Genomic DNA, 111,719 nt, shown 5'->3' on the forward strand with positions numbered 1-111,719 from the left:
TGTTCGGCGCCAACGCCGGCCTGGGCCGCTTCGTGCAGTACTACGCCGACTTCGCCGACTACCCGCGCATGGTGGCCGGCATCCTCTACACCGGCCTCGTCACCTGGCTCGCCATGACCGGCCTGGACAAGCTGCGCCACAAGGCCCTCTTCTGGGTGCGCTGAGAAAATCCGCCATGCCGTCACCGTCACGCATCCTGGGCCTGCTGGCCCTCCTTGCTGCCCTGGCCTCCGCTGCGGCGGGCGCCGGGGAAGCCCGCTTCTCCCCACTCTTCACCCGGGAAGCCACGGACCTGCAGGCCGAGGCCCGGGCCGCCCGGGCCGAGGGCAGGAAGCTGGCCGTCGCCTTCACCCTGCCCGACTGCCCCGGCTGTCGGGAGATGGAACGCACGGTATTCCAGGACCCAGGCGTGACGGCCCGCTTCAGCCGGCATTACCGCAGCGTCAAGGTGGATCTAGCCCGCAGCGAACCCATCCTCGATCTCGCCGGCCGGCGCGGCTCGGCGGGCGACTTCGCACGGCAGCTCGGCGCTTTCGCCACCCCTTCCTTCGCCTTCTTCGACGGCCGGGGCGAATTCCTCTACCGCCATACCGGCACCCTGGCCGCCGCCGATTTCAGCCGCCTCGGCCAGTACGTGGCCAAGGCCGAATACGAGCAATACCCCTTCGCCGGCGCCAGGGCCAGGGCCGCCCAGGCGGCCAACGCGCCCCGGCTACAAGCCGATGCGCCTGCTGCCGGCCTGCCCCGCCGCCCCGAATTCCGCCTCGCCGACACCACCGGCAAGGTGCGCCGCCTGGCCGATTTCCGCGGCCAGGCCGTGGCCCTGGCGGTGGGCTACAGCCAGTGCCCCGACGTCTGCCCCACCACCCTGGCCGAACTGAAGGCCGCGGTGGAAGCCCTGCCCGCCGCCCAGCGCCGCCAGGTGCAGGTGCTCTTCGTCACCCTGGACCCGGAGCGGGACCACGCCGCCCTGCTCCGGGAATACGTGGCAGCCTTCGCTCCCCAGGGCGGCCGCCCTTTCCTCGGCCTGTGGGGCGGCGACAGCGCCACCGCCGACCTGATCCGGGAACTGCAGCTGGTGGCCGAACGCCAGCCCTCCGAGAGCATGGGCTACACCCTGGACCACACCGCCGGCGTCTTCCTCTTCGACAAGGCCGGCGTCCTGCGCGGCCTCTCGCCCTACGGCCAGCCGGTCGGCGCCCTCGCCGCCGACCTGGGCCTGCTTGCCGCCGAGCCCAAGCACAGCGACAAAACCATTCAGGTCGCCACCGATCAGCACCTCACGCAAGGGAATCCCCGCCATGTCCATTAACAAACTCCTGCCCCTGGCCGAAGCCGCCCAGCGCTACGCCGGCGACGGCATCCAGTACGCCAGCGGCGCCGGCCTGCCGGTGGGCGCCGACGCCATCGCCTTCGGCCGCGAACTGGTGCGCCAGGGCCGGCGCAACCTGCACGCCCTGTTCCACTGCAACACCCAGCAGCTCAACCTGCTGGCCGCTGCCGGCACGGTGGACAAGGCCGAGGTGGGCTTCTCCGGCCTGGAGGGCTTCGGCTTTGCCAACGGCCTGCGCCGCGTCGTCGAAGAAGGCAAGCTGGCCCTGGAGGACTACTCCAACCTGGCCATGGCCCTGCGCTTTCTCGGCGGCGCCCTCAACTGGCCCTTCGTCCCCGCCACCACCTGTATCGGCTCCGACATCCAGCAGCGCAGCGCCTTCGCCCCCGAGGAATACCCGGCCACGGGCAAGATTCCCGAGATCGCCGACCCCTTCTCCGGCCGCACCCTAGGCGCCTACTCGCCTCTGAAGCCCGACCTGGCGGTGATCCACGTCACCCTGGCCGACCCGGAGGGCAACGCCATCATGATCGGCTCCGAGTGGAGCCGCTTCGAACTCTCCCGGGCCGCCAAGCGCCTGGTGCTGGTGGCCGACCACATCGTGGACACAGACTGCATGCGCCAGTACCCCAACCTGGTGCGCATCCCCGGCCTGATCGTGGACGCCGTGGTGTGGTGGCCCTTCTCCGCCTGGCCCGCCGCCTCCCCCGGCGTGCATGACGTGGACGAAGCCCACATGAAGCTGATGAACGAATGGCTGGCCACGGAAGAAGGCACCTTCCGCTACATCGACCGCTACATCTTTTCCTACCAGACCGTGGATGCCTATCTCAACCTCATCGGCCAGGACGTCATCTCCAAACTGGAAGACAGCCCCACCCGCTTCCTCCTGGACCCCTATCGCCAGTGGATCCTGGACCGGGCCAAGGTGGAACAGCTGCAAGCTGAAAATCACATTCTGAAGAGGGCCGCATGAGCCACCGAGCCTGCGTAGCTGCGAGCCACGCGAGGGCGGCCAGCCCACGACGCCACTTCCCTTTGCATACCACTCCCCTGACTGAGAGGGCCGCCTGATGAGCACCGCAACCGCCACCCGCACCGACTCCGCCCCGGAGGCCGCCGAACGCAAGGGGCCCCTGCGCTACTCCCGCCAGGAAATGATGGCCATCGCCGCCGGCCGGGAAATCAAGGATGGCGAACTGGCCATCTTCGGTGTCGGCCTGTCGCTACTGGCCGGCTACTTCGCCCAGGAACACCACGGCCCCAACATCCGCTCCATGACCGAAGGCGGCATCTACGGCGCCACTCCCATCGGCGGCCTGCCCTGGGGCATCGAATGCAACCGGCTCTCGGCCAACGCCACCAGCTTCACCGGCGGCCTGGACGCCCTGGGCTTCCTCGTCGCCTCCGGCCGGGTGGACGTGGGCCTCATCGGCGCCGCCCAGGTGGACAAGTTCGGCAACGTCAATACGACGGGAATCTGGGACCGCAGCAAGGGCCAGGGCCTGGGCGACACCTACACCCCGCCCAAGACCCGCCTCACCGGCGCCGGCGGCGCCAACGACATCGCCAGCGGCGCCAAGCGCACGGTGATCATGGTTACCCACGAGGCCAAGCGCTTCGTGGACAAGGTGGATTACATCTCCTCCCCCGGCTATCTCGAAGGCGGCGACGCCCGGGCCCGCTACGGCTTCGTCGGCGGCGGCCCTTCCGCCATCGTCACCACCCTGGGCATCCTGCGGCCCCATCCGGAAACCAAGGAGTTCTGGCTCGACGCCTACTACCCCTTCTCCAGCGTGGACGAAGTGCGGGCCCAGACCGGCTGGGACCTGAAAGTCTTCCGCCACGCCAGCATGATCGCCCCGCCCACCGTGGCCGAAGTGGAAGCCCTGCGGCGGGTGGATGTGACGGGGATGCTGCGGCGGGAGAAGTAGGTACTGCGGCGGAACTGCTGCGGCTAGCGATAGAGATCGGGAAAGCGCTGCCGCAGCTTGCCCAGCTTGGGCAAATCGTGGATGACGATATAGGGCTGGGCCGGATGCAAGGCCAGGTAATTCTGGTGATAGGCCTCGGCCGGATAGAACTGCCGGAGAGGCGCCACCTGGGTCACGATGGGGGCACCGCCCCCTCTGGCGGCATCCAGACGCTGGATGGCCTCCGCCGCAGCCTGCTGCTGGGCTCCGTCGCCATAGAAAATGGCGGAACGATACTGGCTGCCGACATCCGGGCCCTGGCGGTTGAGCTGGGTTGGATCGTGGGCCACGCCGAAAAACACCTGTAGCAATTGCCGGTAGGAGACCTGCACCGGATCGAAACTCACCCGTACCGCTTCGGCATGGCCGGTGGTGCCGGAGCTGACCTGTTCATAGCTGGCGCTGTCGCCGCTGCCGCCGGCATAGCCGGATTCCACCGTAACCACGCCTTTGACGTGCCGGAATACCGCATCCACTCCCCAGAAGCAGCCTCCGGCAAAAACCGCAGTCTGCAACCGGCTGCTGCCGCCCACCGGCTCGCCCGAGGCCGCCGCCCCAGATGGGCCGGCGGCAAGCAGTGCCAACGAGGCGAGCACGGAAAGCCTGGTATTTGATTTGGACATGGGCAACTCCTGGAAAACGCGGGCGGGCCGGCGGAACTTCTACGTTCCCCGCCCGCCGCCAGACTTACTTCTTCATTTCGTCCTTGGCCATGCCATCCTTCTTCATGGCGTCCTTTTTCATGCCATCTTTGGCCATGTGATCCTTGGCCATGCCGTCCTTCTTCATTTCGTCCTTGGCCATGTGGTCCTTGGCCATGCCGTCTTTCTTCATTTCATCCTTGGCCATGTGGTCCTTGGCCATCCCATCCTTCTTCATCATCTCGTCGGCGAAGGTGGCGCTGGCGGCGAACATCAGGCAGGAGGACATCAGGATTGCAGTGAGCTTTTTCATGGTGGTTTCCTTAGTAAAAATGTTGCATGGCGAAAATGCCGGGTGATCAGGGCAGCCGAAATGATCAGCTGCCGCCGAACCAGTTGTACCCCTGGTCTTCCCAGTAGCCCCCGGGGTAGGTGTTGGTGACGAAAAGTGCCTGGATATGTTTGGGGTTCTTGTAGCCGAGCTTGGTGGGCATGCGCAGCTTCATGGGAAAGCCGTAACGCGGTGGCAACACCTGACCGTCGTAGCTCAGGGCAAGCTGGGTCTGGGGATGCAGGGCCGTGGCCATGTCGATGCTGGTGTAGTAGTCGTCCGCGCATTTGAAGCCCACGTACTTGGCCCCCAGGTCGGCGCCGACCCGACGCAGGAAGGTGGCAAAGGGCACCCCGCCCCAGCGGCCGATGGCACTCCAGCCCTCAACGCAGATGTGACGGGTGATCTGCACCACCTGGGGCAGGGCTCCCAGCTCCGCCAGGGTCCAGGCATGCCGGTCGGCCACCAGGCCGCTCACTTCCAGGCGGAAAGCAGCAGCATCGACCTCCGGAACCTCGTCCTCCCCGTAGAAGGCATTGAAGGGGAAAGGGCGGGTAATCATGGACTCCGGGTAGGTCGGCGCCAGCCGGTTGGGATCGAACAGCCAGCCCTGGACCCGGTCATTGAAACGGGACATGGTGAGCAGGGCGGACTCGACGCTTTCGTCGTCGGTGATGGCGCAGCCGGTGAGCAGGGAGAGCCCGCCCAGGGTCATGGATCGTTGCAGGAAGGCACGACGGGCAGGCATTTCGATGTACTTGCCCACATCCTTGAAAGCATCCCGGAGCACCTGGTCACCCTGAGTCAGTTTGGGGCGGTTCTTTTTGACAGACATGGGTTACTCCTCAACGGCCACGGATCATGGCAATCAGGGTGCGGGGCACCAGGGCGACCATCGCCACATGGACTCCCACAAAAGCCACCAGGGCGGCCATGGCGATGAAGTGAATGCGGCGGGCAGCTTCATACCCCCCCAGCAGCTCCCGCAGGATGGGAAACTGCACCGACTTCCACAGCACCAGCCCGGACAGCACCAGCAAGACCAAGTCGGCGATAACGAACAGATAGGCGGCCCGCTGCACCGCGTTGTAATGGCTCAGGTCGGCATGGGAGAGTTGTCCTTTGAAGGCCGCCGCCAGGTCCCGGAGAATTGCCCGGGGCGAGAGGGGAAAGAACTTTCGCCACAGGCGCCCACTGCAGACGTTGAGCAGGAGATAGAAGAGGCCATTGGCCACCAGCAGCCACATGGCCGCGAAGTGCCACTGAATGGCCCCGCCCAGCCAGCCCCCCAGGGTCATTTCCTTGGGAATGCTGAAGGCAAAGAAGGGAGAGGCGTCGTAAATCCGCCAGCCGCTCATGACCAGGATGACCACCGCGACCACATTCAGCCAATGGGTCAGACGTAACCAGACGGGATGGATGATGGAGAACTCGGCGGACATGACGACCCTTTAAATTCCTTCGGTTTGCGCTATACACTGCTCGGCGCAGTGGCCGTTGAAAATTCGGACAATGCGCGTTTGTTGGGAAGTAGTTCGTCGGCAGTGGGCGATTGGTTACAGTCCCGAACAAAAATTTTTCCGGCAGCCTCCCATCTATTTTTTTGGGCGACTTGTAACCGAAGGCATCCATGCAACGAACAAACAGACAAGAGGTCTTTCGCGCCAGGGAAGAGCGCCTGAGGGACTTGTTCGTGCGCGGTCTGGCCGGCGACAACAAGGCCTACCAGACGTTTCTCGCCGAGCTGAGTGCCCATCTGCGGGCCTTCCTGCGCAAACGCCTGATAAACCTGTCTGACGAAGTGGAGGATCTGGTGCAGGAATCCTTGCTGGCCATCCACAACCAGCGCCACACCTACGACCCCGGCCAGCCTCTCTCGGCCTGGGTCCAGGCGATTGCCCGCTACAAGCTGGTAGACCTGTGGCGGCGGCGGGCCAGCCACGAACAGCAGACCGATTCGCTGGATGAGGGCATGGAAATATTCAGCATGGCCGACACCGAAGCTGCCGAGGCGCGACGCGACCTCAACAAGCTGCTCGACGCTCTGCCCGAGCGCCAGCGCCTACCGATCGTGCACACCAAGCTGGAAGGACTGTCGGTTGGCGAAACCGCAAAACTGACCGGAATGAGCGAATCGGCCGTGAAGGTCGCCGTCCATCGGGGCCTCAAGGCACTGGCGGAGAAAATCAGAGGTAAGCAATGAAAACCGAACAACTTGTCGCCCTGCTCGCCAGCGGTGAATGCGCCGTTGCCCCCCATGCAGTAGAGCGCCGCTACGCCCAGGCCATGCTCTGGGGCCTGCCTGCTGCCGGTCTGTTGATGGCTGTCCTGCTTCAGGTACGCAGCGATCTGGCCCAAGCCCTGCTGCTGCCGGCCTTCTGGCTCAAGGTCGGCTTCGTCGCCGCCCTGCTGGGGGCCGCCCTCTTCGCCGTACTGCGCCTGTCGCGCCCCGGCGCCAGCCTGGAGCCGGTGGCCGGCCTGATTGCCGCCCCGGTCGTGCTGATGTGGGGTCTGGCCGCCTTCATCCTGTTCGACTCCCCGCCAGAACAGCGCCAACAGCTTTTCTTCGGTGCCACCTGGAAAAGCTGTCCCCTGCTGATCGCCATGCTCTCCATTCCCCTCTTCGCCGGCATCATGTGGGCCATGAAAGGCCTGGCCCCCACCCACACCCGCTTCGCCGGCTTCGCCGCCGGCCTGCTCTCCGGCACCACGGCGGCTCTGGTGTATTGCCTGCACTGCCCGGAAATGGCAGCCCCCTTCATCGGCTTCTGGTACCTGCTGGGCATGCTGATTCCGGCCCTGGCCGGCGCCCTCCTCAGCCACCGGCTGTTGCGCTGGTAGGCAGCATCAGGAGCCCTCAAAATACGGCGGTTGTCAGCCCCTTAGCAAACAGCCTACCGCTGGCGCAGCGTGGGACACGGGCCGGGCTAGGGATGCCCGTTCCGCACTGCGGAGCATAGCCTCGGGGGGAGTCAGATCCGTCCCTGGAGCCCCTGCGCACAGCCCGACCTGTCACCCAGGAACTCGGGATAACGCCCACGCTGGAGGGCAACGGCGACTGTGACACGGCAGCAGCCCTGGTGGCACTTTCGCAACATCACCATCCTTGACTCCTTGCTTCATTGGACCGCCAGTAGGGCATCCGGCAGTACCTCATATTGGGCTTTGCTGACCTGCTCCAGCCAGTCCACCACCTTGCCGTCCAGGGATTCCGCGATGGCGATGTGACTCATGGCAGTAGTAGGCGCGGCGCCGTGCCAGTGCTTGACCCCGGGCGGTATCCACACCGTGTCGCCGGCCCGGATGGTCTGTACCGGGCCGGCTACCGAGGCCTGGGCACCGATCCGGGTTACCCGGACCTCCCCCGCTTCGGCACCTGCACCGCTCCCTGCTTCATCGGCCAGGGCGCCGCCAGCCAGCAGGCCGGCGGTGGAGACTGCGGCAATCCGCTTTTTTATGACCGCGTCCTCCAGCTTACAGAGCGCTCTTGAGAATGGTGGCAACCACCTCCCGGGGATAGGTCTCGGCCACGCCGAAATGGACCGCGTTGCCCAGCACGTTGTCGATGGTCTTGGACAGGTCGGCCTCGCTGATGCCCAGCTGGGAAAGGCGGGTGGGGGTGCCGATCTTGTCGAACCACTTCTCCAGGGCGGCAATGCCCTGCTCGGCGGTTTCCACGCCGAACACGTACTTGGCGAAGCGCTGGAACTGGACCGGGTTGCGGCTGTGGTACCACTTCATCCAGGCCGGCATGACCACGGAGAGGCCGGCGCCGTGGGGCACGTTGAAGAGGGCCGAGAGGGAGTGCTCGATCATGTGGTTGGGGTAGCTGTAGCCGGAGATGCCTGCATAGAGCAGGCCGTTGAGGGCCTGGGTGGCGGCCCAGGCGAACTCGGCCCGGGCTTCGTAGTTTTCCGGGTCGGCCAGCAGGGTTTCGGTGGTTTCGATCACCGTGTTGATGATGGCCTCCACCAGGCGGGACTGGAAGCGGGGCTCGTCCTTGGCGGTGAAATAGCCCTCGATGGCGTGGGCGATGACGTCCGCCGCCGAATACACCAGGTAATCCCGGGAGACGGTCTTCATCAGCACCGGATTGACGATGGAGACCTTGGGATAGGTATGCACGGAGGTGATGGCGAACTTTTCCTGGGTGGCTTCGTTGGTGACCACGGCACCGTTGTTCATCTCGCTGCCGGTGGCGGCCAGGGTGAGGATGTCGAACACCGGCAGGGCGGATTCGATGCGGCCCTTGCCGATGAAGAGATCCCACACGTCGCCGGCGTAGGGCACGCCGGCGGCGATGGCCTTGGAGCTGTCCAGCACGGAACCGCCGCCGACGCTGAGGATGGCCTCCACCTGATGATCCCGGGCCAGGGCGATGGCCTCCCGCACCTTGGAAATCACCGGGTTGCTGACGATGCCGCCGCATTCGACGAAGGCGATGCCCTGCTCCGCCAGGCTCTTGCTGACCACGGCGAAGAGGCCGTCCCGCTTGATGCGCTCGCTGCCGTAGCAGAGCAGCACCTTCTTGATGCCGTGCTCGGCCAGATGGCGACCGATGGCCTGTTCCTTGTCCTTGCCGAATTCGACTTGGGTGGGGTTGAAGAAAGTGAAGTTATCCATTTGAGAATCCTCCTGAAGGGAATGGGGACGCATCGAAAAACGCGATGGGCGAACTGTAGCGGGGCAACAAACATCCAACTACCGCCAAATGGTTTGTATTATTTACAACCATTCGATGTAAATAACCACGGAAAGCCCCATGGCCATCAACGAACTGCGCTCCATCGCCACCTTCATCCACACCGTGGAACTGGGCAGCCTGAGCAAGGCCGCGGCGGCCCAGCAGATATCCCCCCAGGCCGCCAGCAAGGCCCTGGGCCAGCTGGAGCAGCACCTGGGGGTGCGGCTCTTTCACCGCACCACCCGCAGCATGTCCCTGACGGAAGAAGGGCAGCGCTTCTTCGAGGCGGCCCGGCCCTCCCTGCTGGGCCTGCAACAGGCCCTGAGCGGCGCCCGGCAGACCCGGGAAGACCTGGCCGGGCCCCTGCGCATCGTCGGCCCCCGCTCGGTTTCCGTATCGGTCATCGGCCCGGTGATCGAGGAATACTGCCGCCTCTACCCGGAGGTGCAGCCGGACATCCAGCTCGACGACCGGCGCAGCAACTGGGTGGAGGAACGGGTGGACGTGGGCTTTCGCCTGGGCGCGGCACCGGAGGAAGGCCTCATCGCCCGGCCCCTCTTCCCCATGCAGATGGTGATCTGCGCCGCCCCCAGCTACCTGCGGCGGCACGGTGTGCCGCGCAGCCTCAACGATCTGGAGGCCCACCGCTGCAGCGTCTTCCGCCACTCCGAAGACGGCCGCATCATTCCCTGGCGGGTCAAGGTGGGCGATGGAGAGCAGGACCACCCGGTGCGCCCGGCCTTCTGCACCAACGACGAACAACTGGAACTGCACGCCGTGCTGGCCGGCGAGATCATCGCCCAGATCGCCGTGCCCACCGGCGCCGCCCTGATCCGCAGCGGACGCCTGGTGCCCCTGCTGCCGGAACACATGACCGACAGCTACCAGATGTTCATCTACTACGGCAGCCGCCGGGCCCAGCCGGCCCGGGTGCGGCGCTTCATCGACCTGGCGGTGGAACGGCTGGCCAACAGCCGGGAGTTCGTACTGAGCCGGGAGGAACTGGCCCGGGCGGCGGCAGCGGCACAGTAGGCGTAATCAGCCCTGCCGCCTCACTGGGCTGGGGCGGCCCTTTCTGCGCCCTTGAACAGGCGCCTGTGGAGCTTTACCTGTCATCAGCGACACATTCCCGGCCCGCCCGCCGGTCAGCACAATTGCATATATTCAAATTAGCAATATAGGCATTTCAAAATAGTATTTTTCATAATAAACACTCCCCCACTAGGCTTGCCTCCATCGCCCGCAACGACGCCCTGCCGTCTGCCGGACATCCACCCAGGAGGAAAAGCGCCATGCCAGTTCAAGCCCTCAGCACCGCCTTCGCCAACGGTGCCGCCCCATCCCGTCACGCCGGCGCCCAGGCGTCATCCGCCCCCGCCCCCAGCGCCACCACCAGCCACCCCATTCTCGAACGTGCCCGGGCCACCGCCCAGGCCCAGGGCACGCCCTACGCCGGCGGCGTCACGCCCAAGGAAGCCTGGGAGCTGTTCTCCAACGGCGCCGCGGCCCTGGTGGATGTGCGCACCGCCGAAGAGCGCAAGTTCGTCGGCCATGTGCCCGAAACCCTGCACGTGGCCTGGGCCACCGGCACGGCGCTGAACCGCAACCCCCGCTTCGTCAAGGAGCTGGAAGCCAAGGTGAAAAAGGACCAGCCGGTGCTGCTGCTCTGTCGCAGCGGCAAGCGCTCGGCCCTGGCCGCCGAGGCCGCCGCCAAGGCGGGCTTCACCCAGGTCTACAACATCCTCGAAGGCTTCGAGGGCGACCTGGACGAGCAGCAGCAACGCGGTGCCCTGGGCGGCTGGCGCCACGCCGCCCTGCCCTGGGTGCAGGACTGAACATGGCCGCCCCCACCTACGGCTGCGGCCAGTCCCAGGGCCCCCAGGGCCAGCGCCCGGGCGCCAAGTGGGACCTGGGCCGCATCGTCGCCGAACTGCGGGCCGAGCGGGAGCGCTGGCGCGAACGCCAGCAGCGCCACAAGGACGTGGGCGGCCGGGAGCTGCCCTCCCGGGAGGTGCTGCAGGAGATCGTCACCCAGCTGCAGGGCGCCCTCTTTCCCATGCGCCTGGGCCCGGCCCAGCTGCACCAGGAAACCGAGGACTACTACATCGGCTACACCCTGGACGCGGCCCTGGAAGCCCTGCTCGGCCAGGTGCGGCTGGAGCTTTGCTACGCCGCCCGCCACCAGCCGGCCGCCGACGGCGCCGTGGAAGAGCGGGCCGTGCATATCGTGCGCAGCTTCGCCGAAGCCCTGCCCCAGGTCCGCGCCCTGCTCGACACCGACGTGGAAGCGGCCTACAGCGGCGACCCGGCAGCTCGCAGCGTCGATGAGGTGCTGCTCTGCTACCCGGGCGTGGTGGCCATGATCCACCACCGCCTGGCCCACCAGCTCTATCGCCTGGGCGTGCCCCTGCTGGCCCGCATCGTCGCCGAGCTGGCCCACGCCGAAACGGGCATCGACATCCACCCGGGGGCCGCCATCGGCGCCGGCTTCTTCATCGACCACGGCACCGGGGTGGTCATCGGCGAAACCGCCGTCATCGGCCAGCGGGTGCGCCTGTACCAGGCCGTCACCCTGGGCGCCAAGCGCTTCGCCACGGACGAGGCGGGCAACCTGGAGAAGGGCCAGCCACGCCACCCCATCGTCGAGGACGACGTGGTGATCTACGCCGGCGCCACCATCCTGGGCCGCATCACCATCGGCAAGGGCAGCAGCATCGGCGGCAACGTCTGGCTCACCCACAGCGTGCCCCCGGGCAGCCACGTGACCCAGGCCGATTCCCAACATTCGCAGCACTCCCTGCCGCCGCCGACGCCGCTCAAGGCCGCCGCAGCCTGATTCATCCCGATTTCACTTTTCAACAACCGCTCCATCACAACTCAAGCAAGGAGAGTCATCCATGACCGAAGTCGTCCATCCGGAAGGCGCCCAGGCCCTCGGCGACAATGCCGCGCGGCAACTGGCGAATGCCACCAAGACCGTACCCCAGCTATCCACCATCACCCCGCGCTGGCTGGTGCACCTGCTGCAATGGCTGCCCGTGGAAGCCGGCATCTACCGCCTCAACAAGGTCATCAACCCCCGGGACGTGCGCGTCGCCTGCTCCCAGCGCGATGAATCCGAACTGCCCCAGACCTTCGTCGATTACGACGCCCAGCCCCGGGAATACTTCCTCAACGCCGTCACCACCATCCTCGACGTGCACACCCGGGTTTCCGACCTCTACAGCAGCCCCCACGACCAGATCAAGGAACAGCTGCGCCTGACCATCGAGACCATCAAGGAACGTCAGGAATCCGAACTCATCAACAACCCGGACTACGGCCTGCTGGCCAATGTGGATGACGCCCAGCGCATCTCCACCCTCACCGGCGCCCCCACTCCGGACGACCTGGACGACCTGCTGACCAAGGTGTGGAAGGAACCGGCCTTCTTCCTCACCCACCCCCTGGCCATCGCCGCCTTCGGCCGCGAGTGCACCCGCCGTGGCGTTCCGCCCCCCACCGTTTCCCTCTTCGGCTCCCAGTTCCTCACCTGGCGCGGCATTCCCCTGATCCCCTCCGACAAGGTGCCCATCGAGGACGGCAAGACCAAGATCATCCTGCTGCGCACCGGCGAAAAGCGTCAGGGCGTGGTCGGCCTGTTCCAGCCCGGCCTGGCCGGCGAACAGAGCCCGGGGCTGTCGGTGCGCTTCATGGGCATCAACCGCAACGCCATCGCCTCCTACCTGATTTCGCTCTATTGCTCCCTGGCCGTGCTGACCGAAGATGCCCTGGCCGTGCTCGATGACGTGGAGATCGGCAAGTACCATGACTACCCCGACACCTACAAGTAACCCGCCGGAAGGCCTGGCCGGGCTGCTGCCGGCGGGGCTGCCCAACGAGGCCACCCTGGCCCGGCTGGCGAGCGAGTTCTTCGCCGCCCTGCCGGGCAATCCGGGGCCGGTGGGCAACGTGGCTCCCCAGTCCCATGAGCCGGTGATCGCCCTGGGCCAGCGGGCGCCTTCCCTGGCGCCGGCGGCAAGCAGCCAGAACGGTGCGCCAGACTCGGCTGTGGAAGCCATTCCCGGGGCAGGCAAGCCTGGGAGCGCCGTCCTGGGCGTGCCCCAGGCCTATGCCCCCGCCCTGCCCCAGTCCGCCTCGTCCGCAGCGCCGGTGTTCGCGCCCGCCACGCCCTATTACTTCCTGGGCGAAGGCAGCGCTTACCCTGCCCACCTGCCCAAGGAGAACGAGATCGTGGTACCGCGGGACGACCGCGTCACGGCCCAGTCCTTCGGCCTGCCCGGTGCGGAAGAGCTGAAGGCCCTGCTGGCTGACAACAAGGCGCCCCGGGAAAGCAAAGGCAGCATTCCCGCCGCCGTGCCCAGCCGCAGTTCCTCCTTCTACTTCCTCGACCCGGTGGGGGCCGATGCGGCCCAGGCCGAGCCCCCGGTGCAGCCCCTGGCCCACCCGCCCCTGGACGTCAACGCCATCCGCCGCGACTTCCCGATCCTGGCGGAACGGGTAAACGGCAAGCCCCTGGTGTGGTTCGACAACGCCGCCACCACCCACAAACCCCAGGCGGTGATCGACCGGCTGGCCTGGTTCTACGCCCACGAAAACTCCAACATCCACCGCGCCGCCCACGAACTGGCGGCAAGGGCCACGGATGCCTACGAGTCGGCGCGGAACAAGGTGGCGCGCTTCATCGGCGCCGGCTCCGCCAACGAAATCATTTTCGTGCGGGGCGCCACCGAGGCCATCAACCTGGTGGCCCAGAGCTGGGGGCGCCAGAACATCGGCGCCGGCGATGAAATCGTGGTCTCGATCCTCGAGCACCACGCCAACATCGTCCCCTGGCAGCAGCTGGCCGCCGAGAAGGGAGCCAAGATTCGCGTCATCCCGGTGGACGACGACGGCCAGATCCGCCTCGACGAGTACCAGAAGCTGCTCAACGAGAAGACCAAGCTGGTGGCCATCACCCAGGTTTCCAACGCCCTGGGTACCATCACTCCGGTCAAGGAAATTGTGGACCTGGCCCACCGGGCCGGCGCCAAGGTGCTGGTGGACGGGGCCCAATCCGTCTCCCACCTGCGGGTCAATGTGCAGGCCCTGGATGCGGACTGGTTCGTCTTCTCCGGCCACAAGGTCTTCGCCCCCACGGGCATCGGCGTGGTCTATGGCAAGGCCGCCATCCTGGAAGCCACCCAGCCCTGGCAGGGCGGCGGCAACATGATTGCCGACGTCACCTTCGAGCGGACGCTATACCAACCGGCGCCCAACAAGTTCGAAGCCGGCACCGGCAACATCGCCGACGCCGTGGGCCTGGGCGCCGCCCTGGACTACGTGGAACGCATCGGCCTGGAAAACATCGCCCGCTACGAGCACGCCCTGCTGGAATACGCCACCCACGGCCTCAAAACCGTGCCCGGCCTGCGCATCATCGGCACGGCAAGGGACAAGGCCAGCGTCGCCTCCTTCGTGCTGGAAGGTTTCAAGACCGAAGAAGTAGGCAAGGCCCTCAACCAGGAAGGCATCGCCGTGCGCTCCGGCCACCACTGCGCCCAGCCCATCCTGCGCCGCTTCGGCCTGGAAGCCACGGTGCGGCCGTCGCTAGCCTTCTACAACACCTGCCAGGAAGTGGATCACCTGGTGGCGACGTTGAAGCGGTTGAAGGGGGGGAGGAGTACGACGGTGTTTGGGTGAGGCTCCAACGCTGCTGAAAACGAAAACGCCGCCCCGGTTCCCCGGGACGGCGTTTTCATGGGGGATATGGCAAAACACATCGGAGGCAGCATGCACCAATGACCGAGTTGCGGCACAGTCAGTCGAACACAGGCCGGACCGATGTACTACCAGTGGCTACTCGCTGCAGCCCCAGACCCGGTTGATAGTGGCCTTGATCCTGGCTTCGAAGCGCTCGATCAGTTGCTTGTTGGCATTGACCAGGGCTTGTTCTGCTTCAATTTCGGCAACGATGGCCCGTTGGGTTTCGAGGTCGGGAACAGGAAATAGCCTTTTCTCCATCCCCCCTTTTGTTGCATGCAACATAGCAATACCACTTCCTTCAGCTTTTATGTTTTTGGAGTCCATTTCGAGTAGATGAAATAGCCACTTTTTCTCTACACGATCAGAAACCATAATTTTCCAGATGTGATAGTGAAAAATAGCTCTAGGGCCATCCCAAATTCTGGGCCCAAAGGATGCAGACCAGGCATACAGGAGATCACCTGCTTCACAGTATTTTTCGGGTGTCAATTCAAGATCAGAGTAATACCAACTACGATTTGAGAAGAAATTACCTACTCGTAGCACAGGCGTTGGGCCTGATTTGAGTAACTCCTCCTGCTTATATGCCCGCCCATTGATTAAGTTGGCGATAGTCCCCAATTCATAACATGGCCAATCCGGCTGCACATTGATTCGGGGCCGGTAGTTCTCCACTACCTGCCGGGCGCCGTCGATGATCTTCTGGTAGCCCTCGATTTCCGCAACGATTTCTTGCTGGAGCGTAAGAGGCGGGAGAGGAATAGCAAGAGTCGCAATTGAACTCTTCGAGATTTCCTTAAACGTCCCTCCCGTTGCCAGCAATTCCATCTGTGGAGCTAAGCGTTTGATCATGAACGCTACGAATTCTGGCAGGGCACGTTCAGGATTTTGAATGACGATATTTTTGAAGCCCTGATTGGTTGCCAGCGACACCCTGGCAATTCCAACTCGCCCAATTGTTGCTCGGCTTGAAACGACTACAGTACCAACCGGCAGAATTTTAGCCGAGGAGCCTGCAAGACCAGCCTCGGTGATAGTACGCTCCGTCCCAAATATCTCCGTGACAAAATCGGTTTGCGGAAGATCGACAAGCGTTGCCCAATGGATGCCACCGTTCCAGTAGGCCTCCTCAGTAGATTTTGGTGTACCACCACTTTCAATACGAAAGACATCGGTGTCGCCAAGAGTGACCATTTCGTAGGAGGTCAGGAGATCTCCCTTGATGCGAAATCGATCGCCACTCAAGTTCCAATCAGCAGTTTCGCCAATCGTAGTTCGTGCCACCTTATGCGCCATCAGACAATTTTCAAATGTCTCAGCGCTGGCAAAAAATTCGCATAACCGCTGCTTGGTCTTCGGCAAATCACTGCCGCTGACCGCCCGCCGCTGCGCCCCGAGGTTGAAGCCATCGTTCTCCACCTTGACGAACAGCACCGAATCGCAGTTTTTGGCCAGGCGCTTGTCGAGGATCAGGATCGAAGTCTTGACCCCCGAATAGGGGTTGAAGACGCCCGCCGGCAGCGATACCACGGCCACCAGGGAGGTCTTGACCAGCATTTCGCGCAGCTTCTTGTAGGCGGTGCCGCTCTGGAAAATGATGCCCTCGGGCACGACGATGGCGGCCCGCCCCTGGGGGCTGAGGTGCTCGGCGATGTAGTCCACGAACAGCACTTCCGAGCGGGTGGCCTGTACCGAGAAACGCTTGTGGGGCTTGATGCCGCCCTTGGGCGACATGAAGGGTGGGTTGGCCAGGATGATGTCGGCCGTCTCGTTCCAGCGTTCTTCGCTGGTCAGGGTGTCGTATTCGACGATGTGGGGGTCGGTGAAGCCGTGCAGGTACAGATTGACCAGGGACAGGCGCACCATGTCGGGGGAGATGTCGTAGCCGTGGATGTTGGCCACCAGGGTGGCCCGCTCTTCCGGCGTCAGCAGGTCGCCGGCACGGGTTTTGGTGTTCTGCTTGAGGATGTGCTTCCACGCCGAAATGAGGAAACCGGCGGTGCCGCAGGCGGGGTCGAGCACGCTTTCGTTTTTCTTGGGGTCGATGATCTCGACCATGAAGTCGATGATGTGGCGCGGGGTGCGGAACTGGCCGGCGTCGCCCTGGCTGCCAAGCACAGAGAGCAGGTATTCGAAGGCGTCGCCCAGACGTTCGGAATGGTCGTAGGTGAAGCCGTCGATTTCCTTGAGGAAGGCGCGCAGGGTTTCCGGGTCCCGATAGGGGAGATAGGCGTTCTTGAAGATGTCGCGGAACAGGGCCGGAATGCCGGGGTTCTCGTTCATCTTGCCGATGGCTTCGGAATAGAGGGCCAGCACGTCGAAGCCGCCCATATTGGGCGCCATCAGCCGGGCCCAGCCGTACTTGGCGTATTCGCCGGCAAAAAAGCTGCGCTTGCCGCCCAGTTCTTCGGCCTCGGCGTCCATGTCGTCCATGAACTTGTAGATCAACGCGATGGTGATCTGTTCGACCTGGGATTTGGGGTCCGGCACTTTGCCGACGAGGATGTCGCGGCAGGAATCAATACGGCGTTTGGTGTCGCTGTCGAGCATGGGGTTTATTCGTTTTCGCTAAGCAGGTCGGCGCGATGGCATTGCAGCCATTGCCGGGTGTGGGTGAGCAGCGCTTCGGCCTGGGCCAGGCATTCCCGGACGGCGGCGTCGGTGACGGGGTCGCCTTCGTAGTCGTTGAGGTTGCGCTGCTTGCGCAGGGCATCGAGAACGATGACCGTATCTGCAGCCGTGCCCAGGGTCTTGGGCAGGGCTTGCAGGGCGGTCTGATGGTGGCCGGGCTGGCTGGTGGCGGTGCGATAGCCATTGGCCCACAGGCCGACCATGGCGCATTGCATGATGGTCTTGTAGGCCGCATCAAAGCGGTTGTCGTTACTCAGTTCGCGCAGGCGGGCATCGGCCAGGTTGCGCTCGGCTGATGCCAGCAGGCGCAGGACACCGTCCGGTGTCGCTTCAAACTCCTGCAGGCGATGAATCGCCAGCAAATTTTCCAAGGTCATGGGCGGTGCCGATCACGAAGAGTTTGGGGTTGGCGAGAATGTTCCAAAGGAAACCATCCTTGGCCGAAATGCGCTTGGCAAACTCGGCGGCGGTATAGAGCACTGGGTTAATCTCCCGTTGCAGGATGGCCTGGGCTGGGTGCAAGGCTTTGATGGCGTCGCCAAAACTGCAGTCGGCGATGAGCAGCAGATCGACGTCGCTGCGGGCGTTTTCATCGCCCCGGGCCAGGGAACCGAAGACCATGGCCAGTTGCGGCGGGGGCTGGAGCGGGTTCAGGGCCTCGGCCAGCACACCGACCAGGCCGCTGGTCTTGCGGAACAGGCCCGCCAGTTCGGCGAAAACCGGGCACTCCCGGTTGGCCTGGTAGCGCACCTGATTGCCCTGTTTTTCCCGTTGCAACAGGCCCACTTCGGCCAGCCGGGCCAATTCCTTATGCAGGGTTCCCGGCGTGGTTCCGGTCAGGCGAGCCAGTTCACGGACGTGGTAGCTGCTCTCGGGATGCAGGAGCAACTGGGCCAGCGCCCGCTGCCGGTAGGTGCCAAATAGAAGATCAAGCAGCACGGGAATGCCAATGTAGCCAATAGAGCTTCGATTGTAGTCGATATTGCTTCGCTTTGGCGATTCACATGAACTGGTTGAGGGAAACGTAATCCTTCACGTACTCGGGAATGCGCTCACGCCATTCCTGGGGTACGGCCTTGAAGTCGGCCATGCTGAAGGCTGGATTGACGTTGAGTTCGGTTAGCCGCTTCTTTTCGAGGATGTCCCGCAAGTGCCCGTCAGTAGCGTAGGCTTTGAAGAAGTACTTCATGGCAACAACGGCCTCGGCATGTTGGCTCAGGGCTTCGGGGGGCTGGTCGAGCAGGAACTTCTGGAATTCGTCCTCAAGCAGTTCATCCTTGCCCTTGAAGTAGGGGATGAGGCCGAAGATTTTTTCCAGAATCTCCCGCAGAGTCAGCCGCCGATCCACGCCGGCGGCGCGACGCAGTTTGTCGAGGGTGTAGTACTCGGCTGGCTTGTCGAGCAGGTGGGTGGTGACGTAATCGATGGCCTGGTCCCACTGTTCGTTATCTACCTGGCGCTGCAGGATCGGATCGGCCTTGACCACGTTTTCGAAGCCCTCGAAGAACATGCGGTCGATCTTCATGCCCTGTGGGCCAACGGCCTCCTCTCGGACCTGATGGATGTTATCGGGGCCGCCATGGATGTACTCGCCGTTCGGGCCAATGGTCGTGCCGCCCCCCTCCCCGTTGCCTTCGCCAGTGCCCAGCCTCGGCAGCTTGAGCACCTGGTCGTAATCAAACTTCTCCTCGAAGTACTCGCAGTTGGCAAAAAAATCGAAGAACTTGAACTGGCCTTTTTCCTGCCTGCCAATCTGCGCCTTGAGCTGTTTGTCGAACAGCTGTTCGAGGAAGTCATGCTTACGCGTGCCGCGGCCCTTGATCTGGACGAAGTCGGACGGGGAGAACACCGGCCGCATTAGGGCGAGATTGAGAATATCCGGGCAATCATAGCCGGTGGTCATCATGCCGACAGTGACGCAAACCCGGGCCTTGCTGGTTTTGTAGGCCTCAAGAAAGTTGGCCGAACCGAGCAGGTTGTTGTTGGTGAAATTAATGGTGTACTGCTGGGCATCGGGGATCAGCGAGGTGACCTGCACCGCAAAATCAGATTGGTACTTTCCCGGCCAGATAACATCGGCCAACTCATTGAGGAGCTGAGTCAGCTTGGCCGCGTGGTTCTGGCTGACCGCGAAAACGATGGACTTGCCAAACTCGTGGCTGATCGGATCGCGCAAGCCATTATTGAGAAAGGTCTGGCAGAAAATGCGGTTGGTAGATTCGGAGAAAAATTTCTTCTCGAAGTCCTTCTGGAAAAAGCTGTCTTCACTGCCTTCTTCCCCGCTCTCCCCCCCATTGGCGACGGCATAACCTTTATCCGACAGCAATTGCGTAGTGATGTCGGTCCGCGCATCAACAACCACGGGGTTGATCAAGAAACCTTCGCGCACGCCGTCTAGCAGGGAATATCGGAACGTCGGCTGACCGGACTCGCAGCCGAAAGTACGGTAAGTGTCGAGTAGCAGCCGACGTTCGGCTTCCCGCGGGTCACGGGTACTGGGCTTGGACGCGTCGAATTTCTTCAGGTAGTCCCTCGGCGTCGCAGTCAGGCCCAACTTGTAACCGACGAAATACTCGAACACGGCACGTGCGTTGCCCCCGATTGAGCGATGCGCTTCGTCAGAAATAACCAAGTCAAAATCAGTGGGCGAGAACAGTCGGCGATATTTGTCGTTGAAAAGCAGGGATTGAACGGTGGTGACGACAATCTCGGCCTTGCGCCATTCGTCACGGCGTTCTTTGTAGATCACCGAGGTGTAATCGTTTTTCAGATAGGCGACGAACGCCTTGTTGGCCTGGTCTTCAAGTTCCAGCCGGTCAACAAGGAAGAGCACGCGGCGTGCGTTGCCGGTACGCAGGAAGAGCTTGATGACGGCGGCTGCGGTCAACGTCTTGCCAGTGCCGGTGGCCATCTCGAACAAAAAGCGGCTGTGACCTTCGGCAACGGCATCCTGAATCGCCTGCACGGCGCGCTTCTGATAGTCGCGCAGGAAACGCAGACGATTCTTCTGGATGAAGGCATCGCGCTCACCGGCATTGTTCCAGCCCGCCTCGGTGGCATAGCCCGGCATCTGCGTCAGCGCGATGTAGTCCTTGCTAACCGGCTCGGTGATCAAGCGCTGCGGATTGGGCTGGAAGCGGTGATAGCCCTTGATCGAATCAGGTGAGGGGAAACGGGTAATGATGTGGGGGTTACCCTGCTCCAGATCCCAGAAATAATGCAGGTTGCCGTTGGAGAGAATGACGAAGCGGCAGTTTTGTGACTTGGCGTATTTGCGCGCCTGTTCTTTGCCAACCAGGGGATTCTTGTCTTCCGACTTGGCTTCAAGAACAAGGAGAGGAAAACCTGCATCGTCGAGCAAGAGGAAGTCAATGAATCCATTGCTTGATTGCTCGAAATTGTCACCAAGGGCATCTATAGCATCCTTGGTCAGTTTGACTTTTGGTTCAAGAACGATGTTGGCCTTACCCGCTAGATCATCGAAGAAGCGCCAACCAGACTCTTCTAACAGTTTATTGATCTTGATACGGGCCTTGGCTTCCTTAGCAGCCATTCTAGGTACTCCCTGTGTTGTTCTTTAGTCGCATCGCACCCTCTGCAAACAGAATTAGTGCGAACTGGCACGGTAGGCTTGCAAGTCTATAGACAGAGTCTCAACAACGGACGTTTTTGCCGAGGTGGCAATGGACTGGAGCCATATCGGCTACTACCACGGGACTTTAGCTTTGGTCCAAATAACCCTTCGCCAGATTCTGCTGAAGGGTTTTAAGCTGCTCCAGTTCAGGACTAGTCTGCCCAGCCTCAGGCTGAGACTTTCCCGTCAGCAGCCAAAGCGAGTACTCGGGCCAAGCCACTCCAATCGCCTCAAAGTGCTCTTCATTCGCCCGCTGCCGCCCCTCACACACCGCCTTCCATGACGCGGCCTTGACGCCCGTCAGCTCTTCCATGTGCTTGAACTTGCGGTGAGGCTCGGTCTTGGCTGTCACCACAGCCGCCACCCTGGCCCTGATCGCCGAAGTTTCCCCTTGACCCACGTAACTCTCTGTCATATATTTACTAGTAAATATTTTGCTTATTCGCACATATAACTCTTATCGTGGTTATGTGTGCTTCATTGTGGAGCAAAGTGATTATGACAGTCGCAGAAAGAATCAACCAGCCGGTGCTGGTGCCGATCATGCACTGGAAGAAATTCGCGGAAGTGGTGGGCATCGAAGAGGGCGTGCTGCGGGGCCTGTGCGACCGGGACCATATTCCCTCCATCTGTTTCGGCAAGCACCGCTTCATCAATCTGGCCAAGCTCAATCACCTGTGCCTGGATGAAAGCCACAACACAGCTAATCCGAGCGGGGCAGCGGAGGACTGAGGCAATGGATAAGCGCACCATCACACCCCATGAAGCGGAGTTGAACCGGCTGATACTGCTGGCCCAATCCCGTCTGCACGCAATGGGCGACGGCGGCTTCGTCCAGGGTTGCAGCCTTTCCCTGCGGGAAAGGGCGCGGCTGATCCAGGTGGCATCGCTGGATGCCATGGCGACACTGCAAAGGATGCGGGAGGTGGCCCTGGCCGTACTCAACGGCGTTCCCCTGGCCGGTGACAAGGAAGTGAAATGCGCCGACTGCCGCCACCACGTGCCCAGCCTGACCTTTGCCGATGAAGCCAGTTGCGCCGTGCATCTGAGCCTGCAAAGCATGCACCGGCTGCGCCATTGCAGTCATTTCCAGCCCCTGGCGGCCAAGCCGCCGGCAGTGCCCGCCGATCCTGCCGCCTGAAGGCATGGGCGCGGGCCGGGATTGTGTCCCCTGGCCCTGCCCCCTGACCATCATCGTCGCCGCTCAAGAAAGCCGTCCGGCAAACCGGACGGCTTTGTTTTTGCCACGGCTGGAACTGGCGTAGCCTTGAGGCTTGCGGCTGGGCCGCCGACAAACCGGAGGCAGTCTGGCCGATAATGGGACGACACCTCCGGCAGCTCCACCGGACAAAGCCCGGCAGCCGCTGCCTGTTACCGCCAACTATTTTTTCACCTACCCACAATATCCATGCCCTTCATCCGTCTACCCAGGCATGGACACTTCGTTCTCCCTTTCCCTGCCCCGCGACGAGACCCGCCTGATGGCCGAGCAGAACCGACGCCTGACTGAAGCCATTGCCCGGGAGAGCGGGCGGCTGGGCAGTTTCATTCGCCGGCGCGTGCCCGACCCGGGCGAGGCGGAGGACATTCTGCAGGACGTGTTCTTCGAGCTGGTGGAGGCCTGGCGCCTGCCGGAGCCCATCGAGCAGGTGGGGGCCTGGCTGTTCCGGGTGGCCCGCCACCGCATCGTGGACCGCTTTCGCAAGCGCCGGGAGGAACCCCTGCCCGTGGCCGTGCAAGAAGACGGCGACGAGGAGCATTGGCTGGAAGCCGCCCTGCCGGCGGATGACGGCGGGCCGGAGGCGGCCTATCTGCGCCGCCTGTGGCTCGACGCCATCGCCACGGCCCTGGAGGAACTGGCGCCGGGGCCGCGGGAAACCTTCATCGCCCACGAGATCGATGGCCGCAGCTTCAAGGAGATGGCGGCGGAGAGCGGCGTGCCCATGAACACCTTGCTCGGCTGGAAGCGGCAGGCGGTGCTGCACCTGCGCCAGCGGCTGCGGCCCCTTTACGAACCCCAATCCTGAACAGGAAACCAATATGAAATGCAGAACTGGAAAATCCGGCTGCGCCTCGCGCTGCCTCAAGATCGGCCTGATGGTCGTGGTCGGCATCGGCGCCCTTACCTGGGTGGTGATGCAGTTGTGGAACTGCCTGCTGCCGGACCTCTTTGCCGGGGTCTCCCCCATCGGCTACTGGCAGGCCCTGGGCGTGCTGGTGCTGAGCCGCATCCTCTTCGGCGGCATGCGCGGCGGCGGCTTCCACCACTGGCGCGAACGTCGGGCCCATTGGGAAAGCCTGACGGAAGAAGAGCGGCAACAGCTCAAGGGCCGCTTCCACAGCCGCTGGAGCCGCTGCTGCACGCCCCAGGCGGAAGGCGCCGAACCCCAGGCCAAGGCCGCGGATAAACCGGCCGACCAGGCCTGATGGCCTGAAACATCCCCGGGCCCCGGGCGCACCTCGTGCCGCCCGGGGCCGCCGGCCACACGCCGGCCTCCCTGGAAAAACCCCATGCGCCCTGCCTCCCTGACCTCCCCCCGCCCAGCCACACCTCCCGCTGCTGCGGCCCAGCCCGCCCTCCCCGGCCGCCTGCGCCGGGCCCTGTGGCGCGTGCTGCCGCTCATGGGCGGCCTCCATGCCTACATCGGCTGGCGCCTGCTGCCGTCGCTGGATCTGCATCCCGCCGCCCTGGCCCTGGCCATTGCCGGACTGGCCCTTTCCGCCTGCCTGGTGCCCCTGGGCCTGCTGGGCCGCTTCGTCACCGACAACCCGACCCTGGCGGACCGGCTCAGCTGGCTGGGCAGCCTGGCCATGGGCCTCTTCTCTTCGGTGCTGGTGCTGACCCTGCTGCGGGATGCGGGCCTGCTGCTGGCCGGCGCACCTTCCCTGGCGCAGCCCACGGCCCTGGCGGTGGTGGCTGTTGCCGGCCTGTTCACCCTGTTCGGCTACGTCAATGCGCGGCGGGTGGCCCGCATCGTCCGGGTGGAGGTGCCCCTGGCCGACCTGCCGCCGGCACTGGAGGGCTTCACCATCGTCCAGCTCAGCGACATCCACGTGGGGCCCACCATCAAGCGGGATTACGTGCAGGCCATCGTGGACCGGGTCAATGGGCTGGAGGCCGATCTGGTGGCCATCACCGGCGACGTGGTGGATGGCAGCGTGGAGCATCTACGGGAGCACACCGCGCCCCTGGGCCAGCTGCGCAGCCGCCACGGCAGCTATTTCGTCACCGGCAACCATGAATACTATTCGGGCGCTGGGGCCTGGATGGCGGAGTTCGAGCGCATCGGCCTCAAAGGGCTGCACAACGGCCACACCGTCATCGCCCACCACGGCTCCCGCCTGGTGCTAGCCGGGGTGACGGACTATTCGGCCGGCGCCTTCGATGCGGCCCAGACGAGCGACCCGGCGGCGGCCCTGGCCGGCAGCCCGCCGGGGCTAACCCGCATCCTGCTGGCCCACCAGCCCCGCTCGGCGCCGGCTGCCGCTGCCGCCGGCTTTGACCTGCAGCTTTCCGGCCACACCCACGGCGGCCAGTTCTGGCCCTGGAATTTCTTCGTGCCCCTGCAACAGCCCTTCACCGCCGGCCTGCACCGGCTGGGCCGGCTGACGGTCTACACCAGCCGCGGCACCGGCTACTGGGGCCCGCCCAAGCGTCTCGGTGCTCCCTCTGAAATCACCGTGCTGCGGCTGGTGCGGGCGTAAGGTTCCGAACCTTTCTTTTTGGGCTCGCCCCGCACCAACAGGCGTCCCCGAACCGAAATACCTATAAGGCCCAGCGCAGATTGACGGCGGCGCTGCGGTTGTGGCGGCCCTGGCGGTGTTCACCTTCAGGCATAGGCCACCCAGCCGCGGAAGGCAAAGCCGACGTAAAACAGCTGCACATCGTGGAAACCGGTCTCGCGCAGGATGCCTTCGTCCTCCTCGGGACTGAGAATGGTCAGCTCCCGCTCCACCTTTTCCCGGGTGACCTGGGCCTGTTCCGGGCTGCTGCCAGATGCGGTCAGAAAGGCAGCATAGCGGGACATCCAGATATCCCGCCGTTTCTGCTCGGCCTCGGCACTGAGATGGGCAACGACAAACGGGGCCCCGGGCTTCAAGCGGCAGCGAATCTCCCGCAGCATCGGCAGGCGCTGCTCTCGGGGTACGAAGTGGCAGGTCAGCAGGCAGGTGGCGGCATCGAAGGGGCCTTGCGGCGCATCCTGAACATAGCCCTGGTGTAGTGCGATCCGGGAAGAAAACGGGCTGAGCCGTTGGGCCGCCAGTTCCAGCATGGGCCCACTGGGATCGACCCCGTCGAACTGCCAGCCGGGATGGGCTCGGGCATAGTCTTCCAGCTCCAGCCCGCCGCCGGCACCCACCACAAGAATCCGCCCCTGCCCGGCCACCCGCTCCTCAATGAGGAGGCGGGTCATCGGCAGCAGGCTGAGATAACCGGGAACGTTGCGCCGGGGCCCTTCGGCGTACTTGTCTACCGCGTCGGGAGTCTGAAAGGCAGCATGGGGTGTGGGTTGCATGGGTGAATTATCCCATACCGCCCATCAGCCTTTTGACGATGAAAGCAAAAGCGCCAGTCCCCTGCGCCGGCCTCAGAAGGCCCAGCGCAGATTGACGGAGGCGCTGCGGTTGTTGAAGCCCTGGCGGTGTTCGCCGTCTATCCGATTTTCCATCACAGGTACCGCCCATCTAACCGCTTCCACTCTCAATGCCCTGCATTAATGACATTTTCATGCCATCATCGGGCTTTCGCCTGACCACTCCGTGCCGATACCCATGTCCGTGAAATACCGATTCGTGCTCGTCCTCCTCAGCCTGGCCCTGGGCGCCTGCACCGCCCTGCCCTCGCCCCGCGAACGGCAGGACCATGCCGACAACCTGGCGGCCGCCAGGCAATGGCAGAAAGGCACGCTCACGGCAGCGCCCTTCACCCTGCGCACCTACGAACCCGTGACGCCCCGCCAGGGGGACACCCTGGCGGTGTATATCGAGGGCGACGGCCTGGCCTGGCTCAATCCCAGCCAGCCCTCGGCCGACCCCACCCCGGTCTCGCCCCTGCTGCTGCAACTGGCCCTGGCCCAGCGGGAAGGCAAGGCGGCCTACCTGGCCCGCCCCTGCCAGTACGCCGAGCCCGGCGCGGCGTACTGTGCGCAGCGCTACTGGACCGACGGCCGCTTCGCGCCGGAGGTGATCGATGCCATGGACCGGGCCCTGGACCAGCTGAAGGCACGCCAGGAGGCCCGCACCCTGGTGCTGGTGGGCTATTCGGGCGGAGGCGCCGTGGCTGCCCTGCTGGCGGCCCGCCGCAGCGACGTGGTCCGCCTGGTGACCATCGCCGGCAATCTGGATCACCGGGCGTGGACCTCCTACCACCGGCTGACGCCCCTCGACGCTTCCCTCAACCCGGCCGACCAGGCGCAGCGGCTTGCCGCCATCTCCCAGATCCACTGGATCGGCGGCCGGGACACGGTGATGCCGGCGGAACTGGCCCGCCGCTGGCCGGCGGCCCTGCTGGGGCTGCGGCAGGAAAATCTGAAGCTGGTGCCCGAGGCCAGCCACGGCCAGGGCTGGCCCGATCCGCGCCAGACGCCGGAATTTCCCCTCGGCCCCAGGAGCAACGGCAAGCCCCTGCCCTGAGAGCGGCCACCAGCGCCGCCCTCAGCCCCCCTGCCGCCCCGACCGCACTTGCCAACGCCCCCGGTCGGGGGACAATGCCAATTCCCCTTTGCCCCCACCGACCGCCGCCACGCCCGCCATGTTCCCCGCCACGTTCCACATCTCACGCCTGTCACCCCGCGCCCGCTGCCGGAGGCTGCTGTTTGCCGCCGTCGCCCTGCTCCTCTCCTTCCAGGGCCAGGCCCAGACGCCGCCGGACTGCCCCGCCACCCAGCACGCGCCCCCCTCGGCGGAGGAGACCCGGGAATACCTGAAGAACGCCCGGGACCATGGCTTTCTCTGGCGCATCGAGAAGGACGGGCGGGCCTCCTACCTCTACGGCACGGTCCACGTGGGCAAGCAGGAATGGCTCTATCCGGGCCCCCTGATGCGCCGGGCCATGGCGGAGACGGACACGGTGGCCCTGGAGATGGATGTGCTCGACCCGGCCATCGCCGCCCGCATCCAGCAGCTGATGCTGTTCCGCAAGGGGCCCAAGCTGCCGGCCGGATTGCAGGAGCGGATCCGTCGCCAGGCAGAGGCCTCCTGCCTGCCCTACGCCGCCATCGCCGCCCTGTCGCCGGAACTGCAGGTGGTGACCCTGACGGTGATGCTGGCGAAGAAGGAAGGGCTGGACCCGGCCTACGCCCTGGACGTGATGCTGGCCGGCTTCGGCCACGGCACCAAGCGCCCGGTGGTTTCCCTGGAGGAGCCGGAACTGCAGATGAAAGCCCTGCACATGAAGACGCCCCGGGAGACCCAGGCCTTCGTCGAGGCCAGCCTCAATTCCCTGGAGTCGGAGAAGGCCCTGGGCGCCCTCAGGCGCCTGGCCAAGGCCTGGGAGGAAGGGGATTACGCCACCATGGCGGACTATCCCGCCTGGTGCGAGTGCATGGAAACGCCGGTGGAGCGCAAGGCCATGCAGCGCCTGCTCAACGAGCGCAACCCGGACATGGCCAAACGCATCGACCAGCTGCACCGCCAGGGCAGCCGGGTCTTCGCCGGCGTCGGCAGCCTGCACCTGTTCGGCCCCACCGGCCTGCCCGCCCTGATGCAGAAGAAGGGCTACACGGTGGAACGGATCGACTTCGCCCGGCCCTAAAGGCGGTGCGGCCAGGACCATGGCACTACCCTAGGCCGCCCATCGGGCGGCCCTTTTTCTGCCACCGGAACGCCATCACCCCGACCACGGCATGGTGGAGCCAGGCCCGATGCCGAGCCCGCCAGCCCCGCCCATCCGGCAGTCCCTGATGCATGCCGGGCGCCGCGGCCGGAACACATTTCTGTCACTTTACTTTCATACAGTTACGTTCCAGAATCCGCCGGTTTTCTTTTTTCGCGGAGCGCCCCTGTGGGCCCATGTTCGAGTGACAGTACAGCGCCGGTCCCCGTGACCGGAGCAGCCTCGGCCGGATAACGCGCAGCCTCCCCTGCCCTTATCCCGCCCCGGCGGGATGCGGCAACCCAAGCCTGATTGACGGTTCCCAGGCTTGCCCCCTCCCTTTTCGTACCTTATCGCCAGCCGCGCCCGTGCAGACGGGTTCTGGCCCGTGCGCCCCCTTGCCCTTGCCGGCCCATGGCAGGACAAGGCTGCGGCCATGAGTGCGGCAGGCGGTCCCGTCCTCGTTCGCGGGTTGCCGTGGGGCACCATTTTTGGAGCACGCCATGACCCTGCAAGCCATCGACAACATCAACCTGGTCTCCCTGGCCGACTCGACCCTGAGCCTGACCACGGCCTTTATCCTGGGCAGCCTGATCGGCCTGGAACGGCAGTACCGGCAACGCACCGCCGGCCTGCGCACCAACGTGCTGGTGGCCGTGGGCGCGGCCATTTTCGTGGATCTGGCCAACCGCCTCAACGGCCATGCCGGCGCCATCGGCGTCATTTCCTACGTGGTGTCGGGCATCGGCTTTCTCGGTGCCGGCGTCATCATGCGGGAGGAAGGCAATGTGCGCGGACTCAACACCGCTGCCACCCTGTGGGGCTCGGCCGCCGTGGGCGCCTGCGCCGGCGCCGACATGCTGCTGGAAGCCCTGCTCGGCGCCACCTTCGTCCTGGCCTCCAACACCCTGCTGCGGCCGGTGGTGGACCGCATCAACCGCCAGCCCATGGACACCCTGGCGGTGGAAGTGACCAATACCGTCTATGTGATCGCCCGGCAAAGCCACCAGAAACAGGCCCTGCATCTGCTGGAAAACGCACTGGAGGCTGCCGACTTGCCCACCCGGGACCTGAAGGTGCACGCCTTCGGCGACGATGCGGTGGAAATCGAGGCGGTCCTCGCCGCCAATGCGGTGGACGGCGAGCACCTGGAACGGCTCACCCGGCAACTGGCAGAACAGCCGTTCATCTCCCAGGCCTTCTGGAGTCCCAGCACCACGGAATGAAGCCGGCGCAGCCTAGGCCGGCATTTAGGCCCGGCCGTAATCGGCGACCACCTCCACCAGCCAGTCCATGAAGACCCGCACCCGGCGCGGCAGGTGGCGGCGGTTGGCATAGAGCAGATGCACCGGCATGGGCGGCGCATTGAACCCGGGCAGCACCGGCAGCAGCAACCTGGCCTCTAGCAGGGCCTGCATGCCCGCCAGCGGCACCTGGATGAGACCCAGGCCGGCCAGGCAGGCGGCGGTGTAGGCGTCCGAATTGTTCACCGTCACCGCCCCGGCCATGGGAATGCGGCGCAGCTCTCCGGCCCCGTCCACGTATTCGAAGCCGGGGGACTTGCCCCCCAGGATGGGGACGTAATGGATCAGCCGGTGGGCGGCCAGGTCTTCCAGGGAATGGGGCGTGCCGTGCCGTTCCAGGTAGGCCGGGCTGGCCAGGTTGAGCTGGCGCAGCTGGCCCAGGGGCCGGGCCACCAGGGAGGAATCCCCCAGGGCGCCGACCCGCAGCACGCAGTCGAAGCCTTCCCGCACCAGGTCCACGCGGCGGTCGGTGCTGCTCACTTCCACCTCCAGCCCCGGGTGCCGTTCGAGAAACTCCGGCAGCCGGGGCATGACCGCGTGGCGCGCCGTCCCGGCCGGCATGTCCACCCGCAGGCGGCCGCTGAGCTGGGCTGCGTCGCGGCGGAACATGGTCTGCAGTTCCTCCATGTCCGCCAGCAGGTCCCGGCTGCGCTCGTAGTAGGCCTGGCCGTCCTGGGTCAGCTGCACCCGGCGGGTGGTGCGGTGCAGGAGGCGGGCGCCGAGCTGGCTCTCCAGCCGTTGCACGGCAGCGGAAATGCTGGCCTTGGGCAGGCCCAGGCTGTCGGCGGCCTGGGTGAAGCTGGCCAGTTCGGCCACCCGCAGGAAGATTTGCATGGCGTCGAGCTGGTCCATGGCGCCCTCATTGTCTATGAATGACGAACAGTCTAAACAAATACCGCGTATTTATCCGACACTTTTCGATCAATAGACTGGCTTCCACGGTCGGCCCTAGGGCCGGCCCTCCCCCACCTTCAAGGAGCCAGACATGACCAAGATCGCACTCATCACCGGCGGCAGCCGGGGCCTGGGCCGCAACGCCGCCCTCAAGCTCGCCGCCCGCGGCGTGGACATCATCCTCACCTACCGCAGCCGGGCCGACGAGGCGGCTGCCGTCGTCGCCCAGATCGAGGCCCTGGGCCGCCGCGCCGTGGCCCTGCCCCTGGTGGTGGATGAAGCCGCCGGCTTCCCCGCCTTCGCCGAGCGGGTGCGCCAGGCCCTGGCCGGGACCTGGCAGCGGGAGCGTTTCGACTTCCTGGTGAACAACGCCGGCATGGGCATCAACGCCGCCTTCGCCGAGACCACGGAGGCCCAGTTCGACCTGCTCATGAACACCCACCTGAAAGGGCCCTTCTTCCTCACCCAGGCCCTGCTGCCCCTGCTCAACGACGGCGGGCGCATCCTCAACGTCTCCACCGGCCTGGCCCGCTTCGCCCTGCCCGGCTATGCCGCCTACGCCAGCATGAAAGGCGGCATCGAGGTGTTGACCCGCTACCTGGCCAAGGAACTCGGGCCCCGGGGCATCGCCGTCAATGTGCTGGCCCCCGGCGCCATCGAGACCGACTTCGGCGACGGCGCCGTGCGCGACAACGCCCAGCTCAACGCCTTCATCGCCGCCCAGACCGCCTTGGGCCGGGTCGGCCAGCCGGACGACATCGGCCATGCCGTGGCCGCCCTGCTGTCGGAAGAGACGGGCTGGATCACCGCCCAGCGCATCGAGGCTTCCGGCGGCATGTTCCTCTGAGCAAAAAAAAAGCAGCCGTCCCTGGAGCGGTACGGCTGCGAAAAGGAAAGGGGGCTGTCATGGCCCCTTTCCGGGGGTTGGGAATAAGGGAAACAGCCGGGCCTACTGCACGCCCTGCCCCAGCTTCTTGCCGTTCACCACCACGCCGTAGAGATTGACGCCGTCGTCGGCGTGGTAGCGCTTGCGGGTCTCGTCGATGCTGCCGTTGATCAGGCGCGGGTCCTGGGGCCGCTCGTGGGAGTTGATGTAGGCGGCCACGTCCCAGGCCTCCTGGTCCGAGAGGGTCTCGCCCCGGCCCAGGGGCATGTTGTGCTGGATGAAGCCGGCGGCGGTGTTGATGCGATGCATGCCGGCGCCCCAGTTGTAGGAGTCCTTGCCCCACAGGGCGGGGAAGACGGAGGTGACGCCCACCTTTTTGCCCTCGCCGTTTTCGCCGTGGCACAGCTGGCACTGCTTCTCATAGACCGCCTTGCCCCGGGCGATGTCGTAGCCGCCCTTGGGCGGCGGCGGCTCGTCGAAGCCCCGTCCCGGCAGGGCCTTGCCCGTTGGGGCGCCGGTGGACAGCCAGTAGGCGTAGGTGGTGAGGGCGGTGAGGATTTCGCTGTCGGCCGCCGGCGGCTTGCCGTTCATACTGAACTGGAAGCAGCCCTGCATGCGCTCCACATAGGTATTCACCTTGTTGTTTTTCTTGCGGTAGGCCGGATACATGGGATAGGCCGCCCACAGGGGCGCCGAGTTGGCCTTGCGGCCCCGGTCGATGTGGCAGTTCACGCAGTTCATCTCGTTGCCCACGTACTCGGGCGCCAGGGCCTTGGTGTTCATGAACAGGTCCTGGCCCCGGCGCACCAGCTCGCCGAAGGCGTTGTTGGGAATGTCGGTGTCGGCCGGGGGCTGGAAGTACTGCTGGCTCACCGGCTTGGCCGGAGCCTTGGGCAACTGGGTCTGGTCGTCCAAGCGGGAATTACGGGGAGTGTTAGCGGTGTCGGCTGCCTGGGCGACACCGGCAAACAGGCAGATGCTGCCCAGCAGGGCGGCAAGAATCTTGGCGTTTTTCATGGCGGGAATCCTTTCGATGTAGGGGGAACGTTCGTCTCAGCGCAGGCGATGCTGGCTTTCGTCGAAGGCTTCCTTGGATTCCCCCAGGCCGGCGAAATAGTCGGCCACGGCCTTGATCTCGGCTTCGCTCAAATCCACGGCGATATGGGCCATGAGCCCGTTGGGGTCGTTGCGACGGCTGGGCGGCACGGCGGCCACCGCCTTGGTTTTGCGGGTCGCGGCCACGGCCTTGGTGCCGCGCCAGGCCTTCAGCTGGTTCTCGATGTAGAGGGCGGACTGGCCTGCCAGGGGCGGGAAGGTGTCGCCCACGCCGACGCCGGCGGGACCATGACACAGGGTGCATTCGGGGATGTTGCGCTCCCAGGCGCCGCGCAGGGCGATCCAGGCGCCGCTGCCGGGGTGGGGCCGCTCCACCGGGCCGGGCTTGATATTGACCTTGGGCAGCTCGGCGTAGGCCTTGGCCACGGCGGCCACTTCCTCAGGCGTGAGGGACTGGGCGATGGGCTGCATCACCGCATTCTCCCGGCGGCCGGCCTTGAAGTCGGCCAGCTGCTTGGCGATGTAGGCCTCGGGCAGGCCCGCCAGGCGCGGAAAGCCGGCGGCGGCCATGCCCTTGCCGTCGGTGCCGTGGCAGGTGATGCAGGGCATGGCCGCCGGATTGGCGCCGCCCTTCTGCATGATGTCGCTGCCGTCGACAGCCTGGGCCGACAGGGGCAGCAGCGCCGGCAGCAACAGGAGGCCGGAGAGCAGCGGGGTAATCAGTTTTCTCATGGGGTATCTCCTCTCGAAGTTCGGGAATGAGTGACGGAGCGGTGGGCGCTCTCTATTCTGAATGCATATGCAGATGGCTGGGGGTCGGGTTTCTCCTCGGTTACGTCAATCTCGATCCGGCCCCAGGAAAAAAGCCGCCCCGGGAGGGGGCGGCAGCCTCAGGCTCAAGGCGGGTCGGAAAGCTGGATGAAGGGGGGCCTCAGTAGCGGGCGTCCTCCGGTTTCTTGCCATTGGGCCAGTCCTTCACCTTCTCCGGGAAGTCCGGGCGGGGCTGGTGGCTGAAGTACTCGGCCACGTCCAGGGCCTCCTGGTCGGAGAGGCCGCCCTGGCCCAGGGGGAACTTGCCGTGGAAGCCGATGGGCATGTTGCGTTTGACGAAGGCGGCGGCGGTATAGGTGCGGGCCATGCCGGCGCCGAGGTTGAAGGACTCGTCGCCCCACAGCGGCGGATAGACCATCTTGCCGTCGGCGGACTTGAGGCCTTCGCCGTTCTCGCCGTGGCACACGGCGCACTGCTCGGCGTAGATCTTCTTGCCGTTGTCGCTGTTGGGCTTCAGGGAACGGTCGATCTTGCCGATGCCGCGGCCGGGCACCTTGTCTTCCGGCTTGGTGGCGCCCTTCATCCAGTCGAAGTAGGCGACCATGGCCTTCATGTCCGCCGACTCCACGGGCAGGGGCTTGCCGTTCATGGAGCGCTTGAAGCAGCCGTTGATGCGGTCCTCCAGGGTGATGATGCGGCCGGCCCGGGGCGCGTAACTGGGGAAGAAGGCGGAGACGCCGACGAAGGGCGAGCCGTCGGCCACGGTGCCGGCATTGAGGTGGCAGCTGGTGCAGTTGAGCTGGTCACCCACGTGGTTGGGCAGCAGGTCCTTGGTTTCCAGGTGCAGACGCATGCCGCGCACCAGCTGTTCGGCGTTGGGCTTGGCCAGCATGTCGGCCAGGCGCGGCGTCTCGAACTTGCTGTTGTCGATGGCCTTGGGGTCCTGCTTCACCACTTCGGCCCGCATCTTCTTCACCTGGGAGGCGGTCACGGCTTCGCCGCCGTTGCCCCAGCTGCTGCGGACGAAGGTGATCAGCTCGGCCAGCTCCTGGTCGTTGAGGCGGGCAAAGCCGGGCATGGTGAATACCCGGGGATGGGCCGCCGTAGAGGCGGTCTTCCAGCCGGTGAGGGTGATGTGCAGCAGGGTGGCCGGGTCCTTCGCCGTCACCGCCGGGTTGCCGGCCAGGGGCGGGAAGATCTTGCTGACGCCGTTGCCGTCCTGGCGGTGGCAGTCGCCGCAGAACTGCACGTAGGCCAGGCCGCCGCGGGAGCTGAAGAGGTTGCCCGGCACCTTACCGGCCACTGCATCGCGCGGCGTGCTCGGCGCCGGCAGTTCATGCTCGCCCGGGGGCAGGGACTTGAGATAGGTGGCGATGGCCACCAGGTCCTCGTCCTTCACGTGCTGGGTGCTGTGGTGGATGACCTCGGCCATGTTGCCGGAGGCGGTGGCGAAGCGGTTCTGCCCGGTCTTGAGGAACAGGGCGGTGTCCTCCACCGTCCACAGGCCGCGCAGGCTCAGGGCGCGCCAGGATTCCACGGTCTCCCCGGCGAGGAAGTGCTTGCCCTTGCTGCCGGCGTCGCTCATGGCCTTCTCCTGGAAGGCGATGCCCCGGGGCGTGTGGCAGGCGCCGCAGTGGCCCAGGCCCTGGACCAGGTAGGCGCCCCGGTTCCAGGTGGCGTCCTTGCCGGCGTCGGGCTGGAAGGGCGTGGTGTCGAGGAACGCCCAGTTCCACAGGGAAAGGCCCCAGCGCTGGCTGAAGGGCCAGCGCATGGCGGTGGGCTTGTTGGCCTGCTTCACCGGCGCCAGGCCCTGCATCAGGTAGGCGTAGAGGGCCTGCATGTCCTCGCCAGTCATTTTGGCGTAGGAGGGATAGGGCATGGCCGGGTAGAGATTGTGGCCGTCCGCCGCCACGCCCTTGCGCATGGCCCGGTCGAACTGGGCGAAGGTGTAGTTGCCGATGCCCGTTTCCTTGTCCGGCGTGATGTTGGTGGAGAAGAGCACGCCGAAGGGCGTGGCCAGTTCCCGGCCGCCGGCCATGGACTTGCCGCCTTCGGCGGTATGGCAGGCAACGCAGTCGCCCAGGCGGGCCAGGTATTCGCCCCGGGCGATCTGGCCGGCATCGGCGGCTTCGGCCCGGCCCAGGCCGACGGCGGCCAGGGCGGAGAGGAGGAAGGTGGCGGCGGCGCTGCGCCACAGGCGCGTCAAGGCGCCGGCCGGCGCCCCTGCAGGCACGGATGGGACATGGGTCATGGCTGTACTCCCTGTACTTGGTTTGTTTGGGGTCAAGTTTAGGGAGGGCGCCCCGCCGCGCCTATTCGGAGATCCGGTTAGGGATATAACCGAAAGTGACTATTGCCAGCGGCTGCCTAAAGCGCTCGTCCTGGGCGTCCCGACCTGCCCTCCCCGCTGCACATCGCCATTTCCCCGACCCCGGGATCATGGCAACATCATGCCAATTCCATTCCCCGTCCGCCCATGCAGCCGCCCACCACACCCGCCGCCGACCGCCGCATCCTCATCCTCGACGCCACCCCCGACGACGACGGCCCCGACCGCCGGGTGGCCGACCGGCTGGCCGCCCTGGCCACCGACAGCGGCGCCCTGATCAGCCGTTTCCGCCTGGAAGAGGTGCGCCTGGCCCCCTGCCTGGGCGACTTCGAATGCTGGACCAAGACCCCCGGCCTGTGCCGCACCCAGGACGACGCCAACGCCATCGCCAAGGCCTTCCAGCAGGCCGACCTGGCGGTGATGGTGACGCCCCTCTTCCATGGCGGCTACCGGCCCTCCCTCAAGGGCGCCCTGGACCGGCTGCTGGGCGTGATCCACCCCTTCTTCCACGAATCCGTCGGCGTCACCCGCCACCAGCCCCGCTACGAGCGCTACCCGGCCATGCTCTTCGTCGGCCTGGAAGCCGCGCCCGATGCGGCGGCCCGGGAACTGTTCGCCGCCTTCGCCGGCGGCAACGCCATCAACCTCATGGCCCCCCGTTTCCACACCCTGGTGCTGGCCCCCGCCACCGCCCCCTGGGAGGAAGCCCTGGCCGCCCGCTTCGCCCAGGCCCTGGCCGGCCACGACGGCGAGCCCTTCCCCCACCACCCGCCGGCGGACGCCCTGGCCCGGGCCTGCGCGCCGGACCCGGCCCTGCCGCCGGCGCCGGTGCAGCGCGCCGCCCTGCTGGTGGGCAGTGCCCGGCCCAAGGGCGAAAGCACCTCCGAATCCCTGGCCCGCAGCCTGGCGGAAAACCTGGAACGGCAGGGCGTCGCCGTCACCCTGGTACACGTCATCGACTTCATCAAGCCCGGCCGCCGCGCCGACGCCGCCCTGGCCGCCCTGGGCGAAGCCGAGCTGCTGGTGGTGTCCGCCCCCCTCTACGTGGACGGCCTGCCGGGCCTGGTCCTCAAGGCCCTGGAACAGATCGCCGCCCAGCCCGGCCGCCTACGGCGGGTCGCCGGCCTGCTCAACAGCGGCTACCCGGAAGCGGCCCACAACCGCTCCGCCATAGCCCAGCTGCGCCGCTTCGCCCACAACGCCGGACTCGGCTGGGCTGGCGGCCTGGCCATGGGTGCCGGCGAAGTGCTGCACGGCAAACCCCTGGCCGGCATGGGCTTCATGTTCCGCAACCAGATCGCCGCCCTCCGCCAAGCCGCCCCGGCCCTGGCCGCCGGCCGCGGCATCCCCCCCGAAGCCAGCGCCTCCATGGCCCGCCCCCTCCTCCCCGCCTGGCTGTTCCGCCTGGCCGCCAAACTCCGCTGGTTCACCCAGGCCCGCAGCCACGGCACCCCGTGGAACGACCTGGGAGCCAGACCCCATGAGTTGAAGCGGGAGGAAAAGCCGCTGGGGGATGGTGGCTGAGTTGGCGGGCCGCAATTGGGATCGAATAAGGCCGAGGGAGGCTTTCAGCCAGTTGCTGACAGTCAGCCCTACTTCTCTGATTAGCTGAATTTAGCCAAAGCAGTCGCTAAGACACCTGGCGCAATGCGGCAGCTTTAATTTGTAAAAAAGAAGCTCAGGCCAGTCCAAGATAGACGGGGCAATTCATAAATCGCAGGTCCACCTCAAGGAATGATGATGGATGCATCCGAAGCAATACTAGGCCTTGGTAGCCATGCGGCACAGGATCTTCTCAAGCTGTCAGGGCTTGATGAAAACTCACCCATGGTCGGTCCTGAGTTCACCTACTTTGGAGTTTTCCTCAGCGCTCTTGCTTACAAGGAGGCGAACGATCCTAGTTTGAATGCGGGCGCCGTAGGTTTGGAGTCGTTAAGGTCGCTCTATGCCCAAGCCGAAGACTCAGATACTAAGATGTTGGATGTGGTTGCAGGACTGTCTCTTTCAACATATGACGAAGCTGTTCCCGTATGGCCCAGTACTAGTGAACGGGAAAATGTAGCCATTACCTTATGTAGCTTGCTTTCAAAGCTCTTAAAAAGTTCGGCTCAGATTGAGCTGAGCGTCATACAGAAGGCTAAGTTGCGTGCAAAGGTTGAGGACTTGTTCGAAGTTTTGGAAATCGCTCATAGAGAGGTACGCACTGCAAATCAATCTGTCGCCCCTGCACTATCGGACATAACCATCCCTATATCTACAAAACACTCTTCATCTCCGATAGATGAAATTCAGGTCGCGAAATCTGCTTTGTTCACCCAATTTGACGACGGCGATATAACCACTAAGGAATACCACGAAGGTCTTGAAGAACTTAATCAAAAAGAGTTGGCTATTCACCTTAAGATGGCGACGAGAATCTATGCTACGAGCAACCTATGGGACAAAAAATTTGCCGTCGTTGTGGCGATCGCATTTTTACTTGGATTCCTGATTGGGCCTTGGCTGTATCCAAAGCTATTTGGGTATAGCAGTGCAGAAGAATGTGTTCTGAATACGAAGCATAAGCATGCCGTTGGTGCATGTTATGACCTCTACCCCAGTATTCGAAAATAGTAGGGCTCCGAATTCTTCAGCCGGTTGAACCTCTGTTTCGGGTCGATAGCAGCCCTAAAACCACCCAGCGCCTAGGAACAATCAACCCAACAAAAAAGCCAACCCCAAGGTTGGCTTTTTTGTTTTCCGGCCCTTGCCTACAGCAACGGCGGCGTACGCGAAGCGACCATGAGGCGGTTCCAGCCGTTGATTTCGACTACGCACAGGGTCAGGTTGGCGATTTCCACCGGGCTGAAGTGGGCTTTGACCTCTTCGTAGATGGCGTCCGGCACTTCCTGGCCGCTGAGGGCGGTGACGGCTTCGGCCCAGGCCAGGGCGGCGCGCTGGCGGGGGTCGAAGACCGGGGCTTCCTTCCAGGTGGCGGTGAGGTTGATCTGGTTTTCGCTGAGGCCGTACTTGCGGGCCAGGGGCACGTGCATGGCGACGCAGAAGGCGCAGCCGTTGATCTGGGAGACGCGCAGGCGCACCAGTTCGAGCAGGCCCAGGTCCAGGCCGGCGCCCTGGACGTAGGTGTGCACGCCGAACATGGCCTTGTAGCCGTCGGGGATCAGTTTGCCGATATCGAAGCGTTGTTCCATGGTTTCCATCCTTGGGAGAGTTGGGGGAATCCCGCGCTGCAGGATGGGGCCATCCTAATGGTCCAGTGGTACGATTCATACGTCCATTTATCGACCATTTGATTGGTCCACTTTCCATGAAACGTGCCGCAGAACTGGAGCTGGCCCTGGCTCCCCGGGCCGAGGGCGTGACCCTGCAACGCTGGCTGTGCGGGGAGCTGCGGGCCGCGATCCTGGCCGGGCGCCTGGCGCCGGGGTGCCGCCTGCCTTCCACCCGGGACTTCGCCCGCCAGCAGGCCATCTCCCGGGGCACCGTGGTGGCCGTCTACGACCAGCTGATCGCCGAAGGCTATCTCAGCGGCGCCACCGGCAGCGGCACCACGGTGGCTGCGGCCCTGCCCATCGCCGCGGCCGGCACGATGCAGCCCCGGACCAGCGCCGCCCCGGGCGTTGCCCGCGCTGCCGCCGCCGACACGGCAGGGATGGATGATGCCGCCGCCAACCGCCCCCGGCTGTCGCGCCAGGGACAACTGCTGGCGAACAGCCCTTTCCTCTCCCGGGAGGGCATGGTTCTGGGGCGGCCCTTCAGCCCCAACCAGCCGGACCTGGGGGCCTTTCCCCACGCCCTCTGGCAGCGCCTCACGCACCAGCAGGGGCGCGGCCTGCGGCCCGACGACATGGGCTACGGCGACGGGGCCGGCCATCTGCCCCTGCGCCGGGCCATCGCCGAGCACCTGCGCTATTCCCAGCGGATCGACTGCCATGCCGGCCAGGTGATGATCCTGGCCAGCGCCCAGCAGGCCCTGGATCTGTGCGCCCGCCTGCTGCTGGACCCGGGAGATACGGCCCTGGTGGAAGACCCGGGCTATCCCGGGGCGACCCGCCTGTTCGAGCTGGGCGGCGCCCGGGTGCAGGGCGTGCCGGTGGACCGGCTGGGCCTGTGCACCGACGCCCTGCCGACGGCGGCGGATGCCCGGCTGGCCTACGTCACCGCCGCTCACCAGTCGCCCCTGGGCGGCACCCTGCCCCTGGAGCGGCGCCTGGCCCTGCTGGCCTGGGCCGAGGCGGGCCGGCGGATCATCATCGAGGACGACTACGACGGCGAGTACCGCTTCGACGGAGCGCCCCTGCCGGCCCTGAAAAGCCTGGATCGCCGCGACCGGGTGATCTACCTGGGCACCTTCAGCAAGCTGCTCTTTCCCGCCCTGCGCCTGGCCTACGCGGTGGTGCCCGAATGGCTGGCGGAACCCTTTGCCTCGGCCATTTCCCTCACCGTGCGCCACGCCCCGATCCTGCCCCAGGCGGTACTGGCCGCCTTCATCGGCGAAGGCCATTTCGCCCGCCACCTGCGCCAGATGCGCCGCCTCTACGGCGAACGGGCCGCCTGCTTCCAGCACGAGTGCGCCACCCAGCTCGACGGCCTGCTGACGGTGCTGCCCATCACCACCGGCCTCGACGCCACCGCGCTCCTGCCCCGGGGCAGCGACGACCGGGCGGTGGCTGCGGCCCTCGGCGCCTGGGGCGTGGAAGCCCGGCCCATCTCCTTCTACGGCATGGGCCAGCCGGCGCCGCCGGGGCTGGTGATGGGCTTCTCCGCCTGCAACGAGGCGGCGATCCGGCGCGGCGTGGCCACCATGGCGCCGGTGCTGGAATCCTTCAACGCGGCGGCGGCCGGCAACAGGGGCCAGGCAGCCGCCGGCGTCTGACGACTCTCAGTCCAGCCCGGCCGGGTCGGCCCGCAGGATGAGCCGGGCCAGTTCGGCGGCACTGCCGGTGCCGGTCTTTTCCATGACGTGCTGACGATGCACATGCACCGTGTTTTCGCTGATGCCCAGGGCCCGCGCCACTTCCTTGTTGGCCAGGCCCAGGGCCAGCAGCCGGGCCACTTCCCGCTCCCGGGCCGAGAGGCGCTCCAGGCATTCCCGGGCCTCCTGGTGGCGGCGGCTGGCGGCGTGGCGTTCCAGACTCAGCTGCACGGCCCGCTCCACGGTGTCGAGGAACTGCTGGTCCTTGAAGGGCTTCTGCAGGAAATCCACGGCCCCCTCCTTCATGGCCTGCACCGCCAGTTCCACGTCGCCGTGGCCGGTCATGAAAATGATAGGGAAGGGATTGGCGGCCGGATCGCCGGCCTTGAGGCGCCGCTGCAGCTCCAGGCCGCTGACCCGGGGCATGCGGATGTCCAGCACCAGGCAGCCGCCGCCGGCGGGAAAGGCGGGGGCGGCGGCGAGGAAGGCTTCCGCCGATTCGTGACCCACCGCCTGCCAGCCCACGGATTCGAGCAGGAACAGGAGGGAGCGGCGGAAGGGGGCTTCGTCATCCACCACGTGGATGACCGGGGGCGTGGCAGTGGTGTTCATGGGGGCGTGCTTTCGCCGGCAGCGGCCAAGGGCAGGGAAAAGTGCAGGACCAGGCCGGGGCCGTCGGCGGGCGCGGCGGCCGCCAGTTCGCCGCCGTGGGCCTCGATGATGGTCTTGCAGATGGAGAGCCCCAGGCCCAGGCCGTCGGGCTTGGTGGTGAAGAAGGGTTCGAACAGGCGCTGCTGCAGTTCGGGGCTGAGGCCGCCGCCGTGGTCCCGCACGGCGACGCGGCAGCGCCCTTCCCCGGCGCTGAGGCTGACGGCGATGGGGGCGTCGCTGCCGACGGCCTCCTGGGCATCCCAGGCGTTCTTGAAGAGATTGAGCAGCACCTGCTGCAGTTGCAGCGGGTCCGCCAGCACCTGGCGTCCGCCGGGCGGCAGGGCGTCTTCCAGGGCGATGGCCGGGGCCTTGGCCTGGATGCCCCGCAGCAGATCGGCGCTTTCCCGCACCAGCTGGGCCAAATCGCAAAGCTGCCGCACCCGGCTGCGCTTGCGGGCGAAGGCCCGGATGCCGCCCAGGATGCCGGCGGCCCGCTCCGATTCGCTGGCGATCTCCGCCGCCGCCTGCTGCAGAGCCTCGGGCGTCAGGTTGCCGGCCTGCTGGCGGCGCAGCAGGCTGCGGGCGTAGTTGCCGATGGCGGCCAGGGGCTGGTTCAGTTCGTGGGCCAGGGTGCCGGCCAGCTCCCCCAGGATGGAGAGGCGGGAGAGATGGTCCATCTGCTCCTGGCCGGAGCGCAGGGTGGCCTCCAGCCGGTGCCGCTCGGCCAGGGCCGAGCTCAGTTCCCGGGTGCGCCGCTGCACCAGATGCTCCACCCGCAGGGTGTACAGGCCGCCGCCCAGCAGGAGCAGCACCAGCCCCGCCGCCCAGGGCCAGTAGCGGCGCCACAGGGCATCCCAGCCGGTCTCCCGCAGGAAGGCGTAGGGGCCGATTTTCAGTTCGCGGAACAGCTCGTGCACCGGGTGGTAGTCGGCGGGCACGCTCCAGGTCTGGCCGCCCTCGTCCGCCGGCAGGGAGAGCAGGGCCAGCAGCACGGCCCGGGACAGGGCCGGGTCGGTGCCCCGGGCGGCGGCAAAGGCCCAGCCCGGGTAGAGGGCGGAGGTGACGCCGCAATGGCCCACGTCGGCCCGGGGCGAGAGCACCCGCAGGCGGCCGGGCGGCACCGTCCCTTCCCGCTCCAGGCGCTCCAGCAGGCAGGCCCGCAGCACGCCGGCGTCGGCCTCGCCGCGCAGCACCGCCTCCACCACCCGGGGCATGGGGAAGCCGGTGAACAGGGGCCGGGGCTGGCCCTGCTCCGGGTCCAGGCCGTGGCGGAGCAGTTCGGCCCAGATCAGCTGGTAGCCGCCGAAGGCATCCTCCGCCACCGCCGCCAGGGTGGCGCCGCGCAGGTCTTCCAGGCGGCGCAGGTCGCGCCGCCGTTCCAGCACCACCACGGCGGAGCCGACCACGTGGGCCGGGTCCTGGGAAGGGGCGGAAACCTGGGTGGCAATGCGGCTGATGCCGTGCTCCGCCTCCAGGGTGACGTAGTGGCCCGGGTTGGTGACGACGAATTCCACCTCCCCGCCCTGCAGGGCTTGGGACAGTTCGTCCAGGTCGTACTGGCGCAACTGGATGCGGTGGCTAGGCAGGCGCCGCTCCAGTTCCTGCACCAGGGGCTTCCACTGCACCTCGGCCTCTTCCGAGCCGAGCCAGGCCAGCACCCCGAGGCGGATGTCCGCAGCGCCGGCTGCCGCGGCCCACAGGCCCAGCAGCAGGAGCGCGCCGCAGCGGCCCAGGGCCGGCGCGAGGGAGGCGGGAATGAAAGCGGAGAAAGGGGTACGGCAGGAGGCAGGCATGGCCCGGATTGTAGCCGGGGCAGGCGCCGAAGGGGCGTCCAGGGCCGGGCGGAGGCCCGGCCTGCCGGACAGGCAGGCGGGACGGCGGACCGGGCGACGGCAGGGCGCCGAGGTCCGCCGGACAAGGCCGAGGGCTTACTTCAGGGAGAGGACCCAGGTCGCCAGCTTCTTGGCTTCGTCGGGGGTGACATTGTTGGGGGGCATGGGCACTTCGCCCCAGACGCCCTTGCCGCCGGCCTTGATCTTGGCGGCCAGCTTGTCGACGGCGCCGGCGTCGCCCTTGTACTTGGCGGCCACGTCCTTGTAGGCGGGGCCCAGCACCTTCACCGCCACCTGGTGGCAGGACATGCAGTTCTTGGCCTTGGCCAGGGCTTCGTCGGCCTGGGCGTTGCCCAGCAGGAACAGGCCGCCGAGGGCCAGCAGGGAGAGGTGGGCGGATTTCATGGCACGCTTCCTTCGGTGTAGTGGTTGGAAAGCGGCACTGTGCCGGCCCGGGCAAGTTTTTCGCGCTGCGGCCGGCGGCCCGGAAATAATCCTTTGTTACCAGTCAGTTGGCGAAGTGCAGGCTTGATCCCGGTCAAGAGCGGCGGGCGGGCCTCATTTGCCCAGCCGCTCGTAGAGCTTCACCGTGGTATCCATCAGGCGCAGCAGGCGCTCGCCTTCGGTGAACACCACCCGGGCGTGGTGGGTGCGCCGGGCCCGGGACAGGTCGGGCAGCAGGGAGGCGATGAAGACCTGCCACTGGGCGTCCACCTCCTTCAGCTGCAGCGCCAGCTCGGCCACGCCGTGGCTGTTCTGCTGCAGCTCGGTCAGGTTGCGCGCGAATTCCCGCACCGATTCGGTCAGGGCCGGCTCCCCCAGGTCTTCGCAGCCGGGCCAGTCCCAGAAGAGGAAGAGCTTGCACACCCGCTGGGAGATCATGCGGTTGCGCCCGGCCGTGTTCACGTAGTGGGCGTCCGGGGTTTCGCCGCACAGTTCGGCGGCCTTGGTCATGGCGTCGGTGGCCTCCAGCATCTTTTCGCTGAGCCCCAACACGGCGGCGGCCTCGGCCGGGGTGGCGCTGCCCAGCAGGGCTTCCCGGTAGGCAGGCCAGATGGCCTGCACCGCCTGCAGCCGCTCGCCCACCTGGGGCGCCAGCGCCAGGCCGTCGAGGCGCTTGTCCACCCGCTCGAAATCCCCCACCAGGGCCCGCAGGCGCACCTGGTATTTGGCCGGCGGCAGGCCGGTGGCGATCATGGCCCAGGAGGTGGCCAGACGCTGGGAAAGGACCCGCAGGCGGCCGCAGAGATTGACCAGGGCGCCGGCGGACAGCTTCTTGCGCGGACGGATGATCTCGGCCCGCTCGCGCCGGGAAAAGCTCATGCGCCGCTCCGGATTGCCGTTCTCGTAATCCCGCAGGGCGGCGTTCTGGATGTAGAGGACGCGCCCGTCCACCACAATCAGGCCCAGGTCGATCAGCTCCCGCAGGCAGCGGGAGAAGGACTCGGGGGTGATGCCCAGGCGGGCGGCGATCATTTTCTTGCTCGGGCGCAGGGTCACCGGCGTTTCGCCGGCGGACTTGAGGGCTTCGCCGCCCTGGGCCAGCAGGTAGTCGAGGACCCGCTGGGTGGCGGAGAGGCCGTAGTGGTAACTGGTGACGTCGCATTCCGTGCTGCGCAGGCGCAGGGCCAGGAGCTGGATGAGACGGTCGCTGAGGGGCAGGTCCTGCTGCACGATGGCGCGCAGGCGCCAGGCGTCGATGACCAGGATCAGGCTGCTGCCCAGGCTCTCGCACTGGGAGGTGTAGCGCTCGGCGCCGAACACTTCGCCGGGGGCCAGGAGCTGGGGGCTCTGGATCAGTTCCAGGGTCTTCTCCACCTCGCCGGCCAGGCGGGTGCTGCGACGCAGGGTGCCGCGCACCAGGACGAAGGCCTCCTTGACCGGGCTCTGCACGGAGAAAATCTGGGTGTGGGCGGGAATGGAAACGACCCGGCTGGCGGCCAGCAGCTGGTCCGCCACGCTGTCGGCCAGGCCGTTGAAGAGGGGGATGTCCGACAGCAGCTCCCGGCTGCAGCGTCGACTTTCCTTGGGACTGAACATGGGGCGATTCCGGCAATGGGTGGCCAATAAAAAGACGAGAGAAGGATCACCTTCTCTCGTCTCCCTGGGATGCCGCTTCAGGAGAGGCTAGACCCCATTAGTACACATCGTGCTGGGTGTTGTAAACGTTGAACTTGCCCGTCGGCGTCACCAGCTTGGGATCCTTGATGACGGCCTTCAGCTTGCGGGTCTTGTCGTCCACCACGACGATGGCCGATTCCTGGTCCTTGCCGTTCCACACCGAGAACCACACTTCGTCGCCGGCCTTGTTGTACTCGGGCTGGACGATGCGCTTGGGGCCTTCCTTGATGCCGGACCAGTCGCCGATGGGCAGCAGCTCGTAACCCTTGTCCAGGTTGTTCACGTCCCACACCGCCACGGACTGGCTGATGTTGGCTTCCGGATTGAGGGTGGTGTCCACCCACAGGTTCTTGGACTTGGGATGGGTCTTCAGGAACAGGGAACCGCCGCCCAGGCCCTTCAGGGTGCGCACCACCTTCCAGGCGTTGTCGCCGTGCTTCACCGGGTCGGTGCCGATGAGGGAGATGGAATCGTCGCCCAGGTGGCCGGTGGCCCACACGGGACCGAACTTGGGATCGACGAAGTTGGCACCCCGGCCCGGGTGGGGCGTCTTGCCCACGTCCACCAGCTTGGCCAGCTTGCCGTCCTTGGTGTCGATGACGGCGATCTTGTTGGAGGCGTTGGCCGCATCCATGAAGTAGCGGTGGGTGGATTCGAAACCGCCGTCATGGAGGAAGGGCGCCGCCTCGATCATCTTGATCTTCAGGTTGTTGAGATCGCGGTAATCCACCGAGTAGACCATCCCGGTTTCCTTCACGTTCACGAAGAATTCCGGATTGAAGTGGGAGGAAACGATGGCCGCCACCCGGGGTTCCGGATGGTAGTCCTGGGTACCCACGGTCATGCCCCGGGTGGAGACGATCTTGCGCGGCTTGAGGGTATCGCCGTCCATGATGACGAACTGGGGCGGCCAGTAGGTGCCGGCGATGGCGTACTTATCCTCGAAGCCCTTGGCCTTGGAGCTTTCCACCGAGCGGGCTTCCATGCCCACCTTGATCTCGGCCACGGTGTCCGGCTTTTCCATCCACAGGTCGATCAGGTTGATCTTGGCGTCGCGGCCGATGACGAAGAGGTAGCGGCCGGAGGCGGACATGCGGGAGATGTGCACCGCGTAGCCGGTGTTGAGGATGCTGACGATCTTCTTGCTGTCGCCGTCGATCAGGGCGATCTCGCCCGCATCGCGCAGGGTGACGGAGAAGAGGTTGTCCAGGTTGAGGTTGTTGAGCTTCTTCTTCGGCCGCTTTTCCACCGGCACGATCACCTTCCAGCTGGCTTCCATTTCCTTCAGGCCGTACTCGGGCGGGGCCGGCGGGGTCTGCTGGATGTAGCGGGCCATGAGGTCCACCTCGTCGTCGCTGAGAACGCCGGAAGTGCCCCAGTTGGGCATGCCTCCGGCGGAGCCGTACTTGATGAAGACCTTGAGGTATTCCAGGCCCTTGGCGATGGTCAGGTCCGGCGTCAGGGCCTTGCCGGTGGCGCCCTTGCGCAGCACGCCGTGGCAGCCGGCGCAGCGCTCGAAGAAGATGCGCTTGGCCTTCTCGAACTCGGCCTCGGTCATCTTCGGCGCCAGGGGATTGATATCCTGGTGCATGGGCACGCTGGCCAGGGGCGAGCCGCCGCCGGCCTGGTAGTCCCGCATGGTGGCGTCGCCGTGGGATTCCGGCGTGCCGGCAAAGGCGAACTGCACGGCAAAGGCCAGGGCCGGAATGGCCGCCAGCCTGAGTAGGTTGAAACGCTTCGTTTTCATGGCTCCCTGTTCCTGAAAAAATTGAGTGAGGAGGCCCCAATTTCTTCAGCGGCAGAAAACGTACTTTGATCAGGGTCAATAGAATCGGGCGTCACGGTGGCAGCTGGGTTTCACGCCCCATGCAGGCTTGACGCGCGTCAAGGTTGTCCCGCCGGCATGGTCCCGGCGACGCGAAAAAAGGCCATCGCCGCCCCCCGAAAAACGGGGACGCCGCCCCGGCCCTAGAGGGGCAGTTCGGCCTGGACCAGGGGCGCTGGCAGGGCCGCCGCTGCCGCCGCCGGCAGCAGGGAACTGGCCCGCACTCCGAGCAGGCGGAGGCGCTGCTGCAGGGGCACCCGCTTCAGGCATTCGCCGGCGGCCTTGCGGATCGCCGCCCCGTCGGCGGTGGGCACGGCCAGGGTGAGGTCCCGGGTCACCGACTGGAAGTCCGCATAGCGCAGCTTGATGCCGATGGTGCGGGCCACGTAGCCCTGGCGCGCCAGGTCGTCGGCCACCCGCAGGCACATGCCGGTGAAGATTTCCGACAGCTCGGCCCGGTCGTGGCGGGCGTGCAGGTCCCGGGAGAAGGTGCTTTCCCGGCTGATGGACTTGGGCTCCCGGGAGGTGCTCAAGGGCCGCTCGTCGATGCCGTGGGCGGCCCGGTGCAGCCAGGCGCCGGTGCTGCGGCCGAAGTGCTGCACCAGCATTTCCGGCGGCGCCGCCGCCAGGTCGCCGATGCTGTGGATGCCCAGCTGGCCCAGGCGTTCGTTGGCCTTGGGGCCGATGCCGTTGATCTTCTTCGCCGCCAGGGGCCAGATGCGGGTCGGCACCTCCTCCATGCCGAGCACGGTGATGCCGTCCGGCTTGTCCAGGTCGGAGCAGATCTTGGACAGCAGCTTGTTGGGCGTGATGCCGATGGAGCAGGTAAGGCCGGTGGCGGCCAGCACCGCCGCCTTCAGGCGCCGGGCCAGGGGCAGCGTGGCCTCCTCGATGTGGCTGAGGTCGATGTAGATTTCGTCGATGCCCCGGTCCTCGATACAGGGCGCGATGGCGGCCACGGCGGCCTTGAAGCGGCGCGAATAGTCCCGGTAGGCGTCGAAGTTGGCCGGCAGCAGGATGGCGTCTGGCGCCAGCTGGGCCGCCTTCATCAGCCCCATGCCGGAAAAGACGCCCAGGGCTCGGGCCTCGTAGGTGGAGGTGGTGATGACGCCGCGCCCCACGTAGTCCCGCAGGCGGGCGAAGTGCAGGCTGCCGTCGGCCTGGCGCCGGGGCCGGTCCACGCTGCGGCCGCCCACCACCACCGGTCGGCCCCGCAGCTCCGGGTAGTGCAGCAGTTCCACCGAGGCGAAGAAGGCGTCCATGTCCAGGTGGGCGATGCGCCGTTCGGGCGCCGCCGCGGCAGGCATCGCTGTTCCGGCCGCGGCAGCGGGCAGGTCGGCGGGCGGGACCGGGGAACGGGAATCGTCAGGGAGTGGGCAGGGCTCATCCTTCATGGCTGTATAAATATACAGTACATCAACAGGGGCGTTAAGAGGCCGCCCCGGCCTGCCGGCGCGCCGCCCGTCCCACGTCGCCTTTCATCTGTCACCTGGCCTCTGCCACCTTTCCCATGTCGCAGCGCACCAATAGCGCCAAGGAGATGCCTGATTTCATCGGATCTGCCGGGCAGCGCTTATTCCATGGGCATTAACAGACCCCCTCCCCGGAAAGCCACTTACGGTAGGACTCTTGGCATATGACCTCTGGAGAGTGGCGTATTCATTGGCTTCCAGAGTGGGCGTAAGATGCATTTGCCCCTTTTGTCATCGGGGGTAAAGGGTTCCGCCGCCAGGCCCGCCCGCCCTCTGCCGCAGAGGGCGACGGCCGGCGCCGGGACCGTCCGCAGGCACGGGCGGCACCGGGCTAACACATCCCCGCCGGCTTCTGACCTAGGCGAGACCCCAGGGTCATTCCCGGGACTCGACCCGGGTCCCAGGCAGGGTTGCCGTGGCTATGATGGCGCCGCTCGATACATCGACACCGATACTTATAAGACAACGCTAGGGGTAATAACATGATCAATCTGCACAACCATCTGCTGGCCGTCACCAAGACCAATATGGAAAACACCCTGGACCTGGCCCACGGCAGCTTCGCCAGCATCGAGCGTCTCGCCAACCTCAACCTCAACACCGCCCGCGCCCTGCTGGAACACGGCATCGAGCACACCCGCTGCGTCATGGGCGCCAAGTCGGCCCAGGAAGTGCTGGAACTGCAGACCAAGGCCACCCAGCCGGTCCTGGGCCAGACCCTGGCCTACCTGCAGAACGCCCAGCAGATCGTCACCATGAGCCAGCAGGAACACAAGGCCCGGGTGCAGCAGCAGGTCACCGACATGGGCCAGCAGGTCGCCGCCACGGTGGAACATGCCGTGGCCGCCGTCACCCGCCTGGGCAAGCCGATCAAATAATAAAAAATAGGGGGACCCGCCGGCCTCGTCCGGCGCTTGCTCGACCATGAGGACGGCCGGATCTCCTGGAGATTCGGCCTTTTGTTTTGGCGCCCCCGCTCCGGGCCGCGACACCCGCTGCGGCCTCCGCCCCTGCCCTGCCCCGCACCGGGAATGGGACCGGCGCTCCTGCCCCCTCCCCCTTCCCTGCCCGTCCTTACTGGCGGCCGCCCAGTTCCCGCTGCACCGCCCGGTAGAATCGCTCGTAGAAATCCCGGGCGGCCACGGTCTCGCCCCGGGTCTTAACCTGGTTGTCGCCCTCGGTGCTGCTGCTGAAGGAAATGGGGGCCACCAGGGGCACGCCGACGCTGGTGCTCTGGCGGGTGGTCTTGACGTCGAAATGCTCTTCCGTGGCGGTGACGAACAGGGTGGCGCCGCTGCGCGCCTCGCTGCAGGCCAGGTGCAGGCGCAGCTGGGCGTGGCCCTTGTCGTCTACCCGGAATTCCTTGGCACCGCTGAAGGTCAGGGCATCGCGCCCGGGCAGCACCACGTAGCCGTCCCCCAGCAGGACCCGCCGGGCCGCATCGCACAGGGGCGCCGCCGCCGTGGGGAAATCCCGGCGATGGCGCGGGTCGGACTGGAAATCCTCCCGTTCCGCATAGCTGCCGGGACCGCCGCAGGCGGCCAGCAGCAGGGGCAGCAGCAAGAGGGCGCATCGTTTCATGTCGTTCTCCCTTCCGCCGGGGCCGGGCGGCCCCGCACCCCCTAATTTTGCGCCCCTTTGATGCCTTTTGCCTGCCCCGCCGGCGATGGCGGCGCCAAAGAAAAACGCCGCCGGCGAAAGGCCGGCGGCGTTGCCAGGGGAGAAGGAGAAAAGCTACAGGGCCCGCACCGGGGCGGCGGCGAAATGGCCGGCGCTGTAGTCGCGCATGGCCTGCTGGATTTCCTCCGCCGTGTTCATGACGAAGGGGCCGTACTGGGCGATGGGCTCGCCCAGGGGCCGGCCCGCCACCAGCAGCAGGCGGGAATCCTCCGCCGCCGCCAGGTGCACGCCGGGGGCGCCGTCGTTGGCCAGGATGGCCATGTGCCGGTCGGGCACCACATTGCCGCCCACCTCCACGCTGCCCCGGTAGGTGTAGGTGAAGGCGTTGTGGCCGGCGGGAATCTCGTGGAACAGGGCGCTGCCGGCAGGCAGGTGGATGTCCAGGTAGAGGGGCTCCGTGTCCGGGCGCTGCACGGCCCCGGCCACGCCCTGGCTGGCGCCGGCGATGATGCGCACCCGCACGCCCGCGGCGGTGGTGTATTCGGGAATGGCGGCGGGCGGAATGTCCCGGTAGTAGGGCGCCACCATCTTGTTCCTGGCCGGCAGGTTGAGCCATAGCTGGAAGCCTTCCATCAGGCCCTCCTCCTGCTCCGGCAGTTCGGAGTGGATGAGGCCGCTGCCGGCGGTCATCCACTGGGCGCCGCCGGGGCCCAGCAGGCCCTCGTTGCCGACGCTGTCGTGGTGACGCATGCGGCCGGCGATCATGTAGGTGACGGTCTCGAAGCCCCGGTGGGGATGGTCGGGAAAGCCGCCGATGTAGTCCTCCGCGTTTTCGTTGCGGAAGGCGTCAAGCATGAGGAAGGGATCGAGGCGGCGCTGCAGGTTCTGGGTCAGCACCCGGGTCAGGCGCACGCCGGCCCCGTCGGAAGTGGCCATGCCCCGCACCAGGCGTTCCACGGCCCGGGAGGCGGCATTGGCAGCGTTGGCGGCAGCCGGTGCGGCCGGCGGCGCGGTACGGTGGAGAGTGGTCATGGCATGGACTCCTGATGAAGCCGCATCCCGGGCGGGACGGCGGCGGGGAGGACGGGCCTCCCAGGTTAAACAGCAGACCGCTCCGGCCCAGACCCGTTGCCCGCAGGCAGGGGAGCGGACCGGCGGCGTCAGGCTCAGGCGGCGATGGCGTCGATCTGGGCCTGGGCTTTGGCGAAGCCCTTGGCGGCGGCATCCGGCCCCATGGCCAGGCCCTCGGCGTAGATGAATTCCACGTCGGTCATGCCGAGGAAGGCCAGCACGCTCTTCAGGTAGGGCACCTGGGAATCGGCTGGGGTGTTGCGGTAGAGGCCGCCCCGGGCCAGGGCCACGTACACCTTCTTGCCGGTGATCAGGCCCTGGGGACCGTTCTCGGTGTAGCGGAAGGTGACGCCGGCACGGGCGATGGCGTCGATCCAGGCCTTCAGCTGCACCGGCACGCCGAAGTTGTACATGGGCACGCCCAGCACGATGGCGTCGGCGGACTGCACCTGGGCGATGAGGGCATCGTCCAGGGCCACCCGGGCGGCCTGCTCGGGGCTGCGCTGCTCGGCGGGGGTGAACAGGGCGGAGAGGGCCGGCTCGTCCAGCACCGGATGGGGATTGGCGGCCAGGTCCCGCACTTCCACCAGGGCACCGGGATGGGCGGCCTGCAGGCGGGCGGTGATGGAATCGGCGACGCGGGTGGAATTGGCACCGGCGGAACGGGCGCTGGCGTTGATCTGCAGGATTTTCATGATGGCTTCTCCGTGGGGTTGGGGTGCGGGACCGGGCTGGCGGATGCTGCTCCGGCGAACCGTTGAGTGCACTTTATTACCCGCAATAACGCACCGGAAGCCCTTCGAATGGATATCATTGTTCCATCAATGCAACGACAGACCCTTTACGCCCGGAGCCCGCCATGACCCCCGACCTCAAGCTGGACGCCAACGACCTGGTGCTGTTCGCCCGCATCATGGAAGCGGGCAGTTTTTCCAAGGCCGCCGAGCGGGTGGGCCTGCCCAAATCCACCCTCTCCCGCCGCATCACCGCCCTGGAGAGCACCCTGGGGGAACCGCTGCTGACCCGCAGCACCCGGCGCCTGGCCATCACCGAATTCGGCGAAGGCATCCTGGACCACGCCCGCCGCCTGCTGGAGGAAACCGAAGCCACCGCCGCCCTGGCCCTGCACCGCCAGGCCACACCCCAGGGCGTGCTGCGGGTCTCCATGCCGCCGGACTTCGGCGAGCTGGACCTGGCCCCGGCCCTCATCGACTTCGCCGCCCACTACCCGGCGGTGCGCCTGGAACTGGACCTCTCTCCGCGCCGGGTGGACCTGCTGGCGGAACGCTTCGACCTGGCGGTGCGGGTCGCCAGCCAGCTGCCGGACGACACCAGCCTGGTGGCCCGGCCCCTGACCCGGTTCCATTCCGGCCTCTACGCCAGCCCGGCCTACGTGGAGCGCCACGGCGCCCCCCGGGCCCCGGCCGAGCTGATGCAGCACATCTGCCTGCGCCTCATCACCAGCAACGGCGAAGCCCAGCCCTGGCGCCTCTCCTGCGGCAACGAGCGCTGGGAGGGCCTGCCCACGGGCCCCCTGACGGCCAACTCGGTGGGCATGCAGCGCACCCTGGCGGCCCACGGCATGGGCATCGTCGGCCTGGCCCACCGCTTCGCCCGCCCCTATGTGGAAAGCGGCCAGCTGCAGCGCCTGCTGCCCGCATGGGAGCTGCCCTGCGTCACCGTCTGGTGCGTCACCCCGGGGCGGCGCCTGCTGCCCACCCGCACCGCCGCCTTCATCGACATGCTGCGACTGACTCTGGACGTGCCGGATAACCCGATCCCGGGCCGCGGCGGAATATAGAAAGACACAAGCGGTATTTCACAGCCCTGCGGGCCGGGACCTACAGTGGCAGCCTGTTCAATGCCGCCGCGCCCCTCCCGGGCCCCATCGCCATGCACACCAAGTCCCACCGCCCCGCCGGAGTCCGCCCATGAGCCGCGGCCTGACCCTGGGCGACACCCTTTCCTGGCCCGCCCGCTACTTCCCCGACAAGCCCGCCCTCATTGCCTGGGAGGGCGGCGATCACGACACGCCGGCCCAGCGCCGGGTGTGGACCTACGCCCAGCTCAACGCCGAGGTGAACCGCCACGCCCACGCCCTCCTCGCCCTGGGCGTGCAAAAGGGCGACGTGGTCGCCGCCTTCCTCTACAACACCCCGGCCTTCGTCTTTTCCCTGCTGGCCGCCGCCCGGGTGGGAGCCGTCTTCAACCCCATCAACTACCGCCTGGCGGCCCAGGAGCTGGCCTTCATCCTGGAGGACGGCCAGGCCAAGGTGCTGCTGTTCGAGAAGGAAGGCAGCGAGGTGGTGGAAAAGGCGCGAGAGCATGGCGTACCCACGGCCCACTGGATCTACGCCGACCCCGACGCAGCCCCCGCCTTCGCCACCGCCAAACTGGACGAACTGGTACAGCACCAGCCCGCCACCCTGCCGCCGGTGATCGTGGAGGAAAACGACAACTGCATCCTCATGTACACCAGCGGCACCACCGGCCGGCCCAAGGGCGTGCTGCACACCCACCGCAGCAAGCTGGCCCACAACGCCATGATGCACCAGGCCATGACCCTCTCCCGGGAGGACGTGGGCCTGGCGGTGGCGCCCCTGAACCACACCGCCGAGCTGCACACCAGCTTCCTGCCCCGCCTGCAGCTGGGGGCCACCCAGGTGCTGCTGCGCCGCTTCGACGCCGGCGAGGCCTGGCGCCTGACCGAGGTGGAGAAGGTGACCCACTTCTTCGCCGCCCCCACCATGGTCACCCTGCTGCTGCACCACCCGGACGTGGCCAGCCGGGACCTTTCCAGCCTGCGTCTGGTGGAATACGGCGGCGCCTCCATGGCGCCCCACCTGATCCGGGAATGGGACAAGAAGGTGGGCGCCGGCCTGGTGCAGATCTACGGCACCACGGAAATGGGGCCCTGCATGTCCGTGCTCTATCCCCACGAACAGCTTTCCCACGCCGGCTCCGCCGGCCTGCCCTCCCTCAACCACGATCTGCTGGTGGCCCGGGTCAAGGCCGACGGCAGTCCTTCGGACCCCGCCGACCTGGCGGCGCCGGACGAGGTCGGCGAAATCCTGGTGCGGGGGCCCTGCATGATGGGCGGCTACCTCAACCGCCCGGAGGCCAACGCCCGGGCCCTGGCCTTCGGCTGGTACCACACCGGCGACCTGGGCAGCCTGGATGCCAACGGCTACCTGTGGATTCGCGACCGCATCGACCACATGATCAATTCCGGCGCCGAGAACGTCTATCCCCGGGAGGTGGAAGACGCCCTGGTGGAACACCCCGGCGTGCTGGAAGTGGCGGTGGTGGGCGAGCCGGACGACACCTGGGGCCAGGTGGTGGCCGCCCACGTGGTGGCCAAGCCCGGCGCCACCCTGACCCAGGAGGCCCTGGACCACTTCCTCCTGGAGGGGGACCGGCTGGCCCACTACAAGCGGCCCCGGCGCTACCACTTCATCGAGGCTCTGCCCAAGACCACCAGCGGCAAGATCCAGAAACACCTGCTGCGTCAGGCGGGGTAAGTGGGGATCGGCGGGGGTGGGCATGGCGCCTTCCCCCCCGGAACCCGGCACCGGAAAAGGGGAAAAAACACGGCAGCTACGGGAAATCCATAGCATTCAGCGGCTTGTCAGCCCCCGGTTCGAGGGCTAAAGTTCCGCCTTTGCGGTTTTCCCCTCCCTGGCGCCGCGCTTCCCGCCCGGCCCCCGGCCCGGCGCAAGCCCCCGCCAGCCGGCGCCCGCGGCACTTTCGGCGAGCCTGACTGTCCCAAGGTGCCCGACGACGACCCGAACCATCCAGAACAGCGTTTTCCCATAATGACAACTCAAAACACCGATTCCCCCGCCCTGGCGCTGCGGGGAGTCAGCAAAAGCTTCCGCACCCCGGACGGCCAGCAGGTGGGCGTGCACCCCACCGACCTGGACGTGGCCCCGGGCGAAATCCACGGCATCATCGGCTTCTCCGGCGCCGGCAAGTCCACCCTGCTGCGCCTGGCCAACCTGCTGGAGCGCCCCGACGCCGGCCAGGCGGTGGTGCACGGCCAGGACCTGATGACCCTTTCCCCCGCCGACCTGCGCACCGCCCGCCAGCGCATCGGCATGATCTTCCAGCACTTCAACCTGCTGCATAACCGCACCGTGGCCGACAACGTGGCCTTCCCCCTGCGCATCGCCGGGGCCGACGAGGCCCGCATCAACGAGCGGGTGAAGACCTGCCTGGAATTCGTCGGCCTTTCCGAGAAGGCCGGGGTCTATCCGGCCCAGCTTTCCGGCGGCCAGAAGCAGCGCGTCGCCATCGCCCGGGCCCTGGCCCCGGAGCCCCACGTGCTGCTGGCGGACGAGCCCACCTCGGCCCTGGACCCCCGTACCACCCAGTCCCTGCTGGAAGTGCTGGCCGACGTGAACCGCCGCCTGGGCGTCACCATCCTGCTGGTGAGCCACGAGATGGGCGTCATCCGCCGCCTCTGCCACCGGGTTTCCGTCATGGAAGCGGGGCAGATCGTGGAGCGCCTGACCATCGCCAACGGCCGCATCCCGCCCGACTCCCAGCTGGCCCAGTGGCTGCGCGAATACGGCGATGCCGAAGGCGACGCCGAGGAAGCCGCCGCCGAGCCCGCCCCCCAACACCTGCTGAGCGAGGCCGCCCATGGCTGATGAAACCCTGGCCCCCGAGCCCACCATCCTCGACACCTTCATCGAACTGCTGCCGGAAATCGGCAAGGCCGCCGGCGAGACCGGCCTGATGATGCTGATCTGCCTCACCGCCGCCGTCATCGTCGGCGGCGCCCTCGGCATCCTGGTCTTCCTCACCTCCCCCGGCCAGGTGCTGGGCCGTTACCGCCGCTTCAACCTGGTGGCCAACGGCTTCATCAACGTCTTCCGCTCCTTCCCCTTCATCATCCTGCTGGTGGCGGTGTCGCCCTTCACCCGGCACATCGTCGGCACCTCCATCGGCCCCCTGGCCGCCAGCGTGCCCTTGTCCCTGGCCGCCATTTTCTATTTCGCCCGCATCATCGAGCAGACCCTGCGCGACGTGCCCCGGGGCGTCATCGAGGCGGCCGAGGCCATGGGCGCCTCGCCCCTGCAGATCGTCACCCAGGTGCTGCTGGTGGAAGCCCGTTCCGGCCTCATCCTGGCGGTCACCATCACCGCCGTCAGCTTCCTCTCCTACTCCGCCGTGGCCGGCGTGGTGGGCGGCGGCGGCATCGGCGACCTGGCCATCCGCTACGGCTACTACCGCTTCCAGACCGATGTGATGCTGATCACCATCGTCCTGCTGGTGGTGCTGGTACAGGGCATCCAGTTCTTCGGCCAATGGCTGGCGCGGCGTGTGGACAAGCGCTGAGCTGAATAGAAAACCTTTTTAGCCACAGAGGGCACAGAGTTCACAGAGAAAAGCGAAAAGGCGATAGGTCTGGGAGGCAATAGGCACGCCATTGTTCAGCATGGCATGGCTGAGATGCCCGTCCCTCTTGGCTGCCAGGGCACCGATCTTTCAAGGTTCCACCCGTTCTACCCAACGGAGAATGCCCCCCTCTGTGATCTCTGTGCCCTCTGTGGCCAACGCTTTTTGATTCACCCCCAACTACGGAGTCCAAACACATGAAACTGATCCGTTCCCTCCTCGTTGCCGGTCTGGCCCTGGGCCTGGCGGCGGCTCCCGCCTTCGCGCAGGAGAAGAAGAACCTGACCATCGGCGCCACCGCCGGCCCCAACTTCGACCAGGTCAAGCTGGGCATCAAGCCCATCCTGGAAAAGAAGGGCTATAGCGTGAAGCTGGTGGAATTCAACGACTACGTGCAGCCCAACCTGGCCCTGGCCCAGGGTTCCCTGGACGCCAACGTCTTCCAGCACGTCATCTACCTGAAGAAGTTTTCCGCCGACAAGGGCCTCAACCTGACCGACGTGGTCAAGGTGCCGGTGGCCCCCATGGGCCTCTACTCCAAGAAGGCCAAGAGCCTCAAGGACGTCAAGGACGGCGACCGCGTCACCCTGCCCAACGATCCCTCCAACCTGGCCCGGGCCCTGCACTTCCTGGAGCAGAACGGCCTGATCAAGGTCAAGGCCGGCATCGACGCCCTCAAGGCCACCGAGAAGGACGTGGCGGAGAACCCGCGCAAGCTGCAGCTGACCCCCATCGAAGCCGCCCAGCTGCCCCGCACCCTGGACGACGCCGGTCTGGTGGTGGTGCCCGGCAACTTCGCCATCGCCTCCGGCCTCAAGCTGAGCGAAGCCATCTCCCTGGAAAAGACCCCGGACCACTACCTCAACGTGGTGGCGGTGAAGACCGAAGACCAGAACAAGGCCTGGGCCCAGGACATCGTCGCCGCCTTCAAGTCCGCCGAATTCAAGGCCGTGCTGGACAAGCACTTCCAGGGCTACGCCCGCCCCGCCTACCTGCAGTGAGGCCGGCGCCCCGCGCCAAAGCAAAGGGCCACCCCGGGGTGGCCCTTTTTCATGGCGGCCCGGCAAAGGGCCGGCGGCGGATTGGCGCAGAATGGGGGAAAATGCCGACCTGCCCCCGCCCCAAGGATTCAGCCGTGAGCATCACCCTCAACGAAAGCGAAGTGGAAATCGTCGCCATCCGCGCCCAGGGCGCCGGCGGCCAGAATGTGAACAAGGTCTCCAACGCGGTGCACCTGCGCTTCGACGTGGGCGCCTCGTCCCTGCCCGAAGAGATCAAGGCCAGGCTGCTGGCCCGGCGCGACCAGCGCCTCAGCAGCGACGGCATCATCGTCATCAAGGCCCAGAAGCACCGCAGTCTGGAGCGCAACCGGGAAGACGCCCTGGTGCGGCTGCGGGAAATGATCGCCGCCGCGGCCTTCGTCCCCGTCCAGCGCCGTCCCACCAAACCCAGCCGCAGCTCCCAGCGCAAGCGGGTGGACAGCAAGGTCAAGCGGGGCCTGGTGAAGCTGCAGCGGGGCCGGGTCAGCGAGTAGGAAAAAGGGGAAAACAGGGAAAGTCCGCGCGGGGCGGACGCCCCGGGCCGGGGCGCGCTATGTGGCGCCCGGGTCCCGCATCCGCCAAGGATTAGCGGATCACCTTGAGCAGTTCCACCTCGAAGGTCAGGGTGGCGTTGGGCGGCACGGCGCCGCCGGCGCCGCGGGAACCATAGGCAATTTCCGGCGGGCAGGTGAGGCGGGCCTTGCCGCCTTCGCGCATCTTGGAGACGCCCTCGGTCCAGCAGGGAATGACCCGGTTGAGGGGGAAGGTGGCGGGCTGGCCCCGCTTGTAGGAGCTGTCGAACTCGCTGCCGTTGGCCAGGGTGCCCCGGTAGTGCACCTGCACCGTCAGTTCGGGGGCGGCCTTTTCGCCGCTGCCGTCCTTGAGGGATTCATAGACCAGGCCGGAAGGGGTCTTTTCCGGGGCGCCCGCCTGGACGCCGGCGGCAGCCAGGGCCGCCACGGCGGTCAGCATGAGTTTTTGCCACAGTTGCATGATTTCTCCATCAGTTTGAGCGAAAGGCCGAATGCATGCCGGGCCGGCCGAGCAGCACTCGGGCGGGGCCGGAAACGGTATGCAGCGCCCGATTATAGGCCGCCAGCCGCCATGCGGCGCCAGTCCGGAGCACTCGGCCATGAGCCGGGCACTTGCGGATTCCGGCACCGTTCGCCCCTGCGGGTTTCCACGTACTGACGCCGGAGGGCCCGGAGCCGGTATAATTGACGGTTTCCTCCCCATTTCGCATGGGCCGCCCGGGATTCATCCCGCCGCCGCCCGCCCAACGGGGAACCCGGTCAAACCAGGACAGGCTGGAACCACAAGCTTCCCAGCCCGGGCCTGGGCGCAGGTTACGAGAAACCTGTGCCGGCCAGGCAAGCGCCGCGCCCAAAAGGCGGGCATTGCCGCACCGGCGCCGATATCGACAGGCGTTCCGCCAGGGCCCGACGGCCCGGCCCGACGCATTGGTACGAATCAAAAACAGAATTCACTGGAGAAACTATGCGCTTCCTGCCCAAATCCCTCGTTCTGGTTGGCGCCCTCGCCGCCGCCGGCCTGGCCCAGGCCGCCGACATCAAGATCGGCGTGGCCGCCGCCCTCACCGGCGGTGCCGCCCAGTACGGCGTCGCCATCCGCAACGGCTTCCAGCTGGCTGCCGATGAAATCAACGCCAAGGGCGGTGTGAACGGCAACAAGATCCAGCTGGTCGTCGAGGACGAGCAGGGCAAGAAGGAAGAAGGCATCAACGTCTTCAAGAAGCTGATTTTCCAGGACAAGGTGCTGATGGTCTTCGGCCCCACCCTGTCCAACTCCATGTTCGCCGCCGGCCCCGTGGCCAACGGCGCCAAGACCGTGGTCTTCGGCACCTCCGTCACCGCCAACGGCATCACCGACATCGGCCCCTACGTCTTCCGCAACTCCGTCATGGAATCGGACGTGCTGCCGGTGACCGTGGCCACCGCCACCAAGCACTACAAGCTGAAGCAGGTTGCCGTCATCTACGGTAACGACGACGCCTTCACCAAGAGCGGCTACGACGTCTTCAAGAAGGTGCTGGAAGACCAGAAGCTGCCCGTCACCACCACCGAGACCTACGTCAAGGGCGACGTGGACTTCAAGGCCCAGCTGACCAAGATCAAGGCCTCCAACCCGGATGCGGTGATCTGTTCCTGTCTCGCCGAAGAAGCCGCCAACATCATGCTGCAGGCCCGCGGCCTGGGCATCAAGGTGCCCTTCATCGGCGGCAACGGCTTCAATTCCCCCAAGCTGTTCGAGATCTCCAAGCTGGCCGGTGAAGGCACCTTCGTCGGCAGCCCCTGGTCCAACACCAACCCGGCGCCCGCCAACAAGGCCTTCGTCGCCGCCTACGTGAAGAAGTACAACGCCGAGCCCAACCAGTTCGCCGCCCAGGCCTTCGACGCCCTGCACGTGGCCGCCGCCGCCCTGCAGGAAGTGAAGCTCTCCGGCGACATCGCCGCCGACCGGGAAGCCCTGAAGAACGCCCTGCCCAAGGCCACCATCAACGGCGCCACCGGCCCCTTCAAGTTCCGTCCCGCCGTCACCAAGTCCGGCAAGCCGGGCGGCTGGGATGCGGATCAGAAGCCCTTCATCTACGTGGTCAAGGGTGGCAAGTTCACCGCCTTCGACGGCAAGTAAGCGACTGTCCGCGTAAGCCTGTCTTACCCACCAATGCGGGGCCGATGAAAGTCTGCCCCGCATTGCATTTGCAACTGGAATTTCCCCATGCTTGAACAACAACTCCTCAACGCCCTGACGCTCGGCAGCGTCTACGCGCTGTTCGCCCTGGGTTTCACCCTGGTGTTCGGCGTGCTGGCGGTGATCAACCTCTCCCACGGAGCGGTGTTCATGGTCGGCAGCTACGCCGCCCTGGCCATGGTCAGCCACCTCAACGCCCCCCTCTGGGTGGCCATGCTCGGCGCCATGGTGGTCAGCGGCACCATCGGCCTGCTGGTGGACGTGCTGGTGCTGAAGCCCCTGCGCGCCCGCAACGCCCCCCACCTGATTCCCATGATCGCCACCATCGGTGTCGGCATCATGCTCACCAGCGCTGCCCAGGGCCTGTTCGGCGCCGAGGTGCTGCGCTTCCCCGAGGACGTCATGCCGGCCGGCGAATTCATGGTCGGCGACGTCCATGTGCGGGCCCTGGAAATCGCCATCGTCGCCATCGCCTTCCTGCTCATGGCCGTGCTGTTCACCATCTTGAAGCGCACCCAGCTTGGCCGCGCCCTGCGGGCCATCGCCGAATCCCCCAAGGCCGCCTATCTGCTGGGCATCAACGTGGAAGGTCTGTTCCACATCACCTCCTTCGTCGCCGCCGCCCTGGGCGGCATCGCCGGGGTGCTGATCGGCCTCAACTTCAACGCCATCACCCCCTTCATGGGCCAGCCCATGCTGCACAAGGGCATCGCCGTGATCATCCTCGGCGGCATGGGCGACATCCGCGGCGCCCTCATCGGCGGCCTCTTCCTGGGCTTCGCCGAGGTCATCAGCAAGGCCTACCTGTCGAGCCAGATGGGCGACGCGGTGGCCTTCGGCCTGCTCTTCCTGATCCTGCTGGTGCGGCCTTCCGGGCTGTTCGGGCGCAAGCTGGAAAGGAAAGCATGATGGAATGGTTCAATGACTTCTGGTCCACCTACAGCACCCTGGTGTTCTCGGTGGGCGTCCACGCCCTGTTGGCCCTCTCCATCTGGCTGACCCTTTCCTGCGGCCTCCTGTCCCTGGCCAACGCCGCCTTCATGGGCGTCGGCGCCTACGTCTCGGCCCTGCTCACCCTGCATCTGGACTGGTCCTTCGGCAGCGTGCTGCTGGCCGGCGGCATTGCCCCGACCCTGGTGGCCCTGATCATCGGCGCCCCGGTGCTGCGGCTGTCCGGCGTCTACCTGGCCATGGCCACCCTGGCCTTCGGCGAGGTGGTGCGCATCACCGTGCTCAACCTGGAGATCACCGGCGGCCCCGAAGGCCTCAACGGCATTCCCCTGGCCACCGAAGGCTGGCACATCGCCCTGATCCTGGCCGTCACCGTCTATGGCCTGGCCCGGCTGCGCCGCTCCAAGGTGGGCCGCGCCTTCGAGGCCATCAAGGAAGACGAGGTGGCCGCCCGCCTGATGGGCATCAACGTGGACCGCTACAAGCTGCTGGCCTTTTCCCTCGGCGCCTTCATCGCCGGCGTGGCCGGGGCCCTCAACGCCCACTTCACCTTCTTCATCAGCCCCCGGGAATACGGCTTCGAGAACGCCGTGGACATCCTCACCATGGCGGTGCTGGGCGGCACCTCCAGCCTCATCGGCCCCATGCTCGGCTCCTCCATCCTGACCCTGCTGCCGGAACTGCTGCGCTCCCTGCAGGATTTCCGTTCCCTGGTGAACGGCGCCGTGCTGGTGCTGGTGGTGCTGTTCCTGCCCAAGGGCCTGTGGGAATCCCGCCGCATCCGTGCCTTCTTCAAGCGTCTCAAGGGAGGTCAGGCATGAACGCCCCCCAGCAACCCAATCTGCTCTCCATCCGTAACGTCGGCAAGCATTTCGGCGGCCTGCACGTGCTGCAGGACGTCAGCTTCGAAGTGCCCGCCGGCAGCATCTACGGCCTCATCGGCCCCAACGGCGCCGGCAAGACCACGGTGTTCAACCTCATCACCGGCCTGCTCACCCCCAGCGCCGGCCAGATCGACTTCCAGGGCCAGACCCTGATCGGCCTGGAGCCCCACCGCATCACCCACCAGGGCATCGCCCGCACCTTCCAGAACATCCGCATCTTCAAGGAAATGGACCTGCTGGAAAACGTCATGGTGGGCATGCACGACCACCTCAACTACGGCGGTTTCGGCATCTTCCTCAACAGCCCGGCCTGCCGCGCGGCCGAGAAGAAGGCCCGGGAACGGGCCCTGGAGCTGCTCTCCTGGGTGGGTCTGGACCACAAGGCCGACATGCTGGCCGACAACCTTTCCTACGGCGACCAGCGCAAGCTGGAATTCGCCCGGGCCCTGGCGACGGAACCCAAGCTGCTGCTGCTGGACGAGCCGGTGGCCGGCATGAACCCGTCGGAAAAGACCATCCTCATGGAAGAGATCAACAACATCCGCAACCGGGGCTACGGCGTCTTCATGATCGAGCACGACATGCGCTTCGTCATGGGCCTGTGCGACCGCATCGCCGTGCTCAACTTCGGCCGCATCATCGCCGAAGGCACGCCGGACGAAGTGCGCAACAACCCGGATGTGATCGAGGCCTACCTGGGAAAGGAAGACAACTGATGAAACGTCTCCCCCGTAATTTCGGCCGGCCCACCGGGCAGGCCCTGGCAGTCGCCTCCCTCGCCCGGCGAGGGAGGATGGGTAGGAGTGCCCATCTGAACTACAGCCCTCTGCAGGAGGGCCTGTAATGAGTGTGCTCCTTCGCGTACACGACCTGGCCGTGGCCTACGGCCACATCGAGGCCGTCAAGGGCCTGGACTTCCACCTCAACGAGGGCGAGATCACCGCCCTGGTGGGAGCCAACGGCGCCGGCAAGAGCACCACCCTGCTGGCCCTCTCCGGCCTCATCAAGCCCACCCGGGGCAAGATCGAATTCCAGGGCGAAGACATCTCCCGCCTGCCCGCCCACCAGATCGTCGAGTGGGGCCTGGTGCAGGTGGCTGAAGGCCGGGCCATCCTCACCACCCTGACGGTGGAGGAAAACCTGCAGCTCGGCGCCTACACCCGGCAGGACAAGGAGGGCATCCCCGCCTCCATGGAAGAGGTGTACCAGCTCTTCCCCCGCCTCAAGGAACGCTCCCAGCAGTTCGCCGGCAACCTCTCCGGCGGCGAGCAGCAGATGCTGGCCATCGGCCGGGCCCTCATGGCCAAGCCCAAGCTCCTGCTGCTGGACGAGCCCTCCATGGGCCTGGCCCCCATCGTGGTGCAGGAAATCTTCCGCATCCTGGTGGAGATCAACCGCCGCGGCCTCACCATCCTGCTGGTGGAGCAGAACGTGCGCCAGGCCCTGAAGATCGCCAAGCACGGCTACGTCATCGAGACCGGCAAGATCGTGCTGGCCGATTCCGGCGCCAACCTGCTGGCCAACCCCAAGGTGGAAGAAGCCTACCTGGGCGGCTGACACGCCCGAGCGGGAGTGGCCGACAGGCCACTGCCCCACAAACAAGAAGGGACGCCATTCTCCCGGCACACCGGGCCAGGAATGGCGTCCCTTCTTCTTTCCAGCGGCCCTATCTGTACGGTAACGGGCCCCAGAACCTTCCCATCAAAGCTGCCGCCTAGTGGCTGCGCTTGCCACCTGGCGACGTACCAGATATCCACCTTGTTCCTCCAGAGTTCTCAACACTTGGGTCGCGTCGGCTTCTGGCCAGAAGCGGTAGTTGGCCTTCTGTCAGCCAAAGTCGGCTTCGAACTTCAAGCGGTCAGTGGCTCACAGTGTCAGCAACTCCCGTAGGCGGCTATAAGCAGCAGTTCGCGCTCTTTAAATTCAATAGAGAAAATAACCTAGTGCAAACATAAGCCAGCCGTGTAAAAATCATTCATCCGCCTGAAGTCACAAACCCCATAAATTATTAGAACTAGAGAATCGACAACCTATGTTTAACAAAACAACATCGCAAATTTCTGCCAGAACAATCGACTATCTTGCAAGAAAACACCCGTGGTTTGATGCAATCATGAGGAATGGTCGCGTAGCATTTTTCATGTTCGCCGTTTATATAATTCTTGTTTTTGCAATGGTTAATTACGTTCACAGCGGAGAGGAAGGCGGGTGGAAAGAAATAATAAAGAGCTACTCCCCTGTCTTCTTTGATTTGCTGATTGTCTTTATACTTTCTTCTGTTTTTTTGGTTGCCCGCGGGTATTTTATTGAGGAAAACTCTCGTATAGACACCAATTCCAAACCCAACGAAAATCTGTTTATCCCCTTAAACCCATCTTCGGTTGATTTAGCGGTTGATGATAACGACTTTTTCCAGCGACACCCAGCGGTATCGGCTATTCTAGATGCGCTACCTATCGAACAGTCGGATTATTTCCTCGCCCACGCCGGGTCGTTAGATATACCAAAATTAACCATAAAATCAGTAGCATTAGAGGAAAATGGTGGACTTAAGCTGAGTCTTGGATTTGGTTCTTTTAAAGAATTTTTCTTCACTCATCATTTTCCTGACTATACTCTTTCAAGGTCCTCCGCGAGGAACTCTGGAAGAAAAGAAACGCTGCGTGATTTATTTTCACCTATCTATTTACGAGCCTACGAACCATTCTTCAGTGGAAATGCAAGCAGACTTGATTTCTTGAGTTACACCCCAAATACACTTGGAGTAACTGGATGTGTTCAGCTTGTTGGTACCACCCACAAAGTAATCTTATTTCAGCAGCGTGGTTATCATGAATCTGCGGCAAGAGGGGTTTGGCACCTGAGTTATGCAGGCACGATTGATGCGTACCCCGATTTCACTGAAGGCTCACCCAGTCTGTCGTTTGCAGAATTGGCAAACAATGAGTTTGTTGATGAATTCATGAAATCGGATCCCGGGGTTTTTATCAGCGAACATGAAAAAAATTTATCAGTCACCCATAAAATTGTCGGAATTTGTGCCAACAGCCAGTATCTATTTCAGCCGGAAATATTTATTTTAACAATGATAAAAATCGAAAATGAAAAATTATTAAACCAGGTTCTAGAGAAATTTTCCATGAATAGCAAAAAAAATTTTCTGGCTTTAGATGTATCAAAGGATATCGATTATTACTTATCAAATGATGGCTTAAGATTAAGGCCACTGTGCCGGGTCGCTATCGACAAAATTTATAAGGCGCACTTTTAAAAAAAATTCAAAATCTTTCCGTTGCGGTTGTTCGAACGCTTGTACTTCCGGTTTTTAGCAATCAGTGCAGTAACTGCACAAATAACGTGTTCAGCTTTGGGTTGGGGGCCGTCAGTCAGTGCGGTAGCGTTGACTGAGCGTCAGCAACGAGGCGAAAGCCGACTGACGCTCCATCAAAACGAAGGGCTGCTTGGGGTCGGAAGCCGCCGTAAAGCAATGGCCGGTCTGCAAGCAGAACCGGCCATTTTTCATTGGGTACACCACGGCAACCAATGACCCGACTGAGAGTCCGCGGGCTGTCCTCGAGTCACTGGTGGCAAGGTGGAATTTCACTGGGTAGCAGCCTCCCGATGCACCGGAATAGCAGCATTAGTGGGCATGCCCGGCCCGGCGCATAAGAAAAGAAAAAACAGCTATTTCCGCCCCGGGTCGGGCGGGCCCTACCGTGGCCGGCACAACGATCACCGTGAGCCGACCATGCCCGACATCTATAACACCATCACCGAGGCTGCCGCCGAGGTTACCGCCCGCATCGCCGAGGTGCTGGAAATCCGTGCCGCCGAGCCCCAGCAGAGACGCATGCTGGAAACCTATCTGGCGGAGATTCCCTTCCCTGCCGACGCCCGGGTCCTGGAAGTGGGCTGCGGCACCGGCGCCGTCGCCCGCCGTCTGGCCGCCTGGCCCGGGGTGGTGGAAGTGGTGGGCCTGGACCCTTCCCCCATCTTCCTCGCCAAGGCCCGGGAACTGGGCGCCCACCTGCCCCACCTTTCCTTCCGCGAAGGCGGCGCCCACGGCCTGCCCTTTGCCGACGGCCACTTCGACGTGGTCATCTTCCACACCACCCTGTGCCACCTCTCCCAGCCCCTGGACGCGCTGCAGGAGGCCCACCGGGTGCTGCGTCCTGGCGGCCGCCTGGCGGTGTTCGACGGCGATTACGCCTCCACCACCTTCGGCACCGGCGACCTGGACCCCCTGGAAATCTGCGCCCACGCCTTCCGCGAGCATTTCATCGACGACAGCTGGATCGCCCGCCGCACGCCCCTGCTGGCGCGTCAGGCCGGCTTCCGGGTGGATGCCTTCCACAGCCACGGCTACACCGAGAGCAGCGCTCCCAGCTATCTCTACACGGTGGTGGACCGGGGCGCCGACGCCCTGGCGGATGAAGGCCGCATCGGCCGCCCCCTGGCGGAGGCCCTCAAGGCCGAAGCCCGGCGCCGGGCGGAGGCCCATCAGTTCTTCGGCCACATCGGCTACACCAGCCTCATCGCCGAGCGTCTCTAACCGCTGGGCACCCCTGCCCTGGCAGGCGTCGATGCCGGTGACGGCATAGACGTCGGCCACCGGCGCCACGCTGCGTCGCGGCCGCCACGTCAGGGATTTGCCCAGGGGCCGCATCAGCGGTTATGGTCGGGGCATGGTGGCCGCCGGGGGGAAAGCCCTAGAATGGCGACTGCGACCTTCACCTGGAGTCTGGCATGCCGCCCCGGAAACACCCCGCCCGTCTAGTCCCCGTCCTGCTGTCCCTCGCCTGTCTCGCCGCCCCGGTGGCGCCGGCGGCAGCGGCGCCGCTGAAGGTGCTCGGCTTCGACGACATGAGCTGCCAGGCCTGGGTCCGCTCCCGGGACGAGGCGGAGCAGCGGGCCCTCTATCTGGCCTGGATGCGCGGCGTCCTCACCGGCCACAACTACGCCCGGCAGAGCCAGCAGGTTTCCGCCATTTCCAGCGGCACCATCGAGAACTACGTCAATCGCTATTGCAGCGAAAAGCCCACGGGGGATTTTGGCGACGCCATCCTGCGCCTTTCCGACCAGTTCTCCGGCCGCAACGCGATCCTCACCAAATAAACGGCGGAGCCTGCCCATGAGCAAGAAGAGCATCGACCACCAGCGCCTGGACCAGGTGGTGCTGGCAGCCCGCCAGGCCCGGGACGAACGGGAAAAGGGCTACCGGGAACGGGCCCTGAAGATTTATCCGTGGATCTGCGGCCGCTGCGGCCGGGAATTCACCCACAGCAACCTGCGGGAGCTGACGGTGCACCACCGGGACCACAACCACGACAATAATCCCGTGGACGGCAGCAACTGGGAGTTGCTGTGCCTCTACTGCCACGACAACGAACACCAGAAGCAGATCGAGTTCGACCAGGGCAACCGGGCCACCAACGGCTTTGGCGGCGGCGCCAGCCATTCCCCCTTCGCCAACCTGAAGGCCCTGCTGGGCAAGGACGAAGGTTCGGACTAGGCCCGCTGCGGCATCAACAGTGACAGCCGGGGCCCAGGTCCGCACCGGCCCGGCCGCCCCGTTCTTCCCCAGGACTTTCCTGATCCCGCCGGCCTCTGGGACCGGCCCTCCTCCTTCACCAGCCAGACACCCGTTGCATGGATTCCCGACCGGCACGCCCCCAGGCGCCCCTGTGCACCCGCTGCGCCCACTACTACATCACCCACGACGTGAGCTTTCCCTACGGCTGCCGGGCCCTGGACTTCAAGAGCCGGCGCCCGCCGATCCTGGAGGTGCAGGACGCCTCGGGCCTGGAGTGCCAGTACTTCCTGGCCAAGAGCGGCCCCCGGGCCTAGCGGCGGATGCCGCTGTGGCGGGCCTTGCGCCGCCAGCAGGCGGGCGTCTGCAGGGCCAGCGTATCCACCGGCTTGCTGCCGAACAGGGCCTGGGCGAAAGCCCGGCGCTCCCGTTCTTCCTGGGTGACGCCGGCGATGTGTTCAAACCATTTCTGAAGGCGGTTCATGGCGACTGGCTCCTCGATGTCGGATGGATTGCAAGGTTCGGTACGGTTCGAAATGCCGTCCTTGGATGCAAGAATATCCGACTACTGTATAAATGTACAGTAGTCGGATATTCGGCTTCCCCGCGCCCGGAACGAGGCCGCTGCAAGGGCCGTCCGCCGGGCCCGGCAGCCGCCCCGGAAGCCAATAGGGACGGCCTTCTCCACAGGGCGCTGGGCCGCCGGGCCCGGGAGTGCTATGTTCCGCCCTGCACTCAACACGGAGCCCCGCCCATGGCCTGGGAGAACACCCCGCAGACCTTCACCTCGGAACGCGGCCTGCGGGCCGCCCTCATCTTCGCCCTGGCGGCCGAACGCCTGTCCCTCTATTACGAACACGGCCAGTGGCTCACCGACGCCCAGGGCGCCACCCTGGCCGCCGACTGGCTGGCCCGCTCCAAGCAGACCATGGCCCTGGCCGAGCGCCGCCATCTGGCCGGCCTCAGCGACCGCCTGGCCCGGGACATCGCCGCCTCCCTGTCCCGGGAGGCGGGCCTGTACACGGCCCACGAAATGCTCGAGTCCCTCGATCCGAACTATCATTCCGACATGGCCCAGACCCTCATGGCCGAATGTGAGCGCCTGCTCGACAGCGAACCGGCGCCCTGAGCCGCCCCCCTGCCCGGGGCCTGCCCCCGGGCGCTTCGCCCGCAACGACAAGAACAACCATGAAAACCGTCGACCGACACCTGTGGCAACGCTTCACCGGCATTGCCGCGCCCTACTGGCGCAGCGAGGAGAAATGGAAGGCCTGGGGACTGCTGGTGCTGCTGGTGGTGCTGCTCCTGGGCCAGACCCGCTTCGCCGTGCTCTTCAACGAGCAGACCGGGGAATTCACCTCGGCCCTGGCGGCCCGGGACGAGCCCCGCTTCTGGGACGCCATCCAGCTCTGCCTGGTCCTGCTGGCGGTGGCCGTGCCCATCTACGGCTTCTACTACTACGTGCGCGACAAGCTGGGCCTGCACTGGCGGCGCTGGCTGACCCACCGCTTCCTCGACAACTATTTCAGCCACCGGCACTTCTACGAGCTCAACGCCGAGACGGCCATCGACAACCCGGACCAGCGCATCGCCGAAGACATCAATACCTTCACCCAGCGCTCCCTCTTTTTCCTACTCATCTTCATCGGCGCCGTGCTGCAGCTGGCGGCCTTCAGCCACGTGCTGTGGTCCATCTCCCGGGACCTGGTGTATTTCCTGGTGGTCTATGCGCTGGCCGGCACCCTCATCACCATCTTCGTCTTCGGCAAGCCCCTCATCGGCCTCAATTTCCACCAGTTGCGCAAGGAGGCGGATTTCCGCTTCAGCCTGGTGCGGGTGCGGGAGAACGCCGAATCCATCGCCTTCTACCGGGGCGAGACCCAGGAAGCCCACCAGGTGAAGCAGCGCTTCGCCAAGGCCTTCAACAACTTCAACAAGCTGATCCGCAAGCAGCTCAGCCTCAACCTCTTCCAGTACGCCTACACCCTGCTCACCATGGTGCTGCCCGCCGCCATCATTTCCTCCCGGGTGCTGTCGGGGGAACTGGAGGTGGGCCGCGCCATCCAGGCCGCCGGCGCCTTTGCCGCCGTGCTCGGGGCCATTTCCGTGATCGTGGAGAACTTCGAGGGCCTGAGCCGCTTCGCCGCCGGGGTGGACCGGCTGGACGCCTTCGCCCGCATCATGTCCGGCCAGCTGCCGGAACAGCACCGCAGCGCCGGCCACATCGAACTGCTGGAGGAGCCGCGCCTGTCCCTGGAACGGGTCACCCTGCAGACCCCGGACGACGGACGGGTGCTGGTGCGGGACCTGTCCCTCCAGATCACCCCGGGGGAAGGGCTGCTCATCGTCGGCGAAAGCGGCAGCGGCAAGAGCTCACTGCTGCGGGCCATCGCCGGCCTGTGGTCGGTCGGCAGCGGCAGCATCACCTGCCCGCCCAGCGAGGACATCCTGTTCCTGCCCCAGCAGCCCTACATGCTGCTCGGCACCCTGCGCAGCCAGCTGCTCTACCCCAAGCGGGAACAGCACATCAGCGACGCCGAACTGCTGCACCTGCTGGATCGGGTGAACCTGCCCGACCTGGCCGGCCGGGTCGGCGGCCTGCATGTGGAGCGGGACTGGGGCAAGGTCCTCTCCGTCGGCGAACAGCAGCGCCTGGCCTTCGCCCGGGTGCTACTGAGCAAGCCCCGCTACGCCATGCTGGACGAGGCCACCAGCGCCCTGGACATCGCCAACGAGGAAAGCCTCTACCGCACCCTAGCCACCACCGACACCACCCTGATCAGCGTCGGCCACCGCACCACCATCCTCAAATACCACCGCCAGGTGCTGGAACTGACCGGCAACGGCCAGTGGCAACGCCACCGGGCCGAGAGTTATCGCTTCATGCAGTGAGGCCGGGCGCGGGGAACAGCCCGCCGCCCCGATTTTCCTTGGTGCGGGCGTCCCAAGTGGCTATCATGGCCGACCCTCTGGCTGGCTTTCCCCATGATCACCCTCAAGAACATCGTCCTGCGCCGCGGTACCAAGGTGGTGCTGGACCGCGCTTCCGTCACCATCAACCCCGGCGAAAAAGTCGGCCTGGTGGGGCGCAACGGCGCCGGCAAGTCCTCCCTCTTCGCCCTGCTCAACGGCAACCTGCACGAAGACGGCGGCGACGTTTCCATCCCCAGCCAGTGGCGCATGGCCCAGGTGGCCCAGGACATGCCGGAGACAGAGCAGAGCGCCACCGACTTCGTCATCGAGGGCGACACCGTGCTGCAGGTCGCCCAGCAGGAGGTGGCCGCCGCCGAGGCCAGCGACGACGGCATGCGCATGGCCCATGCCTACACCGCCCTCTACGACGCCGGCGCCCACGATGCCCCGGCCCGGGCCCAGGCCCTGATCCTGGGCCTCGGCTTCCACGTCGATGAACTGTCCCAGCCGGTGAACAGCTTCTCCGGCGGCTGGCGCATGCGCCTGCAGCTGGCCCGGGCCCTGATGTGTCCTTCCGACCTCCTGCTGCTGGACGAGCCCACCAACCACCTGGATCTGGACGCCCTGGTCTGGCTCGAAGCCTGGCTCAAGCGCTACACCGGCACCCTGGTGATGATCAGCCACGACCGGGAATTCCTCGACGCCATCACCAACGTCACCCTGCACATCGACAACGCCAAGCTGGTGCGCTACGGCGGCAACTACAGCACCTTCGAGGACATGCGGGCCGAGCAGATGCTGCTGCAACAGGCCACCCTGGCCAAGCAGCAGGAAAAGATCGCCCACCTGCAGAAGTTTATCGACCGCTTCAAGGCCAAGGCCAGCAAGGCCAAGCAGGCCCAGAGCCGGGTCAAGGCCCTGGAGCGCATGGAGAAGATCGCCCCGGTGCTGGCCGACGCCGAATTCACCTTCGAATTCAAAGAGCCGCTCAACCTGCCCAACCCCATGCTCTCCCTGCTCGGCGCCGACATCGGCTACCCGCCGGCGGAGGATGCGGCGCCCGGCACGCCGCCCACGATCATCGTGCGCGGCATCAACCGCTCGGTGCATGCGGGCCAGCGCATCGGCATCCTGGGGGCCAACGGCCAGGGCAAGTCCACCCTGGTCAAGACCATCGCCCGGGACCTGGCGCCCATCGCCGGCGACCTGACCGAGGGCAAGGGCCTCAACATCGGCTACTTCGCCCAGCAGGAACTGGACGTGCTGCGGCCCCAGGACACGCCCCTGGAACACATGATCCGCCTGGCCAAGGAAGTCATCGCCGCCGGCCGCAGCGGCTACGTGGCGGGCAAGGAACAGGACCTGCGCAACTTCCTCGGCACCTTCAACTTCAGCGGCGACATGGTCAAGCAGCCGGTGGGCACCATGAGCGGCGGCGAGAAGGCCCGCCTGGTGCTGTGCATGATCGTCTGGCAGCGCCCCAACCTCTTGCTGCTGGACGAACCCACCAACCACCTGGACCTCTCCACCCGGGAGGCCCTCAGCGTGGCTCTGAACGAGTTCGAAGGCACGGTGATGCTGGTCAGCCACGACCGGGCCCTGCTGCGCTCGGTGTGCGACGAGTTCTGGCTGGTGGCCGACGGCGCCGTGGGTCCCTACGACGGCGATCTGGACGACTACCAGCGCTACCTGCTGGACGAAGCCCGCCGCGCCCGGGAAGCGGCCAGCGCCTCCCGCCGCCAGGTCGAAGCCTGAAGACCACCCCGGTCCCAGACAAAAGCGCCACCGCAAAGGTGGCGTTTTCGTTTCAGCACCCCGCTACAGCAGCGGCGGTATCCAGGCCAGCAGCAGGCCCGCGGCGCCGCAGCCCAGGATCACCCGGATCACCCCCAGCTGGTAGCGGAACAGGGCCAGCCCCGCCCCCAGGCCCAGCACCAGGGCCGGCCACTCGAAGGCCCCGCCCCAGCCCGCCGGCCACAGCACATGCCAGGCAAAGAACAGCGCCAGGTTGAGGATCACCCCCACCACCGCCGCCGTGATGCCGGTGAGGGGGGCGGTGAATTTCAACTGGCCGTGGGTGGATTCCACCAAGGGCCCGCCCAGCTGGATGAAGACGAAAGACGGCAGGAAGGTGAAGAAGGTCACCGCCAGGGCCGCCGCCGCCCCGGCCAGGAAGAGATGGTCGGCGCCGAACAGGGCCTGGTTCCAGCCGCCGACGAAGCCGACGAAGGTCACCACCATGATCAGGGGCCCGGGCGTGGTTTCCCCCAGGGCCAGGGCGTCGATCATCTGGGCCGGCGACAGCCACTGGTAATGCTCCACCGCGCCCTGGAAGACATAGGGCAGCACTGCATAGGCGCCGCCGAAAGTGAGCAGGGCCGCCTTGGTGAAGAACCAGCCCATCTGGCTCAGGGCGCCGGCCCAGCCGAACAGCCCCACCAGCCCAGCCATGGCCCCGGCCCACAGGCCCAGGCCCAGCAGCAGCACCCGGGCAAAGCGGCCCCAGGTGAAACGGGCATGGGCCGGCGCCGGCGTCTCGTCGTCGATGAGGGCCGGGCCGAAATGCTGCTTCGCCACTCCGTGGCCGCCCCCGGCCTGGAACCAGGCCGGCCGCCAACGCCCGCCCAGAGCCCCGAGCAGACCGGCCCCCAGGACGATGGCGGGGAACGGCAGCCCCAGGGCGAAGATGGCGAGGAAGGCGGCGGCGGCGATGGCCACCAGGGCCCTGTTACGCAGCACCCGGGAACCGATGCGCCAGGCGGCCAGGGCAACGATGGCCGTCACCGCCGGCTTGATGCCGTAGAGCACCCCGGCCACCGCCGGCACCTGGCCGAAGGCCAGGTACACCCAGGCCAGGCCGATCAGCAGCAACAGGGAAGGCAGCACGAACAGGCCGCCGGCCATGAGGCCGCCCAGGGTGCGATGCATCATCCAGCCGATGTAGGTGGCCAGCTGCTGGGCCTCGGGGCCGGGCAGCACCATGCAGTAGTTGAGGGCGTGGAGAAAGCGCCGCTCGGAAATCCAGCGCTTCTTCTCCACCAGATCGCTATGCATGATGGCGATCTGCCCCGCCGGCCCACCGAAGCTGATGCAGCCCAGCTTCAGCCAGTAGCGGAAGGCCTGGCCCAGGGAGACGGCAGGAGAAGCGGCGGCTCCCCCAGGTTCGGAGGAGAGGCTGGCTTCGGGTGGGGCGGACATGGGTTCGGTCATGGGCAAGGAACGTGGGTCAAGGTTACGGCGCTGCCGTGACGATACTATTTAATCCGCTGCCGCGTGCCGGCCCAGGAGCCGCAGCCCATGGGGGAAGCCACGCCAGCATGGGCCGCCGGGAAGCTGGCGACGTACAATCCATTGGCATCCCTTCGGAGCCCTGTCGGTATGACCCTCGCCCCTCCCCCCGGATTCCGCACCCTGCTGCTGGTGGACGACGAACCGGCCCTGCTCAACGCCCTCAAGCGGGAATTCCGCAGCGCCCCCTATGAGGTGCTGACCGCCACCAGCGGCGAGGAGGCCCTGGCAGTACTGGCCGACCGCGACGTCCAGGTCATCCTCTCCGACTACCGCATGCCCGGCATGAGCGGCGTCGAATTCCTGGCCCAGGCCCGGGCCCTGCGCCCCGACGCCGTGCGCATGGTCCTTTCCGGCTATGCGGACATCGGCGCCGTCATCGCCGCCATCAACCAGGGCAACATCTACAAGTTCCTCAACAAGCCCTGGAACGGGGAGGAACTGCGGGCGGTCACCGCCCAGGCCTTCGCCCATCACGCCCTGGTGCGCCGTGGCGCCCAGTTTTCCCAGATTTTCGAGAACACCAGCGAGGGCATTTTCATCCTCGACCGGGAAGGTCGCTTCGAGACGGTCAATGGCGCCTTCTGCGCCATCACCGGCTACAGCGAGGCCGGGATCGTCGGCCAGGACCACCACTGCCTGCTGCTGCCCCAGCCGGGACGGCCGACGCCGGAATTCATGCAGGAGCTGGCCGATGGCGGCCACTGGCGCGGCGAACTGTGGCTGCAGCGCCGGGACGGCCAGGTCTTCCCTGCCGCCCTGACCCTGTCGCCGGTGTGCGACGGCAACCGGCGGCTGGTCCAGGTGGTGGGCCTGTGCGCCGACATCACCGAACGCAAGGGAAGGGAAATCGCCCTCCTCGAAAGCGAAAAGCGCTTTCGGGATTTCATGGAATTCGCCCCGGTGGGCATGGCCATCGTCAATCTGGACGGCCGCCTGGGCAAGGTGAACCAGGCCCTCTGCCAGATTCTCGGCTACTCCCGGGAAGCCCTGGAGCGCCTCAGTTTCGAGGACCTGACCCCGGACGAGGACCTGGCCGCCGACCTGGCCATGTGGCGCCGCCTGCGCCAGGGCGAAATGCCGGTGTGGCAGGCGGAGAAGCGCTACCTGCGCAGCGACGGCAGCCCGGTGTGGGTGGAGCTGACGGCCGCCGTGCTGCGCAGCACCCAAGGTGTGGCCCAGTGCTTCGACGTCCAGGTGGAGGACATCAGCGAACGCCGCCGGGACCAGGAGAAGATCCGCCAGCTGGCCTATTTCGACGCCCTCACCGGCCTGCCCAATCGGCGCCTGCTGCAGGACCGGCTGGAACAGGCCCTGCTGCGGGCCCGGCGCCACCAGCAGCAGGTGGGCGTGCTGTTCCTCGACCTGGACCATTTCAAGCAGGTCAATGACGTGCATGGCCACGAAGTGGGCGACGAGCTGCTCAGCGCCGCCGCCCGGCGCCTCACCCGCTGCGTGCGCCAGGGCGACACCGTGGCGCGCCAGGGGGGCGACGAATTCATCGTGGTGCTGGCCGAGGTGGGAGCGCCGGCAGGGGTCATCCGGGCGGCTGAAACCATCATCGCCAGCCTGGCGGCACCCTATGAGCTGGGCCAGGCCCGCATCCGGGTGGACGTCATCACCGCCAGCGTCGGCATCGCCCTCTTCCCCGCCCACGGCAGCGACAGCCAGACCCTGATGAAACATGCGGACCTGGCCATGTACGCCGCCAAGCAGGCCGGGCGCAACGGCTACCGCATCTACGACGAGGGCCTGGCGCCGGGAGGCTGAAAGCCTCGGGACAGACGACAGCTGCAAGGAGACGAGCGGCTCACTGCCACGCCGCAGCCGGCTGGCGACCGATGAACTCGGCCAGCTTCTCCCGCATCTCCAGGGCCGAATGGCGGCAGTAGATCAGGGGCACGTCGCTCTTCTCCGCCTGGCGGCGCACGTGGCGCAGCAGTTCGTGGTTCACCCGGGCGCAGACCACCACCACCAGCCGGGTGCGGGAGGGAATGACCCGGCGCGAATCGCCGGCCTTGCGCCCGCTCCAGTGCTCGGTGGGGGCATCGAGCAGGGCCGGCGCCAGGCGGGCCACTTCGTTTTCGATGGTGCGCACGTTGTCGGCGCCGACGATGAGCAGTGACATTGCGATCTCCTATCCTGATCCGCCGGCCCTCGAGAAGGAAGGCCCCTGGGCATTAAGAATGCCGTTGCGGCAAAAGCAGATTGCCTTTTCGCAAATAGACCATCCAATACTTATTGTTGATGTTTTTATTTCTTTACGGAATAACAAAACTCACTGCTGCCAGGGCAGGCCCCGCTGCCGCCAGCCGTTGAGGATGCGCCGCCCCTGGGCGTCCTTCGCCCCTTCGAAGCCTTCCAGCACGTTGTACACCTGCCGGTAGCCCGCCTGCCGCAGCAGTTCCGCCGCCCGGTGGGAACGCTGGCCGGAGCGGCAGATGAGCAGCACCAGCGCCTGCGTCGCCACCTCCCGGCGCACCTGGGCGACGAAGTCCGGGTTCTCCTCCCAGTCCGGATAGCGCATGAATTCCACCTCCCGGGCCCCGGGAATGGCGCCCACCAGTTCCCGCTCGGCCTCGCTGCGCACGTCCACCAGGCAGGCATCGGAACGCAGCTTGAGCAGCAGCCAGGCCTCTTCCGGCGTCAGAGCGCCGGCGTAGGCCAGCCGTTCCGCCACTCCCCGGGCATGGGCCCGGGCCAGGATCAGTTCGTCTTCCATGGTGCTTTCCTCTCCATTTTTCCCTCCTTGCATGGATACCGTGTTCGCCGCCCCGGCGGGCGGCCCCGGCAAGACCTGGGCACCGGGCCCGCTTCCCGGGCCGGATGGCAGTTCATGCACGCCGTAGCTGGCCAGGCTGCCCAGGGCCAGCACGGCCCGGGCGTCGATGCCGTCCTGGGCCTCGATCAGCGCCTCCAGCCTGGGGACGGCCATGTCGGCCCGGAGATCGAGCAGGGCGCCGGGCCGGCCCCGGTGGATGCGGGCCAGCCGCTCGCCCAGGTCGACGCAACGCGCAGCGGCGGGATGGCCTTGGACCAGATACAGGGGCATGACAACCTCATGGCGTGGGAATGGCTGCACTCTAGCCAGGGCTCTTCATGCACTGAAGTTCCATTTTTTTATTCCCTTATTCCCGAAAGGGCGAAAACCCTGTCAATGCTGGCCCTGGCGCCATCCCCGGGAGAGCCGAAAAAGGGGCCGATGATGCCGCCAGGGGCAAAATCGATATAACCAACAGATATCAAATCATTCGCTTTTATTCTTTTTGTAAAAATCGGCTTGGAATTACAGTGGGCGACATCCCAGGAGCGCCATGACTGCCGCAACCGGCCACGGCGCCCCTTCCCGGGCCGGCCCCAATCTCCACCTGTCCCCGCCGGCCCCCTTCGTCTTCCAGCCGAACCGAGATTCCATGACCGATACCGCCGCCACCCTCGCTCCTTCCGCCACCCTGCCCCGCTCCAGCCTGGACCTGATCGGGGCCACCCCCCTGGTGGAAGTGACCCACTTCGACACCGGCCCCTGCCGTCTCTTCCTCAAGCTGGAAAGCCAGAATCCGGGCGGCTCCATCAAGGACCGGGTGGCCCGTTCCATGATCGACGCCGCCGAGAAGGAAGGCCTGATCAAGCCCGGCTCCACCCTGGTGGAGGCCACCGCCGGCAACACCGGTCTGGCCCTCACCCTGGTGGGTGCCCAGCGCGGTTACAAGGTGGTGCTGGTGGTGCCGGACAAGATGAGCCAGGAAAAGATCTTCGCCCTGAAGGCCCTGGGGGCCCGGGTGGTGATGACCCGCTCCGACGTGGGCGTCGGCCATCCCGAGTACTACCAGGACATGGCCCAGCGCCTGGCCAGCGAGATTCCCGGCGCCTGGTATGTGAACCAGTTCGGCAACCCCAACAATCCCAAGGCCCACGAGACCGGCACCGGGCCGGAACTGTGGTCCCAGCTGAAGGGCCGCATCGACGCCGTGGTCTGCGGCGTCGGCAGCGGCGGCACCCTCACCGGCCTGACCCGCTTCTTCCGCCAGAAATCGCCCCGGGTGAAGATGGTGCTGGCCGATCCGGCCGGCTCCGTGCTGGCCGACTACGTGGCCCACGGCTACATCAAGGAGGCCGGCTCCTGGCTGGTGGAAGGCATCGGCGAGGATTTCATCCCCCCCATCTGCGACCTCACCGGGGTGCGCGAGGCCTACACCGTGCCCGACGCCGAGAGCTTCGCCGCCGCCCGGGAACTGCTGCGCAAGGAAGGCATCATGGGCGGCTCCTCCACCGGCACCCTGCTGGCCGCGGCCCTGCGCTACTGCCGCACCCGCACCAAGCCGGAGCACGTGGTCACCTTCGTCTGCGACCATGGCAACCGCTATCTCTCCAAGATGTACAACGACTTCTGGATGGCGGACCAGGGCTTCCTGCCCAAGGACGTGCGGGGCGACCTGCGGGACATCATCGGCCGCCGCGCCGACGAGGGCGCCGTGGTCACCGTGGCGCCGACGGATACGGTGCTCACCGCCTACGGCCGCTTCAAGCTCTACGACGTCTCCCAGCTGCCGGTGACCAATGACGAAGGCCGGATCGTCGGCCTCATCGACGAATCGGACCTGCTGCTGGCCATCACCAAGGACGAGGCCAACTTCCGCCAGCCGGTGAAGAAATTCATGACCAGCCGCCTCACCACCCTGCCCCCCACGGCCCCCATCAGCGACCTGCTGCCCCTCTTCGACCAGGGCCTGGTGCCCATCGTGGTGGACGGCGACCGCTTCCTCGGCCTGGTGACCCGCATCGACCTGCTCAACCACCTGCGGCGCAAGCTGAAGAGCTAAGACCTCAATCTTTTGCCACAGAGGGCACAGAGAACACAGAGTAAAACCCAAAGGACCGTTAGCTTGCCGGGGTGCAGGAAAAGCGCCCCCGGCATTTCTGGCGCCGATGGTTTTCCCCTCTGTGCTCTCTGTGTCCTCTGTGGCTCCGTTTTTAGATTTTTTTCGAGCTCCCCATGACCCACAAACAAGGTTTTGCCACCCGCGCCATCCATGCCGGCCAGGAGCCGGACCCCACCACCGGCGCCGTCTCCATCCCCATCTACGCCACCTCCACCTACGTCCAGCCGGCCCTCAACGAGCCGAAGCAGTACGCCGGGGCCACCTTCGACTACGCCCGCAGCGCCAACCCCACCCGCCTGGCCCTGGAACGCTGCATCGCCGACCTGGAAGGGGGCGCCTTCGCCACCGCCACAGGCTTTGCCTTCGCCTCGGGCCTGGCCGCCAGCGCCACGGTGCTGGAACTGCTGCCCGCCGGCAGCCATGTGGTGGCCTCCGACGACCTCTACGGCGGCTCGGTGCGCCTCTTCAACCGGGTGCGCAGCAATTCCGCCGACCTCAAGGTGACCTATGCCGACTTCTCCTCCAGGGAGAGCATCGAGGCTGCCATCACCCCGGAAACCAAGCTGCTGTGGGTGGAAACCCCGAGCAATCCGCTCTTGAAGCTGGTGGATCTGGACCTGGTGGCCGCCATCGGCAAGGACCGGGGCCTCCTCACCGTGGCCGACAACACCTTCGCCAGCCCCTGGATCCAGCGGCCCCTGGAACACGGCTTCGACATCGTGGTGCATTCGGCCACCAAGTACTTGAACGGCCATTCCGACGTGATCGCCGGCGTGGCCGTCACTGCCCGAGCGGATCTGGCGGAACGCCTGGCCTTCCTGCAGAACGCCGCCGGCGCAGTGCTGGGGCCTTTCGACGCTTTCCTCGCCCTGCGCGGTTTGAAGACCCTGGCCCTGCGCATGGAACGCCACTGCGCCAACGCCGAGGCCATCGCCCGCTGGCTGGAACAGCATCCGGCCATCGAGAAGGTCCATTACCCCGGCCTGGCAAGCCACCCCCAGCATGAACTGGCCAAGCGCCAGATGCGCGGCTTCGGCGGCATGGTCTCCGCCGTGGTCAAGGGCGGCCTGCCGGCGGCGAAGAAGCTGCTGGAAAACACCAAAATCTTCGTCCTGGCCGAAAGCCTGGGCGGGGTGGAAAGCCTGATCGAACTGCCGGCCCTGATGACCCACGCTTCGGTCCCCCCTGAGCAGCGCCGCCGCATCGGCATCGACGACGGCCTGGTACGCCTTTCCGTCGGCGTGGAAGACGTGGAAGACCTGCTGGCCGATCTGGAACAGGCCCTCAAGTAATAACAAAAGGAGAACAGCACATGAGCGAAGAAGCCCTGGTACTGCGGCAGGACAAGGACGGCATCGCCCGCCTCACCCTCAACCGCCCCGCCGCCCGCAACGCCCTTTCCCGGCCCATGATCGCCGCCCTGCAGGCCGAGTTCGACCGCATCGCCGCGGACCCGTCTATCGGCGTGGTGATCCTGGCCGGCAACGGCCCGGCCTTCTGCGCCGGCCACGACCTGAAGGAAATGCGCGGGGCCGATTACGGCGAACGCTATGCCGAAGACCTTTTCGAGGCCTGCGCCCGGCTCATGCAGCGCATCGTCAGCCTGCCCCAGCCGGTGATCGCCCGGGTGCATGGCATCGCCACCGCCGCCGGGGCCCAGCTGGTGGCCAGCGCCGACCTGGCCATCGCCACGGACGACGCCCGCTTCGCCACGCCCGGCGTCAATATCGGCCTCTTCTGCTCCACTCCCATGGTGGCTTTGTCGCGCAATATCTCCCACAAGCACGCCCTGCAGATGCTGCTCACCGGCGACCTCATCGACGCCCCCACGGCCCTGCGTTTCGGCCTTATCAACGAGCACGTGTCCGGGGAACAACTGGATGTCGCGGTGGAAGCATTGGCGGTTAAAATCGCCAGCAAGTCGCGCCACACCCTGGCCGTGGGCAAAGCCGCCTACTACCGCCAGGCCGAGCTGCCCCTGGACGAGGCCTACGCCTACGCCAAGGGGGTGATGGTGCACAATCTCCAGGCCAGGGACGCCCGGGAAGGCATCGATGCCTTCATCGACAAGCGCCACCCCACCTGGTGCCACGGCTAACGCGGCAGACCCGAGGGGAACCCGGGGCCGCCCGCCCCACCCCTCACACGGAACACTTGCATGAGCGAACTTGCCACCCTGCGCCAGGTCCTGAAAGAAAACCGCACCATCGCCGTGGTCGGCCTCTCCGCCGACTGGAACCGCCCCAGCTACTTCGCCGCCAAGTACATGCAGGAACGGGGCTACCGCATCATCCCGGTGAATCCCAAGTACCCGGAGATCCTGGGGGAGAAGTGCTACCCGGACTTGAAATCCATTCCCGAGAAGGTGGATATCGTGGACGTCTTCCGCAAGCCGGAAGACTGCGTGCCCATCGCCCGGGAAGCGGTGGCCATCGGCGCCAAGGTCTTCTGGATGCAGTTGGGCGTAATCAATGAGGAAGCCCGCCACATCGCCGAAGCCGCCGGCCTCACGGTGGTCGAGGACCGCTGCGTCAAGATCGAATACGCCCGCCTCTTCGGCGGCCTCAATTTCATGGGCGTGAATACGGGCATCGTCTCCTCCCGTAGACCCACCTGATCCGTCCGATTTCCCGAAAGCACACCATGGCCGACCACCAGTTCGGGTTCGACACCCTTTCCCTCCACGCCGGGCAGGTGCCCGACGCCGCCACCGGCAGCCGGGCCACGCCCATCTACCAGACCGCCGCCTACGTCTTCGATTCGCCTGAGCACGCCGCCAGCCTGTTCAACCTGCAGACCTTCGGCAACGTCTATTCCCGCCTCTCCAACCCCACCGTGGCCGTGCTGGAAGAGCGCATCGCCGCCCTGGAAGGGGGCAAGGCCGCGGTCGCAGTAGCCTCCGGCATGGCCGCCCAGATGGTGGCCCTGCTCAACCTGTGCGAGGCCGGGGACGAGATCGTCGCCGCCCGCACCCTCTACGGCGGCACCCACACCCAGCTGGACGTGAACTTCCGCAAGCTGGGCATCAACACCATTTTTGTGGACAGCGACGATCCGGAGAATTTCGCCAAGGCCATCACCCCCAGGACCAAGGTGATCTACGCCGAGACCATGGGCAACCCGGGCCTCAACGTGCTGGACATCGAGGCCGTGGCCAGGATCGCCAACGCCGCCGGCCTGCCCCTCTTCGTGGACAACACCTTCGCCAGCCCCTACCTGTGCCGGCCCTTCGAATGGGGCGCCGCCATCGTGGTGCACTCGGCCACCAAGTTCATCGGCGGCCACGGCACCACCCTGGGGGGCATCATCGTCGAATCGGGCAAGTTCCCCTGGGACAACGGCAAGTTCGCCACCATGACCGAGCCCAGCCCGGGCTACCACGGCGTCAAGTTCTACGAGACTTTCGGCAACTTCGGTTTCACCGCCAAGTGCCGCATGGAAGGCCTGCGCACCTTCGGCCCGGCCCTCTCACCCTTCAATGCCTTCCTGCTGCTGCAAGGGGTGGAAACCCTCTCCCTGCGCATGGATCGCCATTGCAGCAACGCCCTGGCCATCGCCCGGCATCTGGAAGCCCACCCCCAGGTGGAATGGGTCAATTACCCGGGCCTGCCCTCCAGCAAGTACCATGATCTGGCGCAAAAATACCTGCCCAAGGGCGCCGGCGCCGTGCTCACTTTCGGCATCAAGGGCGGGGCGGCCGCCGGGCAGAAGTTCATCGACAGCGTGGAATTCCTTTCCCACCTGGCCAATATCGGCGACGCCAAGACCCTGGTGATCCACCCGGCCTCCACCACCCACCGCCAGATGACCCCGGAACAGCAGACCGCCGCCGGCGTGCCGCCGGACCTGATCCGTCTCTCCGTGGGCCTGGAGACCCTGGACGACATCCTCTGGGACATCGACCAGGCGTTGGCCAAGGCGACAACCTGAAAAACTGCATGGCCACAGAGGACACAGAGGGCACAGAGTTGTGAACCCCGGGGGTGCAACGTCCCCGGGAAGAAGTTGCTTGTATCGCTGACCGAAGGCCATTGACTGGGGGGACGTTCTCCCTCTGTGATCTCTGTGCCCTCTGTGGCCAATGCTTTTCCCCGGCACCCTTCTTGCATTTCTCGGGCATTCCCCTTCGATTGTCGTCATTGCGACAGGAGTGCCCCATGCCCCTCTACGACTACCAGTGCCAGGCCTGCCAGCACACCTTTGAACTGCTGGTGCGGGCCAGCACCGTGCCGGCCTGCCCGAAATGCGGCAGCGGGCAGCTGGAAAAACTGGTCTCCCTGCCCGCCCCCCAGGGCAAGACCGCCGGCCTGGTGGCCGCCGGCCGGGCCCAGGCGGCCAAGGAGGGGCACTTCAGCAACTACTCGGCCAAGGAGCGCCCCAAGATCGGCTGATTCCCTAAGCACCGGCACCAGTTTCGGGCGCCAGGGTCTCCCGGGGTGGGCGGGTCAGGCTGCCGTCCTCAAGCCAGGCCAGGGAGTCCTGCCACAGGGTGGGGCGGAAACGTTCGTGGAACCAGGCGAAGTGGCCGATGGCTTCCACCCCCGCCGCGGCCGGCGACAGGTGCACATGATGGCGCCGGGCGCCCCGGTAGTAGCCCAGCAGGCGGCGGATGGCCGCCGGGGTGCCGAAAGGGTCGTCCGTAATGCTCACCGCCAGCATCTCCCCGCGGAAGCCGTCGAAATGGGCCAGGGGATCGGCCCCGCCCCGCACATGGCGTCGATAGGACTTCTCCAGGGAGGCCGGGCGGAAGGCCCATTCGTAGGCGGCTGCGGCGGGCAGGTCCTCGTGCCAGCCCAGGCGCCGGGCCGGGAAGTAGCCGAGCACGGCGGTCAGCAGCAGCATCAGCACATGCCAGCGCAGCCACATGAGGGGCTTGCCCGGGCCGTAGTCGGGCCAGTAGGCGTACTGGCTGCCCACGGTGAAGGCCCGCTGCACCGCTGCTCCGGAGGGGGCCAGGCCCAGCAGCAGGCCGCCGATGCTGTGGGCCACCAGATGCAGGGGCAAATCGGGATAGGTCTGCCGCGCCCAGGCCAGGGCCGCCTCGCAGTCGTAGCGGCCCCAGTCCAGCTTGGAGACGTGACGCCAGCGGCGCAGGCTGCCCTGGCGGGAATCGCCGATACCCCGGTAATCGTAGGTCAGCACCGCATAGCCGTTTTCCGCCAGGAAGCGGGCGTAGCGGTGGTAGTAGGCCGCCTTCACTGCGGTGGCCGGGTTGATCACCACCACCGCCCGGGGCACGCCCTCAGGCTGCCAATGGTGGGCGGCCAGGAGATAGCCGTCGGCAGCGGTGAGGCTCAAGGGGCTGGCGCTGACGGTCGGGGGCGGCGGCGTGAAACGATCCATAAGAACACTCGACGGTAGGTCTGGTTGGAGAATGGGACAGACGGTGGGTCTTTTGATTCCCGGCCTCAGGCCAGGCCGCGGCCGCCCAGGCCGGACAGCTCGTGGGGCAGCAGGCTGGCGAGAAAGCCCCGCACCGGCTGCAGGGAAACCGTGGCCGGATCGTGCCCCCCACCGCCGAGGACAAAGCGGGCATCCTGGCAGGCCGAAACCACCAGACAGCCGTTGCCGGCCACCACGTGGGCTTCGCCGGGCCGGAGCACGGTATCGCCGCCCCCTGCCTCCGTCAGCCACAGCTCGCCACTGCGGCACTCCAGGGTCTGGCCCCGGGCATCGGCCAGCACCAGCATTTCCCGCCGTTCCAGTTCCAGATGCAGCCACTGCGTTGTCTGGCCCGCTGCCTGGCCTTGCCGGATCGCTTCCATTTTCCTATCCTCCATTCATGCGCTTTTGATATGGCCATATCAGTACAGCCACGCCATGAATTAAGTATGGGAAGCCAATGCACAACACACAAACGGGAAATCTGCATTCAATTAATGCAATAAGCGCATAACTATTCAACCCCGCCATGAGCCTGCCCCTGCACCGCCTGCCGTCCCTGGACCCCCTCAAGGGTTTCGTCGCCGCCGCCCGCCACCTCTCCTTCACCAAGGCGGGGGAGGAACTGCACCTGAGCCAGTCGGCCATCAGCCGCCAGGTCCAGACCCTGGAGGAACAACTGGGCGTGGCCCTGTTCCAGCGCAGCACCCGGGCCCTGCACCTGACGCCGGAAGGCGAACGCCTGTTCCGCACCGCCAGCGAAGTGCTGGCCCGCCTGGGCAGCACGGTGGAGGACATCACCGCATCCCGACGCCAACCCCGGGTCACCGTCTCCGCCTCCATCGGCGTCGCCGCCCTGTGGCTGGTGCCCCGGCTTTCAGGCTTCCAGGCCCGCCATCCTGATATCGGCATCCGGGTCTCCGCCGACAACCGGGCGGTGGATCTGGAGGCGGAGGAAGTGGACGTGGCCCTGCGCTACGGCACCCCGGAAGCGGCCCCCGTCGGCAGTCTCAAGCTCTTCGACGAAACCCTGGCCCCCGTCGTGGCGCCACCCCTGGCTGCGAGCCTGCCGGACGGCCCCCGGCTTTCCGCCGCCAACCTGCCCCACCTCACCCTGCTCTCCTTCGAGGACGGCCGGGACTATCCCTGGCTGCGCTGGGAAGGCTGGCTCAGCCAACTGGCCCCGCCCCCGCCCGCCGCCAAGGCCCTGTTGCAGTTCAACCACTACGACCAGTGCATCTACGCCGCCCTGGCCGGCCAGGGCGCAGCCCTGGGCCGTCTGCCCCTGATCCGGGACCACCTGGAAGCCGGCCGCCTGATCCCCCTGGCCCCGCCCCAACCCACCCCGGGCCGACGCGCCTACTACCTGCTGCGCAGCCCCTCGTCCAAGCGCCCGGAGGTGGATGCCTTTGCCGAGTGGCTGATTGAACTCGGCAAAGGCGACGGTACTGCCAATGCGCAAACGGGCAGTCAGTCGCCTTCCGGCAACTGACCGCCCGTTCCTGTCCGACCGGACGACTTACTTCAGCGGCAAATAGATATCCGTCACCAACTCATTCTCCGGCGTATCCGGCAGCAGGTTGAGGTAGTGGAAGAACAGGGGGAAGTCCCGCAGTTCCTCGCCGCTGCCCGGCAGCCAGTTGCGGTAGAGGGGATAGATGCTCTCGCCGATGCGCATGTGGGAGCCCAGGTGGCGCACCCGGGCGCAGCGGCCGCAGGGGATTTCCTTGGTGACGACGCCCTGGGCATTGGGCGGCACCTGGGCCTGGACTTCGCCGGCGATGTCGAAGCGGAAACGGGACGGCTCGGTGGTGTCCGGGTTGTCGTAGGCGATGCCGAAGGTGCGGCTGCTGTCCTTGGGCGAGAGGCCGGTGGACTTGCGCCAGTCGATGAAGCGGGCAACCGAGTCGTTGACCTTCTCGGCGGGGCCCAGGTGTTCCAGGGCGGCAATCAGGGTGCTTTCAATTTCTACAATTTCAACCTGCACGGTGGCATTCCTTTCGGGTAGCCGGAACCGGTAGCGCTCGCTCCAGCCTTGCCAGTCGGGCTGCCGCCGGAACTGGCTGGGCGACTGGCCGAAGATGTGGCGGAAGGCGCGGGAAAAGGATTCCGGGTTTTCAAAGCCGGCCTCCAGGGCGATGTCGATGATCCGGATCCGGGGCTGGAAGGCGAGCTTGAAGGAAGCCCGTCGCAGCCGCAGCAGCAGGAGATAGCGGGTCGCACTGGTGCCGAGAAAATCGGCGAATTGCCGATCGAAGTGGAAACGGGAGAAATGGGCGACCCGGCTCAGGCGCTCCGCCGTCAACGGCTCGTCCAGGTGGGCCTCGATATAGGCCAGCACCTTGTCGAAGCGCGCCGCGTAGCGGCTGATTCGGTCGTCGTTCATCAGTTTCTCCTGTTCGCAGCACGCACTATGGGCGAAGGGGCGCAACAAATCCTGACCGTAATTGCTCAATGTATCCCGGCAAGCTGGCTTCACCGCCGGCTGCCGGGTCACAATGCAGGCTGGATTCCGACCCGCCGCCGCCATGCACGACCTGCCGCCCCTGCACACCCTGCCCGCCTTCGAGGCTGCCGCCCGCCTGGGCAGTTTCCTCGCCGCCGCCGAAGCCCTGCACCTGACGCCCTCGGCGGTAAGCCACCGCATCCGCCTGCTGGAAGAACACCTGGGCCAGAGTCTGTTCGAGCGGCGGCACCGGGCCATCGCCCTCACCGCCGCCGGCCGCCGCTACCTGGCCGTGGTGCGGGACACCCTGCTGCGCCTGGACGAGGCCAGCGCCGAACTGCGGGCACCGGAGAAAACCCGCCTGCGCATTTCCGCCGCCCCGGCCCTGGGCAGCAAGTGGCTGGTGAGCCGGGTGGCGGCCTGGCAGCAGCAGCACCCGGAAACGGAATTCAGCCTGGGCACCGCCACCAGCCTGGCTCCCCTGCTGGCCGGCGAGGCCGACATCGGCCTGCGCTACGGCGAGGAGGAATGGCCCGGGCTGCTGGCCTGGAAGCTGTTCGAGGAGCGGGTCTTCCCCGTCTGCAGCCCGGCCCTGGCGGCCCAGCTGCAGACTCCATCGGATCTGGACAGGGTGCGCCTGCTGCGTCACCCCCTGCTCTCCTGGCAGCGCTGGTTTGCCGCCGCCGGGGTCAAGCATGCCGAGCCCAAGGAGGGCCCGCTCTACGAGGACGCCCTGCTGATGCTGGAAGCGGCGGTGGCAGGCCACGGCGTGGCCCTCATGGCGGAGACCCTGGCTGCCCCCTACCTGGCCGAGGGCCGCCTCAGCCGCCCCTTCGCGGCAGACTGCCCGGACCGCAGCTTCTACGTGGTGGCGCCGCCGGCAGTGCAGGAGAAGCGGGGCGCCATGGACTTCATCCGCTGGCTGGTGCGCTCCGCCAAGGCCGCCTAGGGCATGTCGCCGGAAGGCAGCAGGCGGCCATCCGCCGCCGAGTCGACGAAGTGGAACAGCACGGTGGGCGGATGCCAGCCTGGGGCCGAGCGCAGCACCTTCTTCACCGAATCGTTGAGCTGCAGTTCCACCCGGTAGTTTTCCGGGAAGGTGGTGTCCCAGCGGGGCAGCACCTGGGTCAGGTAGTCCAGTTCATGCTCCTCCCGCAGGATCACCCCCATGGTTTCCAGGAGGTTCAGCTTGGGCCAGTGCTCGCCTCCGGGGCGGCCGTAGGTGACGATGTCGATGAAGCGCACGAAATCGCCGAAGAAGGGAGCCTCAGGCTGCACCAGCTTGCCGTTGGAGTAGATGCCGTCCATGAAGAAGGTCACCGTGCGGTTGCGCGGCTCGCCCCGGGCCCATTGCAGCAGGATGTCGTGCAGGGCGGTGGACAGGCACAGTTCCAGATGGCCGCCCACCACGTAGAGCCGGGTCACGTCGGCGGAAAAATTCACCTCGCCGCCTTCGGAACGGACCCAGTGGTCCGGCTCGCAGTCTTCGGGAAAGTAGTACTGCAGGGGAGTGTCGTCTTCCAGGTAGATCACCGGAATACGGCGCCCCTTGGCGTAGCGCACTGCCTCATCCACCCCACGCTTGCTGGAGAAGCGGGCATCGTAGGTGGAGCTGGGATGCACCACCAGCAGCAGGGACTCGGGCCCCAGGCGCACCTGGGCCGCCGGCGTCTGTTGATGAGGCGGACAGGCGGCGGCGCAAGCCAGGGCGGGCAGCAGCCACACCAGGCAGGCCAAAAGCCGCCCGAGGGCGCGGTGTGAAAATGGGATCGGGAACATGGCGGGCATTACGGCGAGAACATCGGCATCTCCCACTATGCCAGCCCAAGCTGCTGCCAGCCTGACGCCTGTCTCAGTAGGCCATGCGCCCCGGCAGCAGACCCGACCAGCTGGCCAGGAAGCGCTCGAACTCATCCACCGGCAGGGGCCGGGCGAAGTAGTAACCCTGGGCCTCGTCGCAGGCGAAGCGGCGGAGGCTCTGCAGCACCTCCACCGTTTCCACCCCTTCAGCCACGGTGCGCAGGTTGAGGCGGTGGGCCATTTCGATGATGGCGCGAACGATGGCCGCATCCTCCGCATCGCCGTCCAGGTTGCGCACGAAGGACTGGTCGATTTTCAGCTTGTTCACCGCCAGGCGTTTCAGATAGGCCAGACTGGAATAGCCGGTGCCGAAGTCGTCGATGGAGAGGCGCACCCCCTGGTCCCGCAGGGTGCGCAGGGTGGACAGCACGGATTCGGTCTGGTTGAGCAGGGTGCTTTCGGTCAGTTCCAGCTCCAGCAGATGGGGCGGCAGGCCGCTCTCGGCCAGGGCCTCGGCCACGGTGCGCTCCAGGTCGCCGCGCTTGAACTGGATGGCGGAGATGTTCACGGCGATGGTCACCTCCCGTCCCAGCTCCCGCTGCCAGCGGGCCGCCAGGCGACAGGATTCCCGCAGCACCCACTGGCCCAGAGGCACGATGAAGCCGCTGCTCTCGGCCACCGGGATGAAATGGGCCGGGGCAATCAGCCGGCTGCCGTCCTGCCAGCGCACCAGGGCCTCGGCTCCCACCACCTGGCCGCTGGCCAGGTCCACCTGGGGCAGCAGGTGCAGCACGAATTCGTCGCCGTCCAGGCCGCGCTGGAAGTTGTTGCGCAGGCGCAGGGTCTCCTGGGCGTGCAGGTTCATGGCCTCGTCGAAGAGGCGGTAGGTGTTCCGGCCCGCGTCCTTGGCGTGGTACATGGCCGTGTCGGCCTTCTGCATCAGGGTGGTGAAGTCCCGTCCGTCGTGGGGGAAGACGGCGACGCCGATGGAAACGGAAGTGGACAGCTGGTAGTGCTCCAGGGCCAGGGGTTGTTCCAGACAGGCCAGCAGCTTGCCGATCACCGGGTAGATCACTTCCACCTGCTGCAGCCCGGGCATGATCACCAGGAACTCGTCGCCGCCGAAGCGGCTCACCGTGTCGCTCTCCCGCAGGTGGCTGCGCAGGCGGTCGGCCACGGCCCGCAGCACCTTGTCCCCCACCTCGTGGCCGAGGGAGTCGTTGATGGTCTTGAAGCCGTCCAGGTCGAGGAAGAGCAGAGCCACCTGTTCGCCGCGGCGGCTGGCGGCGGCGAGGGCCTGGTTGAAGCGGTCCTCGGCCAGGAGCCGGTTGGGCAGGCCGGTGAGGGCGTCGTGGTGGGCCAGGTATTCGATCTGGTCGGCGTGGCGTTTGCGCTCGGCGATGTCGGCAAAGAGCAGCACCGCGCCCTGGGCCACGCCCGCCTCCTGGGCCAGGGGATAGAGGTCGTACTGCACCGGGAAACGGCTGCCGTCGGCCCGGGCGAACAGCGCGTCGTCGCTGTGCACCGAGCGGTCCTCCTCCAGGCAGGTGCGCAGGGCGGCACCCGCATCGTCGGCGTACACCTGCTGCAGGAAATCGCCCCGGGGCAGTTCCTCCCCGAAGCCCAGCAGGCGCCGGGCTGCCGGGTTGGCGAAGGTCAGCCGGCCTTGCCGGTCCAGGCCGCAGATGCCCTCGCCGGCGGAATCGAGCAGTTGCTGGAAACGCCGCTCGCTGCTGGCCAGGGCCTGGCTGGCCGCGGCCCGGCGCCGCTCCGCCCGGTCCAGGCGCCACAGCAGCAGCCCCAGGCCGGCGAGGAAAATCAGCTCGACGCCACTGGTAATGCCCAGGGTCAGGTACCAGGGCGCCAGGAAATCCTTGGCGGCGATGCCCACCGCCACGTAGAAGGGAAAGTCGCCGATGCGCTTGAAGGCGTATACCCGCTCCATCTGGTCGAGGGCGGCCCGGTAGCTGATGACGCCCTCCCGCTCGCCGGCCTCCACCCGCAGGTGCATGGGATTGTTGCTCAGGGTCTGGTTCACCGTGCCCGGCCGCTCGGGCCGGCGCAGCACCAGGCGGCCGTCGTCGGAGCGGCGGAAGGTGATGACCCCCTGGGGTCCCAGGTCGATGGCGTCGAACAGTTGCTGGAAGTAGCGTATGTCCAGGGCTGCCACTGCTACCCCGGCAAAGGCCCCGTCATCCCGACGGATGGGCATGGCCACCACCACCTGGGTACGGCCGGAAATGCGGCCTTCCATCACTTCGGAAAAGTACAGATGAGTCCCGGGATTCTGGCGCAGGGCCTGGAAATAGCTGCGATCTTCCAGATTCACCTTGGGCTGGGCCACATCCGAAGCGTAGAGCACATTGGCTTGCGCATCGAGGACACGCAGGCCGACGATCTCGGGGAAATGGCTGGCCCGCAGAGCCAACTGCCGCTGCATGAGCTTGCCGTAACGGGGGAAGGCGCTGGGATGCAGGGCCTGACGCGGCAGGTCGGCCACCAGTTCCCCCAGGTTGGATTCGATGCGGCGCAGGGTGGCTTCGAGACGGGCCTCCAGCACGCCGGCGATGTTGCGCGCATCCTGGGCGGCCTGGCGGTGTTCGTTGTAATAGGCCGAGCCGAGCAGGAAGGCAGCCGGCACCACCGTGCCGAGGACGGCCAGGATGAAGAAGACGAGGTAAAGCTTGGGCCGTTTGGCTGACATGCGTACGCCATGCAGATGATCACGTACGGGATGTTAGCAAACAAATGGCGCGGGCTTGGCAGCCATCCGGACCTGCGGCGATTTGTCCCGCCGCCGCCTTGGGTTAGCATCCGGCAGTCAGCCACTCACTCCCGACCCCGACCATGGCCCGCATCCAGATCGAACTGCCCGAACGCTTTGCCTTTGCCACCGAGATTCCCCTCTACATCGGCCACATCAATTACGGCGGCCACCTGGACAACGCCCTGCTGCTGACCCTGGTGTCGGAGGCCCGGGTGCGCTTTTTCAAGTCCCTCGGCTACACCGAGCTAGACGTGGAAGGCGTGGGCATCGTGGTGGTGGACGCGGCCCTGCAGTACAAGGCCGAAGCCTTCCACGGCGAGACCATGGTGGTGGAAATGGCGCCGGCGGATTTCAACAAGTACGGCTGCGACCTGCTGTGGCGCATGAGCGACAAGGAAAGCGGCCGGGAAGTGGCCCGGGGCAAGACCGGCATCGTCTTCTTCGACTACGGCCCGCGCAAGGTGACCCGGGTGCCCCAAGTCTTCCTGGAGCGGGTCGGCGCCGCCTGAGGCCCAGGGCGTAGCCACGGGCGCCGCCGTCTCCGCCGCTCCTTTCGCGCCCACCTTCCGCGCCCGGCATTGCCATGACGAGTGCTACTGCCAGGCTAGCGCCGGCGCCACGGTCGGCCGTGGTGCCACGCCATGCCGCCCGCACCACCCTCACCCGGCCAGCGGAAGTCGCCGCCCCCGGCGCTCAATCCAGGTGAAATAAATTCATCCCAACCCGCCTCGTTTCGTTTGAGCCGGGTCCGGCCCTCCCCCATCCTTGCCCTACCGCTGTATCCGCTGTGCCACCGCTGCCCCACCGGGCAGCGGCGGGCCAGCGCCCCGCCGTTCCATCCACGTCCGGACACCCGCGCCGCCCCCACCCCCGGGCGGGCTTTGCCGCCCCTGCCGCCGGCAGGGGCTGTTTTTGCCCACGCTCTGCCCACACGACGTATTGGAGGAACTCCCATGTCCATGGAAAACCGCGACGGTTTCATCTGGCTCGACGGCCACTGGCTGCCCTGGCGCGACGCCAAAGTGCACGTCCTCAGCCACACCCTGCACTACGGTTACGGCTGCTTCGAAGGCATCCGGGCCTATGCCACGCCCCGGGGGCCGGCCATCTTCCGCCTGGAAGAACACCTGCGCCGCCTTGCCGATTCGGCCCACATCCTGGCCATAGACCTGCCCTGGCCCCGGGCAGAGCTGGCCCGGGTCTGCCGCGAGGCGGTCAGCCGCAACGGCCTCGACAGCGCCTACATCCGCCCCCTGGTCTTCCTCGGGCCGGAGAAGGTGGGGGTGGACCCGGCCGGGGCCCACACCCACGTCATGGTGGCGGCCTGGCCCTGGGGTGCCTACCTGGGCGGCGACGCCCTGGAGCAGGGCATCCGGGTACGCATCTCCTCCTACGCCCGGCACCACCCCAATGTGCAGATGTGCCGGGCCAAGGCCATCTCCACCTACAGCAACTCCATCCTGGCGGTGCGGGAAGCCCGCCGCGACGGCTACGACGAGGCCCTGCTGCTGGACACGGAAGGCTACGTGGCCGAAGGCTCGGGGGAAAACCTGTTCCTGGTGCGGGACGGGGAGCTGCTGGAGCCGGAAACCACCTCGGCCCTGGACGGCATCACCCGCCGCAGCATCCACGTCCTGGCCCGGGAGGCGGGCCTCACCCTGCGGGCCAAGCGCATCACCCGGGACGAGGTCTATTGCGCCGACGAGGTCTTCCTCACCGGCACTGCCGCCGAGGTGACACCGGTGGTGGAGGTGGACCGCCGCAGCATCGGCACAGGCAAGCCCGGCCCGGTTACGCGCCTGCTGCAGCAGCGCTACTTCGCCTGCGTCCGGGGCGAAGACGGCGCCCACGCCGACTGGCTGACGCCGGCCGCCGCCTGACCCGGCGCAGCATGCTCGCCGGGAAACACGCCAGAAGCCGCACCTGGAGCGGACCGCGGCGGGGCATATCTGCTAAGGTATGCCCCGTCCCGATCCCCAGCCCCTGCCCGCCATGCCCCGTCTCGCCGTCAATGGAATCGAACTGGAAGTGCTGCTCGAAGGCCCGGCCGAGGCGCCGCCCCTGCTGCTCATCATGGGCCTGGGCGTGCCCCTCACCCGCTGGCCCCAGGCCCTGTGCGAGGCCCTGCTGCAACGGGGCTTCCGCCTGATCCGCTTCGACAACCGGGATGCGGGGCTGTCCACCCACCTGGACCATGCCCCGGTGCCCAATCTGGGCGCGGCGCTCCGGGGCATGCCCCTGGAACCCGCGTATACGCTGGACGACATGGCAGCCGACTGCGTCGGCCTGCTCGACGCCCTGGCCATTCCCCGGGCCCACATCGCCGGCGCCTCCATGGGCGGCGCCATCGCCCAGATCGTCGCCGCCCGCTACCCGCAGCGGGTACTGTCCCTCACCAGCATCATGTCCAGCAGCGGCCACCCTTCCCTGCCACCGCCCACGCCCGCCGCGGCCGCCGCCCTGTTCGCCCCCCTGCCCCGGGAACGGCAGCGGGACGCCATCGTCGCCGACGCCCTGCAGCGCTACCAGGCCATCGCCAGCCCGGCCTACCCGGAAGACCCGCAACAGCTGCAGGCCATGTTCGCCGCCGAATACGAGCGCAGCTTCGACCCCAGGGGCGTGGCCCGGCAGATGGCCGCCATCCTCGCCCACGGCGACCGGCGCCCCCTGCTGGCCGGCATCCGGGCGCCCACGGTGGTGCTGCACGGCGCCGCCGACCCCCTCATTCCGCCGGCCTGCGGCGAAGACGTGGCGGCCCACATCCCCGGCGCCGAACTGCGCCTGGTGCCGGGCATGGGCCACGACTTCCCCGCCGCCCTGGCCCCCGTCATCGCCGACGCCATCGCCGCCGCCGCGGCCCGGGCGACGCTTCAGCCGTGAACGCCGCCCGGAAAGCCGTGGTGAAAATGGTCAAGGCAGCGGCGGCAGCAGCAGTGAAAAAGCCGCGTAAAAAGGCGGCGCAGGCAGCGGGCAAGGAAAGGGCGAAACGGCCGCCGGCAGCGTTGCCGGACACGTTGCCTGATTCCTTGCCTGATGCGTTGCCGGAAGAACCCGCAGAGGCACCGGCCGCCGGCCGGCCCTGGTTCCTCTATCTCATCGAATGCGCCGACGGCAGCATCTACACCGGCATCACCACCGACGTGGCGGCCCGTTACGCCGCCCACGCCGAGGGCAAGGGCGCCCGCTACACCCGGGCCCATCCGCCGGCCCGGCTGCTGGGCTGGGAAGCCCACCCGGACCGCTCCGCGGCCTCCAAGGCCGAATACCGCATCAAGCGCCTGACGGCGACCGCCAAACGGGCCTACGCCGCCGCCCTGCCCGCCACGGGGGACTGAACGGGCATTAGCACGGTCCCTCTGCCAGGAGCCGCACCCCATCTGACTCCCAGGCATGGGCATCCGGAGACCCGCCACCGGCGGGCCTCCCGGCCATGCCTCAACGCGCCGGCGCCATCCCTTCCACACGGGCCAGGGGCGCCTCCGCCGGCGCCGGAAATGCAGGGGCCGGCGCGGCCTCGCCCCCTTTCCCGGCATCCTCTACGCCGTCTTTCCCGGCCTCGCCCCAGCTGCCGCCGATGGCCCGGATCAGGGCCACCGTGGCCCGGGCCCGGTCCCCGTCCAGCTGCACCGCCGCCCGTCGCTGCTGCAGCACGCTGCGGTCCGCATCGAGGACGCCGAGGTAGCTCAGGGCCCCCTCCCGGTATTGCAGCTGGGACAGCCGGGCGGCCCGGGCGGCGGACTGCACCGCCTGGTCCTGGGAGGCGGACTGCCGGTCCAGCAGGCGCAGGTGGGCCAGGTTGTCCTCCACCTCCTTGAAGGCCTGCAGCACGCTCTGGCGGTACTTGGCCGCCTCCTCGTCGAACACCGCCGTGGCCTGGTCCACCCCGGCCTGGCGGGCGCCGCCGTCGAAAATGGGCAGGGACAGCATGGTGCCCACCAGGGGGCCGAGGACGAAGGCGCGGCTGGACCACTTGAAGAGGTCCCCCAGCTCCGACGATTCGTAGCCCAGGGCGCCGGTCAGGCTGAGGCGCGGGAAGAAGGCGGCCCGGGCGCTGCCGATGCGGGCGTTGGCGGCCACCATGGCCTGCTCGGCGGCGGCGATGTCGGGCCGCCGTTCCAGCAGGGCCGACGGCAGGCCGGCGGGCACCCGCACCGTTATCCGCCCCAGGGGCGCCGGCGGCAGGGTGAAGGCGGCCGGGGCCTGGCCCAGCAGCACCGCCAGGGCGTGTTCGGCCACGGCCCGCTGGCGTTCCACGCCCACCGCTTCGGCCTCGGCCCCGGCCAGTTCGGTGCGGGCCCGGGCCAGTTCCAGCTCGCCCACGTCGCCGGCATCGAAGCGGCGCTGGAACAGTTGCAGGGTCTGCTGGCGCAGGGCCACGGTGTCGGCGTAGAGGGCAGCCAGGGCATCCAGCTCCCGCAGGGAGAAATAGGCCTGGGCCACGTCGGCCTGGATGGCCAGCTGCAGGGAATGGAACAGGGCCTGGCGCTGGGCCGCATCGGCGCCGGCCGCCGCCACCCCGCTGCTGACCCGGCCGAACAGGTCGGCCTCGTAGGAGACGCTGGCCTGGGCCCGCCACAGGGTGGCCGGGCTGGTCTCGGCCTCCGCCGGCAGGCTCTGGGAAGCCGGCGAGGGACGCTGGCGGGTGGGGCCGAAGCCGACCCCGACCTGGGGAAAGAGGGCCGAGCGGGCGTTCTGCTGCAGGGCCCGGGCCTGGGCCAGGCGGGCCAGGCCGGCCTTTAGGTCCTGGTTGGCGACGGCAGCCTGGGCTTCCAGGGTGTCCAGCACCGGATCGGCGAAGACCTTCCACCACTCGCCCCGGGGCTGGGCCTCCGCCGGCTCGGCGGTTTTCCACTGGCCCTCCGCCGGGGCTTCCTTGAAGGCGGCGGGCGTTTCCACCACCGGGCGCTGATAGGGAGGCGTCACGGCGCAGCCGGCCAGGGCCAGCAGCAGGAGCGGCAACGCCGGCTTGAAGCTGGGGATTCGGATTGTGCTTGGGATCATGGTTCTCTCCTGCCGTCTCAATGGGGCTGTTCCAGGGACGGCACGGCGGTGATGGGGGCCTCGTGGTGGGCCGCGGAATGGAGCTTGTGGCGCTTGTCCAGGGTGCGCAGCAGGACGTAGAAGGCCGGCGTCAGGAAGAGGCCGAAGAAGGTGACGCCGAGCATGCCGAAGAACACGGCGATGCCCATGGCGTGGCGCATCTCGGAACCGGCGCCGCTGGACAGCACCAGGGGCACCACGCCCATGACGAAGGCGATGGAGGTCATGAGGATGGGCCTCAGCCGCAGCCGGCTGGCGTCGATGGCCGCCCGCAGGGGCGTGCTGCCCTGCAGCTCCAGCTCCCGGGCGAACTCGACGATGAGGATGGCGTTCTTGCAGGCCAGCCCCACCAGCACCATCAGGCCGATCTGGGTGAAGATGTTGTTGTCGCCGCCGGTGAGCCAGACGCCGGTGAGGGCCGCCAGGATGCTCATGGGCACGATCAGGATCACCGCCAGGGGCAGGGTCAGGCTTTCGTACTGGGCCGCCAGCACCAGGAACACCAGCAGGAGGCTGATGGGGAAGACCCAGATGCCGGCGTTGCCCGCCAGGATCTTCTGGTAGGTGAGGTCGGTCCATTCGAACTTGACGCCCCGGGGCAGGGTCTCAGCGGCCACCCGTTCCACCGCCGCCTCGGCCTGGGCCGAGGAGAAGCCGGGGGCCGGGCCGCCGTTGATGTCCGCCGCGGTGTAGCCGTTATAGCGCACCACCATTTCCGGGCCGAAGCCGGTGCTGACCTTGACCAGGGAAGAGAGGGGCACCATCTCGTCCTGGTTGTTGCGCGTCTTCAGCTGCAGGATGTCCTCCGGCCGGGAGCGGAACGGCGCGTCGGCCTGGGCCCGCACCTGATACACGCGGCCGAAGCGGTTGAAGTCGTTCACGTACAGCGAGCCCAGGTAGATCTGCATGGTGTCGAAGACGTCGGTGACGGAGACGCCCTGCTGCTTGGCCTTGGTGCGGTCCAGGTCCACGTCCAGCTGGGGCACGTTGATCTGGTAGCTGGAGAACATGGGGCCCAGCTCCGGCGCCTTGGACGCGGCCGCCATGAAGGCCTTGGCCGCCCGGTCCAGCTCGGCGTAGCCGAGGGCGCCCCGGTCCTCGATCTGCAGCTTGAAGCCGCCCAGGGTGCCCAGGCCCATCACCGGCGGCGGCGGGAAGACGGCGATGAAGGCTTCCTGGATGGCGGCGTACTTCTGGTTGAGGGCGCCGGCGATGGCTTCCGCCGACAGCTCCTTGCCGCGCCGCTCGTCGAAGGGCTTCAGGGTGGCGAAGACGATGCCGGCGCTGGAGCTGTTGGTGAAGCCGTTGATGGAAAGACCGGGGAAGGCGATGGCGCTCTGCACCCCGGGCTGGGCCAGGGCGATCTCCCCCATCTGGCGGATCACCGCCTCGGTGCGGTCGAGGGAGGCGCCGTTGGGCAGCTGGGCGAAGCCGATCAGGTACTGCTTGTCCTGGGCCGGCACAAAGCCCCCGGGCACCAGATAGGAGAGGCCCACGGTGAGGCCCAGCAGCACCGCATAGACGCCCATGGCAGAGGCCTTGCGCGCCAGCACGCCGGTGACGCCGCGGCCGTAGTTGTCCGAGGCGCGGCGGAAGAAGCGGTTGAAGCCGGCGAAGAAGCCCCCCAGGTAGCGGTTCATCTGCCGCGTCAGCCAGTCCGGTTCGCTGCCGTGGCCCTTGAGCAGCATGGCCGCCAGAGCCGGGGACAGGGTCAGGGAGTTGAAGGCCGAGATCACCGTGGAGATGGCGATGGTCATGGCGAACTGCTTGTAGAACTGGCCGGTGAGACCGGTCATGAAGGCCAGGGGCACGAACACCGCCACCAGGGTCAGGGCGATGGCGATGATGGGGCCGCTAACCTCGCGCATGGCCCGGTAGGTGGCCTCCCGCGGCGTCAGCCCGGCCTCGATGTTGCGCTCCACGTTCTCCACCACGACGATGGCGTCGTCCACCACGATGCCGATGGCCAGCACCATGCCGAACAGGGACAGGGCGTTGATGGAATAGCCGAAGCCCAGCATCAGGGAGAAGGTGCCGACGATGGACACCGGCACCGCCAGCAAGGGGATGATGGAAGCACGCCAGGTCTGCAGGAAGACGATGACCACCAGCACCACCAGGGCGATGGCCTCCAGCAGGGTATGCACCACGGCCTTGATGCTGGCGCGGACGAACTGGGTGGGGTCGTATTCGATGCGGTACTCCACCGAGGCGGGGAAGTCCTTGGCCAGTTCGGCCATGGCCTCGCGCACCTGGGAGGAGACTTCCAGGGCGTTGGCGCCGGGGGACTGCATGATGCCCATGCCGATGGCCGGCTTGTTGTCGAGCAGGGAGCGCAGACCGTATTCGGCCGCGTCCAGCTCAACCCGGGCCACGTCGCCGAGGCGGGTGACGCCGCCCTCGCCGCTGCTCTTGAGCACGATGTCGCGGAATTCCTCCTCCGTCTGCAGGCGACCCTGGGCGTTCACGGAAAACTGCAGGGGCACGTTCCCCGCATTGGGCGAGGCGCCGATGACGCCGGCCGCCACCTGCACGTTCTGCTCGCGGATGGCGCGCACCACGTCGCCGGCGGTGAGGCCGCGCTGGGCCACCTTCTGGGGATCGAGCCAGACCCGCATGGCGTAGTTGCCGGCGCCCCAGATGGAAACCTCGCCGACGCCGTTGAGCCGGGCCAGCCGGTCCTTGACGTTGAGCACGGCGTAGTTGCGCAGGTAGGTGGCGTCGTAGCGGTCGTCCGGGGAGAGCAGGTGCACCACCAGGGTCAGGGTCGGCGAACTCTTCACCGTGGTCACGCCCAGGCGCTGCACGTCCTCCGGCAGCCGCGGCAGGGCCTGGGAGACCCGGTTCTGCACCAGCTGCTGGGCCTTGTCCGGATCGATGCCGAGCTTGAAATACACCGTCACCGCCAGGTTGCCGTCGCTATTGGCCTGGGACTGCATGTACAGCATGTTCTCGACGCCGTTGATGGATTCCTCCAGGGGCGCCGCCACCGTCTCGGCGATCACCTTGGGGTTGGCGCCCGGATACTGGGCCCGCACCACCACCGAGGGCGGCACCACTTCCGGGTATTCGGAAATGGGCAGCTGGAAGACGGACAGCACCCCGGCCAGGAGAATGAGGATGGACAGCACCCCGGCGAAGATGGGGCGGTCGATGAAAAACTTGGAAATATTCATGGCGCCGCCTCAACCCTTGTCCGCCGGGCTCGCCGCCCGGGCCACGCCGGCCGTCTCGCGACCGCCCATGGAGACCATCTGGGGCGCCACTTCATCCCCCGGACGGACCCGCTGCAAGCCATTCACGACGATGCGCTCGCCGGCCTTGAGGCCGCTCTCCACCACCCGCAGGCCTTCCTGCACCGCCCCCAGGCGCACCTCCCGATAGGCGGTGCGGTTCTTGCCGTCCACCACCAGCACGAAGCGCTTGTCCTGGTCGGTGCCGACGGCCTTCTCGTCCACCAGCACCGCTTCCCGCGGCGCCTCGCTGCCCAGGCGCACTCGGGCGTAGAGGCCGGGCACCAGGCGCCCGTCCGGATTGTCGAAGACGGCCCGCAGGCGGATGGTGCCGGAGGTGCTGTCGAGGCGGTTGTCCACGGAACTCAGGCGCCCTTCCCGGCCATGGCCGCTCTCGTCGGCCAGGCCCATGCGGATGGGCAGGCCCTTGCCCTGGCTGCCGCTGACGTATTTCAGATAGCTCTGCTCGTCCACGTCGAAGGCGGCGTAGATGCTGTCGGCGGAGACCAGGGTGGTGAGGGGCGCCGCATTGCCCGGCGCCACCAGGTTGCCCACCGTCACCTCGGCCCGGGACATGCGGCCGCTGATGGGAGCAGTGATGCGGGTGTATTCCAGGTTCAGCTCGGCCACCTTGAGGGCCGCCTGGGCCGCCTTGAGGGCCGCCGCAGCTTCCCGGGCGGCATTCTGCTTTTCCTCGAAATCGCGGCGGGAGACGGCGTTCTCGGCCAGGAGGCGTTCGCCCCGGGCAAGGTCGGCGGCGGTGTAGGCGGCCCGCGCCTCGGCACCGGCCAGCTGGGCCTGGGCCCGGGCCACCTCGGCGGCGAAGGGCCGGGGGTCGATGCTGAAGAGCAGGTCGCCCTTCTTCACCAGGCTGCCGTCCTTGAAATGCACCGCCGTCAGCACGCCGGACACCTGGGGCCGCAGTTCCACCCTTTCCACCGCCTCCAGGCGGCCCGAGTAGGACTGCCAGTCGGTGACGGGGCGGCTGGCCACCTCCGCCACCTCGACGCTGGCGGCGGCCGGGGCCGCCATGGCCGGGGTACCGCCGGCATGGGCATAGAAGACGGCGGCAGTGCCGCCGAGGCCCGCCAGCCCGGCCAGGGCGGCGGCGATGATGAGACGCTTCTTGAGTTGGGGCATGACAGTTCCTCTCGAAAAGGGATGGTTTTATTGGTTGGGGGCGACCGCCATCCCGGCACCAAGGCGGTGGCCGAGGAAGTGGGCGATCTCGGCCAGGGCCGGCGGATGGCGGGCCAGGGCGGCATGGGTGACGCCGGGGAAACGGGCTACCTGGGTAGGCACGCCGGCCTCGATCAGGGCGGCGGCGTACTGCTCCGCCTCCTGGTGCAGCACGTCGCACTCGGCGGTAAGCACCAGGGCCGGCGGCAGGCCGGCCTGGCGCACCGAGGCCAGGGGCGAGGCATAGGGATGGAGCCGCTGACGCGGCTGGGGCAGGTACTGGCGGTAGCAGGCGGCGCAGTCGGCGGCGCTGAGGTCGGAATTGAGGCGCTGGCCATCCCCCAGGCGGGTCATGCTCGGGTCCAGCATGGGCCCCACCAGCACCTGGGCGGCAATGGCCGGAGCGTTGCGGTCCCGGGCCATGAGAGTGAGGCAGGCAGCCAGATTGCCCCCCGCATCGTCCCCCGCCACCGCCAGGCGCGAGGCATCGCCGCCCAGGGCCGCGGCCTGTTGCGCCAGCCACAGGGCCGCGGCATGGGCATCTTCCGGCGCCGCCGGGAAAGGCCGGGCGGGCGCCAGGGCATAACCGACCGCCAGCACCAGGGCCGGCACCCGGGCGGCGAGGAAGCGGGCCGGCACGTCCGCATCGTCCAGGCAGCCGCCGACAAAGCCGCCGCCGTGGAAATAGAGCACGACGGGCAGGGGCCGGCCGCCTGTCCGGGGGCGGTACAGGCGCGCGGGAATGGCCCCTTGAGGGCCGGGAATGGTGAAGTCTTCGGTGAGGGTCGCCGGAGCGCCGGGTATCGCATCCATGGCACGGGGGCAGCCAAGGCTGCCGGAATTGGCAATGGGGCGATTCTCTGTGTTATCTACAACCGGATAAACATGTATATTTCGACAATACTATTCATCATCGGCAAACAATCGAGGAGTCGGCACCATGGACCGCTTTCAAGCCATGCAGGTCTTCACCCGGGTGGTGGACGCCAACAGCTTCACCCGGGCGGCGGAAACCCTGGGCCTGCCCCGGGCCACCGTCACCACCATCATCCAGAACCTGGAGGCCCTGCTGCAGGTGCGCCTGCTCAACCGCACCACCCGCCGCATCAGCCTGACCCCGGACGGGGCCGCCTACTACGAGCATTGCGCCCGCATCCTGGCGGAGGTGGAGGAGACCGAGGCCTCCTTCCGCGACGCCGCCCGGGGCCCCAAAGGGCGCCTGCGCATCGACGTGCCGCCGCCCATCGGCCGCCTCATCCTCATTCCCCACCTGTGCGACTTCAGCAGCCGCTATCCGGACGTGGAACTGGTGATCGGCATGGGGGACCGGGCCGTGGACCTGGTGCGGGAAGCGGTGGATTGCGTCATCCGGGTCGGCGAATTGCAGGATTCGAGCCTGGTGGCGCGGCGCATCGGCACCTTCCAGTCCATCACCTGCGGCGCCCCCGACTACCTGGAACGCTACGGCACGCCCCACAGCATCGACGACCTGCAGCAGCACCAGGCGGTACATTACTTCTCCACCCGCACCGGCCGCACCATCGACTGGGACTTCATCGTGGACGGGGTCTTCACCCCGGTGAAAATGGCCGGCAAGGTCTCGGTCAATGACGCCGAAGCCTACCTGGACTGCGCCCTGCAGGGCTTCGGCCTGATCCAGCTGCCCCTGCTGATGGCCCTGCCCCACCTGGAATCCGGCGCCCTCAAGGAAGTGCTGCCCCACCTCACCCCCAGCCCCATGCCCATCTCGGTGGCCTACCTGCAGAACCGCCACCTGTCGCCCAAGGTCCGCGCCTTCGTGGACTGGGTCGCCGACCTCTTCGGCACCTGCCCCCTCCTCGGCGGCCAACGGGAAAGCAGCCCCCCATGCAGCTTCCCCACCCACCCCGACACCCTGACCCTGCGCGACATGCTGGAACAGCAGAACCGGGCCGAATGCACGCTCTGAGGAAAAGGCCGGCCCAATGACCCCGCATCCTGTCTCCCCAGGAAACTGGAAAGCTCAGGCCCAGGCCTCGCCCAAGGCCTCCGCCTGCCGCAGCACCAGTTCCACTGCCCCGTCTTGCTGGTCCGGCGGATATTTGTACTTGCGCAGGATGCGTTTGACCATCAGCCGCAGCTTGGCCCGTACGCTCTCCCGAGCCGACCAGTCCACCGTCACGTTCTGGCGCAGGTTCTCCGTCAGCTCATGGGCGATCTTCTTCAGGGTCTCGTCGGAGAGTTCCCGCACTGCCGATTCGTTGTTGGCCAGGGCATCGTAGAAGCGCACTTCATCGTTGCTCAGCCCCAACTCCTCGCCCCGGTTGGCGGCGGCGCGGAACTTCTTGGCCATGTCGATCAGCTCTTCGATCACCTGGGCCGTTTCGATGGCCCGGTTCTGGTAGCGTTTGACCACATTGGCAAGCAGCTCGGAGAACTTCCTTTCCTGCACCACGTTGGTGGCAAAGCGGCTCTTGATCTCGCCCTCCAGCAGGCGCTCCAGCAGCTCCACCGCCAGATTGCGCTCCGGCAGGTTGCGCACCTCGGCCAGGAACTCGTCATCCAGGATGCCGATATTGGGCTTGTCCAGGCCCACGGCCTCGAACACGTCCACCACCTCCCCCGACACTACGGCCGAGCCGATGATCTGACGGATGGCCAGCTCTTTCTCCTCGTCGCTGCGCTTCTTGCGGCTCAGGTCCTTCTTGGTCAGGATCACCTTCACCGCCTGCAAGAAAGCCACCTCCTCCCGCACCGCCTTGGCTTCGTCCAGAGTGCAGCACAGGGAAAAGGCCTTGCTCATGGCCAGGGCCGTATCGGCAAAACGCTTCTTGCCCTCCTTCTGGCCGAGAACAAAATCAGCGGCTCCCGCCAGGAGCTTGTGGCCGGCCCTGGCGAAGTCGCTGTAATCGAAGCCATGCAGCATGGCGCGCAGGATGTCGAGCTTTTCCTCCAGCACCGCATAGGCCTCGGCCGCATCCACCGTGGGCCGGCCCCGGCCCCGGCTGGCCGTGTATTCCTTGAGGGCGCTCTTCAGCTCGTTGGCGATGCCGATGTAGTCCACCACCAGACCGCCCTGCTTGTCCTTGAACACCCGATTTACCCGGGCGATGGCCTGCATCAGGTTGTGCCCCTTCATGGGCTTGTCCACATACAGGGTATGGACGCAGGGGGCATCGAAGCCGGTGAGCCACATATCCCGCACAATGACCAGCTGGAGCGGGTCTTCCGGGTCCTTGAAGCGTTTCTCCAGGCGCTTCTTCACCTTCTTGCTGTAGAGGTGGGGCCGCAGCAGGGCCTTGTCGCTGGCCGAGCCGGTCATGACGATCTTGACCGCCCCCTTCTCCGGGTCCGCATCGTGCCAGTCGGGCCGCAGCCTGACGATTTCGTTGTAGAGATGGACGCAGATTTCCCGGCTCATGGCCACCACCATGGCCTTGCCCCGCTGGGCCTGATTGCGCTCCTCGAAGTGGGCCACCAGGTCGGCGGCGACGCTGGCGATGCGGGGCTCGGCGCCCACCACCCGCTCCAGGGCAGCCCACTTGCTCTTCAACTGGGCCTGCTGGCTTTCCTCCTCGTCCTCCGCCAGTTCATCCACTTCCGCGTCGATCTGAGGCAGTTGCTCGTCCCTGAGGGACAGCTTGGCCAGGCGGGACTCGAAGTAGATGGCCACCGTCGCCCCGTCTTCCTTGGCCTGCTGCATGTCGTAGACGTGGATGTAATCGCCGAAAACGGCCCGGGTGTCCCGGTCCTCGCTGGCAACGGGAGTGCCGGTAAAGGCGACGAAGGTGGCGTTGGGCAGGGCGTCCCGCAGGTGCTGGGCGTAGCCCACCTCATATACCACCGTCGGCTCGGCCGCCTGGAGCGCGTTGCCGTCATTGGCGGCGACGCCGGTCCGGGGCGCCTTCACGGTCTTCAGCTTGGCCTCGAAGCCGTACTGGGTACGATGGGCCTCGTCGGCGATGACCACGATGTTGTGCCGGTCAGAGAGCATGGGGAAGCTGTCTTCATCCTCCCCGGGCATGAATTTCTGGATGGTGGCGAAGACGATGCCGCCGGAAGGCCGGTTCGCCAGCAGGGCCCGCAGTTCCTGGCGGCTGGCCGCCTGCACGGCCGTTTCCCGCAGCAGGTCCTGGGACAGGGAGAAGACGCCGAAGAGTTGGCCATCCAGGTCGTTGCGGTCGGTGATGACGACGATGGTGGGATTCGCCATTGCCGCCTCCTGCATCACCCGGGCCGCAAAGCAGGTCATGGTGATGCTCTTGCCGCTGCCCTGGGTATGCCAGACCACGCCGCCCTTGCCCTTGCGCGCCGCCTCGGTGGTGGGCCGGGAGGCCGCCACCACCTGCTGAATGGCGGCCCGCACGGCATGGAACTGGTGGTAGCCGGCCACCTTTTTCACCAGCCCGCCATCGTCCTCGAAGAGCACGAAAAAGCGCAGGTAATCGAGCAGGGTGGCCGGCGCCAGCAGGCCCCGCACCAGGGTTTCCAGCTCGTTGAACTGGCCCAGGGGGTCCAGGTTCACCCCGTCGATGGTGCGCCACTGCATGAAACGCTCGGCATCGCTGGAGAGGGCGCCCAGCCGGGCCTCGCTGCCGTCGGAGATGACCAGCAGCTCGTTGTACTGGAACACATCGGGAATCTGCTCCTTGTAGGTCTGGAGCTGGTCGTAGGCCTTCCAGATATCCGCGTTCTCGTCCGCCGGGTTCTTCAGCTCCAGCAGCACCAGGGGCAGGCCATTGACGAAGAGGATCACATCCGGCCGGCGGGTATGCTTCGGCCCCTTGAGGGTGTATTGATTCACCGCCAGCCACTCGTTGGCCGCCGGGGTGTCGGCGGATTCTGCCCAGTCGATCAGGCGCACGAAGTCGCCCCGGGTCTCCCCATCCCGCCGCACTTCCACCGGCACTCCACCCACCAGCAACTGGTGGAAGCGGCGGTTGGCCGACAACAGAGCCGGAATGCCCAGGTCCAGCACCTGGCCCAGGGCATCCTCCCGGGCCGCCAGGGGGATATGGGGATTGAGGCGCTGGATGGCGCTGCGCAGCCGCTCGACCAGCACCACCTGGCGGTAGTCGCTGCGCTCCGGCATGGCCCCGTCGGCGGCCAGATCCGGGCCGAACAGGGGCGTGTAGCCCACCTCGGCAAGCCAGCCCAGGGTTTCCTGTTCCAGTTGGTCTTCGCTCATCTCACGCCTATCTCAATTGCCCAGCAGAATCTGGTTCAAAGCCACATTGACGTAGTAATTGCTGCGCCCCATCTTGTGCTTCTCCACGAAGCCGCCGGCCGCCAGGGCATCCAGGTACTTGCTGGCCGTCAGGCGCGACACCCCCAGGTCCCGCTCGATGAACTCGATCTTGGTATAGGGGTGCATGAACAGGTTGTTGATCAGGTCCTGGCTGTAAAACTTGTAGTCGGCGCGGATGCGGTGCTTGTAGTCGAACAGCGCCGCCTTGATCGCCTGGATGGTGCGGATGGTCTGTCCGGCGGTCTGTTCCACCGCTTCGAGCATGTACAGCACCCACTCCTCCCAGGCGTCGGCATCCCGTACCGCCTGCAACAGGCGGTAATAGTCCGCCTTGGTGCGCACGATATGGCGCGAGAGATAAAGCACCGGCACCTCAAGCAGGCCTTCCTTGACCAGATAGAGCACATTGAGGATGCGCCCGGTGCGGCCGTTGCCGTCGTAGAACGGGTGGATGCTCTCGAACTGGTGGTGGATCAGCGCCATACGGATCAGGGGATCGACCGGGAAACGCTCGCCATCGTTGATGAAGCGTTCCAGGTCCCCCATCAGGGCCACGATTTCCGCCGGGTCCTGGGGCGGCGTATACACCGTCTGTCCCGAGCCGGTCTTCAGGGCCGTGCCCGGCAGCTTGCGGAAACCGGCATTGTTGCGCTCCAGCTCCGCCTGAATGGCCACAATGTGGTTGGCGGTCATCAGGCCCGTGTCGAGCACCAGCCGGTAGCCCAGATGCAGGGCCTGCCGATAGCGCAGCACCTCCTTGGCGGCTGGATTGGCAAAGGCCTCCGGCAGCACGTCATCCTTGAACAGCTCGTCGTGGGTGGTGACGATGTTCTCGATTTCCGAACTGTCCTTGGCCTCCTGCAAGCCCAGGGCGTTGATCAGGATGCCCTGGTTGGGAATGGATGCCGCCACACCCTTCAACTCCGCCAGGGCGCGGCTGGCACTGGCCAGGCGTTTCAGGATGGGCGCCGTGTCGAAGCGGGCGACATCCAGGGTTTCCAGGGAAGACAAGGCAGTCATGGCCACAGACAGGGGCCCGGTCTCGTGCATGAGAAAACGGCATCTCTATGCACCTCGCCGGGACATGTTTAAAGAATCCGTATTTTTATACACATCCCGGAGGACGTGTATAAAAATCGTCATTTTTTATGCATGTTCCGGACGGACAGTTAAGTCCGCTTTAATACCGAGTCACGAATCTAGGCTGCTTCCGGCAGGCGCAATTGGCCGGAGATCAGACGGGGCAACAGGGTGTCGCGGAGGGTGGCGAGGGTTTGGGCTTGCTGGCGATTAGCTTTCAATCTGGCAAGTAACCCATTCGCCACGGAATCAAAGGCGGCGATAACATCACCCGAAGGAATAATGCCCGGTAGGGAGAGCACGCCATCCGGTCTAACACGCTGGTGGCTATTCGATGTACCAGTGACCAACTGGCAAAGTGATTCGCTAAAGACAGGCGCTGCAAGTAGGCAATACACAAAGGCCGTTGTCGATGAACCTACTGGTACAAACGGCAAAAATTCGGTCGAGCAAACCGCATTTACACCTACAGAACTTGGCAACCATACCCGCGGAATGCGTGGATTTAATTTGGACAAAAGGACCGCATTTTCTGGGACCGTCGTTTTATTGCTCTTGATCGCACACCCTTGCTCCAATACTGGCATCTGTCCCACATCGAAAGCCGGAAGGCTGAAATGTTGGAACGTCACATCTGGTTGAGACCCAGGATTTACGCTTCCCTTATGCAGTTTGAAGAGACTAGCGAGAGTTCCTGTTCCCCATCCCTTCGGCACCAGGCCCAATTCCGATTCCTCGAAGCTGTCAGGAAACAGGGCAGCGGTGGCTTCGTCCATGCCGTCCGGGGCGCGGCCTTCCATCTTGGCGCGCACCGGGTCGAAATCGACGAACCAGGACTTGAACAGGGCCTGGACGATGGCTTCCAGGGTGGCATTGGTTTCGCGCAGGAGGGTGATGCGATCATCGAGGGCGCTTAGAGCTTCAACTACAGCATCTTGCTCTGCACGACAAGGAACCCTGAGTGGCATGCCATAGATGTAGTTCCGATTCAGCGAAGGCTGGGCGCTGCCCGAGTTATATCCTGCCAAATCAAGCGAACTGAGCAGGTAATATGCAAACCTCGGACTGTTACCTTGAAAATCGGTGACATAAAGGCAGGTGTTGTGCGGCCAATAGTCACCCTCCGAATAGTGCACTTTGCCCATTGATGCGCCGCTGCGGCCTACCACGACACCAGGCCCTGGAGCCTTTGCGACGTTGTGGCAGCCGTTTGGTCCTGCTGACCCCATAACCGGGTATGGACCGGGTTGTTGCTCGCTTGCGGTTAAATCATGACCTCGTTGAAGGCGAACAAACTCGCCAAGGGTTGTCTCTGACCACTCAGAACTCATACCCCAGCCCCCCCAGCTTCTGCCGAATCAGGGCATCCAGTTCCGCCCCCTTGGCCATCTGCTCCCCCAGCTTTTCGGTGAGCTGCTGCATCTTCTCGGCGAAGGCTTCGTCATCCTCCTCCACCGCCTCGGCGCCGACATAGCGGCCCGGGGTCAGCACATGGCCGTGCTGGGCGATTTCGGCCAGGGGCACGCTGCGGCAGTAGCCGGGGATGTCCTCGTATTTGCCAGCGCTCTCAGCGGCCCCGGCCTCGCCGCGCCAGGCGGCGACGGTGGCGGCGATGCGCTCGATGACCGCGTCGCTCAATTCGGCCTGGACCCGGCTGATCATGGTGCCCAGCTTCCGGGCGTCGATGAACAGCACCTGGCCCTTGCGCACCGGCTTCTGCTTGACCAGGAACCACAGGCAGGCGGGAATCTGGGTGTTAAAGAAGAGCTGGCCCGGCAAGGCCACCATCACTTCCACCACGTCGGCTTCCACCATGGCGCGGCGGATGTCGCCCTCGCTGTTCTGGCTGGAACTCATGGAACCGTTGGCCAGGACGATGCCGGCCCGGCCGTTGGCCTTGAGGTGGTACAGCATGTGCTGCAGCCAGGCGTAGTTGGCGTTGCCCTGGGGCGGGGTGCCATGGACCCAGCGGGGGTCGCCCTCCAGGCTGCCGTGCCACCAGTCGCTGATGTTGAAGGGCGGGTTGGCCAGGATGAAGTCGGCCCGCAGGTCCGGGTGCTGGTTGCGGGTGAAGGTATCCCCCGGCTCCCGCCCCAGGTTGTAGTCGATGCCGCGGATGGCCAGGTTCATGGCGGCCAGGCGCCAGGTGGTGGGGTTGGATTCCTGGCCGTAGATGGAGACGTCGCCGATCCTGCCGCCGTGGGCTTCGATGAATTTTTCCGACTGCACGAACATGCCGCCGGAACCGCAGCAGGGGTCGTAAACCTTGCCGTGGTGGGGCGCCAGCACGGCCACCAGGGTCTTGACGATGGAGGCGGGGGTGTAGAACTGCCCGCCCTTCTTGCCCTCGGCGCTGGCGAACTGGCCGAGGAAGTATTCATAGACCTGGCCGAGCACGTCCCGGGCCTGGCCGGCGTCGGTGCCGAAGCCGATGGTGGACACCAGATCCACCAGTTCCCCCAGCTTGCCGTCGGGCAGCTGGGCCCGGGCATAGCGCTTATCCAGGATGCCCTTGAGCTTGGGGTTTTCGCCTTCGATGGCGGCCAGGGCATCGTCGATGCGCTTGCCGATGTCGGTCTGCTTGGCGGCGGCCCGCAGGACTTCCCAGCGGGCGGATTCGGGCACCCAGAAAACGTTCACTTCCTTGTAGTAGTCCCGGTCTTCCAGTTCTTCGGCCAGGAGTTCGGCATCGCAGTCGTAGAGGAAGTACTCGTCGGCTTCGTCGGCGAAGCGGCGGGTCAGCTCGGCCCGACGGGCGGCGAAAGTGTCGGAAACGTACTTGAGGAAGATCAGGCCGAGGACCAGGTGCTTGTATTCGGCCGCGTCCATATTGGCCCGCAGCTTGTCAGCCGTGGCCCAGAGGGTTTTCTTGATGTCGTCCAGCATGGGGAATTGGCGCACTCATTGGGACAAGGCCCGCATTATGAGTGGGGAAGGCACCAGACGCCAATCCGGCAGGCCGCGCCGGCGATCCATGCCAAGAAAGAACACCAAGCGCCAAAGCGGGGAAAGCCAGCAGAAAGCGGAACGCGGGCCGGGCTGACCATCCCGGATGGGGAAAAAGGCCCTCGATCAACGAGGGCCTTTTTGCAGTAATCCGTGGCGGAGAGGGGGGGATTCGAACCCCCGTCAGGGTATTACCCTGAACACGCTTTCCAGGCGTGCGACTTAAACCACTCATCCACCTCTCCGCGGAAGCCGCGCATTATAGCGAAGCTTTTGAATAACGCAAAACATTTTCGCCGGATCGCTCAATTTGCTTCCAGGGCGATGAGCTGGCGCAAATAGGCGAGGATGATCCACAGCCAGAAGAGGACGAAAAAAGTCAGCAGGGGCAGGTGCCGGTCCAGGATCACCCGGGGTGCCAGACGGCGCATCAGCAGCAGGGCGGGACGGGTGACGATACAGAACATCTGGTAGATGGGATTGCCCTCCCGGCGGCTGCCGGCGAGGAGCGCCAGCACGCCCTGGCCAAGCAGGCACAGCCCGGCCACTTCGATCAGGGCGCGCAGAACGCTGACAAGCAGGAGAGCGGCGGATACCATGGGTCCTCACACTGAAGGGACCACGGCGCCATGCCGTGGGCTGACGGAATTTTATGCCAGGCGCGCCCGCAGCGCTGCACCGGGCACGGGAGATGAAAACGATGCCGCTTGGCCCCTGGTCCTATCGCCTGCACGGCTGGCTGCTGCACTTCCTCGGCCGCGACGGGGCGGCCTACGCCGCCTACCAGGAGGCTTTCCGCCATACCCCCGGGGCTGCCACGGCGGCCTGCCTGGGGTATCTTGCCGCCCGTCTGGAACGCCTTGAGGAAGCCGAGACCTGGTACGCCAGCGCCGCCTCCCTGGCGCCGGAGCGTGGTGAGCACCACTTCAACCTGGGTTACGTGCGGGACCGGCTGGGCCGGCCCCGGCAGGCCATCGCCGCCTTCGATGCAGCCCTGCACCTAAATCTCCAACTGGACCGGGCCTGGTACGGCAAGGGGCTGGCCCATGCCGCCCTGGGCGAACACGAAGCAGCGGCCACGGCCCTGGAAATAGCGGTGGAGCTGCAGCCCATGAACGGCATCGCTTACTACCACCTGGGCATGGCCTACCACCATGCCGGCCGGCACCAGGAGAGCGAACGCATCGCCCGGCGCCTGGCGGCCTTCGAGCCCCGACTGGCACGGCAGCTGATGCTGGATGGGGAGCATCCGCAGCTGCTCCCCCTGGTGGCCCACCTGGAGGCCTGAAGCGCCCCGCCCGGGCGGACGCTAGTCGCGCCCTCCTTCATGGACGCCGTACTGGTGGTCCAGCCGGTTCATGTAGCGGGCGTAGAACCAGATGATCAGCACATAGACCACCAGGGAGCCCTGGGCCCCCATGTAGAAGCCCAGGGGAAAGCCCAGCACGGTGAACTCGTTGAGTTCCCGGGCGAAGTAGCTGACCACGTAGGTGACCAGGAACCAGATGGCCAGCAGCAGCGCCGTCATGCGCAGGTTCTTGCGCCAGTATTCCCGATGCCGATCTGTAAGTTGCATGGCTGTACCCTGTGGCGGCGGCGCCCCGGAATGCCCCGGGGCCTTAGCGCAGTTGCGGATAGTGCACCTGCTCGACGAAGTCCTGCACCTCCCGGGAGGGCGGCTTGGTCAGCAGACTGACGACGACGATGGTGAGGAAGCCCGCCGGCACGCCCCAGACGCCGGCCGAGGTGGACTGGATGCCGAACCAGGGCTCCATGCCGATGCCGCGCAGGCCGAGCCAGGGCACGGAATCGAACTGCACCCGCACCATGTAATAGACGGTGATGAGCAGGCCCACCACCATGCCGGAGACGGCGCCGGCCCGGTTGGCCCGCTTCCAGAAGATGCCGATGACCAGGGCCGGGAAAAAAGCGGCGGCGGCGATGGAAAAGGCCCAGGCCACCATGTAGAGGATGGTGGCGGGCCGCTGGGCCGCCACCGTGGCCGCCAGCACCGCCGTCACCAGCAGCAGGGACTTGGAAATGACCAGGCGCCATTGGGTCGAGGCCCGGGGCTGGATGATCTTGTAATAGACGTCGTGGGAGAGGGAACCGGCGATGGTCAGCAGCAGGCCGTCGGCCGTGGACAGGGCCGCCGCCAGGCCGCCGGCCGCCACCAGGCCGGAGATGACGTAGGGCAGGCCGGCGATTTCCGGCGTCGCCAGGACGATCACGTCCGGGTTGAGGGACAGTTCCGCCAGTTGCAGCAGGCCGTCGTGGTTGATGTCCTCGATAGCCACCAGCCCCACCTTGCCCCAGGCCGCCACCCAGGACGGCAGGTGGGCGATGGGAGTGTTGATCAGGGTCGAATAGACCTCGTACTTGGCGAACACGGCGTAGGCCGGGGCGGTGAAGTACAGCAGCAGGATGAAGAAGAGGGACCAGGTCACCGACTCCCGCGCCTCCTTCACCGTGGGCGTGGTGTAGT

At 66.3% G+C, this 111,719-nt stretch carries 106 protein-coding genes and 1 tRNA gene (2 of these 107 only partly in view); 59 read left to right on the forward strand and 48 right to left on the reverse strand.

The annotated features are described in order from the left end of the window. The 4 genes from AZSP09_RS20550 to AZSP09_RS05735 form a co-directional block, all read left to right on the forward strand. Positions 1–164, forward strand: partial view of an ABC transporter permease gene (locus tag AZSP09_RS20550; RefSeq protein ID WP_152089429.1) — the end only. The gene continues 691 nt to the left of window position 1, outside the view; 164 of the gene's 855 nt are visible here — the last part of the coding sequence; its start codon lies beyond the left edge, outside the window; its stop codon occupies positions 162–164. Between the two features lie 11 nt (positions 165–175). Continuing rightward, positions 176–1,312: an SCO family protein gene (locus AZSP09_RS05725; RefSeq protein ID WP_152089430.1), complete on the forward strand. Its 1,137-nt coding sequence runs from the start codon at positions 176–178 to the stop codon at positions 1,310–1,312. Then, positions 1,302–2,309, forward strand: coding sequence for a CoA transferase subunit A (locus AZSP09_RS05730; RefSeq protein WP_152089431.1), 1,008 nt, complete (start codon positions 1,302–1,304; stop codon positions 2,307–2,309). The genes AZSP09_RS05725 and AZSP09_RS05730 overlap by 11 nt, the downstream gene beginning before the upstream one ends. 97 nt (positions 2,310–2,406) lie before the next feature. Next, positions 2,407–3,267, forward strand: a complete 861-nt coding sequence (locus tag AZSP09_RS05735) for a CoA-transferase subunit beta (RefSeq protein WP_197739061.1) — start codon at positions 2,407–2,409, stop codon at positions 3,265–3,267. 23 nt (positions 3,268–3,290) lie between these two features. Here the strand turns inward: AZSP09_RS05735 and msrA are convergent, their stop codons facing one another. The 4 genes from msrA to AZSP09_RS05755 all read right to left on the reverse strand — a co-directional run bounded on the left by msrA (position 3,291) and on the right by AZSP09_RS05755 (position 5,720). Continuing rightward, positions 3,291–3,929: a peptide-methionine (S)-S-oxide reductase MsrA gene (gene msrA / locus AZSP09_RS05740; protein WP_152089432.1), complete on the reverse strand. Its 639-nt coding sequence runs from the start codon at positions 3,927–3,929 to the stop codon at positions 3,291–3,293. A gap of 64 nt (positions 3,930–3,993) precedes the next feature. Further along, on the reverse strand, positions 3,994–4,260 hold the full coding sequence (locus tag AZSP09_RS05745; protein ID WP_152089433.1) for a pentapeptide MXKDX repeat protein: 267 nt from the start codon (positions 4,258–4,260) through the stop codon (positions 3,994–3,996). 64 nt (positions 4,261–4,324) lie between these two features. Beyond that, the gene (locus AZSP09_RS05750) at positions 4,325–5,113 is read right to left on the reverse strand and encodes a molybdopterin-dependent oxidoreductase (RefSeq protein WP_152089434.1); all 789 of its coding nucleotides are present in this window, start codon (positions 5,111–5,113) and stop codon (positions 4,325–4,327) included. Between the two features lie 10 nt (positions 5,114–5,123). Further along, positions 5,124–5,720: a cytochrome b/b6 domain-containing protein gene (locus AZSP09_RS05755; protein WP_152089435.1), complete on the reverse strand. Its 597-nt coding sequence runs from the start codon at positions 5,718–5,720 to the stop codon at positions 5,124–5,126. 188 nt (positions 5,721–5,908) lie between these two features. On the opposite strand from AZSP09_RS05755, the gene AZSP09_RS05760 reads away from it, so the two are divergent. Together AZSP09_RS05760 and AZSP09_RS05765 are read left to right on the forward strand one after the other, a co-directional pair. Beyond that, positions 5,909–6,481 carry a sigma-70 family RNA polymerase sigma factor gene (locus AZSP09_RS05760; RefSeq protein ID WP_152089436.1) on the forward strand — a complete coding sequence of 191 codons (573 nt, stop codon included), beginning with the start codon at positions 5,909–5,911 and terminating at the stop codon, positions 6,479–6,481. Continuing rightward, the gene (locus tag AZSP09_RS05765) at positions 6,478–7,119 is read left to right on the forward strand and encodes a DUF1109 domain-containing protein (protein WP_152089437.1); all 642 of its coding nucleotides are present in this window, start codon (positions 6,478–6,480) and stop codon (positions 7,117–7,119) included. Before AZSP09_RS05760 ends, AZSP09_RS05765 begins: the two co-directional genes overlap by 4 nt. A gap of 278 nt (positions 7,120–7,397) precedes the next feature. Here AZSP09_RS05765 and AZSP09_RS20120 read toward each other — a convergent pair whose 3' ends face one another. Both AZSP09_RS20120 and AZSP09_RS05775 read right to left on the reverse strand, forming a co-directional pair. Further along, on the reverse strand, positions 7,398–7,781 hold the full coding sequence (locus AZSP09_RS20120; protein ID WP_197739062.1) for a hypothetical protein: 384 nt from the start codon (positions 7,779–7,781) through the stop codon (positions 7,398–7,400). Further along, entirely contained in the window at positions 7,753–8,901 is a 1,149-nt protein-coding gene (locus tag AZSP09_RS05775) for an iron-containing alcohol dehydrogenase (RefSeq protein WP_152089438.1), read from the reverse strand. The genes AZSP09_RS20120 and AZSP09_RS05775 overlap by 29 nt, the downstream gene beginning before the upstream one ends. A 139-nt stretch (positions 8,902–9,040) precedes the next feature. Here AZSP09_RS05775 and AZSP09_RS05780 point away from each other — a divergent pair, with 139 nt between their 5' ends. The 5 genes from AZSP09_RS05780 to AZSP09_RS20555 all read left to right on the forward strand — a co-directional run bounded on the left by AZSP09_RS05780 (position 9,041) and on the right by AZSP09_RS20555 (position 14,644). Next, a complete protein-coding gene (locus AZSP09_RS05780) occupies positions 9,041–9,994 on the forward strand; it encodes a LysR family transcriptional regulator (RefSeq protein ID WP_172974704.1) in 954 nt (317 codons plus the stop codon). Positions 9,995–10,254: 260 nt separating this feature from the next. Next, positions 10,255–10,797, forward strand: a complete 543-nt coding sequence (locus AZSP09_RS05785) for a rhodanese-like domain-containing protein (RefSeq protein ID WP_152089439.1) — start codon at positions 10,255–10,257, stop codon at positions 10,795–10,797. Between the two features lie 2 nt (positions 10,798–10,799). Continuing rightward, entirely contained in the window at positions 10,800–11,798 is a 999-nt protein-coding gene (gene epsC / locus AZSP09_RS05790) for a serine O-acetyltransferase EpsC (RefSeq protein ID WP_172974705.1), read from the forward strand. A 61-nt stretch (positions 11,799–11,859) separates the two neighbouring features. Then, on the forward strand, positions 11,860–12,795 hold the full coding sequence (locus tag AZSP09_RS05795) for a family 2A encapsulin nanocompartment shell protein (RefSeq protein WP_014237176.1): 936 nt from the start codon (positions 11,860–11,862) through the stop codon (positions 12,793–12,795). Then, complete coding sequence (locus AZSP09_RS20555) at positions 12,770–14,644, forward strand: family 2A encapsulin nanocompartment cargo protein cysteine desulfurase (RefSeq protein ID WP_152089440.1); 1,875 nt, start codon at positions 12,770–12,772, stop codon at positions 14,642–14,644. The genes AZSP09_RS05795 and AZSP09_RS20555 overlap by 26 nt, the downstream gene beginning before the upstream one ends. 156 nt (positions 14,645–14,800) lie before the next feature. Here the strand turns inward: AZSP09_RS20555 and AZSP09_RS05805 are convergent, their stop codons facing one another. From AZSP09_RS05805 to AZSP09_RS05825, 5 genes are all read right to left on the reverse strand, one after another. Continuing rightward, a complete protein-coding gene (locus AZSP09_RS05805; RefSeq protein ID WP_152089441.1) occupies positions 14,801–17,257 on the reverse strand; it encodes an N-6 DNA methylase in 2,457 nt (818 codons plus the stop codon). A 5-nt stretch (positions 17,258–17,262) separates the two neighbouring features. Beyond that, positions 17,263–17,715: a DNA-binding protein gene (locus AZSP09_RS05810; RefSeq protein WP_152089442.1), complete on the reverse strand. Its 453-nt coding sequence runs from the start codon at positions 17,713–17,715 to the stop codon at positions 17,263–17,265. Beyond that, a complete protein-coding gene (locus AZSP09_RS05815) occupies positions 17,669–18,277 on the reverse strand; it encodes a nucleotidyltransferase domain-containing protein (RefSeq protein ID WP_197739063.1) in 609 nt (202 codons plus the stop codon). The genes AZSP09_RS05810 and AZSP09_RS05815 overlap by 47 nt, the downstream gene beginning before the upstream one ends. Before the next feature lie 61 nt (positions 18,278–18,338). Then, positions 18,339–20,891 (reverse strand): DEAD/DEAH box helicase family protein, encoded by a 2,553-nt coding sequence (locus tag AZSP09_RS05820; RefSeq protein ID WP_152089444.1) that lies wholly within the window; start codon positions 20,889–20,891, stop codon positions 18,339–18,341. A gap of 166 nt (positions 20,892–21,057) precedes the next feature. Next, positions 21,058–21,324, reverse strand: coding sequence for a hypothetical protein (locus AZSP09_RS05825; protein ID WP_197739064.1), 267 nt, complete (start codon positions 21,322–21,324; stop codon positions 21,058–21,060). Positions 21,325–21,470: 146 nt separating this feature from the next. Here AZSP09_RS05825 and AZSP09_RS05830 point away from each other — a divergent pair, with 146 nt between their 5' ends. From AZSP09_RS05830 to AZSP09_RS05850, 5 genes are all read left to right on the forward strand, one after another. Next, positions 21,471–21,704, forward strand: a complete 234-nt coding sequence (locus tag AZSP09_RS05830; RefSeq protein ID WP_152089445.1) for a hypothetical protein — start codon at positions 21,471–21,473, stop codon at positions 21,702–21,704. 4 nt (positions 21,705–21,708) lie between these two features. Beyond that, positions 21,709–22,113 (forward strand): hypothetical protein, encoded by a 405-nt coding sequence (locus AZSP09_RS05835; protein WP_152089446.1) that lies wholly within the window; start codon positions 21,709–21,711, stop codon positions 22,111–22,113. 292 nt (positions 22,114–22,405) lie between these two features. Then, entirely contained in the window at positions 22,406–22,999 is a 594-nt protein-coding gene (locus AZSP09_RS05840; protein WP_014237166.1) for an RNA polymerase sigma factor, read from the forward strand. A 13-nt stretch (positions 23,000–23,012) separates the two neighbouring features. Beyond that, positions 23,013–23,399: a hypothetical protein gene (locus tag AZSP09_RS05845; protein ID WP_172974706.1), complete on the forward strand. Its 387-nt coding sequence runs from the start codon at positions 23,013–23,015 to the stop codon at positions 23,397–23,399. Positions 23,400–23,483: 84 nt separating this feature from the next. Continuing rightward, positions 23,484–24,677, forward strand: a complete 1,194-nt coding sequence (locus AZSP09_RS05850) for a metallophosphoesterase (protein WP_152089447.1) — start codon at positions 23,484–23,486, stop codon at positions 24,675–24,677. Between the two features lie 125 nt (positions 24,678–24,802). Here AZSP09_RS05850 and AZSP09_RS05855 read toward each other — a convergent pair whose 3' ends face one another. Continuing rightward, a complete protein-coding gene (locus AZSP09_RS05855; RefSeq protein ID WP_152089448.1) occupies positions 24,803–25,489 on the reverse strand; it encodes a class I SAM-dependent methyltransferase in 687 nt (228 codons plus the stop codon). Positions 25,490–25,751: 262 nt separating this feature from the next. On the opposite strand from AZSP09_RS05855, the gene AZSP09_RS05860 reads away from it, so the two are divergent. The 3 genes from AZSP09_RS05860 (at position 25,752) to AZSP09_RS05870 (ending at position 29,012) form a co-directional block, all read left to right on the forward strand. Beyond that, positions 25,752–26,606 carry an alpha/beta hydrolase gene (locus tag AZSP09_RS05860; RefSeq protein ID WP_152089449.1) on the forward strand — a complete coding sequence of 285 codons (855 nt, stop codon included), beginning with the start codon at positions 25,752–25,754 and terminating at the stop codon, positions 26,604–26,606. 88 nt (positions 26,607–26,694) lie between these two features. Beyond that, the gene (locus AZSP09_RS05865) at positions 26,695–27,726 is read left to right on the forward strand and encodes a TraB/GumN family protein (protein ID WP_152089450.1); all 1,032 of its coding nucleotides are present in this window, start codon (positions 26,695–26,697) and stop codon (positions 27,724–27,726) included. Positions 27,727–28,289: 563 nt separating this feature from the next. Then, entirely contained in the window at positions 28,290–29,012 is a 723-nt protein-coding gene (locus AZSP09_RS05870; protein WP_172974707.1) for an MgtC/SapB family protein, read from the forward strand. A 24-nt stretch (positions 29,013–29,036) separates the two neighbouring features. On the opposite strand, the gene AZSP09_RS05875 is transcribed toward AZSP09_RS05870, so the two are convergent. Further along, a complete protein-coding gene (locus AZSP09_RS05875) occupies positions 29,037–29,942 on the reverse strand; it encodes a LysR family transcriptional regulator (RefSeq protein WP_172974708.1) in 906 nt (301 codons plus the stop codon). A gap of 133 nt (positions 29,943–30,075) precedes the next feature. Between AZSP09_RS05875 and AZSP09_RS05880 the strand changes: the two genes are divergently transcribed. Continuing rightward, entirely contained in the window at positions 30,076–30,831 is a 756-nt protein-coding gene (locus AZSP09_RS05880) for an SDR family NAD(P)-dependent oxidoreductase (protein ID WP_152089452.1), read from the forward strand. A gap of 102 nt (positions 30,832–30,933) precedes the next feature. Here AZSP09_RS05880 and AZSP09_RS05885 read toward each other — a convergent pair whose 3' ends face one another. From AZSP09_RS05885 to AZSP09_RS05895, 3 genes are all read right to left on the reverse strand, one after another. Then, positions 30,934–31,887 carry a c-type cytochrome gene (locus AZSP09_RS05885; RefSeq protein ID WP_152089453.1) on the reverse strand — a complete coding sequence of 318 codons (954 nt, stop codon included), beginning with the start codon at positions 31,885–31,887 and terminating at the stop codon, positions 30,934–30,936. 36 nt (positions 31,888–31,923) lie between these two features. Then, a complete protein-coding gene (locus tag AZSP09_RS05890; protein ID WP_152089454.1) occupies positions 31,924–32,658 on the reverse strand; it encodes a c-type cytochrome in 735 nt (244 codons plus the stop codon). A gap of 199 nt (positions 32,659–32,857) precedes the next feature. Beyond that, positions 32,858–34,948, reverse strand: a complete 2,091-nt coding sequence (locus tag AZSP09_RS05895) for a c-type cytochrome (RefSeq protein WP_152089455.1) — start codon at positions 34,946–34,948, stop codon at positions 32,858–32,860. A 225-nt stretch (positions 34,949–35,173) separates the two neighbouring features. Between AZSP09_RS05895 and AZSP09_RS05900 the strand changes: the two genes are divergently transcribed. Together AZSP09_RS05900 and AZSP09_RS20125 are read left to right on the forward strand one after the other, a co-directional pair. Further along, entirely contained in the window at positions 35,174–36,550 is a 1,377-nt protein-coding gene (locus AZSP09_RS05900) for an NAD(P)H-dependent oxidoreductase (protein WP_152089456.1), read from the forward strand. Between the two features lie 216 nt (positions 36,551–36,766). Further along, complete coding sequence (locus AZSP09_RS20125) at positions 36,767–37,639, forward strand: hypothetical protein (RefSeq protein WP_197739065.1); 873 nt, start codon at positions 36,767–36,769, stop codon at positions 37,637–37,639. Between the two features lie 137 nt (positions 37,640–37,776). Here the strand turns inward: AZSP09_RS20125 and AZSP09_RS05910 are convergent, their stop codons facing one another. Beyond that, positions 37,777–38,217 carry a carboxymuconolactone decarboxylase family protein gene (locus AZSP09_RS05910; protein WP_014237149.1) on the reverse strand — a complete coding sequence of 147 codons (441 nt, stop codon included), beginning with the start codon at positions 38,215–38,217 and terminating at the stop codon, positions 37,777–37,779. A 116-nt stretch (positions 38,218–38,333) separates the two neighbouring features. On the opposite strand from AZSP09_RS05910, the gene pdxR reads away from it, so the two are divergent. Next, positions 38,334–39,902, forward strand: a complete 1,569-nt coding sequence (gene pdxR, locus AZSP09_RS05915) for a MocR-like pyridoxine biosynthesis transcription factor PdxR (protein ID WP_152089457.1) — start codon at positions 38,334–38,336, stop codon at positions 39,900–39,902. Positions 39,903–39,908: 6 nt separating this feature from the next. Here pdxR and AZSP09_RS05920 read toward each other — a convergent pair whose 3' ends face one another. From AZSP09_RS05920 to dinB, 6 genes are all read right to left on the reverse strand, one after another. After that, positions 39,909–40,553 carry a response regulator transcription factor gene (locus tag AZSP09_RS05920; protein ID WP_152089458.1) on the reverse strand — a complete coding sequence of 215 codons (645 nt, stop codon included), beginning with the start codon at positions 40,551–40,553 and terminating at the stop codon, positions 39,909–39,911. Beyond that, positions 40,550–42,385 (reverse strand): sensor histidine kinase, encoded by a 1,836-nt coding sequence (locus AZSP09_RS05925; protein WP_152089459.1) that lies wholly within the window; start codon positions 42,383–42,385, stop codon positions 40,550–40,552. The genes AZSP09_RS05920 and AZSP09_RS05925 overlap by 4 nt, the downstream gene beginning before the upstream one ends. A 135-nt stretch (positions 42,386–42,520) precedes the next feature. Next, complete coding sequence (locus AZSP09_RS05930) at positions 42,521–42,829, reverse strand: c-type cytochrome (protein WP_152089460.1); 309 nt, start codon at positions 42,827–42,829, stop codon at positions 42,521–42,523. Between the two features lie 153 nt (positions 42,830–42,982). Continuing rightward, positions 42,983–44,464, reverse strand: coding sequence for a type IV pili methyl-accepting chemotaxis transducer N-terminal domain-containing protein (locus tag AZSP09_RS05935; RefSeq protein ID WP_152089461.1), 1,482 nt, complete (start codon positions 44,462–44,464; stop codon positions 42,983–42,985). Between the two features lie 97 nt (positions 44,465–44,561). After that, entirely contained in the window at positions 44,562–46,292 is a 1,731-nt protein-coding gene (locus AZSP09_RS05940; RefSeq protein WP_152089462.1) for a nitrite reductase, read from the reverse strand. Between the two features lie 221 nt (positions 46,293–46,513). Beyond that, a complete protein-coding gene (gene dinB / locus AZSP09_RS05945; RefSeq protein WP_152089463.1) occupies positions 46,514–47,677 on the reverse strand; it encodes a DNA polymerase IV in 1,164 nt (387 codons plus the stop codon). Between the two features lie 647 nt (positions 47,678–48,324). Here dinB and AZSP09_RS05950 point away from each other — a divergent pair. After that, a complete protein-coding gene (locus tag AZSP09_RS05950) occupies positions 48,325–48,720 on the forward strand; it encodes a phasin family protein (RefSeq protein WP_014237141.1) in 396 nt (131 codons plus the stop codon). A gap of 196 nt (positions 48,721–48,916) precedes the next feature. On the opposite strand, the gene AZSP09_RS05955 is transcribed toward AZSP09_RS05950, so the two are convergent. The 3 genes from AZSP09_RS05955 to AZSP09_RS05965 form a co-directional block, all read right to left on the reverse strand. After that, positions 48,917–49,423, reverse strand: coding sequence for a DUF2242 domain-containing protein (locus AZSP09_RS05955; RefSeq protein WP_152089464.1), 507 nt, complete (start codon positions 49,421–49,423; stop codon positions 48,917–48,919). A 153-nt stretch (positions 49,424–49,576) separates the two neighbouring features. Next, entirely contained in the window at positions 49,577–50,494 is a 918-nt protein-coding gene (locus tag AZSP09_RS05960; RefSeq protein WP_014237139.1) for a pirin family protein, read from the reverse strand. A 134-nt stretch (positions 50,495–50,628) separates the two neighbouring features. Continuing rightward, positions 50,629–51,228: an FMN-dependent NADH-azoreductase gene (locus tag AZSP09_RS05965; RefSeq protein ID WP_152089465.1), complete on the reverse strand. Its 600-nt coding sequence runs from the start codon at positions 51,226–51,228 to the stop codon at positions 50,629–50,631. Positions 51,229–51,392: 164 nt separating this feature from the next. Here AZSP09_RS05965 and AZSP09_RS05970 point away from each other — a divergent pair, with 164 nt between their 5' ends. The 6 genes from AZSP09_RS05970 to arfB all read left to right on the forward strand — a co-directional run bounded on the left by AZSP09_RS05970 (position 51,393) and on the right by arfB (position 57,470). Then, entirely contained in the window at positions 51,393–52,334 is a 942-nt protein-coding gene (locus AZSP09_RS05970) for a LysR family transcriptional regulator (protein WP_152089466.1), read from the forward strand. Between the two features lie 130 nt (positions 52,335–52,464). Continuing rightward, a complete protein-coding gene (locus tag AZSP09_RS05975) occupies positions 52,465–54,054 on the forward strand; it encodes a fatty acid--CoA ligase (protein WP_152089467.1) in 1,590 nt (529 codons plus the stop codon). 294 nt (positions 54,055–54,348) lie between these two features. Next, entirely contained in the window at positions 54,349–55,185 is an 837-nt protein-coding gene (locus tag AZSP09_RS05980) for a methionine ABC transporter ATP-binding protein (RefSeq protein WP_152089468.1), read from the forward strand. Beyond that, positions 55,178–55,876, forward strand: a complete 699-nt coding sequence (locus AZSP09_RS05985; protein ID WP_152089469.1) for a methionine ABC transporter permease — start codon at positions 55,178–55,180, stop codon at positions 55,874–55,876. Before AZSP09_RS05980 ends, AZSP09_RS05985 begins: the two co-directional genes overlap by 8 nt. A gap of 257 nt (positions 55,877–56,133) precedes the next feature. After that, positions 56,134–56,937, forward strand: a complete 804-nt coding sequence (locus tag AZSP09_RS05990; protein ID WP_152089470.1) for a MetQ/NlpA family ABC transporter substrate-binding protein — start codon at positions 56,134–56,136, stop codon at positions 56,935–56,937. A gap of 101 nt (positions 56,938–57,038) precedes the next feature. Further along, a complete protein-coding gene (arfB, locus tag AZSP09_RS05995; protein WP_130458223.1) occupies positions 57,039–57,470 on the forward strand; it encodes an alternative ribosome rescue aminoacyl-tRNA hydrolase ArfB in 432 nt (143 codons plus the stop codon). A 91-nt stretch (positions 57,471–57,561) separates the two neighbouring features. On the opposite strand, the gene AZSP09_RS06000 is transcribed toward arfB, so the two are convergent. Next, positions 57,562–57,969 (reverse strand): FKBP-type peptidyl-prolyl cis-trans isomerase, encoded by a 408-nt coding sequence (locus AZSP09_RS06000; RefSeq protein WP_130458222.1) that lies wholly within the window; start codon positions 57,967–57,969, stop codon positions 57,562–57,564. Positions 57,970–58,473: 504 nt separating this feature from the next. On the opposite strand from AZSP09_RS06000, the gene AZSP09_RS06005 reads away from it, so the two are divergent. From AZSP09_RS06005 to AZSP09_RS06050, 11 genes are all read left to right on the forward strand, one after another. After that, the gene (locus AZSP09_RS06005) at positions 58,474–59,628 is read left to right on the forward strand and encodes an ABC transporter substrate-binding protein (protein ID WP_014237128.1); all 1,155 of its coding nucleotides are present in this window, start codon (positions 58,474–58,476) and stop codon (positions 59,626–59,628) included. 87 nt (positions 59,629–59,715) lie between these two features. Further along, positions 59,716–60,597, forward strand: coding sequence for a branched-chain amino acid ABC transporter permease (locus AZSP09_RS06010; protein ID WP_014237127.1), 882 nt, complete (start codon positions 59,716–59,718; stop codon positions 60,595–60,597). Continuing rightward, a complete protein-coding gene (locus tag AZSP09_RS06015) occupies positions 60,594–61,460 on the forward strand; it encodes a branched-chain amino acid ABC transporter permease (protein ID WP_232058859.1) in 867 nt (288 codons plus the stop codon). The genes AZSP09_RS06010 and AZSP09_RS06015 overlap by 4 nt, the downstream gene beginning before the upstream one ends. Beyond that, positions 61,457–62,239, forward strand: coding sequence for an ABC transporter ATP-binding protein (locus tag AZSP09_RS06020; protein ID WP_152089471.1), 783 nt, complete (start codon positions 61,457–61,459; stop codon positions 62,237–62,239). The genes AZSP09_RS06015 and AZSP09_RS06020 overlap by 4 nt, the downstream gene beginning before the upstream one ends. Continuing rightward, positions 62,239–62,367 carry a hypothetical protein gene (locus AZSP09_RS20560; RefSeq protein WP_269473825.1) on the forward strand — a complete coding sequence of 43 codons (129 nt, stop codon included), beginning with the start codon at positions 62,239–62,241 and terminating at the stop codon, positions 62,365–62,367. The genes AZSP09_RS06020 and AZSP09_RS20560 overlap by 1 nt, the downstream gene beginning before the upstream one ends. After that, the gene (locus AZSP09_RS06025) at positions 62,367–63,080 is read left to right on the forward strand and encodes an ABC transporter ATP-binding protein (protein WP_152089472.1); all 714 of its coding nucleotides are present in this window, start codon (positions 62,367–62,369) and stop codon (positions 63,078–63,080) included. Before AZSP09_RS20560 ends, AZSP09_RS06025 begins: the two co-directional genes overlap by 1 nt. Positions 63,081–63,555: 475 nt before the next feature. After that, entirely contained in the window at positions 63,556–64,794 is a 1,239-nt protein-coding gene (locus tag AZSP09_RS06030) for a hypothetical protein (RefSeq protein WP_152089473.1), read from the forward strand. A gap of 477 nt (positions 64,795–65,271) precedes the next feature. Beyond that, the gene (locus AZSP09_RS06035) at positions 65,272–66,075 is read left to right on the forward strand and encodes a methyltransferase domain-containing protein (RefSeq protein WP_165397429.1); all 804 of its coding nucleotides are present in this window, start codon (positions 65,272–65,274) and stop codon (positions 66,073–66,075) included. A gap of 194 nt (positions 66,076–66,269) precedes the next feature. After that, positions 66,270–66,638 (forward strand): hypothetical protein, encoded by a 369-nt coding sequence (locus AZSP09_RS06040; RefSeq protein ID WP_152089475.1) that lies wholly within the window; start codon positions 66,270–66,272, stop codon positions 66,636–66,638. A 16-nt stretch (positions 66,639–66,654) separates the two neighbouring features. Then, a complete protein-coding gene (locus AZSP09_RS06045) occupies positions 66,655–67,035 on the forward strand; it encodes a YajD family HNH nuclease (protein WP_152089476.1) in 381 nt (126 codons plus the stop codon). 137 nt (positions 67,036–67,172) lie between these two features. After that, complete coding sequence (locus AZSP09_RS06050) at positions 67,173–67,370, forward strand: hypothetical protein (RefSeq protein WP_014237119.1); 198 nt, start codon at positions 67,173–67,175, stop codon at positions 67,368–67,370. On the opposite strand, the gene AZSP09_RS19910 is transcribed toward AZSP09_RS06050, so the two are convergent. Continuing rightward, complete coding sequence (locus tag AZSP09_RS19910) at positions 67,367–67,537, reverse strand: hypothetical protein (protein WP_014237118.1); 171 nt, start codon at positions 67,535–67,537, stop codon at positions 67,367–67,369. The two genes, AZSP09_RS06050 and AZSP09_RS19910, sit on opposite strands and share 4 nt — an antisense overlap. Positions 67,538–67,807: 270 nt before the next feature. Between AZSP09_RS19910 and AZSP09_RS06055 the strand changes: the two genes are divergently transcribed. From AZSP09_RS06055 to AZSP09_RS06065, 3 genes are all read left to right on the forward strand, one after another. After that, a complete protein-coding gene (locus AZSP09_RS06055) occupies positions 67,808–68,182 on the forward strand; it encodes a hypothetical protein (protein ID WP_130458213.1) in 375 nt (124 codons plus the stop codon). A 59-nt stretch (positions 68,183–68,241) separates the two neighbouring features. Next, complete coding sequence (locus AZSP09_RS06060) at positions 68,242–69,945, forward strand: ABC transporter ATP-binding protein/permease (RefSeq protein WP_152089477.1); 1,704 nt, start codon at positions 68,242–68,244, stop codon at positions 69,943–69,945. Positions 69,946–70,038: 93 nt separating this feature from the next. Beyond that, on the forward strand, positions 70,039–71,721 hold the full coding sequence (locus AZSP09_RS06065; RefSeq protein ID WP_152089478.1) for an ABC-F family ATP-binding cassette domain-containing protein: 1,683 nt from the start codon (positions 70,039–70,041) through the stop codon (positions 71,719–71,721). A gap of 63 nt (positions 71,722–71,784) precedes the next feature. Here AZSP09_RS06065 and chrA read toward each other — a convergent pair whose 3' ends face one another. Continuing rightward, positions 71,785–73,164: a chromate efflux transporter gene (gene chrA / locus AZSP09_RS06070; RefSeq protein ID WP_232058860.1), complete on the reverse strand. Its 1,380-nt coding sequence runs from the start codon at positions 73,162–73,164 to the stop codon at positions 71,785–71,787. 180 nt (positions 73,165–73,344) lie between these two features. Here chrA and AZSP09_RS06075 point away from each other — a divergent pair, with 180 nt between their 5' ends. After that, a complete protein-coding gene (locus AZSP09_RS06075; protein WP_172974710.1) occupies positions 73,345–75,024 on the forward strand; it encodes a two-component system response regulator in 1,680 nt (559 codons plus the stop codon). Between the two features lie 40 nt (positions 75,025–75,064). Here the strand turns inward: AZSP09_RS06075 and AZSP09_RS06080 are convergent, their stop codons facing one another. Together AZSP09_RS06080 and AZSP09_RS20720 are read right to left on the reverse strand one after the other, a co-directional pair. Further along, positions 75,065–75,382, reverse strand: a complete 318-nt coding sequence (locus AZSP09_RS06080; RefSeq protein WP_014237112.1) for a DUF2325 domain-containing protein — start codon at positions 75,380–75,382, stop codon at positions 75,065–75,067. A gap of 150 nt (positions 75,383–75,532) precedes the next feature. Next, positions 75,533–76,306, reverse strand: coding sequence for a rhodanese-like domain-containing protein (locus tag AZSP09_RS20720; protein WP_014237111.1), 774 nt, complete (start codon positions 76,304–76,306; stop codon positions 75,533–75,535). 262 nt (positions 76,307–76,568) lie between these two features. Between AZSP09_RS20720 and AZSP09_RS06090 the strand changes: the two genes are divergently transcribed. From AZSP09_RS06090 to AZSP09_RS06115, 6 genes are all read left to right on the forward strand, one after another. Then, positions 76,569–78,074, forward strand: coding sequence for a pyridoxal-phosphate dependent enzyme (locus tag AZSP09_RS06090; RefSeq protein ID WP_014237110.1), 1,506 nt, complete (start codon positions 76,569–76,571; stop codon positions 78,072–78,074). 173 nt (positions 78,075–78,247) lie between these two features. After that, positions 78,248–79,426 (forward strand): trans-sulfuration enzyme family protein, encoded by a 1,179-nt coding sequence (locus tag AZSP09_RS06095; RefSeq protein WP_014237109.1) that lies wholly within the window; start codon positions 78,248–78,250, stop codon positions 79,424–79,426. A 20-nt stretch (positions 79,427–79,446) separates the two neighbouring features. Further along, positions 79,447–80,232, forward strand: a complete 786-nt coding sequence (locus AZSP09_RS06100) for an enoyl-CoA hydratase (RefSeq protein ID WP_014237108.1) — start codon at positions 79,447–79,449, stop codon at positions 80,230–80,232. Positions 80,233–80,292: 60 nt separating this feature from the next. Continuing rightward, complete coding sequence (locus tag AZSP09_RS06105) at positions 80,293–80,751, forward strand: CoA-binding protein (protein WP_014237107.1); 459 nt, start codon at positions 80,293–80,295, stop codon at positions 80,749–80,751. Positions 80,752–80,777: 26 nt separating this feature from the next. Next, a complete protein-coding gene (locus AZSP09_RS06110; protein WP_152089480.1) occupies positions 80,778–82,064 on the forward strand; it encodes an O-acetylhomoserine aminocarboxypropyltransferase/cysteine synthase family protein in 1,287 nt (428 codons plus the stop codon). A 227-nt stretch (positions 82,065–82,291) separates the two neighbouring features. After that, complete coding sequence (locus tag AZSP09_RS06115) at positions 82,292–82,525, forward strand: FmdB family zinc ribbon protein (protein WP_014237105.1); 234 nt, start codon at positions 82,292–82,294, stop codon at positions 82,523–82,525. A 4-nt stretch (positions 82,526–82,529) separates the two neighbouring features. On the opposite strand, the gene AZSP09_RS06120 is transcribed toward AZSP09_RS06115, so the two are convergent. Both AZSP09_RS06120 and AZSP09_RS06125 read right to left on the reverse strand, forming a co-directional pair. Further along, positions 82,530–83,477 carry an alpha/beta hydrolase family protein gene (locus AZSP09_RS06120; RefSeq protein ID WP_152089481.1) on the reverse strand — a complete coding sequence of 316 codons (948 nt, stop codon included), beginning with the start codon at positions 83,475–83,477 and terminating at the stop codon, positions 82,530–82,532. Positions 83,478–83,542: 65 nt separating this feature from the next. Next, complete coding sequence (locus AZSP09_RS06125) at positions 83,543–83,899, reverse strand: DUF2917 domain-containing protein (protein ID WP_014237103.1); 357 nt, start codon at positions 83,897–83,899, stop codon at positions 83,543–83,545. A gap of 146 nt (positions 83,900–84,045) precedes the next feature. Between AZSP09_RS06125 and AZSP09_RS06130 the strand changes: the two genes are divergently transcribed. Continuing rightward, positions 84,046–85,008, forward strand: coding sequence for a LysR substrate-binding domain-containing protein (locus tag AZSP09_RS06130; protein WP_014237102.1), 963 nt, complete (start codon positions 84,046–84,048; stop codon positions 85,006–85,008). A 27-nt stretch (positions 85,009–85,035) separates the two neighbouring features. On the opposite strand, the gene AZSP09_RS06135 is transcribed toward AZSP09_RS06130, so the two are convergent. Next, positions 85,036–85,902 carry an AraC family transcriptional regulator gene (locus tag AZSP09_RS06135; RefSeq protein WP_014237101.1) on the reverse strand — a complete coding sequence of 289 codons (867 nt, stop codon included), beginning with the start codon at positions 85,900–85,902 and terminating at the stop codon, positions 85,036–85,038. Between the two features lie 112 nt (positions 85,903–86,014). Between AZSP09_RS06135 and AZSP09_RS06140 the strand changes: the two genes are divergently transcribed. After that, a complete protein-coding gene (locus tag AZSP09_RS06140; protein ID WP_232058861.1) occupies positions 86,015–86,911 on the forward strand; it encodes a LysR substrate-binding domain-containing protein in 897 nt (298 codons plus the stop codon). On the opposite strand, the gene AZSP09_RS06145 is transcribed toward AZSP09_RS06140, so the two are convergent. Next, positions 86,908–87,687: a hypothetical protein gene (locus AZSP09_RS06145; protein WP_152089482.1), complete on the reverse strand. Its 780-nt coding sequence runs from the start codon at positions 87,685–87,687 to the stop codon at positions 86,908–86,910. The two genes, AZSP09_RS06140 and AZSP09_RS06145, sit on opposite strands and share 4 nt — an antisense overlap. A 127-nt stretch (positions 87,688–87,814) precedes the next feature. Beyond that, positions 87,815–90,466, reverse strand: coding sequence for a bifunctional diguanylate cyclase/phosphodiesterase (locus AZSP09_RS06150; protein ID WP_152089483.1), 2,652 nt, complete (start codon positions 90,464–90,466; stop codon positions 87,815–87,817). A 143-nt stretch (positions 90,467–90,609) separates the two neighbouring features. Between AZSP09_RS06150 and AZSP09_RS06155 the strand changes: the two genes are divergently transcribed. From AZSP09_RS06155 to AZSP09_RS06170, 4 genes are all read left to right on the forward strand, one after another. Next, entirely contained in the window at positions 90,610–91,038 is a 429-nt protein-coding gene (locus tag AZSP09_RS06155) for an acyl-CoA thioesterase (RefSeq protein WP_152089484.1), read from the forward strand. Positions 91,039–91,482: 444 nt separating this feature from the next. After that, positions 91,483–92,409 carry a branched-chain amino acid transaminase gene (locus AZSP09_RS06160; RefSeq protein WP_152089485.1) on the forward strand — a complete coding sequence of 309 codons (927 nt, stop codon included), beginning with the start codon at positions 91,483–91,485 and terminating at the stop codon, positions 92,407–92,409. Between the two features lie 79 nt (positions 92,410–92,488). Beyond that, positions 92,489–93,409, forward strand: coding sequence for an alpha/beta fold hydrolase (locus AZSP09_RS06165; protein ID WP_152089486.1), 921 nt, complete (start codon positions 92,489–92,491; stop codon positions 93,407–93,409). 146 nt (positions 93,410–93,555) lie between these two features. Beyond that, a complete protein-coding gene (locus AZSP09_RS06170) occupies positions 93,556–93,864 on the forward strand; it encodes a GIY-YIG nuclease family protein (protein WP_232058862.1) in 309 nt (102 codons plus the stop codon). A 100-nt stretch (positions 93,865–93,964) separates the two neighbouring features. Here AZSP09_RS06170 and AZSP09_RS06175 read toward each other — a convergent pair whose 3' ends face one another. From AZSP09_RS06175 to AZSP09_RS06190, 4 genes are read right to left on the reverse strand one after another with little or no spacing between them, the layout of a single operon-like run. Next, the gene (locus AZSP09_RS06175; protein WP_152089487.1) at positions 93,965–95,530 is read right to left on the reverse strand and encodes an efflux transporter outer membrane subunit; all 1,566 of its coding nucleotides are present in this window, start codon (positions 95,528–95,530) and stop codon (positions 93,965–93,967) included. 17 nt (positions 95,531–95,547) lie between these two features. Continuing rightward, positions 95,548–98,745 carry an efflux RND transporter permease subunit gene (locus AZSP09_RS06180; protein WP_152089488.1) on the reverse strand — a complete coding sequence of 1,066 codons (3,198 nt, stop codon included), beginning with the start codon at positions 98,743–98,745 and terminating at the stop codon, positions 95,548–95,550. Between the two features lie 9 nt (positions 98,746–98,754). Next, a complete protein-coding gene (locus tag AZSP09_RS06185) occupies positions 98,755–99,942 on the reverse strand; it encodes an efflux RND transporter periplasmic adaptor subunit (RefSeq protein ID WP_152089489.1) in 1,188 nt (395 codons plus the stop codon). A gap of 27 nt (positions 99,943–99,969) precedes the next feature. Further along, positions 99,970–100,794 carry an alpha/beta hydrolase fold domain-containing protein gene (locus tag AZSP09_RS06190; protein WP_152089490.1) on the reverse strand — a complete coding sequence of 275 codons (825 nt, stop codon included), beginning with the start codon at positions 100,792–100,794 and terminating at the stop codon, positions 99,970–99,972. Between the two features lie 127 nt (positions 100,795–100,921). Here AZSP09_RS06190 and AZSP09_RS06195 point away from each other — a divergent pair, with 127 nt between their 5' ends. Beyond that, positions 100,922–101,929 (forward strand): LysR family transcriptional regulator, encoded by a 1,008-nt coding sequence (locus AZSP09_RS06195; protein ID WP_152089491.1) that lies wholly within the window; start codon positions 100,922–100,924, stop codon positions 101,927–101,929. A 54-nt stretch (positions 101,930–101,983) separates the two neighbouring features. Here the strand turns inward: AZSP09_RS06195 and AZSP09_RS06200 are convergent, their stop codons facing one another. From AZSP09_RS06200 to AZSP09_RS06225, 6 genes are all read right to left on the reverse strand, one after another. Then, positions 101,984–105,148: a type I restriction endonuclease subunit R gene (locus tag AZSP09_RS06200; protein WP_152089492.1), complete on the reverse strand. Its 3,165-nt coding sequence runs from the start codon at positions 105,146–105,148 to the stop codon at positions 101,984–101,986. 12 nt (positions 105,149–105,160) lie between these two features. Then, positions 105,161–106,228 (reverse strand): Fic family protein, encoded by a 1,068-nt coding sequence (locus AZSP09_RS06205; RefSeq protein WP_152089493.1) that lies wholly within the window; start codon positions 106,226–106,228, stop codon positions 105,161–105,163. A gap of 179 nt (positions 106,229–106,407) precedes the next feature. Next, the gene (locus tag AZSP09_RS06210) at positions 106,408–107,619 is read right to left on the reverse strand and encodes a restriction endonuclease subunit S (protein ID WP_152089494.1); all 1,212 of its coding nucleotides are present in this window, start codon (positions 107,617–107,619) and stop codon (positions 106,408–106,410) included. Next, a complete protein-coding gene (locus tag AZSP09_RS06215) occupies positions 107,609–109,174 on the reverse strand; it encodes a class I SAM-dependent DNA methyltransferase (RefSeq protein ID WP_152089495.1) in 1,566 nt (521 codons plus the stop codon). Before AZSP09_RS06215 ends, AZSP09_RS06210 begins: the two co-directional genes overlap by 11 nt. Positions 109,175–109,388: 214 nt before the next feature. Then, positions 109,389–109,479, reverse strand: a tRNA-Ser gene (locus AZSP09_RS06220). A 60-nt stretch (positions 109,480–109,539) separates the two neighbouring features. Beyond that, a complete protein-coding gene (locus tag AZSP09_RS06225; protein WP_152089496.1) occupies positions 109,540–109,833 on the reverse strand; it encodes a hypothetical protein in 294 nt (97 codons plus the stop codon). Between the two features lie 101 nt (positions 109,834–109,934). Here AZSP09_RS06225 and AZSP09_RS06230 point away from each other — a divergent pair, with 101 nt between their 5' ends. Beyond that, positions 109,935–110,522, forward strand: a complete 588-nt coding sequence (locus tag AZSP09_RS06230; protein WP_172974711.1) for a tetratricopeptide repeat protein — start codon at positions 109,935–109,937, stop codon at positions 110,520–110,522. A gap of 21 nt (positions 110,523–110,543) precedes the next feature. Here AZSP09_RS06230 and AZSP09_RS06235 read toward each other — a convergent pair whose 3' ends face one another. Next, a complete protein-coding gene (locus AZSP09_RS06235) occupies positions 110,544–110,810 on the reverse strand; it encodes a DUF4212 domain-containing protein (RefSeq protein ID WP_014237077.1) in 267 nt (88 codons plus the stop codon). 43 nt (positions 110,811–110,853) lie between these two features. Beyond that, positions 110,854–111,719 carry the end of a sodium:solute symporter family protein gene (locus tag AZSP09_RS06240; RefSeq protein ID WP_014237076.1) on the reverse strand. The gene runs 1,177 nt beyond the window's last position, so the window shows 866 of its 2,043 coding nt (coding positions 1,178–2,043); the start codon falls outside the window, past its right edge — the gene reads right to left on this strand; the stop codon is at positions 110,854–110,856.

It is taken from the genome of Azospira sp. I09, from assembly GCF_009177135.1.
In the GTDB taxonomy this organism is placed as follows: Bacteria; Pseudomonadota; Gammaproteobacteria; order Burkholderiales; family Rhodocyclaceae; genus Azospira; species Azospira oryzae.

Coding starts and splice junctions, on each gene's coding strand:
- AZSP09_RS05725 (WP_152089430.1), top strand. CDS start 176: ATGCCGTCACCGTCACGCATCCTGGGCCTGCTGGCCCTCCTTGCTGCC.
- AZSP09_RS05730 (WP_152089431.1), top strand. CDS start 1,302: ATGTCCATTAACAAACTCCTGCCCCTGGCCGAAGCCGCCCAGCGCTAC.
- AZSP09_RS05735 (WP_197739061.1), top strand. CDS start 2,407: ATGAGCACCGCAACCGCCACCCGCACCGACTCCGCCCCGGAGGCCGCC.
- msrA (WP_152089432.1), bottom strand. CDS start 3,929: ATGTCCAAATCAAATACCAGGCTTTCCGTGCTCGCCTCGTTGGCACTG.
- AZSP09_RS05745 (WP_152089433.1), bottom strand. CDS start 4,260: ATGAAAAAGCTCACTGCAATCCTGATGTCCTCCTGCCTGATGTTCGCC.
- AZSP09_RS05750 (WP_152089434.1), bottom strand. CDS start 5,113: ATGTCTGTCAAAAAGAACCGCCCCAAACTGACTCAGGGTGACCAGGTG.
- AZSP09_RS05755 (WP_152089435.1), bottom strand. CDS start 5,720: ATGTCCGCCGAGTTCTCCATCATCCATCCCGTCTGGTTACGTCTGACC.
- AZSP09_RS05760 (WP_152089436.1), top strand. CDS start 5,909: ATGCAACGAACAAACAGACAAGAGGTCTTTCGCGCCAGGGAAGAGCGC.
- AZSP09_RS05765 (WP_152089437.1), top strand. CDS start 6,478: ATGAAAACCGAACAACTTGTCGCCCTGCTCGCCAGCGGTGAATGCGCC.
- AZSP09_RS05775 (WP_152089438.1), bottom strand. CDS start 8,901: ATGGATAACTTCACTTTCTTCAACCCCACCCAAGTCGAATTCGGCAAG.
- AZSP09_RS05780 (WP_172974704.1), top strand. CDS start 9,041: ATGGCCATCAACGAACTGCGCTCCATCGCCACCTTCATCCACACCGTG.
- AZSP09_RS05785 (WP_152089439.1), top strand. CDS start 10,255: ATGCCAGTTCAAGCCCTCAGCACCGCCTTCGCCAACGGTGCCGCCCCA.
- epsC (WP_172974705.1), top strand. CDS start 10,800: ATGGCCGCCCCCACCTACGGCTGCGGCCAGTCCCAGGGCCCCCAGGGC.
- AZSP09_RS05795 (WP_014237176.1), top strand. CDS start 11,860: ATGACCGAAGTCGTCCATCCGGAAGGCGCCCAGGCCCTCGGCGACAAT.
- AZSP09_RS20555 (WP_152089440.1), top strand. CDS start 12,770: ATGACTACCCCGACACCTACAAGTAACCCGCCGGAAGGCCTGGCCGGG.
- AZSP09_RS05805 (WP_152089441.1), bottom strand. CDS start 17,257: ATGCTCGACAGCGACACCAAACGCCGTATTGATTCCTGCCGCGACATC.
- AZSP09_RS05810 (WP_152089442.1), bottom strand. CDS start 17,715: ATGACCTTGGAAAATTTGCTGGCGATTCATCGCCTGCAGGAGTTTGAA.
- AZSP09_RS05820 (WP_152089444.1), bottom strand. CDS start 20,891: ATGGCTGCTAAGGAAGCCAAGGCCCGTATCAAGATCAATAAACTGTTA.
- AZSP09_RS05830 (WP_152089445.1), top strand. CDS start 21,471: ATGACAGTCGCAGAAAGAATCAACCAGCCGGTGCTGGTGCCGATCATG.
- AZSP09_RS05835 (WP_152089446.1), top strand. CDS start 21,709: ATGGATAAGCGCACCATCACACCCCATGAAGCGGAGTTGAACCGGCTG.
- AZSP09_RS05840 (WP_014237166.1), top strand. CDS start 22,406: ATGGACACTTCGTTCTCCCTTTCCCTGCCCCGCGACGAGACCCGCCTG.
- AZSP09_RS05845 (WP_172974706.1), top strand. CDS start 23,013: ATGAAATGCAGAACTGGAAAATCCGGCTGCGCCTCGCGCTGCCTCAAG.
- AZSP09_RS05850 (WP_152089447.1), top strand. CDS start 23,484: ATGCGCCCTGCCTCCCTGACCTCCCCCCGCCCAGCCACACCTCCCGCT.
- AZSP09_RS05855 (WP_152089448.1), bottom strand. CDS start 25,489: ATGCAACCCACACCCCATGCTGCCTTTCAGACTCCCGACGCGGTAGAC.
- AZSP09_RS05870 (WP_172974707.1), top strand. CDS start 28,290: ATGACCCTGCAAGCCATCGACAACATCAACCTGGTCTCCCTGGCCGAC.
- AZSP09_RS05875 (WP_172974708.1), bottom strand. CDS start 29,942: ATGGACCAGCTCGACGCCATGCAAATCTTCCTGCGGGTGGCCGAACTG.
- AZSP09_RS05880 (WP_152089452.1), top strand. CDS start 30,076: ATGACCAAGATCGCACTCATCACCGGCGGCAGCCGGGGCCTGGGCCGC.
- AZSP09_RS05885 (WP_152089453.1), bottom strand. CDS start 31,887: ATGAAAAACGCCAAGATTCTTGCCGCCCTGCTGGGCAGCATCTGCCTG.
- AZSP09_RS05890 (WP_152089454.1), bottom strand. CDS start 32,658: ATGAGAAAACTGATTACCCCGCTGCTCTCCGGCCTCCTGTTGCTGCCG.
- AZSP09_RS05895 (WP_152089455.1), bottom strand. CDS start 34,948: ATGACCCATGTCCCATCCGTGCCTGCAGGGGCGCCGGCCGGCGCCTTG.
- AZSP09_RS05900 (WP_152089456.1), top strand. CDS start 35,174: ATGCAGCCGCCCACCACACCCGCCGCCGACCGCCGCATCCTCATCCTC.
- AZSP09_RS20125 (WP_197739065.1), top strand. CDS start 36,767: ATGGATGCATCCGAAGCAATACTAGGCCTTGGTAGCCATGCGGCACAG.
- AZSP09_RS05910 (WP_014237149.1), bottom strand. CDS start 38,217: ATGGAACAACGCTTCGATATCGGCAAACTGATCCCCGACGGCTACAAG.
- pdxR (WP_152089457.1), top strand. CDS start 38,334: ATGAAACGTGCCGCAGAACTGGAGCTGGCCCTGGCTCCCCGGGCCGAG.
- AZSP09_RS05920 (WP_152089458.1), bottom strand. CDS start 40,553: ATGAACACCACTGCCACGCCCCCGGTCATCCACGTGGTGGATGACGAA.
- AZSP09_RS05925 (WP_152089459.1), bottom strand. CDS start 42,385: ATGCCTGCCTCCTGCCGTACCCCTTTCTCCGCTTTCATTCCCGCCTCC.
- AZSP09_RS05930 (WP_152089460.1), bottom strand. CDS start 42,829: ATGAAATCCGCCCACCTCTCCCTGCTGGCCCTCGGCGGCCTGTTCCTG.
- AZSP09_RS05935 (WP_152089461.1), bottom strand. CDS start 44,464: ATGTTCAGTCCCAAGGAAAGTCGACGCTGCAGCCGGGAGCTGCTGTCG.
- AZSP09_RS05940 (WP_152089462.1), bottom strand. CDS start 46,292: ATGAAAACGAAGCGTTTCAACCTACTCAGGCTGGCGGCCATTCCGGCC.
- dinB (WP_152089463.1), bottom strand. CDS start 47,677: ATGCCTGCCGCGGCGGCGCCCGAACGGCGCATCGCCCACCTGGACATG.
- AZSP09_RS05950 (WP_014237141.1), top strand. CDS start 48,325: ATGATCAATCTGCACAACCATCTGCTGGCCGTCACCAAGACCAATATG.
- AZSP09_RS05955 (WP_152089464.1), bottom strand. CDS start 49,423: ATGAAACGATGCGCCCTCTTGCTGCTGCCCCTGCTGCTGGCCGCCTGC.
- AZSP09_RS05960 (WP_014237139.1), bottom strand. CDS start 50,494: ATGACCACTCTCCACCGTACCGCGCCGCCGGCCGCACCGGCTGCCGCC.
- AZSP09_RS05965 (WP_152089465.1), bottom strand. CDS start 51,228: ATGAAAATCCTGCAGATCAACGCCAGCGCCCGTTCCGCCGGTGCCAAT.
- AZSP09_RS05970 (WP_152089466.1), top strand. CDS start 51,393: ATGACCCCCGACCTCAAGCTGGACGCCAACGACCTGGTGCTGTTCGCC.
- AZSP09_RS05975 (WP_152089467.1), top strand. CDS start 52,465: ATGAGCCGCGGCCTGACCCTGGGCGACACCCTTTCCTGGCCCGCCCGC.
- AZSP09_RS05980 (WP_152089468.1), top strand. CDS start 54,349: ATGACAACTCAAAACACCGATTCCCCCGCCCTGGCGCTGCGGGGAGTC.
- AZSP09_RS05985 (WP_152089469.1), top strand. CDS start 55,178: ATGGCTGATGAAACCCTGGCCCCCGAGCCCACCATCCTCGACACCTTC.
- AZSP09_RS05990 (WP_152089470.1), top strand. CDS start 56,134: ATGAAACTGATCCGTTCCCTCCTCGTTGCCGGTCTGGCCCTGGGCCTG.
- arfB (WP_130458223.1), top strand. CDS start 57,039: ATGCCGACCTGCCCCCGCCCCAAGGATTCAGCCGTGAGCATCACCCTC.
- AZSP09_RS06000 (WP_130458222.1), bottom strand. CDS start 57,969: ATGCAACTGTGGCAAAAACTCATGCTGACCGCCGTGGCGGCCCTGGCT.
- AZSP09_RS06005 (WP_014237128.1), top strand. CDS start 58,474: ATGCGCTTCCTGCCCAAATCCCTCGTTCTGGTTGGCGCCCTCGCCGCC.
- AZSP09_RS06010 (WP_014237127.1), top strand. CDS start 59,716: ATGCTTGAACAACAACTCCTCAACGCCCTGACGCTCGGCAGCGTCTAC.
- AZSP09_RS06015 (WP_232058859.1), top strand. CDS start 60,594: ATGATGGAATGGTTCAATGACTTCTGGTCCACCTACAGCACCCTGGTG.
- AZSP09_RS06020 (WP_152089471.1), top strand. CDS start 61,457: ATGAACGCCCCCCAGCAACCCAATCTGCTCTCCATCCGTAACGTCGGC.
- AZSP09_RS20560 (WP_269473825.1), top strand. CDS start 62,239: ATGAAACGTCTCCCCCGTAATTTCGGCCGGCCCACCGGGCAGGCCCTG.
- AZSP09_RS06025 (WP_152089472.1), top strand. CDS start 62,367: ATGAGTGTGCTCCTTCGCGTACACGACCTGGCCGTGGCCTACGGCCAC.
- AZSP09_RS06030 (WP_152089473.1), top strand. CDS start 63,556: ATGTTTAACAAAACAACATCGCAAATTTCTGCCAGAACAATCGACTAT.
- AZSP09_RS06035 (WP_165397429.1), top strand. CDS start 65,272: ATGCCCGACATCTATAACACCATCACCGAGGCTGCCGCCGAGGTTACC.
- AZSP09_RS06040 (WP_152089475.1), top strand. CDS start 66,270: ATGCCGCCCCGGAAACACCCCGCCCGTCTAGTCCCCGTCCTGCTGTCC.
- AZSP09_RS06045 (WP_152089476.1), top strand. CDS start 66,655: ATGAGCAAGAAGAGCATCGACCACCAGCGCCTGGACCAGGTGGTGCTG.
- AZSP09_RS06050 (WP_014237119.1), top strand. CDS start 67,173: ATGGATTCCCGACCGGCACGCCCCCAGGCGCCCCTGTGCACCCGCTGC.
- AZSP09_RS19910 (WP_014237118.1), bottom strand. CDS start 67,537: ATGAACCGCCTTCAGAAATGGTTTGAACACATCGCCGGCGTCACCCAG.
- AZSP09_RS06055 (WP_130458213.1), top strand. CDS start 67,808: ATGGCCTGGGAGAACACCCCGCAGACCTTCACCTCGGAACGCGGCCTG.
- AZSP09_RS06060 (WP_152089477.1), top strand. CDS start 68,242: ATGAAAACCGTCGACCGACACCTGTGGCAACGCTTCACCGGCATTGCC.
- AZSP09_RS06065 (WP_152089478.1), top strand. CDS start 70,039: ATGATCACCCTCAAGAACATCGTCCTGCGCCGCGGTACCAAGGTGGTG.
- chrA (WP_232058860.1), bottom strand. CDS start 73,164: ATGTCCGCCCCACCCGAAGCCAGCCTCTCCTCCGAACCTGGGGGAGCC.
- AZSP09_RS06075 (WP_172974710.1), top strand. CDS start 73,345: ATGACCCTCGCCCCTCCCCCCGGATTCCGCACCCTGCTGCTGGTGGAC.
- AZSP09_RS06080 (WP_014237112.1), bottom strand. CDS start 75,382: ATGTCACTGCTCATCGTCGGCGCCGACAACGTGCGCACCATCGAAAAC.
- AZSP09_RS20720 (WP_014237111.1), bottom strand. CDS start 76,306: ATGCCCCTGTATCTGGTCCAAGGCCATCCCGCCGCTGCGCGTTGCGTC.
- AZSP09_RS06090 (WP_014237110.1), top strand. CDS start 76,569: ATGACTGCCGCAACCGGCCACGGCGCCCCTTCCCGGGCCGGCCCCAAT.
- AZSP09_RS06095 (WP_014237109.1), top strand. CDS start 78,248: ATGACCCACAAACAAGGTTTTGCCACCCGCGCCATCCATGCCGGCCAG.
- AZSP09_RS06100 (WP_014237108.1), top strand. CDS start 79,447: ATGAGCGAAGAAGCCCTGGTACTGCGGCAGGACAAGGACGGCATCGCC.
- AZSP09_RS06105 (WP_014237107.1), top strand. CDS start 80,293: ATGAGCGAACTTGCCACCCTGCGCCAGGTCCTGAAAGAAAACCGCACC.
- AZSP09_RS06110 (WP_152089480.1), top strand. CDS start 80,778: ATGGCCGACCACCAGTTCGGGTTCGACACCCTTTCCCTCCACGCCGGG.
- AZSP09_RS06115 (WP_014237105.1), top strand. CDS start 82,292: ATGCCCCTCTACGACTACCAGTGCCAGGCCTGCCAGCACACCTTTGAA.
- AZSP09_RS06120 (WP_152089481.1), bottom strand. CDS start 83,477: ATGGATCGTTTCACGCCGCCGCCCCCGACCGTCAGCGCCAGCCCCTTG.
- AZSP09_RS06125 (WP_014237103.1), bottom strand. CDS start 83,899: ATGGAAGCGATCCGGCAAGGCCAGGCAGCGGGCCAGACAACGCAGTGG.
- AZSP09_RS06130 (WP_014237102.1), top strand. CDS start 84,046: ATGAGCCTGCCCCTGCACCGCCTGCCGTCCCTGGACCCCCTCAAGGGT.
- AZSP09_RS06135 (WP_014237101.1), bottom strand. CDS start 85,902: ATGAACGACGACCGAATCAGCCGCTACGCGGCGCGCTTCGACAAGGTG.
- AZSP09_RS06140 (WP_232058861.1), top strand. CDS start 86,015: ATGCAGGCTGGATTCCGACCCGCCGCCGCCATGCACGACCTGCCGCCC.
- AZSP09_RS06150 (WP_152089483.1), bottom strand. CDS start 90,466: ATGTCAGCCAAACGGCCCAAGCTTTACCTCGTCTTCTTCATCCTGGCC.
- AZSP09_RS06155 (WP_152089484.1), top strand. CDS start 90,610: ATGGCCCGCATCCAGATCGAACTGCCCGAACGCTTTGCCTTTGCCACC.
- AZSP09_RS06160 (WP_152089485.1), top strand. CDS start 91,483: ATGTCCATGGAAAACCGCGACGGTTTCATCTGGCTCGACGGCCACTGG.
- AZSP09_RS06165 (WP_152089486.1), top strand. CDS start 92,489: ATGCCCCGTCCCGATCCCCAGCCCCTGCCCGCCATGCCCCGTCTCGCC.
- AZSP09_RS06175 (WP_152089487.1), bottom strand. CDS start 95,530: ATGATCCCAAGCACAATCCGAATCCCCAGCTTCAAGCCGGCGTTGCCG.
- AZSP09_RS06180 (WP_152089488.1), bottom strand. CDS start 98,745: ATGAATATTTCCAAGTTTTTCATCGACCGCCCCATCTTCGCCGGGGTG.
- AZSP09_RS06185 (WP_152089489.1), bottom strand. CDS start 99,942: ATGCCCCAACTCAAGAAGCGTCTCATCATCGCCGCCGCCCTGGCCGGG.
- AZSP09_RS06190 (WP_152089490.1), bottom strand. CDS start 100,794: ATGGATGCGATACCCGGCGCTCCGGCGACCCTCACCGAAGACTTCACC.
- AZSP09_RS06195 (WP_152089491.1), top strand. CDS start 100,922: ATGGACCGCTTTCAAGCCATGCAGGTCTTCACCCGGGTGGTGGACGCC.
- AZSP09_RS06200 (WP_152089492.1), bottom strand. CDS start 105,148: ATGAGCGAAGACCAACTGGAACAGGAAACCCTGGGCTGGCTTGCCGAG.
- AZSP09_RS06205 (WP_152089493.1), bottom strand. CDS start 106,228: ATGACTGCCTTGTCTTCCCTGGAAACCCTGGATGTCGCCCGCTTCGAC.
- AZSP09_RS06210 (WP_152089494.1), bottom strand. CDS start 107,619: ATGAGTTCTGAGTGGTCAGAGACAACCCTTGGCGAGTTTGTTCGCCTT.
- AZSP09_RS06215 (WP_152089495.1), bottom strand. CDS start 109,174: ATGCTGGACGACATCAAGAAAACCCTCTGGGCCACGGCTGACAAGCTG.
- AZSP09_RS06225 (WP_152089496.1), bottom strand. CDS start 109,833: ATGGTATCCGCCGCTCTCCTGCTTGTCAGCGTTCTGCGCGCCCTGATC.
- AZSP09_RS06230 (WP_172974711.1), top strand. CDS start 109,935: ATGCCGCTTGGCCCCTGGTCCTATCGCCTGCACGGCTGGCTGCTGCAC.
- AZSP09_RS06235 (WP_014237077.1), bottom strand. CDS start 110,810: ATGCAACTTACAGATCGGCATCGGGAATACTGGCGCAAGAACCTGCGC.